The organism is Amycolatopsis sp. NPDC089917 (assembly GCF_040684635.1).
Lineage (GTDB): Bacteria > Actinomycetota > Actinomycetes > Mycobacteriales > Pseudonocardiaceae > Amycolatopsis.
In genome coordinates this window covers 1-91983 of record NZ_JBFBGL010000036.1, presented here as the reverse complement: position 1 = coordinate 91983, position 91983 = coordinate 1, and the positions used below count along the sequence as shown (strand labels likewise).

The 91983-nt window shown below is 68.4% G+C and carries 84 protein-coding genes, 1 tRNA gene and 2 pseudogenes; 44 read left to right on the top strand and 43 right to left on the bottom strand.

Annotated features, from left to right (window positions below; translation table 11 throughout):
* Window positions 1-466: 466 nt before the first annotated feature.
* Together AB0N89_RS25425 and AB0N89_RS25420 are read right to left on the bottom strand one after the other, a co-directional pair.
* Complete coding sequence (locus AB0N89_RS25425) at window positions 467-1129, bottom strand: haloacid dehalogenase-like hydrolase (RefSeq protein WP_364208656.1); 663 nt, start codon at window positions 1127-1129, stop codon at window positions 467-469.
* 226 nt (window positions 1130-1355) lie between these two features.
* The gene (locus AB0N89_RS25420) at window positions 1356-1955 is read right to left on the bottom strand and encodes a TetR/AcrR family transcriptional regulator (protein ID WP_364208653.1); all 600 of its coding nucleotides are present in this window, start codon (window positions 1953-1955) and stop codon (window positions 1356-1358) included.
* 35 nt (window positions 1956-1990) lie between these two features.
* On the opposite strand from AB0N89_RS25420, the gene AB0N89_RS25415 reads away from it, so the two are divergent.
* On the top strand, window positions 1991-3109 hold the full coding sequence (locus tag AB0N89_RS25415) for a lipase family protein (RefSeq protein WP_364208650.1): 1119 nt from the start codon (window positions 1991-1993) through the stop codon (window positions 3107-3109).
* Between the two features lie 181 nt (window positions 3110-3290).
* Here AB0N89_RS25415 and AB0N89_RS25410 read toward each other — a convergent pair whose 3' ends face one another.
* The 5 genes from AB0N89_RS25410 to AB0N89_RS25390 form a co-directional block, all read right to left on the bottom strand.
* Complete coding sequence (locus AB0N89_RS25410; RefSeq protein ID WP_364208648.1) at window positions 3291-4112, bottom strand: GAF and ANTAR domain-containing protein; 822 nt, start codon at window positions 4110-4112, stop codon at window positions 3291-3293.
* A gap of 441 nt (window positions 4113-4553) precedes the next feature.
* Window positions 4554-4952 (bottom strand): DUF664 domain-containing protein, encoded by a 399-nt coding sequence (locus tag AB0N89_RS25405; protein ID WP_364208645.1) that lies wholly within the window; start codon window positions 4950-4952, stop codon window positions 4554-4556.
* A gap of 6 nt (window positions 4953-4958) precedes the next feature.
* The gene (locus tag AB0N89_RS25400) at window positions 4959-5354 is read right to left on the bottom strand and encodes a hypothetical protein (protein WP_364208642.1); all 396 of its coding nucleotides are present in this window, start codon (window positions 5352-5354) and stop codon (window positions 4959-4961) included.
* A gap of 501 nt (window positions 5355-5855) precedes the next feature.
* Window positions 5856-6155, bottom strand: coding sequence for a hypothetical protein (locus AB0N89_RS25395; protein WP_364208635.1), 300 nt, complete (start codon window positions 6153-6155; stop codon window positions 5856-5858).
* Entirely contained in the window at window positions 6152-6391 is a 240-nt protein-coding gene (locus AB0N89_RS25390; protein ID WP_364208632.1) for a hypothetical protein, read from the bottom strand. The genes AB0N89_RS25395 and AB0N89_RS25390 overlap by 4 nt, the downstream gene beginning before the upstream one ends.
* Before the next feature lie 144 nt (window positions 6392-6535).
* Here AB0N89_RS25390 and AB0N89_RS25385 point away from each other — a divergent pair, with 144 nt between their 5' ends.
* Complete coding sequence (locus AB0N89_RS25385; RefSeq protein ID WP_364208629.1) at window positions 6536-7015, top strand: pyridoxamine 5'-phosphate oxidase family protein; 480 nt, start codon at window positions 6536-6538, stop codon at window positions 7013-7015.
* A gap of 119 nt (window positions 7016-7134) precedes the next feature.
* Here the strand turns inward: AB0N89_RS25385 and AB0N89_RS25380 are convergent, their stop codons facing one another.
* The 3 genes from AB0N89_RS25380 to AB0N89_RS25370 form a co-directional block, all read right to left on the bottom strand.
* Entirely contained in the window at window positions 7135-7356 is a 222-nt protein-coding gene (locus tag AB0N89_RS25380) for a DUF2188 domain-containing protein (RefSeq protein ID WP_093934469.1), read from the bottom strand.
* Window positions 7357-7468: 112 nt separating this feature from the next.
* On the bottom strand, window positions 7469-9286 hold the full coding sequence (locus AB0N89_RS25375) for a glycoside hydrolase family 15 protein (protein ID WP_364208626.1): 1818 nt from the start codon (window positions 9284-9286) through the stop codon (window positions 7469-7471).
* On the bottom strand, window positions 9283-10677 hold the full coding sequence (locus AB0N89_RS25370; RefSeq protein ID WP_364208623.1) for a glucose-6-phosphate dehydrogenase: 1395 nt from the start codon (window positions 10675-10677) through the stop codon (window positions 9283-9285). The genes AB0N89_RS25375 and AB0N89_RS25370 overlap by 4 nt, the downstream gene beginning before the upstream one ends.
* Before the next feature lie 157 nt (window positions 10678-10834).
* Here AB0N89_RS25370 and AB0N89_RS25365 point away from each other — a divergent pair, with 157 nt between their 5' ends.
* The 5 genes from AB0N89_RS25365 (at window position 10835) to AB0N89_RS25345 (ending at window position 16005) form a co-directional block, all read left to right on the top strand.
* Entirely contained in the window at window positions 10835-11875 is a 1041-nt protein-coding gene (locus tag AB0N89_RS25365; RefSeq protein ID WP_364208621.1) for a putative zinc-binding metallopeptidase, read from the top strand.
* A 183-nt stretch (window positions 11876-12058) separates the two neighbouring features.
* The gene (locus AB0N89_RS25360; protein ID WP_364208618.1) at window positions 12059-12349 is read left to right on the top strand and encodes a hypothetical protein; all 291 of its coding nucleotides are present in this window, start codon (window positions 12059-12061) and stop codon (window positions 12347-12349) included.
* Window positions 12350-12456: 107 nt separating this feature from the next.
* On the top strand, window positions 12457-13629 hold the full coding sequence (locus tag AB0N89_RS25355; protein ID WP_364208616.1) for a histidine kinase: 1173 nt from the start codon (window positions 12457-12459) through the stop codon (window positions 13627-13629).
* Window positions 13617-14306, top strand: a complete 690-nt coding sequence (locus AB0N89_RS25350) for a response regulator transcription factor (protein ID WP_364208662.1) — start codon at window positions 13617-13619, stop codon at window positions 14304-14306. The genes AB0N89_RS25355 and AB0N89_RS25350 overlap by 13 nt, the downstream gene beginning before the upstream one ends.
* 160 nt (window positions 14307-14466) lie before the next feature.
* Window positions 14467-16005 (top strand): alpha/beta hydrolase, encoded by a 1539-nt coding sequence (locus AB0N89_RS25345; protein WP_364208613.1) that lies wholly within the window; start codon window positions 14467-14469, stop codon window positions 16003-16005.
* Between the two features lie 2084 nt (window positions 16006-18089).
* Here AB0N89_RS25345 and AB0N89_RS25340 read toward each other — a convergent pair.
* From AB0N89_RS25340 to AB0N89_RS25330, 3 genes are all read right to left on the bottom strand, one after another.
* Complete coding sequence (locus AB0N89_RS25340) at window positions 18090-19643, bottom strand: hypothetical protein (protein WP_364208610.1); 1554 nt, start codon at window positions 19641-19643, stop codon at window positions 18090-18092.
* 61 nt (window positions 19644-19704) lie between these two features.
* Window positions 19705-21681: a hypothetical protein gene (locus AB0N89_RS25335; RefSeq protein ID WP_364208607.1), complete on the bottom strand. Its 1977-nt coding sequence runs from the start codon at window positions 21679-21681 to the stop codon at window positions 19705-19707.
* A 721-nt stretch (window positions 21682-22402) separates the two neighbouring features.
* A complete protein-coding gene (locus AB0N89_RS25330; RefSeq protein WP_364208605.1) occupies window positions 22403-22870 on the bottom strand; it encodes a MarR family transcriptional regulator in 468 nt (155 codons plus the stop codon).
* Between the two features lie 30 nt (window positions 22871-22900).
* Between AB0N89_RS25330 and AB0N89_RS25325 the strand changes: the two genes are divergently transcribed.
* From AB0N89_RS25325 to AB0N89_RS25310, 4 genes and pseudogenes are all read left to right on the top strand, one after another.
* Window positions 22901-23986, top strand: a complete 1086-nt coding sequence (locus tag AB0N89_RS25325; RefSeq protein WP_364208602.1) for a bifunctional NAD(P)H-dependent oxidoreductase/GNAT family N-acetyltransferase — start codon at window positions 22901-22903, stop codon at window positions 23984-23986.
* Window positions 23987-24030: 44 nt separating this feature from the next.
* Window positions 24031-24762 (top strand): SUMF1/EgtB/PvdO family nonheme iron enzyme, encoded by a 732-nt coding sequence (locus AB0N89_RS25320; protein WP_364208599.1) that lies wholly within the window; start codon window positions 24031-24033, stop codon window positions 24760-24762.
* A gap of 656 nt (window positions 24763-25418) precedes the next feature.
* A complete protein-coding gene (locus AB0N89_RS25315) occupies window positions 25419-25706 on the top strand; it encodes a hypothetical protein (protein ID WP_364208596.1) in 288 nt (95 codons plus the stop codon).
* 140 nt (window positions 25707-25846) lie between these two features.
* Window positions 25847-27040 (top strand): annotated as a pseudogene (locus AB0N89_RS25310) (IS256 family transposase); the annotation flags it as partial.
* Between the two features lie 86 nt (window positions 27041-27126).
* Here the strand turns inward: AB0N89_RS25310 and AB0N89_RS25305 are convergent.
* Window positions 27127-27788, bottom strand: a pseudogene (locus tag AB0N89_RS25305) (transposase); the annotation flags it as partial.
* A gap of 24 nt (window positions 27789-27812) precedes the next feature.
* On the opposite strand from AB0N89_RS25305, the gene AB0N89_RS25300 reads away from it, so the two are divergent.
* From AB0N89_RS25300 to AB0N89_RS25285, 4 genes are all read left to right on the top strand, one after another.
* On the top strand, window positions 27813-28121 hold the full coding sequence (locus AB0N89_RS25300) for a winged helix-turn-helix domain-containing protein (RefSeq protein ID WP_364208593.1): 309 nt from the start codon (window positions 27813-27815) through the stop codon (window positions 28119-28121).
* Window positions 28122-28710: 589 nt separating this feature from the next.
* Complete coding sequence (locus AB0N89_RS25295; RefSeq protein WP_364208590.1) at window positions 28711-29223, top strand: hypothetical protein; 513 nt, start codon at window positions 28711-28713, stop codon at window positions 29221-29223.
* Window positions 29224-29457: 234 nt separating this feature from the next.
* Complete coding sequence (locus tag AB0N89_RS25290) at window positions 29458-29784, top strand: hypothetical protein (RefSeq protein ID WP_364208587.1); 327 nt, start codon at window positions 29458-29460, stop codon at window positions 29782-29784.
* 768 nt (window positions 29785-30552) lie between these two features.
* Window positions 30553-30702 (top strand): hypothetical protein, encoded by a 150-nt coding sequence (locus AB0N89_RS25285; protein ID WP_364208584.1) that lies wholly within the window; start codon window positions 30553-30555, stop codon window positions 30700-30702.
* A gap of 129 nt (window positions 30703-30831) precedes the next feature.
* Here AB0N89_RS25285 and AB0N89_RS25280 read toward each other — a convergent pair whose 3' ends face one another.
* From AB0N89_RS25280 to AB0N89_RS25265, 4 genes are all read right to left on the bottom strand, one after another.
* Window positions 30832-31125: a hypothetical protein gene (locus AB0N89_RS25280; RefSeq protein WP_364208581.1), complete on the bottom strand. Its 294-nt coding sequence runs from the start codon at window positions 31123-31125 to the stop codon at window positions 30832-30834.
* Between the two features lie 557 nt (window positions 31126-31682).
* Window positions 31683-32441 (bottom strand): SDR family oxidoreductase, encoded by a 759-nt coding sequence (locus AB0N89_RS25275; RefSeq protein WP_364208578.1) that lies wholly within the window; start codon window positions 32439-32441, stop codon window positions 31683-31685.
* Window positions 32438-32710, bottom strand: coding sequence for an Atu4866 domain-containing protein (locus AB0N89_RS25270; protein WP_364208575.1), 273 nt, complete (start codon window positions 32708-32710; stop codon window positions 32438-32440). Before AB0N89_RS25270 ends, AB0N89_RS25275 begins: the two co-directional genes overlap by 4 nt.
* 674 nt (window positions 32711-33384) lie before the next feature.
* Window positions 33385-33458: transfer RNA gene (locus tag AB0N89_RS25265), tRNA-Ile, on the bottom strand.
* Between the two features lie 257 nt (window positions 33459-33715).
* On the opposite strand from AB0N89_RS25265, the gene AB0N89_RS25260 reads away from it, so the two are divergent.
* Window positions 33716-33871, top strand: a complete 156-nt coding sequence (locus AB0N89_RS25260) for a hypothetical protein (RefSeq protein WP_364208573.1) — start codon at window positions 33716-33718, stop codon at window positions 33869-33871.
* A gap of 25 nt (window positions 33872-33896) precedes the next feature.
* On the opposite strand, the gene AB0N89_RS25255 is transcribed toward AB0N89_RS25260, so the two are convergent.
* From AB0N89_RS25255 to AB0N89_RS25225, 7 genes are all read right to left on the bottom strand, one after another.
* A complete protein-coding gene (locus AB0N89_RS25255; protein ID WP_364208570.1) occupies window positions 33897-34418 on the bottom strand; it encodes a hypothetical protein in 522 nt (173 codons plus the stop codon).
* A gap of 66 nt (window positions 34419-34484) precedes the next feature.
* Window positions 34485-35216, bottom strand: coding sequence for a polyphosphate polymerase domain-containing protein (locus AB0N89_RS25250; RefSeq protein ID WP_364208567.1), 732 nt, complete (start codon window positions 35214-35216; stop codon window positions 34485-34487).
* 29 nt (window positions 35217-35245) lie between these two features.
* A complete protein-coding gene (locus AB0N89_RS25245; RefSeq protein ID WP_364208564.1) occupies window positions 35246-35830 on the bottom strand; it encodes a DUF4956 domain-containing protein in 585 nt (194 codons plus the stop codon).
* Between the two features lie 60 nt (window positions 35831-35890).
* Window positions 35891-36553: a response regulator transcription factor gene (locus AB0N89_RS25240; protein WP_364208561.1), complete on the bottom strand. Its 663-nt coding sequence runs from the start codon at window positions 36551-36553 to the stop codon at window positions 35891-35893.
* Complete coding sequence (locus tag AB0N89_RS25235; protein ID WP_364208558.1) at window positions 36550-37941, bottom strand: HAMP domain-containing sensor histidine kinase; 1392 nt, start codon at window positions 37939-37941, stop codon at window positions 36550-36552. Before AB0N89_RS25235 ends, AB0N89_RS25240 begins: the two co-directional genes overlap by 4 nt.
* A gap of 9 nt (window positions 37942-37950) precedes the next feature.
* Window positions 37951-38217 carry a hypothetical protein gene (locus AB0N89_RS25230; protein ID WP_364208555.1) on the bottom strand — a complete coding sequence of 89 codons (267 nt, stop codon included), beginning with the start codon at window positions 38215-38217 and terminating at the stop codon, window positions 37951-37953.
* 73 nt (window positions 38218-38290) lie between these two features.
* On the bottom strand, window positions 38291-39109 hold the full coding sequence (locus AB0N89_RS25225) for an NAD(P)H-binding protein (RefSeq protein WP_364208552.1): 819 nt from the start codon (window positions 39107-39109) through the stop codon (window positions 38291-38293).
* Between the two features lie 148 nt (window positions 39110-39257).
* Here AB0N89_RS25225 and AB0N89_RS25220 point away from each other — a divergent pair, with 148 nt between their 5' ends.
* The 6 genes from AB0N89_RS25220 to AB0N89_RS25195 all read left to right on the top strand — a co-directional run bounded on the left by AB0N89_RS25220 (window position 39258) and on the right by AB0N89_RS25195 (window position 43618).
* The gene (locus AB0N89_RS25220; protein ID WP_364208550.1) at window positions 39258-40403 is read left to right on the top strand and encodes a CoA transferase; all 1146 of its coding nucleotides are present in this window, start codon (window positions 39258-39260) and stop codon (window positions 40401-40403) included.
* Between the two features lie 58 nt (window positions 40404-40461).
* Window positions 40462-41631, top strand: coding sequence for an FAD-dependent monooxygenase (locus AB0N89_RS25215; RefSeq protein ID WP_364208548.1), 1170 nt, complete (start codon window positions 40462-40464; stop codon window positions 41629-41631).
* Window positions 41632-41786: 155 nt separating this feature from the next.
* A complete protein-coding gene (locus tag AB0N89_RS25210) occupies window positions 41787-42368 on the top strand; it encodes a sigma-70 family RNA polymerase sigma factor (protein WP_364208545.1) in 582 nt (193 codons plus the stop codon).
* Entirely contained in the window at window positions 42359-42925 is a 567-nt protein-coding gene (locus tag AB0N89_RS25205; RefSeq protein WP_364208542.1) for an Asp23/Gls24 family envelope stress response protein, read from the top strand. The genes AB0N89_RS25210 and AB0N89_RS25205 overlap by 10 nt, the downstream gene beginning before the upstream one ends.
* Window positions 42915-43316 carry an Asp23/Gls24 family envelope stress response protein gene (locus AB0N89_RS25200; protein WP_364208539.1) on the top strand — a complete coding sequence of 134 codons (402 nt, stop codon included), beginning with the start codon at window positions 42915-42917 and terminating at the stop codon, window positions 43314-43316. Before AB0N89_RS25205 ends, AB0N89_RS25200 begins: the two co-directional genes overlap by 11 nt.
* Window positions 43313-43618: a hypothetical protein gene (locus tag AB0N89_RS25195; protein ID WP_364208536.1), complete on the top strand. Its 306-nt coding sequence runs from the start codon at window positions 43313-43315 to the stop codon at window positions 43616-43618. Before AB0N89_RS25200 ends, AB0N89_RS25195 begins: the two co-directional genes overlap by 4 nt.
* Before the next feature lie 60 nt (window positions 43619-43678).
* Here AB0N89_RS25195 and AB0N89_RS25190 read toward each other — a convergent pair whose 3' ends face one another.
* Together AB0N89_RS25190 and AB0N89_RS25185 are read right to left on the bottom strand one after the other, a co-directional pair.
* Window positions 43679-44356: a fasciclin domain-containing protein gene (locus AB0N89_RS25190; RefSeq protein WP_364208534.1), complete on the bottom strand. Its 678-nt coding sequence runs from the start codon at window positions 44354-44356 to the stop codon at window positions 43679-43681.
* A gap of 88 nt (window positions 44357-44444) precedes the next feature.
* Entirely contained in the window at window positions 44445-46016 is a 1572-nt protein-coding gene (locus tag AB0N89_RS25185; RefSeq protein WP_364208531.1) for a molybdopterin-dependent oxidoreductase, read from the bottom strand.
* Between the two features lie 509 nt (window positions 46017-46525).
* Here AB0N89_RS25185 and argG point away from each other — a divergent pair.
* On the top strand, window positions 46526-47974 hold the full coding sequence (gene argG, locus AB0N89_RS25180; RefSeq protein ID WP_364208528.1) for an argininosuccinate synthase: 1449 nt from the start codon (window positions 46526-46528) through the stop codon (window positions 47972-47974).
* A 96-nt stretch (window positions 47975-48070) separates the two neighbouring features.
* Here the strand turns inward: argG and AB0N89_RS25175 are convergent, their stop codons facing one another.
* The 3 genes from AB0N89_RS25175 to AB0N89_RS25165 form a co-directional block, all read right to left on the bottom strand.
* The gene (locus AB0N89_RS25175; protein ID WP_364208525.1) at window positions 48071-49360 is read right to left on the bottom strand and encodes an SON protein; all 1290 of its coding nucleotides are present in this window, start codon (window positions 49358-49360) and stop codon (window positions 48071-48073) included.
* A gap of 74 nt (window positions 49361-49434) precedes the next feature.
* Window positions 49435-50094 (bottom strand): response regulator transcription factor, encoded by a 660-nt coding sequence (locus AB0N89_RS25170; protein WP_364208522.1) that lies wholly within the window; start codon window positions 50092-50094, stop codon window positions 49435-49437.
* 15 nt (window positions 50095-50109) lie between these two features.
* The gene (locus AB0N89_RS25165; RefSeq protein ID WP_364208519.1) at window positions 50110-50649 is read right to left on the bottom strand and encodes a DUF1453 domain-containing protein; all 540 of its coding nucleotides are present in this window, start codon (window positions 50647-50649) and stop codon (window positions 50110-50112) included.
* Between the two features lie 119 nt (window positions 50650-50768).
* Here AB0N89_RS25165 and AB0N89_RS25160 point away from each other — a divergent pair, with 119 nt between their 5' ends.
* The gene (locus tag AB0N89_RS25160) at window positions 50769-51920 is read left to right on the top strand and encodes a histidine kinase (RefSeq protein WP_364208517.1); all 1152 of its coding nucleotides are present in this window, start codon (window positions 50769-50771) and stop codon (window positions 51918-51920) included.
* A 40-nt stretch (window positions 51921-51960) separates the two neighbouring features.
* On the opposite strand, the gene AB0N89_RS25155 is transcribed toward AB0N89_RS25160, so the two are convergent.
* The gene (locus AB0N89_RS25155; protein WP_364208514.1) at window positions 51961-53145 is read right to left on the bottom strand and encodes a PQQ-dependent sugar dehydrogenase; all 1185 of its coding nucleotides are present in this window, start codon (window positions 53143-53145) and stop codon (window positions 51961-51963) included.
* A gap of 340 nt (window positions 53146-53485) precedes the next feature.
* Between AB0N89_RS25155 and AB0N89_RS25150 the strand changes: the two genes are divergently transcribed.
* A complete protein-coding gene (locus AB0N89_RS25150) occupies window positions 53486-54643 on the top strand; it encodes a thioester domain-containing protein (RefSeq protein WP_364208511.1) in 1158 nt (385 codons plus the stop codon).
* Window positions 54644-54821: 178 nt separating this feature from the next.
* Here the strand turns inward: AB0N89_RS25150 and AB0N89_RS25145 are convergent, their stop codons facing one another.
* Window positions 54822-55565 carry a helix-turn-helix transcriptional regulator gene (locus AB0N89_RS25145; protein ID WP_364208508.1) on the bottom strand — a complete coding sequence of 248 codons (744 nt, stop codon included), beginning with the start codon at window positions 55563-55565 and terminating at the stop codon, window positions 54822-54824.
* A gap of 54 nt (window positions 55566-55619) precedes the next feature.
* Between AB0N89_RS25145 and AB0N89_RS25140 the strand changes: the two genes are divergently transcribed.
* The 3 genes from AB0N89_RS25140 (at window position 55620) to AB0N89_RS25130 (ending at window position 58717) form a co-directional block, all read left to right on the top strand.
* Window positions 55620-56801 carry an MFS transporter gene (locus AB0N89_RS25140; protein WP_364208505.1) on the top strand — a complete coding sequence of 394 codons (1182 nt, stop codon included), beginning with the start codon at window positions 55620-55622 and terminating at the stop codon, window positions 56799-56801.
* A gap of 88 nt (window positions 56802-56889) precedes the next feature.
* Window positions 56890-58200 carry a lipase family protein gene (locus tag AB0N89_RS25135; protein WP_364208502.1) on the top strand — a complete coding sequence of 437 codons (1311 nt, stop codon included), beginning with the start codon at window positions 56890-56892 and terminating at the stop codon, window positions 58198-58200.
* Between the two features lie 184 nt (window positions 58201-58384).
* Window positions 58385-58717 (top strand): ClpX C4-type zinc finger protein, encoded by a 333-nt coding sequence (locus AB0N89_RS25130; RefSeq protein WP_364208499.1) that lies wholly within the window; start codon window positions 58385-58387, stop codon window positions 58715-58717.
* Between the two features lies 1 nt (window position 58718).
* Here the strand turns inward: AB0N89_RS25130 and AB0N89_RS25125 are convergent, their stop codons facing one another.
* Genes AB0N89_RS25125 through AB0N89_RS25115 form a run of 3 tightly spaced genes read right to left on the bottom strand, consistent with a single transcriptional unit; the run spans window position 58719 to window position 61953 of the window.
* Window positions 58719-59567 (bottom strand): SDR family oxidoreductase, encoded by an 849-nt coding sequence (locus tag AB0N89_RS25125; RefSeq protein ID WP_364208496.1) that lies wholly within the window; start codon window positions 59565-59567, stop codon window positions 58719-58721.
* Entirely contained in the window at window positions 59564-60463 is a 900-nt protein-coding gene (locus AB0N89_RS25120) for an alpha/beta fold hydrolase (RefSeq protein ID WP_364208493.1), read from the bottom strand. Before AB0N89_RS25120 ends, AB0N89_RS25125 begins: the two co-directional genes overlap by 4 nt.
* Window positions 60460-61953: an NAD(P)/FAD-dependent oxidoreductase gene (locus AB0N89_RS25115; RefSeq protein ID WP_364208490.1), complete on the bottom strand. Its 1494-nt coding sequence runs from the start codon at window positions 61951-61953 to the stop codon at window positions 60460-60462. The genes AB0N89_RS25120 and AB0N89_RS25115 overlap by 4 nt, the downstream gene beginning before the upstream one ends.
* Before the next feature lie 89 nt (window positions 61954-62042).
* On the opposite strand from AB0N89_RS25115, the gene AB0N89_RS25110 reads away from it, so the two are divergent.
* Window positions 62043-63287, top strand: coding sequence for a PucR family transcriptional regulator (locus AB0N89_RS25110; protein WP_364208487.1), 1245 nt, complete (start codon window positions 62043-62045; stop codon window positions 63285-63287).
* 4 nt (window positions 63288-63291) lie between these two features.
* Here AB0N89_RS25110 and AB0N89_RS25105 read toward each other — a convergent pair whose 3' ends face one another.
* Complete coding sequence (locus tag AB0N89_RS25105) at window positions 63292-65904, bottom strand: caspase family protein (protein WP_364208484.1); 2613 nt, start codon at window positions 65902-65904, stop codon at window positions 63292-63294.
* A complete protein-coding gene (locus AB0N89_RS25100) occupies window positions 65901-66233 on the bottom strand; it encodes a hypothetical protein (protein WP_364208481.1) in 333 nt (110 codons plus the stop codon). Before AB0N89_RS25100 ends, AB0N89_RS25105 begins: the two co-directional genes overlap by 4 nt.
* 171 nt (window positions 66234-66404) lie before the next feature.
* Between AB0N89_RS25100 and AB0N89_RS25095 the strand changes: the two genes are divergently transcribed.
* The 6 genes from AB0N89_RS25095 (at window position 66405) to AB0N89_RS25070 (ending at window position 74129) form a co-directional block, all read left to right on the top strand.
* Window positions 66405-68222 carry a glycoside hydrolase family 76 protein gene (locus AB0N89_RS25095; protein WP_364208478.1) on the top strand — a complete coding sequence of 606 codons (1818 nt, stop codon included), beginning with the start codon at window positions 66405-66407 and terminating at the stop codon, window positions 68220-68222.
* A 45-nt stretch (window positions 68223-68267) separates the two neighbouring features.
* A complete protein-coding gene (locus AB0N89_RS25090; protein ID WP_364208475.1) occupies window positions 68268-69047 on the top strand; it encodes an isocitrate lyase/phosphoenolpyruvate mutase family protein in 780 nt (259 codons plus the stop codon).
* 5 nt (window positions 69048-69052) lie between these two features.
* Window positions 69053-69775, top strand: a complete 723-nt coding sequence (locus AB0N89_RS25085; RefSeq protein ID WP_364208472.1) for a DUF2238 domain-containing protein — start codon at window positions 69053-69055, stop codon at window positions 69773-69775.
* On the top strand, window positions 69772-70977 hold the full coding sequence (locus AB0N89_RS25080) for a class I SAM-dependent methyltransferase (protein ID WP_364208469.1): 1206 nt from the start codon (window positions 69772-69774) through the stop codon (window positions 70975-70977). The genes AB0N89_RS25085 and AB0N89_RS25080 overlap by 4 nt, the downstream gene beginning before the upstream one ends.
* 698 nt (window positions 70978-71675) lie before the next feature.
* A complete protein-coding gene (locus tag AB0N89_RS25075) occupies window positions 71676-73073 on the top strand; it encodes an amino acid permease (protein WP_364208466.1) in 1398 nt (465 codons plus the stop codon).
* Between the two features lie 126 nt (window positions 73074-73199).
* Window positions 73200-74129 (top strand): hypothetical protein, encoded by a 930-nt coding sequence (locus AB0N89_RS25070; RefSeq protein ID WP_364208463.1) that lies wholly within the window; start codon window positions 73200-73202, stop codon window positions 74127-74129.
* Window positions 74130-74177: 48 nt separating this feature from the next.
* Here the strand turns inward: AB0N89_RS25070 and AB0N89_RS25065 are convergent, their stop codons facing one another.
* Window positions 74178-74516, bottom strand: a complete 339-nt coding sequence (locus tag AB0N89_RS25065) for a nuclear transport factor 2 family protein (RefSeq protein ID WP_364208659.1) — start codon at window positions 74514-74516, stop codon at window positions 74178-74180.
* A gap of 76 nt (window positions 74517-74592) precedes the next feature.
* Between AB0N89_RS25065 and AB0N89_RS25060 the strand changes: the two genes are divergently transcribed.
* Both AB0N89_RS25060 and AB0N89_RS25055 read left to right on the top strand, forming a co-directional pair.
* A complete protein-coding gene (locus AB0N89_RS25060; RefSeq protein WP_364208460.1) occupies window positions 74593-75570 on the top strand; it encodes a WYL domain-containing protein in 978 nt (325 codons plus the stop codon).
* 274 nt (window positions 75571-75844) lie between these two features.
* Complete coding sequence (locus tag AB0N89_RS25055) at window positions 75845-78277, top strand: NB-ARC domain-containing protein (RefSeq protein ID WP_364208457.1); 2433 nt, start codon at window positions 75845-75847, stop codon at window positions 78275-78277.
* 2 nt (window positions 78278-78279) lie between these two features.
* Here the strand turns inward: AB0N89_RS25055 and AB0N89_RS25050 are convergent, their stop codons facing one another.
* Window positions 78280-79416, bottom strand: a complete 1137-nt coding sequence (locus tag AB0N89_RS25050; RefSeq protein ID WP_364208454.1) for a hypothetical protein — start codon at window positions 79414-79416, stop codon at window positions 78280-78282.
* Between the two features lie 76 nt (window positions 79417-79492).
* Between AB0N89_RS25050 and AB0N89_RS25045 the strand changes: the two genes are divergently transcribed.
* Window positions 79493-82180: an AAA family ATPase gene (locus AB0N89_RS25045; RefSeq protein ID WP_364208451.1), complete on the top strand. Its 2688-nt coding sequence runs from the start codon at window positions 79493-79495 to the stop codon at window positions 82178-82180.
* 187 nt (window positions 82181-82367) lie between these two features.
* Window positions 82368-82715 (top strand): tetratricopeptide repeat protein, encoded by a 348-nt coding sequence (locus AB0N89_RS25040; protein ID WP_364208448.1) that lies wholly within the window; start codon window positions 82368-82370, stop codon window positions 82713-82715.
* A 141-nt stretch (window positions 82716-82856) separates the two neighbouring features.
* Here the strand turns inward: AB0N89_RS25040 and AB0N89_RS25035 are convergent, their stop codons facing one another.
* On the bottom strand, window positions 82857-83315 hold the full coding sequence (locus AB0N89_RS25035; protein ID WP_364208445.1) for a cupin domain-containing protein: 459 nt from the start codon (window positions 83313-83315) through the stop codon (window positions 82857-82859).
* Between the two features lie 79 nt (window positions 83316-83394).
* Between AB0N89_RS25035 and AB0N89_RS25030 the strand changes: the two genes are divergently transcribed.
* Window positions 83395-83844, top strand: a complete 450-nt coding sequence (locus AB0N89_RS25030) for a MarR family transcriptional regulator (RefSeq protein ID WP_364208442.1) — start codon at window positions 83395-83397, stop codon at window positions 83842-83844.
* Between the two features lie 358 nt (window positions 83845-84202).
* On the opposite strand, the gene AB0N89_RS25025 is transcribed toward AB0N89_RS25030, so the two are convergent.
* Window positions 84203-85804 (bottom strand): helix-turn-helix domain-containing protein, encoded by a 1602-nt coding sequence (locus tag AB0N89_RS25025; RefSeq protein ID WP_364208439.1) that lies wholly within the window; start codon window positions 85802-85804, stop codon window positions 84203-84205.
* A gap of 263 nt (window positions 85805-86067) precedes the next feature.
* Between AB0N89_RS25025 and AB0N89_RS25020 the strand changes: the two genes are divergently transcribed.
* Window positions 86068-87285 carry a phospholipase D-like domain-containing protein gene (locus AB0N89_RS25020; protein WP_364208436.1) on the top strand — a complete coding sequence of 406 codons (1218 nt, stop codon included), beginning with the start codon at window positions 86068-86070 and terminating at the stop codon, window positions 87283-87285.
* Between the two features lie 75 nt (window positions 87286-87360).
* Here AB0N89_RS25020 and AB0N89_RS25015 read toward each other — a convergent pair whose 3' ends face one another.
* Window positions 87361-88575, bottom strand: coding sequence for a cytochrome P450 (locus AB0N89_RS25015; protein WP_364208433.1), 1215 nt, complete (start codon window positions 88573-88575; stop codon window positions 87361-87363).
* 83 nt (window positions 88576-88658) lie between these two features.
* On the opposite strand from AB0N89_RS25015, the gene AB0N89_RS25010 reads away from it, so the two are divergent.
* Complete coding sequence (locus AB0N89_RS25010) at window positions 88659-89051, top strand: VOC family protein (RefSeq protein WP_364208430.1); 393 nt, start codon at window positions 88659-88661, stop codon at window positions 89049-89051.
* Between the two features lie 43 nt (window positions 89052-89094).
* Here the strand turns inward: AB0N89_RS25010 and AB0N89_RS25005 are convergent, their stop codons facing one another.
* Entirely contained in the window at window positions 89095-89664 is a 570-nt protein-coding gene (locus AB0N89_RS25005) for a dihydrofolate reductase family protein (protein ID WP_364208427.1), read from the bottom strand.
* Window positions 89665-89900: 236 nt separating this feature from the next.
* Between AB0N89_RS25005 and AB0N89_RS25000 the strand changes: the two genes are divergently transcribed.
* On the top strand, window positions 89901-91112 hold the full coding sequence (locus tag AB0N89_RS25000) for a hypothetical protein (protein WP_364208424.1): 1212 nt from the start codon (window positions 89901-89903) through the stop codon (window positions 91110-91112).
* Window positions 91109-91525, top strand: coding sequence for a hypothetical protein (locus tag AB0N89_RS24995; protein WP_364208421.1), 417 nt, complete (start codon window positions 91109-91111; stop codon window positions 91523-91525). The genes AB0N89_RS25000 and AB0N89_RS24995 overlap by 4 nt, the downstream gene beginning before the upstream one ends.
* Window positions 91526-91983 lie beyond the last annotated feature (458 nt).

The window sequence follows — 91983 nt, the reverse complement described above, 5'->3', positions numbered from 1 at the left end:
CCAGCACCACCTCGTCCACCTCCACCGGCCTCTCGGCGCGACTCCGCGCCACCAGCACCTTCCGCGCCCATGACCGCAACGCCGCGAGATCCCCCGGCCTCACACACGACCCGGGATAACTACACACAGCCACCGGCAACTCCAGCACCATCCCAGACCACACTCCATACCCAGACATCAACGACCACCGCCGAATACCCCGAAAGACGCAGGTCAACCCTCTCCGGGCAAAGGAGCCAGCAACACGAACCGGGAGTGGCGTTCGACCAGGGTGATGACCGCGCCCGGGCAGCAGCCTCGGCGGAGCGTCGGCTGATCGGGGTCATCCCGGCGATCCGGCCCTCGCGGCGGCTGGAGGTGCTGGTGCGTGACCGGCACTCGTCACGGCCTGACCGCGGCCGCCAGATCCGCGCACCGGCGCCTCGGCGCGGTCATGCGCTCCTGGCCATGGAGACTGTGGACGCGGCTAGCGTCGAGCCGACCTGATCAGCCGGCTCAAGCTCGGTATCACCGCGCGTAGGTCGTCACTGTCGACCGCGGTGTTGGCGGCCGCGCGTGCTGCTGTCGAGGCGTTGAACGCCACGCTGAGTCCGACAGCACCGAACAGTGGCAGGTCGGATCGGCTGTCTCCGATAGCCGCACACGAGCTCGGTTCCAGATTCAGCCCTCGGGCCTGACTGACGGCGAAGTTCCGCTTGTCGTGCTCGTCGAAGTGGTGGCTCACGCGTCCGGTGAACAAGCCTCGCTCTGTTTCAAGTCGCGGACCGCAGAAAGCGTGAAAACCGAAGCGGCTGGCCAGGTAACCACCGACAGGCGCCCAGGCAAGGGTAGCCAGCACAGGCACGAGTCCGTTCCGCCGACACCAGGCCACAGTCTCCGCTATACCCGTGACCAGCGGAAGCCCGTGGAGCCAGTCGCGGATTTGCGTCTCGGAAGTTCCCGCCCACCCCGACGCGTCCAGCACCGAAACCTGGTGGTTGTCCATGGTGCCCGCAGCATAGGCATCTTCAGCCGTGACCAACTCGTCGTAATGGCCGAGAAATCCCGCCAGGAAAGCCGACGAGCTCGTCTCAGGGACGAGTGTGCCGTCGACATCGAAGAAGACGGCCGCGAGCGCGGACGAGACCACCGACCCAGCATGCCCGACGCGACACCGGCGCGCTCTGCCAGAGCTGTTCCGCCGACGCAGCAGGCACGCCACCCGCTCGACGGCATCATCTGCTTCAGTGCCGAACGATCTCTCCTTCATCAGGTCGAGGTGAAGGACTCCACCCATTGGGTCACCTGAAGACCGCTGGCCGCCCCGTATGGCCGGAAACAGCGTCGGCACGGAGAAGCAGCGCCCATCGCGATCCTCAACCGTGCTTCGACGACTCGATCGCGTGGTCCACGGCCGAGTCGACCAGCCGGGCCAGACGTCGCTTCGGTAACCTTCGCGGTTCGGTGATCGCGCCTAGGGCCAGCCCGTCCAGTGTCGCGAGCAGGACCGCCGAGTTCGCTCGATCAACCGGATCGCCGGAGGTTCGCCCGGCCGCCCGGGCCAGGAGGTCGGCGAGATACGCTTCCAGCAATCCACCGGTCTTGCGGTGTTCGGCGGCGAGATCCTCGTCGACCGCGGCACGAGCCGTGAACGCCAGCCAGACACGAACCTCCTCATCGCTCGCCTTGGTGAGCGGAACGATCTTGCGGGCCGTCTTGCGCACCGCCGCCGCCGGCGGCAGATCTCGACGGTAGGCGGTGACGGTGGAAGTGACCCGCGCGGCGACCTCGGCCATGGCGGCCAGGAGCATCGCCTGCTTCGTCGGGAAGTAGTACTGGACAGTGCCACCGCTGACATCGGCCCGCATGGCCACCTGGCGGACGCTGACCGCTTCGAACCCCAGTTCGGCGACCAGACCGATCACCGCCCTCACCAACTGTTCGCGAGCCTCGACGGCATCGGATGCTTCACCCATGACTTCATCATACGTCTGTATGAGACAGTGGCGTGGTGAACCCACGACGCGCTTGGAAGCCTTTCGCCCTGCTGTGCCTGGTGGCCACCGGAGCCTGCGCCGCTCCGGATGCCGCGAAACCCGACGAGCCCGCGGCGCGGAGCAGCCTTTTGCACGTCGAGGAAATGGCCACGCCGGTCGGCCTGCCACCGGGGAGCCGGGTTCGCCGGATGGTCTATCGGTCGACGAACGCCGGTGGAGCCGCGATCGAGGTGACCGGGCTCGTCCTGCGGCCCGCCCGGCCGGATCCGAACAAGCCACTGCTCGCCTGGGCGCACGGGACCACCGGCCTCGACGACAAGTGCGCCCCGTCCACCGACCCCGAACTCGCCGGCTACACGCCGCTCCTCCGCGATTTTCTCGATGCCGGCTACTCGATCGCCGCCACGGACTATGAAGGACTCGGCACCGCCGGCGACCACCCCTACCTCGTTCCCGGCTCCGAGGGCCGGTCGTTGATCGACTCGGTACGGGCCGCCCGGTCCCTGGACCCCGCCATCGGTCCGGCCTGGGTCGCCGCCGGCCACTCTCAGGGTGGCCAAGCCGTCCTGGCGGCCGCCGAGCTCGATCCCCAGGAAACGCGGGAGACGAAATTGCTGGGTGTTGTCGCCTATGCTCCGGCTCCGAACATGACGGGCGAGGTGTCGAAACTGGGCCAGGCAGTCACCCCGGGCGAGCAAGCGTTGTACACCATGATGCTGAGCGGACTACGGACTCAGCACCCCGAACTGGACTTCTCCGACTTCCTCTCCCCCCGCGCCCTCGAGTCGATGCGCGCCGCCCGCACCGAATGCATCGACGACATGATCGGACGGTACGCCTCGGCGAAACTCGCGGGTTCGGACTTCGAACCGCGCGACCCCGGGTCCGCGGCCCGCCTACGGCAGTGGTTCGCCGCCAACGAGATAGGCCACACACCGATCCGGGTACCCGTACTCGTCGCCCAAGGCGACGCCGATCCCGTCGTCCGCCCCGAACTCACCCGCGACATGGTGACGCTCATGCAATCTCAGGGCGCCACAGTCGAGGCCGGTAGCTACCCCGGTGCCGACCATGGAACGGTCCTCATCTCGTCGCGCCAGGACGTCTTGCGGTTCATGAGCGGGCTTCGCTGACGTACGCGGACGTCAGGTCACCACGCGATTTCTCGCCCGTGCCGACCGCCGGGCGGGCATGGATGCGAGTTATCCGTGCCGGTGTCCCGGGCCGAGCAGAATGCCCGCCCGAGCATGCGATCAACGCCATCACGCGGCAACCGCCAGGTCCTGACTCGCCCATCGATACGCGGGCCCGATTTCAGTCGTCGAGTTCTTGATGCCGTTCGGCGAGCGTGTGGGCCAGTCGGGTGAGCTTCACGTTGAGTTCCTGTGACGTGCGCCGGAGGATTTCGAAAGCGTCGTCGGCCGAGATTCCGCGTCGGTTCATCAAGATACCTTTGGCCTGGCCGATGACGTCGCGGCTGTCGATGGCCTGACGTAACTGGCTTTCGCGTAGGCCGGCGGCGGTGTGAGCGGCGGTACTCGCCAGAGCGATCGAGGCGTGGGCGGACAGGATCAGGGCGTGGTCGACAGCGTCGTCGGTGAAAGCTCCGGTGCGACGGCTGTAGAGGTTGATCGCTCCCGGGAGACGATCGGATCTGCGGTCGGGCAGCAAGGTCACCGCGAGCAAGGATCCGAATCCGAACTCCGCCGCCTGCGGACCGAAGCGGGCGAACGCGGTCGACTGGGCGAGAGAGTTGGTCAGCGCGTGACCAGGACTGTCGTGGCGTGCGGCTTCGACACAGGGACCTTCACCCGTGCGGTACTGGATCTGATCCAGCTCCTCGGCGAACTCGGCTGTGGCCACCGGCGTATGGAACCGTCCGTCGGCCGAACGAAGAGTGATACTGACCAGGTCCGCCGACGGGACGATGCGCCGAGCCGCTTCCACCACTTGGGTCATCGCGTCGTGCACGGAATTCGTTTCGAGCAGTGTCTTAGCGAGTGCCCCGAAGTGGGAGGCCAGGGGCCCGCTGGTGTTGACCTCGCAGCGGTCCCAGTTCTCTCCACCGGTATCCGCGGTGAAGGCGGCTCGATCCTCTGCCCAGCCTTCGTCGGTCTGCCTGTCGACCTCGGTCACGTCAGGATCCCCTCCTCGCACCCGCCGGCCGAGCGCACGGCTCACGGTAACCGCGACGGACGACGAGCACGACAGGGTCCCAGCCAGACTCACGCCGGGTAACCGGACGGACCGGGCGCGTCGCATGCTCTAGTCCGTTCCGCCCAACACGCTTGCTACCGCGTTGGAGAGCGGAAGCGAGGCTCTAACCTTGAGCGGTGGCGCCGGCTGCTGGCTCAACCGGCGCCACCCCCAACCGCCAACGCGCGGCACCGTCCGTATACCCCTGCATACACTGATCCACACCTTGCCGAGTCAAAACCACAGAACCTGTCTGCGCCTCGGGTGATCGCCACCATCTGGGTCAGCGAGCCTCGCCGATTCGACGTCGCAGTTGTCGTCGAACCTCACGACACCGGGGTTGTCCGCGACCTTCCGGCAGTCACCTTTGCCTTGCCTCGGCTATTCCGACTGGTCGCCTGCCAGCTCAGCGACGATGTCCAGGTGGCCGAGGTGGCGGGCATACTCCTGGAGCAAATGGAACAGCACACGTTCCAACGAGGCGGGTTCAGCCCCGCTCCACCGCGGGCCGGGCACACCGCGTCCGGCAAGATCCGACGAAAGGGCTACCTGACGGGTTCGGTCCCCTTGAGCGCGAAGCTCGTCGACCAGCTGCTCACGAGAGACATTCCCTGGGACGTGCCACCGGCCGTTCTGGTGATCGCCCCACGGATCGGCGATCGCTTCACCCCGGAATCCCCATTCGATCCAGCGGAGTTCGACGAATCTGAGATGCCGGACCAGTTCCAGCGGCGTCCAGCCGGAAGGCAACCGGCTTCTCCGCAGCTCGTCCTCGTCCAAGCGCGCTCAGGCGGGTGCCGCAACCGTTGTCCGCGCGATCGTCGCCCACATCCGCACCCCCGCCGCCCCAGTACGACGGCCCCAGCGCGACGCCAGCACCGGGATCAGCGACCATCGCCGCGTCGCCGACACAGCCACCGACCGCCGGTTGGCAGTCACCTCCGCGCGAACCCCATCAGCCGTGAACGACAGGCTGGCCGCCCGGCACACCCCACCGTTCACGAGGGCATCGGTGGCCAGCTCGTCCAGCACCAGCACCACCTCATCCACCGCGGGTTCCTTCGCGGACGACCGCGCGGTCAACACGGTCCGCGCCCACGACCGCAGCGCCGCGAGATCACCCGGGTTCGCACACGAACCCGGATAGCTGCACACCGCGACCCGCATTCCCAGTCTTCTCATCAAGCTCACACTCCACGCTAAAGTCCCTATCGACACGGGCGGGATACCACCGAGACGGTCGACCAATCCTCGTGCCGCCACCGGTTTTTCACCCGATCGTGTTGTTTCCGCTCGACCTCGTCGATCGCGGGCCTGCCGTTTCGTTTCACCGGTCCGAGTGCGCCCCTCCCAGACTGTCGGTCATGGCGCGCAGGAATTCGCCGATCGCCCCGGCCACTTCGCCGGGAGCTTTCTCGGCCAGATGATGTCCGGAGCGGACGTCCACCCACGCAGTCCCCCGGTGCCCCAGGGACGGCAGATGGCGAGTGGGGCGCCGGGGATGGCGTCCTCGATCGCGGCGAGCGGCGGTGTCGGACACCGTACGTGGCGGCCGGCCGCGTGGACGACCGCCGGAGTCACGCAAACGACGACATGGTCGTGTGCCGATCGCGACGCGGTGCCAGGTGGTGTGCGTCCCGGGATAGACATCGACGGTCTCCTGCGGGAAACCTTCGAACACACTTACTCCCCAAGATTCAGGCTGCCGCGTCGCTTCGTTTCGTCCTGCCGAGCGAGTTCGGCTGTCAGGTCCTCGATCTTTCGTTCGAGACACGCGTCGTTTTCGAGCAGCGCGAACAACTCGCCGTCTTCCAGTTCCAGCAGTGCTTTCATGACATGCACGGCCAGAATGGGCTGGTGTCTCTGGACGAGAGGCAGCAGGGCTTCTCCGAGCCGCGCCTTTCGCTGGTGGGGGTTCAGCCCGGCAAGAGATTCCGCGGACAAGAGGTTTTCGCGGTCGTCAGAAGACATGTGGAAGTTCACCAGTCCAGTCTCGGGTTCTCGGCGACCGAGTTCGGCGCGGTCACCGTCGGGTTGCCTTTCCCCAGCAAGCGGGCGTCGCTGCCCCTGCCCGTGACAGCGGTGAGGATGAACGCGCCGTCCTCGACGTTCCGGATGTGACTGCGCACCGCGCCGAATTCGGCCTTGGCCGGCGGGGTGGCCGGTTTCGAGACCTCGGGCGAGGTGTCGGCAGTGAACGTCCTTGACACGGTGGACACAGGCTTTTCTCCTCGCAGAAGCGCTTCGAGGGCACTCTCCGCACTCGGCGAGCGAACTCATCGAAGATTGCGGCGACGATCTGCGGGGTACACCCGGGCAATCGTGACCGCGTCACGCGATCCGCCGAGTGAACAGGAGCAAGGATGAACGAAGACGACCTGCGGATCGTCACCGACATCGCCCGCGACGTCCGCATCGCGATGATCACCAGCGGAAACCCCGACGGCAAGCTCACCAGCCATCCCATGACGACCCAGCAAGTGGACTTCGACGGCACAGCCTGGTTCTTCGTCTCGAAAGACGCCGACCTGGTACGAAATATCGCGCACGACGACCAGGTCAACGTCGCCTACAGCGGATCCGGCTCCTGGCTCTCACTCAGCGGCACCGGCCTCGTGGTCGACGACGAAGAGCGAAAGAAAGAACTGTGGAACGAGCTCGTCGAGGCATGGTTCCCCGACGGATCCGACGACCCGAACGTGGTCCTGCTGAAAGTGAACGCCGACTCCGCGGAGTATTGGAGTTCTCCCGGTGGCAAGCCACGCGCACTGTTCGAGATGGCGAAAGCCCGCCTGACCGGAAAAGAACCGAATCCCGGACACAACGACACAGTGACCCTCTAGGCCATTGTCAACGGCAGGCACCTGACGGTACGGCTGTCGATGGCCCCGATCGATGTCTCCTCGGACCGGGGCCACCCCACTTACCTGTCACCGGACCGGCGCGAGGCCCGGTGTTTCTCTCAGCCGGGAATGTCGCGCGGATCGTGGCCGTAGCTGTGCTTTTCGGCGATCGTCCCGTCCTGATTACGGATGACGTGCTCGACCTTGCGTTCCTTGGCCATCTCCCGGCCGGCTTCGACCGCCTCCTCCTTGGTGCCGTGAGTGGAGGTCGCGCGTTCCCCTCCCTCTACCTTGTTCTTCCATTGCCCGTTCTCGCAATAGGTTTCGACATCACCCTGCATTCCCGCTCCTTCCGGCGGAGACACTTCCGAGATCGGCGGGTACCCCGCGGGGGCGGCATCCAACCCCAATCCCTGACCTTCGGTCGAGACCGGCCGGTGGCTCCCCGCGTCGTCAGTCGCCTATCGCGCGATCGAGATTGATCGCGGCGCTGATCAGGGACAGGTGGGTGAACGCTTGAGGGAAGTTCCCGAGCTGATCTCCGGTCAGCCCGATCTGCTCGGCGTAAAGGCCGACGTGGTTGGCGTAGGTGAACATCTTTTCGAGCGCCAACCGGGCCTCGGCGACCCGCCCGCACCGAGCCAGGGCTTCGACGTACCAAAACGAGCAGATGGAGAAGGTGCCCTCGTCGCCGTCGAGTCCGTCAGGCGACTGGTCCGGGTCGTACCTGAAGACCAGGCTGTCGACGACCAGCGTCCGTTCCACCACCCGGAGTGTGGACAGGAAGCGCGGATCCGTGGGCGCGCAGAACTTGACCAGCGGCATCAGCAACAGCGAGGCGTCCGGCACGAACGTGCCGTAGCGCTGGGTGAAGCTGTCCTTTTCCTCGTGCCAGCCACGGGACATGATCTGTTCGTAGATCTCGTCACGTGCGGTGGTCCAGCGGCCGAGATCGGCGGGAAGCCCGCGCTGCCGGGCCATCCGGACCATCCGTTCGATCGCGACCCAGCACATGAGCCGGGAGAAAGTGTGCTCCTGCCGGCCCGCGCGGGTCTCCCAAATGCCCTCGTCCGGCTTGTCCCAATTCTCGAGCAGCCATTCCAGCACCTGCCGGAGATTGCTCCAGTCCTGGTGGGAGATACCGTTTCCGTACTTGTTGAACAGATAGATCGAGTCGATCAGTTCACCGTAGATGTCCAGTTGAAGCTGCTCCGCCGCGGCGTTCCCGATCCGGACGGGCGCGGACCCCCGATAGCCTTCCCAATGCTCCAGGACTTCTTCGTCCTGTGCCGGTTCGCCGTCGATGGTGTACATGACGCGAAGCGGTCCGAACTCGCCGTCCCCGGGATCGCTGAAACGGCAGGTGAGCCAGCTGAAGAAGTCCTCGGCCTCACTCATGAACCCCAGCCGCAGCAGAGCGTAGAGCGAGAAGGCGGCATCGCGGATCCACACGTGCCGGTAGTCCCAATTACGCTCGCCACCGAGCTTCTCGGGAAGCGCGCAGGTCGGTGCCGCGATGATGGCGCCGGACGGCTCATGGGTGAGGAGTTTCAGCAGCAGCGCCGACCGGTGCACCATTTCCCGCCAGCGCCCGGTGTAGGTCGACTGGCCGAGCCAGTCCCGCCAAAACCCCACGGTCGCCCGGAACAATCTCTCGACCTCATCAGGAAGGTCGCTGTCGTGTTCGCCGGTGGACTCGTCGTGGGCGAGCACCTCCAGCACGAACAGGGCCGTCTCGCCTTCGTCCAGGTCGAACTCGCCACCGAAGCCGTCGTCGGTTTCCGCCAGTCTTTCGGACGTCCGCAGGTCCAACCGAAGCGTCGGTCCGGTGAACACCGCCCCGGTGGAGGTGACGTCGAGGCGGTGGTCCGCGCGGCCGTAGTCGAACCGCGGAGCGATCCCGGTCCGCAGCCGGACCCTCCCCCGGATGTTGACCACCCGCCGAACCAGACGTTGCCGGTGTCCGGAGTCCCGGGGGCGCAGGATCGGCATGAAGTCCTGGACCTCGACGATGCCGTCCACGGTCAGGAAGCGGGTCACCAGGATGTTGGAGTCCGGGAAGTAGAACTGATGCCGGTTGGTCACCTCACAGACCGGCTCCAGACTCCACGTTCCGCCGTCGTCGGCGTCGAGCAGCGCGCCGAACACGCTGGGTGAATCGAATCTCGGCGCGCAGAACCAGCTCACCCGGCCATCGGTGCCGATCACGGCGGCGGTGCGCAGATCGCCGATCAGGCCGTGTTCCGCGATCGGCAGATAACGCTCGCTCACTCGCCGGACACCCGCCAGCCGTCCGGTCCCGGCAACCGGTTCGCCTCCTCGGGCCCCCACGAGCCCCGTGGATAGCGTTGTGTCGGAGGCGGGTGCTCCAGCACTGGGGCGCAGACCGCCCACAGCCGCTCGACCTCGTCCGCGCCGGTGAACCACGTCCGGTCGCCCCGCAAGGCGTCATGGAGCAACCTCGCATACGGCTTGAGTGGCTTCCCCTCCACCGGGCCGGTGCTCCGAAGTTCCGCGTTTACGACCTCGGTTACCGGCCCCGGCCCCGGCCGCTTGGCCGGCGTATCCAGGCTGACGGCGAGGTCGTCGCTCAGCTCCACCCGGAGCCGAGCCGGATCACCGACCTCACGGAAGGGACCCTCGGCCGGGGCCCGGAAGACCACGGTGATCGCCATCCGTGACTCGGCCATTGCCTTACCCGTGCGCAGCCGGAACGGCACGTCCCGCCAGCGGTCATTGTCGATGAACGCCTCCAAGGCGACGAACGTCTCGGATTCGGAACCGTCGTCGACGCCGTCCTCGTCCCGATAACCGTCGTACTGTCCGAAGACCGTTCTCTCCGGGGCGAACGGCCGCAGCGCCTCGAACACGGCGAGCTTGGCCGCCCGAAGCGACTCGACGTCGAACCCATCGGGAGGTTCCATCGTGAGCAGCCCGAGAACCTGGCACAGGTGGGTCGGCATCATGTCGCGGAAGGTGCCTGTCGCCTCCATGAACGCCCCGCGCCCTTCGATGCCGATCTCCTCCGGGACATCGATCTGCACGGAAGCGACGTCCCGCCGGTGCCAGCAAGCACCCATCGGTCCACCGCCGAAGCGCAGCGCTACCAGATTCCGCACCGCTTCCATGCCGAGAAAATGGTCGATCCGGAACACGTTCTCTTCGGGGAAAGCCCGGCGCACCGCGGCGTCGAGTTCACGTGCCGAAGCCACATCGTGTCCGAGCGGTTTCTCCAAGATCAGCCGTGCGCCCTCGGCCAGTCCCGTATCGCCGAGCATGCCGACCATCGGCCCCATCGCCTCCGGGGGCACGGACAGGTAGAGCAAGACCTCGGCGGTGTCACCGAGGTCCTCCCGCGCGGCGCGAACAGCGGACGCGAGGTCGCCCCCGTCGTCGCTGTCCGCGACCTGAAAGGAGATCGATCGGGCGAACGCGCTCCACCGCTCCTCCCCGACCCCGCTGAATTCCCTGACCTCCTCGCCCAGCCGCTCCCTGAACTCGTCGTCGCCGCCCGGCGAGTGCCGTCCCGAACCGATCACCCGGAAGTGTTCCGGGAACAGACCTTCCTCCCAGAGCTGGACGACGCCGGGAAAAAGCATGCGCTTGGCCAGGTCGCCGGTGGCACCGAAAACCACCAGAACATGCGGCGGAACACCGGACATCCAACACCTCGTTCACCGGACGGACTCACGGTCAGCCTAAGAGCCGGTACCGATCAGCGCATGATCACCGCTCTTCGGTCACACGCGGGGCACGGTTATGGGCCGCCTCGCCGGGGAACCCGGTCGCGACCGGTCCATGACGTCGAGGAGTCCGCCTGTGCGCACGTTCACCTGCCCGGAGTGCGCGAATCTGCTGTTCTTCGAGAACTCACGCTGCGTCGTATGCGGGACCGGCGTCGGGTACGACCGCGACGCGGGTTCCATGGTCCGGGTCGAACCATCGGGGCGCTGCTCGAACGCCCTCCTCGCCGGATGCAACTGGACCTCCTCCGACGGCGCGCTGTGCGGTTGCTGCGCGCTGACGCGGACCCGTCCCGACGATGACGACACCGAAGCTCTCACTGGCTTCGCGGCGGCCGAGAATGCCAAACGACGGCTTCTCTTCCAACTCGACGACCTCGGCCTTCCCGTCACCACCCGCGCACAGGACCCTGAGAAAGGACTGGCGTTCGACCTGCTCTCCAGCCGTGACCGTCCGGTGACCATCGGTCACGCCGACGGTGTCATCACCATCGACGTCGCCGAGGGTCACGACAGCTACCGTGAGGACCTGCGCGCCAGGCTGGACGAGCCCTACCGCACCCTTCTCGGCCACTTCCGCCACGAGATCGGCCACTGGTACTGGAACCGGCTCATCGACCAAGAGCCCGCGCACGACCGGTTCCGGCAGCTGTTCGGAGACGAGCGCCAGGACTACCAACAGGCGCTGAAGAAGCACTACGCGACACCGACGGATACCGGCTGGGCGAACGACCATGTCAGCCACTACGCCGCCGCGCATCCGTGGGAGGACTGGGCCGAGACCTTCGCTCACCTGCTGCATATCCGTGACACCACCCAAACCGCGGCGGACCTGGGACTGATGATCGCGGGAACCTCGATCGCACCGCACCCTGCCACGTCCGTGGACGCGATCCCCGACGAGCACAACGATGATTTCGTTTCTCTCGTCAGTACATGGATCCCGCTCTCCCGCGCGCTCAATCAGCTCAATCGCAGTATGGGCAAGGACGACCTCTATCCTTTCGCCCTCTCCCCCGCAGCCCACGAGAAACTCCGCTTCACCAACGAAGTCATCACCGGAAAGCGGCACCATGCGCGCCGAAAGCACCACTCGACACATCACCCGATTCAGTGATGCTGGGTGGCCTGTCACCACTCAAACGAGAACAAAGGGTCCCAATCGAGCTGCAAGCCGCACTATCGAGTAAGGAAAGTCGATGCACGTAACCCTTTCGAGGCTCGCCGACGACTGAGGGAGACCAACGTCGTCACGTTTCGTTTCGGTCCTTCCGGAGCGCACCACGCCAAGGAGCGCCTCATGACAGAAAGCCACGCACATCGCTTCGGCATACAGGATAAATTCCCTCGAACCCACCGCGCGCACCGAATTCACTTTCTTTTCGCGAGCACTCTCCTGCTGACCCTCGCACTCGTGCTGCGAGCGGATCCAGCCATTATCTCACTGACCAGCGCGCTTCTGGCCGTAGCCATCCTCAACCGATCGATCCGCCGACTCAAGACAGCCGAACGCCGGCTGCTGAAAGCCCTGGCCGACGAGCTCGGGCCAGAACCCACTTCACCAGTCACAAAAGACTTTCCCGACGGCTGATACGACCCAACCGCCTCAAGCACCGCCGCCTGGCGGCGGACGGCGGGACAAACCTGTTCGTCCCGCTGCCTCTCCCCGGCTCGGCCCGCGGCCCCTACGCTTCCAGCATGGACGGGACGGACGTGGCGCGGCGGACACTTCGCGAGCGGGTGCCGGATCGCGTGGTCGACGGCTCTCTGTTCGTGGTGACGGCCGCGATCGTGCTCGCGGCGGCTTCCCGCCGAGGAGCCGTCCCCGCGGCATTGCCCGATTGGGTCCTGTACACGGATTGGATTCTCGGTGCGCTCGGTTGTGTGGCTTTGTGGTGGCGACGCCGGTTCCCGGTGGTGCTTGCGACGGCCCTGATCCTGCTGAGCGTGCTCTCCGAGGCGGTCTCGACACCTGCGATCGTCGCTTTGTTCACCGTGGCCGTGCGACGCTCGGCACGGACGACGATGGTCCTGTGCCTGGCGAGCCTGGCGGCGCTGACCGGCCATCAGCTGATACGTCCCGAATCGGTCGCGTCGCAGGCCATGTTGTTCGTCGTCATCGTTCTCGGTCATGTCGCGGTGGTGACGTGGGGGCTGAGTGTCCGCCACCGCCGGGAACTCGTCGCCACCCTCCGGGAGCGCGCGGAAGCGGCTCGCGTGGAAACACGACTACGGGCCGAACGTTCCCACCACGAGGCTCGTGCGTCTCTCGCACGAGACATGCACGACGTGCTGGGCCACCGGCTGTCGCTGTTGAGTGTCCACGCCGGCGCGCTGGCCTTCTCCCAGGGCGCCACCGCCGAGGACACAGCGCGCGCGTCCGAGGTGATCAGGGAGAACGCGCACCGTGCCCTGCAGGACCTTCGCGAGGTGATCGGGGTGCTTCAGGCTCCGGTGGGTGAACTGCCGTCGCCGGTCGCCGAGGACGTTCTGGAACTGATCGAGGAAGCCGTTGAAGCGGGCACCGAGGTCAAGCTGCGGGATGAGGCCGGAGTGACGTCCGGCGCGCGATCCGCGCCACCGTCACAGAGCCGCGTGCTCTTCCGGCTCGTGCAGGAAGCCCTGACCAACGTGCGCAAACACGCTCCTGGCGCATCCGTCGAGATCCGGCTCACCGGACGTCCGGGCGAACATCTGACCGCCGAGATCGTCAACACCTCGCCGTCGGCAGCGCCCTCTCCGTCCAGCGGCTCGGGGAGCGGACTTCGCGGTCTCGCCGAGCGCGCGCGGCTCGGCGAGGGAGGCCTCGACTACGGCCCGGCCGATTCAGGGGGCTGGCGGGTCCGGATGTGGCTACCGTGGCCCCGGTGACCGATCCTGTGACTCAGATCGACGTGCTGATCGCCGACGATGACCCGGTCGTCCGCTTCGGGCTGAAGATGATGCTGGGCGGGGCCCCCGATCTCCGGGTGGTCGCCGAGGCGGGCGATGGATCGGAAGCGGTGGAGCTGGCTCGGCGTCACGACCCGGCCGTCGTGCTGATGGACATCCGGATGCCCGGTACGGACGGGCTCACCGCGACCGATCTGCTGCGAAGCCGGACACCCGCGCCCCAGGTCGTGGTACTAACCACGTTCGATACCGACGCGCACGTCCTGCGTGCCCTGAGAGCCGGTGCCGCGGGGTTCCTGCTCAAGGACACCCCTCCCGGCGAACTGGTCATGGCCGTCCGGCACGCCGCCCAAGGCCGCCCGGTGCTCTCTCCCGAGGTGATCCGGCGGCTCATCGCCCGGGTCGCGGAGTCGGAACAGGATGTCCGCCGCGACGCCGCCCGCGGCCGTCTCGATGAGCTCGCCGACCGGGAACGCGAGGTCGCGATCGAGATCGGCGCGGGACGCTCCAACGCCGAGATCGCCGCGCGTCACCACCTCGGCCTGGCCACGGTGAAAACACACGTCTCCGCGATACTCGGCAAACTCGGCCTCAACAACCGTGTTCAGGTAGCGCTCCTCGTACACGACGCAGACCTCCGTGACGCGCGGGGCTGACACGTCCTCTACGACTTTGGTCAGTGGATTCGAGACCGTCGGCCGATCCGGCCCGCCAGGTGGCCTGCCTACTCTGCGGGCCATGCCCGGATCACCCTCACGGCCCCGCCTTCTCACCCTCCGCCCGCCCCTGCCCGGACCAGCCCGGCGCCTGAGTGCCATGGTCTTCGCCGCTACCGCGCTGACGCTGAGCGCGTGCACGGGCGTCCCCGCGGAGTCCGTTTCAACACCCGCGCCGATCGCCTGGCAGGACTGCGGACCCGGTCTGGAATGCGCCACCGTCGAGGTACCGCAGGAGTACGCCGAACCCGGCGGCGCACGGATTCCGCTCGCGGTGAAACGCCACCGCGCCACCGATGCCGGGCAACGGATCGGCAGCTTGTTCATCAACTCCGGCGGCCCGGGAGTGCCCACGACCGACACGGTCGAAGCCATCGCCTCCGGCGGTGACGCGAGCCCGTTCTCGCCCGCGCTCGTGGCTCGTTTCGACATCATCGGCATCGATCCGCGCGGCGTCGGGGATTCCTCCCCCGTGCGCTGCCGCACCGACGCGCAGCGCGCCGAAGCCACAGCGGCCGACCTCGACCCCACCCTTCCCGGCGGCAAACCTCTGCCGAGACTGCTCGATGACGCCGACACCTACACCGCCGGCTGCCTGAGCCACCAGAGCCCCGAATTCCTGGCGAGCCTGTCCACCGACAACGTCGCCCGCGACATGGACCTGATCCGTGCGGCGCTGGGCGAGGACAAGATCAGCTTCTACGGCATGTCCTACGGCACTGTGGTCGGCCCCATGTACGCGACCTTGTTCCCGAACCGCGTCCGCCAGATGGTGATCGACGCGCCGGTCCACACCGGCCTCTGGCAGACCGATCCCCTCGGGCTCCTCGACGACGTCTCCCGGTCCAATGAGCAAACCCTCGACGCCTGGTTCGCCGCCTGCCGCGGCGAGGGGCCGCAGGTGTGCCCTTTCGGGAACGGAAACCCGGAAGAGGCCTTCGACACCCTCATCACGCGTCTAGAAGGACAGCCGCTCCAGGTGCCGCCTGTCGAAGGCCTCATCCCCGGTGGCAAGGTCGATGGCGCCGTAGCGCTCGAAGCCGTCCGGACAGCCGCGGGCACTCAGCAGGCATGGCCGGCGCTCACCGCCGGCCTGCTGGCCGCGCAGCAGGGAGACGGCAAGGGGCTTCTCTTCCTCGTGTCAAAGGTGACCGTCGCACCTTTCGGCGGCCCGTACGCCGTCTTCCAGGAGTCCCACATCGCCGTCCGCTGCGCGGACTGGGTGGTACCGGCCGACGTCGCCGTGCACACCAGGGCCGCCGCCACGATCGCCGGGCGCGACAAACGCCTGGCCTACCGCGCCGGGTACACCGCGCTCGACTGCGCCCGCTGGCCCGCCCCGAACAAGGATCGCTTCACCGCACCTCTCACCGGCTCCGGCGCCCCGCCGGTCCTCATCGTCGGTGGCCGCTTGGACAACGTCTCGCCGTATCACTGGGCCGAGGCGATGACCGGCACAATGCCGAACAGCGTCCTGCTGACCCGTGAAGGCGTCGGCCACACCTCCTACCGACGCAGCGGGCCATGCGTCGACAACGCGGTGGACGCCACCCTGACCACCGGAGCACTGCCTGCGGCCGGAACCGTCTGCGACGCACCCCCGGCCACCACCAAACCTCCGGCGAAGGCCGGAAAATGACCGCGGCACGGGCGAACGGTCGCGTTTTACCGATTTCACTGTTCAGACAGCGATCGACTCGCGTCTCATGAACGAATGTCCGCCGTAAAGCTGTATCGAAATACCGGGAAAGGACCACCGGATGCGCCGGGCCCGGCAAACCCGGGAAGTCGGCTCGGCGGTCTCCTGATTACCTCTTAGACTTCCAGTGACCCAGTGCACGGCATGCGACTGCTGGGGGTTTCTCCCGGTCGGGAAGACGGTCAGGTCGCGGACACGTCGTCGATCACGAGCGGCGCGGTGTGTAGCCGAGTGCCTTGTTCAAGGTGCAAACGTGGCGAGCGTGGTCCCGTTCGCGGTCAGGGGCAGTTTGTCGTTCTGGACGGTGGCGGTCTCCGCGCTGTCGATGTGCGGGTAACAGTTCAGCGTGAGCCTGCATCCGCTGCTCGACGTCTCGGGCCCGCCCTCGATGGGCTAGCCGCGCTACCGCCGCCCCGGCAGTGCGATGCCACTCCGTGTCGGTCTGGTCATCGGCCTCGGCTCACCGCCTGACATGCCTTTGCCGTCGCATTGGCGACTCTGCGCTTGGCACCGCCAACCGGCTATGAGTGCCTGTTGGATCTCTTCGCAGTGCACCCTGGCCAACCCGCTGCCCTCACTTCCGCGGCCATCTCCACCCGGTGGAGGAGCCTGTCCAGGGCCGTACCTGGACGTTGGGGCTGATCGTGCTGTTCATGGCGTTTTCGGTCACGCTGGTTCGACCGGGTCCAACAGCGCCGACCAGATCACGGACACCGGGCCGGCGAGGCAATCCAGTCGACGCTACGTGACGAACACCTGGAGAGTGTGCAGGCTCGGCGGCAAGGGCTGACCCGTCAGTGGAGCGAGGACGTAAAGGTGAACCGAGAGGCGGACCGCAGGAAGTCGATGGGTCCGCGAGTTTCCCGGTAGTCCTCGCGACGGCGCTGTCAGTGTCGCTCGGCATGGAGATTGAGTCTTCCAAGGAGAACGCAATGTCTGATGCTCACCAGCGAGGCCAGAACCCCGAGCGCGAAGCGACCTCGGCACCCAGACCGTCCCCGGTTGTCCTCACCTGCGCTTTGCTGCTTCTCCTGGCCGCTCTCGTCATCCGCGTGGTCGACAGCAGCCGGTACGGCTTGCCCATTGGTCTCGGAGTTCTCGGTGTCGTGGTTCTAGCCGGATATCTTCAGACGCGGCACAGATACCGGCGTGACCGAAAAGGTGCCAAGGACCCAGGCGAACCGGCATAGCACATCGACACGCACTGCAGGGCAGGCTGATCGACCGTGACGTGCTTGACCAGAGGGTGAATTCGATACGCCCGATATCATTCTTGATATCCAACATGAACAAGCCGCGCCGCTTCATCCGGACCTGGGTGCGTATCCCGCGCAACGACAACAAGGAACTGGCGACCGTGAAGTTCGACGGGTAGCCACCCCGATGCCGCCGTGGACGTAGCGAGGCGGGCGGCAGTACAGGATCGATACCCGTGTCCTGAACCGCTTCCGCCAGGACCTGCCGGCTACAGGTGGTCGATCCCTCCAGAGAAGCCCTTGGGCCGGCGGCTCTGAGACCGGACCCGAACCACCATCCCGGCGAGGACGGTCCCGGGGTCGACGGAGACATCACAGCGAGGGAAGCTCGACCGCGACTACCACGCCATTGACCTCACGTCCGCCTCTGTCGTCCCGGTTTCCGATATCAGCCGACTCGCGCTCTATTCTTCGTCCCCTGGCCCTCGTCGTCCGGGGCACCACCCGGCCAGGCCACCCACGCACCGCAGAACGCTCCGCTGACGTGTCACTGGCCAGCCGGGAGCGCATCCATGCCAGAAGGCCCGACGATTTCGCGTTTGTCCGGCTCGACGCGCCGTACAACGACGTCTTCGGCAGCACGTACCGAGATCATCAACCGCCAGGTGGGTATGCCGTCGCCACTGGCCTCCGACAGATGACGCGGCTTCTGCACCTTACTAGCTGCACTTCTCGCCCGGTCGTGTCGTAAAACCGGTGGCGATGATCATCCGCGGGAGTAGCTCGTCCGTCGATGCCGTAGGTTTCAGGGCTCCTGAGGTCCGGGCGTCAGTTGGTGACCCGGTAGAGCGGCCCGACCTGGCGCGACGGCGCGTTCGCTTCTTTCGGGTACCGCAGCACCGGGACCGGTTTGCCGAACGGGTTGCCCGCCGCCGTCGGATGCATGCTGAAACTCAAGGTGCCGCTGGCGCCCTGGACCGTCTGGAGCGTGTTGATGTTCAGCAGCTGGGCGCGGACGTCACCGGCGTCCGGGTTCGACGCCGCGCCGTTGGGTGAGGCCAGCCGGATAGCCTGGGCGGCGGTGAGCAGCGCGTCGTGCATCATGATCGCGCCGGCGTCGTCCAAGTGCGCGGACGGGAAGTCCTTTTCGAACTCCGGGCGGAACTGCCGGAAGTGCTCGGGGGTGCCTTCCGCGGTTTCGTTCCGCCGCCACCCTTCCGCGTCGACGGTGCTCGCGGCGATGAGGCTGAGGTTCGCGTCCTGCAGCTGTTGTTCCTTACCCGCGAGGATTTCCCCGAGATCCAGCCCCGCGGTGAGGATGGTCAGCGGGGTGCGGTTGCAGGTCCGGTGTTCGAGGGATTCCAGGAAACCGCTGAGGTCGATTTCCCGGCCCGCGTAGAGGACCGCCTGGAGGCCGCTCGCCGCGGACGCGCAGATGTTGGCGCGCACGTTCGCGAACAGGTCGGGGGCGCCGGCGCCGGGGATGGAGGTGCCGGTGAACTGCTGGGTGGGGAACTGCATGAGCGGGGTCATCTGGCGCTCGAACTCGTTCTCCAGGGTCTGCGTGTACAGGTCCTTACCGGCGTCGGAGTTGGAGTCACGCACCATGATGGCCGACTTGATCCCGGTGTCGCTGTCCAGATAACGGTGCAGGGCCTCGACGTAGTGCCGGTTGCTGGGCGAGGTCTTGACGAAGCCGGGGATGTTCTTGTAGTCCAGCCTGTCGGCGGTGAGGTACGCGCCGACCATCGGGATGTTTCGCGAGGCGAGGTCTTCCGCCTGCTCGCGGGTCTGTTTGGTACTGACCCCGAGGCCGATCACCGCGACCAGCGGGTTAGCCTCCTCCTGGCTCAGCTCGGCCAGCTGATCTTTCACCCGCTGCCACTGGTCCCCGGGTTTCCCGCCGTTGGCGAGCACCAGCTGGATCTGAGGGCTCGAGTCACCGGCCACCGGGGTGGTGTTGACCCGGCGTAGCGCGGTGTACGCGCCCTCGAGCCGGTTGCGCACCTGAGCGGCGGGCAGCGCGCTGTCCGTACCGGCGACCAGCGGGTCGAGCAGCGCGACGGTCACGTACCCCGGCGTTTCGCGGACGCGGGCGTTCTCCTCCTCGATCTTTTTCTGCACGTCCTCCAGATCGGCCTGGAAAACGTAAGAGCCGTCGGTGATCCCGACGCATTCATCGTCCACTTCGGACACCCCGGAGCCGGGCGAGCCACATACCCCGGCCACCGTGACCGCGCCCCAGCTCAGCCCTGCGGCCACCACGACCGCCACCACGGCGAGCGCGATCCGCCTGCGCAGCCGCCGTTTGCGCCAGCCGCCGGTGATCGGCGGGACGAAATCGGCGTCGCCGGTTCCCCTGGTGTGCGTCGGATCGGTCACGTGGTCCTCCCTCTCGGACTTCGGACAGGCTCCCCCTGCCGTGCGTTCCCTGGCCTAGCCGTCAGTCCCACCACTCGGCCTGCCTCCGGTGCCGCCGCGCCGCTTCCAGGAAGACGGAGTGCGGGCCGCCGCTGCGCAGCCGGGAAACCCCGGAGTAGTCTTCGGCGATCTGCAGGTGCAGGTCGCGGCGGCGGCTGTCGGTGAACGGGTCCGCGACGATCCGCAGCGCGGCGACGAGCCTGCCGACCGGCGCGAGTTCTTCGGGCAGATCCGCGGTGCCCACCAGCGCGCGGACCTCGTCGATCGGGGCCTGCATCGGCCGGTGCCGATACGGTGCCTCGGTCACGGCCGCCAGCAGCGCGAACCATTCGGTGCTGTCGAGCTCCAGCAGGCGCTCGTACAGCCGCTGTGCGACGAAACCCAGCTCGTCATCGGCGAGGGCGTGGTAGAGATCGCCCGCTTCGTCATCCTCGGCACGGCAGGCGCTGCGGAGCCTGGCGTGCACGCCGGACCAACTCGGTGACTGCTCGGGGTCCCTGCCTGCGAGGCGGCGGCTCAGCAGCCGGTGGAGCAGGGTGAGACCGGCCGAATCGTCGGCGGGCCACAGGATCGGGTCGAGCACCTCTTCGTAGCTCGCCCGGCCGGTCACGAGCAGATCCTCCTGTCCGGCAAGCATGAGCGCGTGCTCCCGTTTCCTCGCCGCCGCGCAGACGGCCAGATCCTGCAGCGCCATCTCGGAGACGCCGGTGAGCAGGCGATCGAGCATCTGGGCTTCCACCGTCGGGGACCGCTGTGACCGCTCGGCCGGTTCGGGCCGGCCGAGGATCGCCTCCGGCTCGAACCACTTCTTCGGTGTGGACATCGCGATGGCGTCCAGCATCAGCCGGGTCGACGCCTGGTGGCCGCCGGTGAGCTGGAAGACGACCCGGGTGAGGCGCTGGTTGTCACCCCAGAGCAGGGTCCGGTCCGACACCGCGCGGCCCACCTCGTCCTCGGTGAGATCGGGCAGCCGGTGCCGCAGCCAGGAGTGCCTGGCCCAGTCCCGGTCGCGCGGGAACTGCCCGGACCGGAGGTCGTCCTGGGTGGCCAGCACCTGGTCCGCGGCGGCGACGTCGTCGAGCAGCGAGCCGCGACTGGTGGCCACCACGGTCAGCGGATCGGCGTCGGTCTGGTCCCCGGCCGCGAGCTGGCGGCGGGCCCGTACCAGCTGGTGCAGGAACCGGCGGCCGAGCTCGGTGTCGGCGTTGTCGAGCAGGACCACGCAGTTCAGTGAGCGCTCGTCGGCGCGCCTGCCGCGGCCGAACGCCGCGCGCAGGTCGGCGAGGAACGCCGCCCACAGCAGGTCGTCGATCCGCTGCCGGTTCTCCTCGTCCTCGTAGTCGGCGGCCCAGCGGTTGAGGTCGACCAGCCGGTCGATGGGATCGTTGCGCAGCCCCAGATCCCGGTGGCCGTACCAGTTCTGGAAGGCGCCGAGCATCAGGCGGCGGCCGGGCAGCCGGTCCGCCAGCCAGCCGAGGGTGACCTCGAGCAGCCGACCCGGCGGCTCAATCGGCACCCCGGCGTTGCGGCCCATGCTGAGCAGCACGCTGCCCGCGGTCTCCACGAGCACGTCCCGCACGGTGTCGAACCCGCGATGGTGTTTCAGCGTTTCGATAACTTTCTGATATGCGCGGGAATGGTCGGTCAGATCCAGTTCCTGCCGCATCACGAGCTGGCCGATGATGAACCGGGGAAACTCCAGTGAATCGTACTGCGGGTACTTCCGGCTGAGATCGAACGCGATCGCGGAAAGCAATTGCGGCACCGAGGCGTGCCGGTTCGTTTCGAGGTCGAGCCGGACGTGCGGGACCCGCTGGTCGAGCAGCTCGGTGAGCGCGGACAGCAGCGCGCTCTTGCCCGCGCCGCGGAAGCCTTCGATCACCAGAACCGGGAAATGCTGACTGTGCAGGGAACCCGCCCGTTCCTCCCTGGTCATGAACGCGCGGACCAGTTCGATCACGTGCTTGAGCCCGTAAACCCGGTCACCGCCGACCGCCACGAGGTCACACCTCCAGCGTAAGCGTGACGACGTACCCCCAGCCCCCTCGGCCCGACGCCGTGAGAACGCATTGATACGCGGCAGTTCGCCGCCCACCCGGTTTTCGCCGGGTCGTCACTTTCCCGATTGAGAAGTAAAGTTTAGCCTAGTGCGATGAGCGCCGTGGCCATTCTGGCGGTATTCGGAAATCGCGTGCGGACGGTCGTTCCCCCGGTCACGCTTAGCTTTCACCCTGTTGGCGGTAGAGTTCGGTGACGGGATGCGGATTCGGATAATGCCGGTTCTTCCCCCGTTCGTGGGGAGGTCTACCCGCGCCAACCCGTATCCAGGTGATGATCATGGCCGGTGCGAACGTTCTGTTCGGTCATGACACGGCCCCAGACCCCGACTTTGCAGCTGCGTGCATTCGCGGTCGATCAGTGCCAGATTGGCCTGGTTGCGCACCCGGCCGACGACGCCGTCGCGGTTGCTCCCCGGACAAACACGGTTCTAGGACACGGCCTCGCGGGCCGCGAGTCAGTCGATCGGGATGCCGGTGCACGCCGCCTTGCGTTCGCGGAGCCCAGCGTCGACGCAGAAGTCGGCTGTCGGATCACCCAGCGCTCACACCGATCGACATCCCCGAAGACCGATCGTGTCACCGACGGCACCGGGTGGCAGCGACGTCGACTGAAAGCCTTGATACCGCTGGCAGGCTGGACGTCTGCGCCGGTTTCCGCCTTCATGCCTGCCCGGCGTCGTTGTCCGCCTCGCCGAGCCGGCGCGCGATGTCCTCCAGTGCGATGAGATCCGCGGCTGTGAGGTGGTCCATGAAGTGGTGGCGCACGGACGCGAGGTGAGCGGGCGCCGCTTCTTCCAGCACCGCGAGACCGTGCTCGGTCAAGGTCAGCAAGCAGCCCCGTCCGTCCTCGGGATCCGGGGAGCGGCGAAGCATCCCTCGCGTCTCCATTCTCATCGCGTGCCGGGAAAGGCGACTGCGGGACCAGCCCATCTTCTCTGCCTGCTCTCCCAGGGTGCTGGTATTCCCCGGTCGCTCCGACAGCGTGCTGAGCACCTCGTAGTCAGGCTCGGACAGTCCCAGCCCGGCCAGATCGCGGGCGGTTCCGGTGCGGACCGCGACCGTGATCCGGAGAAACGCCCGCCACGCCCGGTCCTCGTCGGCGGTGAGCCAGCGCACTGTCGTTGACATGTAAACATTCTACCAGCTAGGTTCGTTTACATGTTGATGAAATCGGCGCGGGTCCTCGTACTGACCTGCAGTTCCCGACCAGGAGCACTGGGCCCGGCAGTGACGCGATGGTGGCTCGACACGGTCGCCGAGCGGGCTGCGGAGTCGGGCGTCGAACTGGTACCGGTGGCGCTCGGCGACCTTGACCTGCCCTTCCTGGACGAGGAGGAGCATCCGTCCTCCGGGATCTACCAGCACGAACACACCCGGAGATGGAGCGCTCTCGTCGATTCGGTGGACGCGATCGTCGCGGTCGTACCGGAGTACAACTACGGCATGCCGGCGACGCTGAAGAACGCCCTGGACTATCTGAGCGCCGAATGGGCGTGGAAACCGATCGGATTCGTCAGCTACGGCAACACCTCGGCGGGCACGCGGGCCGTGCAGCACGCCAAGCAGGTCGTGTCCACGCTCCGGCTGGTCCCTCTCGGGGCCACCGTCGCGATCCGCATCGGCGAGGCGGTGACAGAGGGCAGGCTGCGGGCGGACGCATCCCGGGACGAGGCGGGCCTCGCCCTGCTGGAAGAACTCGTCCGCGTCGCCAACGCGCTGCGGCCGCTGCGCGAGCGGCTGCGTGACACGGCCTCCGCGGGCCCGCTGGCGGGATCCTACGCCCGACGACTGACCCCGGACGACGCCGAGGAAGTCACCGTGCTGCAACGGTGCTGCTGGCCGGAGGAAGCGATACTCAACGGCACCCTCGACATCCCGGCCCTGCACGAGTCGCTCGACGAGGTGCGGGACTGGCTCGCCGACTGGCACGCCACCGGCGTCTGGCTCGACGGGCGGTTGCTGGGCATGGTGCGTGCACGCCCCGTCGGCGGTGACTGGCAGATCGGCAGGCTCGCCGTGGTGCCCGATCTGCGTGGCCGGGGACTGGGCCGTTGGCTGTTACACGGCGCCGAGTCCACCGCCGACGCCGGCACACGGCGGATCCTGATGTTCACCGGCGCCAAAAGCACTCGCAACATCGAACTTTACGAACGCGAGGGCTACCGCCAGGTGCCGTCCGACGGACCGCCCGGAACCGTGTGCCTCACCAAGACGACGCCGAACGCCGCCGCCGACAGGGCTTGACTCTCGTCGAGTCGCGACAGGCCGCCGGGCAGAACGGAAAACAGATGCGAGAGCAGTTGTTCGACTGGATAGACGTCCCGGAGGGCGCCGTACATCGCGGCACGCCGCTGGACCGGATCGACGAGGTCACCCACCGCTACGCCGACACCGGCGTTCCCCGGGCGTGGTTCGAGAAAGAGGCTCCACGCGCGCGGGTTCCGGTCGCCGCCTTCCGTATCGCCCGTGTGCCCGTGACGATCGGGCAGTGGGCCCGGTTCGCTCACGCGACCGGACGCGACCGCCCCACGGATCCGTCCGCTCACCCAGTCTCCGGAGTTTCGTGGGGGGAGGCCGTCGCCTATTGCGATTGGATCAGCGATGAGCTGGGTTCCGACGTGCGCCTGCCCACGGAAGACGAGTGGGAACGAGCGGCGCGGGGCGACGACGACCGGGAATTCCCCTGGGGCGACGAATACCGGACCGGATTGGCCAACCTCGTGGATCTCGGGGTCGGCGCGACAACGCCGGTCGGGGCCTTCCCCGACGGCGCGAGCCCATACGGAGTTCTCGACATGGCAGGCAATGTCGACGAATGGACCGCCACTCCCTACGCGCCGTACCCGGGTGCGCCATCGGAGGTTCCGCTCCGGGAGAGCTGGGCCTTCGACCCGCACATCACGCGCGGCGGCTGCTTCCGTCACGACCGCGACCTCGCCCGCTGCGCCAGACGGCACGGAGCCTACGAGGCGGACCTGCGCGCGATCGGAACGGGATTCCGCGTAGCGACGTCGACGTGACAGGCGGAGTTTCGCCAAGGGAACTGTCGACAGGACTGGACATGACGAGGCCGCCGTAGTCATAGCGGCGACCTCGACCGGTGTCGTGAGGGAGCGCCGACAGCCGATGCGGAGGTCGTCCGCAAGGCTCGGCACTGCCTTCAACGCCTGAACTGCTTGCGCGCAGCGCAGGAACGGCACCATCGAGGGAAAGGGCGCCACGCGCGGCGACCCGATCCTGAACATCCCCGAGTGCCCCAAGGTGTTCCCGCCTGAGGTGACCCACGCCCCACACCGACAACAGGAGATGATCATGATCGAACCTTCACACACCACCCGGTCGACCGCTCGACCACCTCGGTCGCGAAAGCCGACGGCGCGGGCGGTGGCGACCTGGCTCGGATTTGCCCTCGTGGCCTACCTGGGCACAGTCGGGGTGTACTTCCTGCTCGGACGAACCGGAACTGACGCCTGGGTTCACGGCATCATCGGATTGGGCCCGTACACGGGAGTGATGTTGGCCGGGTACTGGCGTCGGCGCCGTAGCGATACTTCCCCTTGAGCTACTCGCCGCGCGCCGCCACCTCTGGCGGCGCGCTGAGCAGACCCCCGCCGTGATGCCCTGGTCAGAGCCCGACCACCCGACATCGCGCAAGCAACCTCGCAAAGGAGCAACGATGACCAAGACGAACTCCCCCGACAACCAGCCCCCACGACACCCGTCACGCCGACAGCGACGACTACGCGCCCTCGTGCTCACGGGCCTGATCATCGGCCTGATCGGCATACTTCTCATCATCATCGACAAGACCTTCATCTCCTCGGCACCGACCACGACGCCTCCTCCGACGATCCCCACGGCTCTCGCCTCACCCTGGACTTCAGCAGACGGCTACCCGACGAACACGGAAAAACGGCCGAGGGAGACCGTGAAGCCAGATCCGGACCGACGACCGCAGGCGTAGGGTCTGTCAAGCAACCGGCGGGACTGTTCCAAGATCGGTGTTTCCGGCCCGACACGCCAGGCTGAGGTCTGGCGGGATGGGCACTGTGAGTGATGACATCGGATCTTGTGAGTCCAGATAAGCGTGAGTCCAAGCCGGCGCGGGGGCTGGCATTGACCGGCCCGGATGGCTTGCTGAAGCTGTTCACCAAGAACGTGCTGGAAACCGCACTGAATGAGGAGATGACCGAGCATCTCGGGCACGAGAAGAACCAGGCCGAGCCGGACCGTGACTCGACGAATGTCCGGAACGGTACTCGGCCGAAAACGGTGGTCTCGGGCGCGGCGGGCGAGGTCGGGATCAACGTTCCTCGGGATCGGGAAAGCACGTTCGAACCACAGATCGTGAAGAAGCGGCAGCGTCGGCTCACCGAGGTGGACGAGATCGTGTTGTCGTTGTATGCGAAGGGAATGACGACCGGGGAGATCTCGGTGCATTTCGCCGAGATCTACGGGTCCTCGGTCAGCAAGGAAACGATCTCGCGGATCACCGACAAGGTCGTCGCCGAAATGAACGACGGGGCCAACCGTCCACTGGATTCGGTGTACGTGGCTGTGTTCATCGACGCGATCCACGTCAAGATCCGCGACGGCCAGGTCGCCAACCGGCCCGTCTACGCCGCCATCGGCGTCACCGTGGACGGTCACAAGGACGTCCTGGGCCTGTGGATGGGCGTCGGCGGCGGCGAGGGCGCGAAGTTCTGGATGAGCGTGCTCATCGACCTGAAGAACCGCGGCATCCGGGACGTGTTCTTCCTCGTCTGCGACGGCCTCAAAGGCCTGCCCGACGTCGTGACGAACGTGTGGCCGCAAACCGTCGTGCAGACCTGCATCGTCCACTTGATCCGCAACACCTTCCGGCTTGTGTCCCGCCGTGACTGGGACGCGGTGAAACGCGATATCAAACCCATCTACACCGCACCGAGCCCGGACGCCGCAGTGGCCGCTCTCGATGAATTCGAAGAGAAATGGGGTGCGAAGCACGCAGCGGTAATTCGTTTATGGCGCAACGCTTGGGATGAGTTCACGCCGTTCCTCGGATACGACGTCGAGATCCGAACGATGATCTGCTCCACGAACGCGATCGAGTCGCTGAACGCCCGCTACCGGCGAGCGATCCGCGCACGCGGGCATTTCCCGACCGAGCAGGCCGCGATGAAGTGCCTGTACCTTGTGACCCGCAGCCTGGACCCGACCGGGACAGGCCGCGCTCGATGGACGATGCGCTGGAAGCCAGTGATCAACGCGTTCGCCCTCACGTTCGGTGACCGCTGGCCAGGAGCTGAAACCTACTGAACAACAACGCCGGAAACACCGATCACGGGATAGACCCCAACCGGCTCTGGCCCGTAGCCGGTGGTGACGTGGAGTGGCTGTAAGGGCAGAAGGATGCGGTGGCGGAGAAGGTTGAAGCCCGCCCGGCCGTGCATCTGTCTCAGAATTCTCTTGGTGCGGGTGGTGACGCCTTCGGTGCGGCCGTTGTGGTATGGCAGGGTGACGGCACCGTCCACAGCGGACCGGTCGGTCTCGAGACCGTTGGTGAGACTGCGTAGATGCGGCAGATCAGCGGCGCGAGCCTCCGCGATCCACTCGGTGAGCTTGACTTCGTTGCCCACAGCCGGTGTCGGTAGTGCGGCGAAGCCGCGTACCAGACTGGCGAGTGCGGTCATCTCGGGGCAGGCCGCGGTGATCTTCTCCAGCAGGATTGTGTCGTTAGGGCGCAGGTTCGCGGGTTTGGTGAGCAGGAGGCGGCTGGCGTGACGGGCGGTCGTGGCGGGGCGGTCACCTTCGGCGCGGCCCTGGTTGAGGTAGCGGACCAGAAGGTTGGCACTGCCGGTGTAGCCGAGTTCGCGAATCTCCGCGAGCAGCTGGGTGACCGGGACCGCGGGATCGGCCGCGCGGCGGGCACGCGGATGATCACGGTATGGGTCGGGCGGTAGGTCGGAATTATGCGCTGAGCCTGGGGTTCGGGCATGCGGGCGTAGCGTTTGACCGTGTTCAGGGCCACGCCAAGACGGCGGGAGCAGTCGAGCAGACCGACCCCTACTTCTGCCATCCGGGGCCGATCATGCTGTTGCGGGAACCCGAGCGCCCGTTCTTGGTGTATTCCGCCGGGGACGGGCCGGACTCGCTGGCAGCGGAGGCTCGTAACCGCAGGCTGACCTCGCTGTTGGGGCGGACACGGGCCGAGGTTCTGCGCCTGCTCGGAGCCGAGCGTCCACTCACCACGACCGAGCTGGCGAGGGCTGCGGGCATCTCCCTGGCCGGCGCCAGCCAGCACGCGTCCATCCTCCGTGAAGCGGGCCTCGTGCTGACGGAACGGCACGGTGGTTCCGTGCCGCATCGGGCCTCGGGGAGAGGGGCCGCTCTACTCTGATCCCTTTCAGGGACGGCTGAAACTGTTGCCGGGCAGCGACTTCACGGGGAAGGTGGGTGCAGGTCATCCTTGAGCGAAGGAGAAGAGATGAAGCGCGTGCGCGCGGTCGGTGCGATCGCCACCGCTATGGTCGCACCAGCTCCGTCCGCTGCCCGGTCGCTTCGTCCGCCACACAGGTGGCCGAATTGTGCGTGCACACCGGCTACAACTACGCCGGGAGCCAAGGCTTGCGGTAGCCAGACACGACCGATCAGCCCTGTGCCTGAGGCCCAATCACGAAAGCGGTATGTCTCGCCGGGTTACAAGCCCGTCGGCAACGGTTCCTCAGTCTTCTCCGGCGCGCGTCGGCTGATCGTCCCCTGAGGACCTCCCACCCCCCGGGAGGTCGTGATCGCGGGCAGGCTCACCCGGGTCTGCCCGCGATCTTTTATCGGGATCAGCCGGGGTTTCAAGCATGCTTGAATGCCTTCCACTCGACTTGATTCCCCACTTACCATCGATTTACTCGAAGCAGGGTAATAACCAACTGCTTCAGGTTTGCCCGAACGTGAGAAATGGGGTTCTTATGCGGTCGAGATTTCGTCGAACGATGGCGGTGTCGGCGGCTGCCGTGGCGCTGATGATCGTCGGAGTGTCACATGCCCAGGCGTCGGACGCCCGGTCATCGGCAAGCAGAAGCGACAGCGCGGCGATCGTCAAGCTGGTGCCCGAGAGTGTGACGACCCGACCGGATCCCTTGAGAGCCAAGGAGGTCAGGGCTCAAGGTTGCTGGGTCACCGAGGCATCGTTCCGGGCGGTGACCGTGCTGGGCTTCACCTTCTACCGGTTCCATCACCGGGCGGATTGGTGTCAGGACGGCAGCCGGGTGAACGGTGTTCATTTCCGCACTCACTGGTTCAGCGAGGTCAGCAGTCAGGCCTTCCCGCGAAGCATCGAATCCGACTTCGTGACTCCGGCGCCTTCCTGGGAGGTGACGTCGTTCAAGAAGCACTTGGTCGAGAATTGCGTGTTCGACGCCGGCTGCATTTCCTCGACGCACCCGTGGGTCAAGCTGATCCTTCGAGGTGACGCGACCTGGAGTTACGAGGCCGGACAGAACTGAAGGGTCCTTCCACCAGCCCCATCCCACCCGGGATGAGCATGGTCGAGCCATCAGCGATGATCGGCCTGACATCGGCTGCCCTGAAACCTGTGAGCAGTCCACAGTGGTCTCCGGCCTCCTGCGTGAGCCGACGATGATGCAAGCGTCGTCGATCCCAGCTGTTATTCCTTGCCAGCGAAGTAGCAGCGGCAGTCCATGGTTTGCTGGTTCCGAACCGAAATCTGGAGGAAATCGATGAGAAAGTCCCTGCTCGCCCTGGCCACCCTGCCCATCGCCGGGCTAGCACTGACCACCTTGGGTGCGGGCACCGCTACCGCCGCCGACGACAGGAGTGCCGGGACGACGGTCCACGCGATGGCGAACTGCTCCCCGATCGGTCGTCTCAGTGATCGGGCCGAAGGAACCTGCTGGGACGTCGCGTTCCGCGTGGGTGTCCGGTGCGAGTCACGAGGGAACTGGCAGATCTTCTTCAGCGAGTGGACGCAGCCCGGTTACCACGCGACCGCGTACTGCCCGGCCACCTGGGTGGCGGTCAGCGCGGACTACGACCTGCCCGACTGAGCCGTAGGTGGCCTTCCGTCGACGAACGGCGGAAGGCCACGCTCGCGCGCCGGCGAGCAGTTCCTGGATCGCTTCCCTCGGAGCCTCCCGCCATCGACCCGGGTCGTTGAAGCGCCGCCATCCGCAGCTACTCATCGGCGCACCTCGAAAACCGCCAGACGATCATGAGCAAGTCGTGTGTCTACCGGGTCACCAAGTACAACCCAGCCGATCGCGACGACCGAGGCATATACCGAGAGAAGCCGTCGCCCGCTCGGGGCGAGAGTCATCGCCGTGGCGCCGGGAATGGCCGCGGAGATCGAGTTCTGCGCTCCGCACGCCGTCGTGCCCAGCCCCAGGATCGCGACGGTGGTCACCACACCCGCTGCGCGTCAGTTCATCGGTCCAGCGTGCAACCCACGCCCAGGCTGCCGCATCCGTGGAACTACTCAGCCGAGGACGGGCGGTGCCCCTCGCGCCAGGTGGAGCACGCGAGGCGCCGTCGCGGACTACCGCTGGCGCCCGCTCCAGGTTCACCGTGCTCGCCAGGTGCGTCGATCCTTAAGCTCAAGGTCTGCAGGTCGCCCAGAGCGCTGGCCCGGCGGTCACGTAGTGGTGAGTGGTACAGACCGTTGTCGGAGCGGATTTCGCTGAGGCGTCCGGAGATAAGCAGGGCGTTGATCGTGCACGGGAGCAGATACATCCGTCCGCCGCGGGGCTGGCTGAACCAAGGGATAGCGCGGCCGGTGAGGACGTCGATCGGCGGCGGTCCTCGCGACACTGGCAGTCGTGATCATGCTGATCGGCTCGTCGAACAACGGCGCGACCCTGACCACGGCCGCCCTCCTGGTCCTCGGTCCGCTGAGCCTTCTCCTCAGGCACAAACTCCGGGAAAGCGTGGCGCACGCTCACCTCGAGTGGCACCCGCCCCGTTCCTGATGGCGCGGTCCTCGTCGATGATCTGACACGGTTACGAATCCGGAGGCGATGCCTTCGTTGACCTCGGAAACCGGATTTCCTTATCAGCAAGTATCACGCTCACCCATGAGGAATTGACGTCGCCGCGGATCACTGACGATGACTTTTCGGCGACCTCGCCCCCTGTCCTTGCCTGCGTGCCTTGTATCGGGCATACACCGGGACCGCGAGGACGCACAGGACGATCAAGACCAGGATCACGATCCCCAGCACGTTCCCCGGCACCAGAGGCTTGATCACGAACATCACGATCAGTAACCAGCCCGCAATGGTGACAGCCTCGCCGATGAACGATCGCCACTTTCGATCGCTCGATGACTGCAGCAGCACACCACCGACGACCACCACAGCGCCCACCACGCCCAACCACCAGCGATCCCCCATGATCCCATCCCCCGGTTGTGCCGATGTACGGACATTCTCACCCAGGAGTACCCAGGCCACCGAGCAGCCACGCCTGGATTGTTCGTGCGCGGACAGCCTGCCGACAGTTCCAGGGAACCGACCCGCCCTCCAGCACGCCCCTGACCATCGATCGGCGCAGGGGCCCAAGAGACGGCGACCAGGTGCCGCTCCGCGTTGTTGGCAGGATGACCACGATGAAGCGGATGATGTCGTGGACCGGATCGGACTCCTGGCGGGCGGAGAGGTCGCGGCGTTCTTCGCGCAGCACGGTCCGGCGATCGACCGGTCCAGATGTCGACGCTACGAGCGCATGAGTGCGTGCTGCGTTCGTCCCTGCAGCCGACCACCACCGTCCCGGCCCCGGCACCTCGGCTTGCACGAGCGACGGCGGCTTCCTTTAAGGGGCCGGGACCAACTCCACCGCGGCCGCGGTCATCCCCATCCGGCTCGCCCGTCGGCTCCCCGTGATCAACGCGATTCTGGCGGCGAGGCGTCCACGCATGACGTGTTCTTTCGCTCGTTGTGCTTGCTGGGAGTCAGGCGGCGGTGTAGCCGCCGTCGGCGGCGACGACCGCGCCGGTGATGAAGCTGGAGCGGGGCGAGGCCAGGAAGCCGATCACCTCGGCGATCTCTTCGGGCTGTGCGACACGGCCCAGGGGGTGGGCGTCGCCGAACGAGCGCAGATACTCCCTGCTGTCGGACCGGAAGTTGTCGAGCATGTCGGTCTCGATCACCCCGGGCGCGACGACGTTCGCACGGATGCCGTGCGGACCGCCCTCCAGCGCGAGTACCTTGGTCAACTGCGCCAGCGCTCCCTTGGACGCGCTGTAGGCCGCGGCCTCGACCATCCCGACGGTGCAAGCGAACGACCCGACGGTGACGATCACGCCCCCGCCGTTTTCGCGCATAACCCGGAATACTTCCCGGGCGTGCAGGAAAGCCCCGCGGGCGTTGATCGACATCAGCTCGTCCCAGTCTGCCGCGGTGGTCTCGGTGATCGGCTTGTTCACGGATCGGCCGGCGTTGCCGACCAGGATGTCCACACTGCCGAACCGGTCGATCGCCGCCGCAACCGACCGCACCGCGGTGTCCTCTTGTGACACATCGCCGACCAGGGTGGACACGCCGGTGAACCGGGTGGCGAGATCGTTCACCTCCGGGCGGAGGTCCGTGGCCAGCACTCGCGCACCGTGCGCGTGCAACCAGGCGACTGTCGCCGCCCCGACCCCGCGGGCGGCGCCGGTGACCAGCGCGACCCTGCCCTCCAAGTTGCCAGAGGTGAGTGGCAGAGTCATCGCCGTACCCGCCCTCGGTGATCAGCGGCGGACCCGCGATACAGGACGAGATGCTCGTGGTAGAGCACGTCGTCGCAGATACCGCCCGTAGCAGTGAAGTCGGTGCCATCCACGTAGTCGAGGTGATTCCCGATCTCTGTGTAGCGACCCGTGTAGACGCCGCGCCGTACGCCTCGCGCCTCGTCGTAGCGCCCGCCGGCGCGCAGCTCCTGCCGTATACATCCGTCCACGGTGAACCACATGCTCACCACGTCGCTATCGCTCGTCATATCGACCAGCGTCGGCGACGGCGAAAAGCGATGGCAGGACGTGTGGTGGCTGGGTGTGCCACACCCACTCAGCCAGCGGCCAGCGACCTACCCCCGATGCCATGGCCAGTGGTGGGCTGTGCGCGTTCCGGTGAGCGCGCCGCCAAAGCCTGTCTCCGTTCCCGGACGGCCAGCGCGACCGACGCTGCGGCCAGCCCGCTCATGACCACGCGTTTGACGGCAGAGACCACACCGACGACGCCCGGTTGGACGAGTTCGTTCCGTGGCGGCAGATCTACGACAACCGATACCGCGGCGATCACTCGATGCGCAGGTGTTGTGTCCGCAGGCGGCAGCGCGTCGATGATCGGGATTTCTGGTCGGACTGGGGGCGACCGAAAATGCCCAGTGCGAGAGTGAAACCGTGGACGTCACTGGCCCTCTGCTCGAGAACACGAATCACGCCCAGCCGACCTCCGACCACACTCACCTTGTCCAGCCGTGGAAGCAAAGAACTCCGGACGTACTGAAGTCGCACCGCAGCGATTATGACGAAGAAGCAGAAAGGCTGCTACGCCAACAACCGGCCCCGCAGAGCACACCGGAGCAAACGGAGACCAGCCACTATCGACGCCAAGGCGAAATTGCCGCCGAAGGAGCAATATCCCTACAGGTCGGAAGTGATATTGATGCTGTGGGCCGGGTCGGGCTCGAACCGACGGCCAAGGGATTATGAGTCCCCTGCTCTAACCAACTGAGCTACCGGCCCCAAGGGTGTCCTGACACCTCCGAGGGAGCCGTCCTCAGCCCGAACAGCGGGTTTGCGAACGCACAGAAGTCCCAGTTCGCTCCAAGTTATCACAGCGCTCACCTGCCACGACCGCCTAGGCCGAACAGTTGGTTTCCGGCACGGAACAAAGGCCGCTCGTCTAGGTTGCAGAGACCAACACCGAGCGGCTCGCCGCCCGGGACACGCTGACCAACGGGACGGGCCTGGATCTCACGCCCGTCGGCAGGGAGGCGCTCGTGGCGAGTTCGATCGCCATCGGGCTCGGTCTCGTGGCCGCCCTCGGCGCCGCGTTGTCACTGAGGGCGAGCATCCGGGCACTGCGGCGGGCCGGCCTCCGGGTCGACACGATCCTCGCCGAAGAACTGGACGAACGGCCGCCACAGCTCCCGTAGACGCTTTCTAGTCCTCTTTGGACAGTCAGCCGCCCAGCCCCGAGCCGCCGCCCGGCGGGGTACTCGACATCCCCGTAGTAGCCGGCGAAGTCGGCGCCGGCGTCGTGGTAGTCGGCCGTGGCGGCGCGCTCGTCGGCATAGGCGAACTCGTCGCAGGCGGAGTCTGTGTCGTCGGCGGCGAAACCTGGCCGCCATAGGCCACGTAGCTGAACCAGATCGCCCCGCCCACCTTCGGCGTGGTCTGGTTGAACATCGCCCGCACCTGGAACGTGTTCGCGGTGTACGAACCCTGAACCGTGTTCAGCATGTACGCGTTGAACTGTCCGGGCGTGTTCGCCGACACGACCACTACCGCCGGGACGAGGCCGAGTGCGTGCTGCACGGTGCACATCCCGGCGCCGTCGGTCACACACGACGCCTCCGCGGCCTGCACGGTCGGCGCCGGCGACGGGCCGACGGCGCCGGACGTCCCGGCGAACACCGTGCCCCCGGCGGCCGCGACAGCCAGCCCTGCCACGACGAGCGCGGCCTTCTCCCTCGTTCTCATGTTCGGTCCTCCCTCTGTTCAGGCCCGATGGCCCGACAGCAGGGGTCGGCCGCTCCCGCGCGATCGTTACACCACTCCGAGCCGCCGCAGCGCCGGCCGCCACCGATTCCCGCCGGTCGCCAGCCCCAGCGCCACCAGGCCCGCGCAGTACTTGCTCACCGGCTGTTCCCGCAGCCGCAGTTTCGCCAGCGCCTCGGTGACGCTGTTGCGTTCGGACGCCGACTTCACCTCCATCAGCACCAGGTCGCTCCCGGCGGGGCGGCTCCGCGAACCCGAACGCCAGACCAGCGACGTGTCGCAGGTGATCCGGGCGTCGGCGGTGACGAGAGTGGTCCGCCGGTAGTCGGTGACCAGCGCGGGAGCCAGCGGCCGGGGCGCGGGGCGGCCGTAGGCGGCGGTCAGGGCGTCGTCGAGGAACGTCAGCGCGGGCTCGGTCAGGCCGTGCGCCGCTTCGGCCGGATGCGGGCGGCGGACCTTGACCGTCTCGTCGCGCCGCCCGCTGACCTTGAGCTCGCAGTACGTGTCGGCCGAGTCGGTGTAGGTCCGCGTGCGGATCTTGAACCGGCGCCGCCGATCCTGCCGGTGCGCCCGGAAGATCGCCAGGTCCGGCGTGTCGAAGTAGGTCGACGAGTAGCCGAACACCCGCTGTCCGTCGATTTCCAGGCAGCGCGGCGAGAGCGCCTCGGCGACGGCGAGGAAGTCGCCTGGCGACAGCACGTACTTGCGATCCGTCCGGCTCATCAGCCCGTTCGTGGCGACGACTTCGGCCAGTGAAAGCGCCGGGAGCCCTTTCGCCACCGCCGCGACGGTGGCCGTTCCGCGCCCGCTCACCGGTGTCCCGCCGGAGCGCCGTGGACGACCGGGGCGGCGTCCGGCCGGAACCGGACGTCGACGACGGTGACCTCGCGGACATAGTCCACTTCGGACACACTGTGCCGCACGACCGTTCCGCCGAGCCGCGCCCGCAGCTCCATCAGCATCGTCTCCTCGTCGGGGTACACGGTGTCGAGCACGACCGTCCGCCGCTGCGGGCCGCGCGTGCGCGAAGGGTGGTCGGCGACGTACATGACTCCGAGGAGCAGCACGTCGAAAGCGGTGACGATCCGCCAGTCCGCGGACGGCAGCCCGTTCACCAGCCCCAGGACCAGCGCGACGAAGTAGTACGCGACCTCCTGCTGGCTGATCGAATCGGACCGCAGGCGGATGATCGACAGCACGCCGAACAGGCCGAGCCCGAGGGCGCTCGCGGTCGACACGGACAGCAGCACGGCGACCGAAACGCAGACGCCGACGTTCAGCGCGAGGTACGCGCAGGCGAGGTCACCGCGGTGGTGGCGACGGGCGTAGATGCCGTAGGCGAGGACGACGGCGACGACGAGGTCGACGGCCAGATGAAGCAGTGTCGTGGTCATGGAAACCACTGTGCCGTAAGAAAAAGAGACCGTCGTGAGAGCCCGATGAGAGCCGTCTCATCAGGACTCGCCGAGCCGGTATCCCATCCCCCGCACGGTTTCGATCCGCTCCGCGCCGATCTTCCCTCGCAGGTAACGGATGTAGACGTCCACCACGTTCGAGCCGGGATCGAAGTCGAAGCCCCAGACCCCGCCGAGCAACTGCTCGCGGGACAGCACCTGACCGCGGTTGCGCAACAGGGTCTCCAGCAGCGCGAACTCGCGGGCGGTGAGGTCCTTCTCCTCCCCCGCCACCGAGACCTTCCGCGTGCGCAGGTCGAGCGAGAGCTCCCCGGCGCGGAGCACCGCGGGCTCGGAGTCGGGATTTCCCCGCAGCCGCAACCGGATCCGGGCCAGCAGCTCCTCGAACGCGAAGGGTTTGGCCAGGTAGTCGTCGGCGCCGCCGGACAGCCCCGCGACCCGGTCGACGACGCTGTCCCGCGCGGTCAGGATGATCACCGGCACCGTCCGGCCCGCCGCGCGCAGGGCACGCAGCAGATCCGACCCGTCGAGATCCGGGAGCCCGAGGTCGAGGACGACGAGGTCGTGCGCGCCGGTCAGCGCCTCGGTCAACCCTTCGGAGCCGGTCCGCACCCAGCGGGTCGCGAAACCCTGTGCCCGCAGGCCTTTCTCGACGAACGCGCCGATCCGGGCGGAATCCTCCACCACCAGCACACTGGTCACCGGCCCGCACCTCCCGCGACAGGGATCTCCATGGTGAACCGCGCGCCTTCGCCGGGCACGGTGTCGAGCAGGACACGGCCGCCGTGCGCCTCGGCGATCGCGGCGACGATCGCCAGGCCGAGCCCGGCGCCGTCGTCGCCGCTCGAGTTACTGCCGCGTTTGAACCGTTCGAAGATCCGGCTCCGCGAATCGGGCGGCACGCCTTCCCCGGTGTCCCGGACCCAGAGCCGCGCCGTCGCCGCGGTGACCTCCGAGCCGAGCGCGATCTCCTGCCCCGGCGAGGTGTGCCGGACGGCGTTGGAAACCAGTTGCAGCAAGGCTTGCGTGAGCCGCTGGCCGTCGGCACGGACGGTCGCCTCGGCGACGGCGTCCAGCCGCCAGACACGGTCGGCCAGCGGGCGGGACTTGGCGAGGGTCTCGACGGTGAGGTCGGCGAGATCGGTGTCGCCGGGAGCGAGGAAATCGGGGCTCCCGGACTTCGCGAGGACCAGCAGATCGTCCACGATCCGTTGCATCCGCCCGAGTTCGTCGAGGACCAGATGCCGGGTGGCCGCGTTCTCCTCGGGGTCCTCCCCCATCAGCTCGAGATGGCCGCGGACGATCGTGATCGGCGTGCGCAGCTCGTGTCCGGCGTCGTCGATGAAGTCACGTTGCCCGGAGAAGGCGCTTTCGAGCCTGTCGAGCATCGTGTTGAAGGTGCGGCCGAGCGCGGCGACGTCGTCCGAGCCGCGGACCTCGATGCGGCGGGAAAGGTCGGTCTCGCCGATCTGCTCGGCGGCGAGCCGCACCTCCCGCACCGGCGCGAGGATCCGGCCGGCGACCAGCCAGCCGATCAGCCCGGCCAGCACCAGCGCGGCGCCCGACATCGCGGCCATCACGCCGACGACGTCGTCGCTCTCGCCCGCGGCGTGGTCGACGAACTCGACGATCACCAGCGCGCCGCGGCCCGGCGAACCCTCGATGGTCACCGGGACGACGCCGTACCGCGCGGAGCCGACCGCGGTGGTGACCGTGCCGTACGCCGGGCTGGTGGCCCGGGAGAGCTCCGCGACGAACTTCGGATCGGTGTCGAGGCGGACCGGCGGTTCGATGGCGCTCCGCCTCGACGCGGCGCCGTCGATGATCGAGAAGAACGTCTCGTACTTCTCGGGCAGGTTCCGTTCCAGGTGACGGCCGAGGACGGCCTCGACGGTGACGGGCTGTCCGGCGGGCCGGGCGTCCGGCGACGCCAGGAAGGCCCGGAGTTTGCCGGTCTCGTGCGCGATCTCGTTGTCGAGCCGCTGGTCGAGCTGGTTGTGCAGGACGGTGCGGGTGGCCAGCAGCGATCCGGCGAGCGCGAGCAGGACGACCAGCAGGACCCAGGCGAGGATCCGGGCGCGGGCGCTCATCGGCCCGGCTCAGTCGTCGAGGTCGAAGTCGAAAAGGTCGTCGCCGTCATCGGGGTCATCATCGGGGTCGTCGTCGTGCCCGGCCAGCCGGGGCGGGACGACGGCGGGCGGGGCGCCCGCCTCCCCCGGCCCGGTGACGGCCTGTCCCGCCGGGGCGACGACGGCCGGACCGAGGTCGGGCGGCGAGTCGGCGGTGGCCGCGACGACGGCGAACATGCCGGTGGCCGCCACCACGACGGCGGCGACCCCGGCCAGGACGATAATTCGGACTCGCATGTCACCAGGCTGCCCGGCGCGGGTGAGCCGCCGATGAGGACTCGATGAGAACTTTCTCATCCGGCCTCCGAAGTCACTTGAAAGCGGCCGCGTTCCGGGCCGCCCACTCGGCGAAGGTCCGGCCCGGCCGTCCGAGCACCCGCTCGACGTCGGGACTGACCCGCTGTTCGTCCGCCGTCGGCCGGCCGAGGATGGCGAGCGTGGCCTCCACGACCGCCGGTGGCATGAACGCCGACATCGCCGCTCGCGCCTCGTCTTCGCCCAGGTCGGCGAACCGCACCGGCTCGCCCAGCACGTCACCGAAAGCCGCCGCCTGCCGGCGCGGTGAGATGGGCTCGGGCCCGGTCAGCACGTAGGTCCGGCCGTGGTGGCCGGGTTCCCGCAACACGGCCGCCGCGACGTCGGCGATGTCGGCCGGGTCGATGACGGGCAGCGCGACGTCGCCGAACGGCGCGGCGACGACGCGGTCTGCCTGGATCGCGGGCGCCCACTGGAAGGCGTTCGACGCGAAGCCTCCCGGGCGCAGCACTGTCCACTTCGGACTTGAAGCCTTGACCGCCTCCTCGAACGCCGGCGCGTGCCGTCCGGTCCCGACGCCCTGGGAGGACAACAACACGATCGCGGCTTCACCGGCCGCCGCGACGACTTCCGCGACGTCGCCGCCCGCCGCCATGAACTCTCCCGACGTCAGAAGGAAAACGCGGTCCGCACCGGCGAAGACCTCCTTCAGCCCCTCTGTCCGGGCGAGGTCGGCTTGGACGGTCCGCACGCCGCCGGATACGTCCGCCGGTGAGATCCGGCGCGACACCGCCGTCACCTCTTCCCCTTCGGCGGCAAGGGTTTCCACCAGCCGACGCCCTACGTTCCCGGTCGCTCCGGTCACCACGATCATGGTCGCTCCTCGATGCGTTCTTCGTTGACGCGACCGAAGCTACCTTCATGGAGATAGTAGGTACCTAGAGGAAAGTATTGGGAAAACCGGCCTTTCGTGATCGTGATCACAACTTCGGAGCCGTCTACGGCCGCTTAGGGTCGGGCCCATGCCCGAAACCGCACTCGGCCCGCTCCGTGTCCTCGATTTCTCGCGGGTGCTCGCCGGCCCGTTCGCCACCATGCTGCTGGCCGACCTCGGCGCGACGGTGATCAAGGTCGAGCGGCCGGGCACCGGCGACGACACCCGCAGCTGGGGTCCGCCCTACGACGCGGCGGGCCAGGCGACGTACTTCCAGTCGGTGAACCGGAACAAGACGAGCGTGGCGCTGGACCTCGCCGATCCCGACGACCTCGCCCGGGCCCGGGCGCTCGCGCTGGAGGCCGACGTCGTGGTCGAGAACTTCCGGCCCGGCGTGATGGACCGGCTCGGACTCGGCCCGGAGGCCCTGCGGGCGGCGAATCCCGGTCTCGTCTACTGCTCCGTCACGGGTTTCGGCTCCGGCGGCGGCGCCGCGCTGCCCGGCTACGACCTGCTCATCCAGGCCGTCGGCGGGCTGATGAGCATCACCGGCGACCCGGCGGGCGAGCCGCAGAAGGTCGGCGTCGCGCTCGTCGACGTGCTGGCCGGGCTGTTCGCGAGCGTCGGCATCCTCGCCGCCCTGCGCCACCGCGACCGGACCGGAGAAGGGCAGCGCGTCGAGATCGATCTGCTGTCCAGCCTGCTCGCCGCGCTGGTCAACCAGGGCAGCGCGTACACCTCGGGCGGGACGGTCCCGGCGCGGATGGGCAACCGCCACCCCAGCATCGCCCCGTACGAACTCGTCCCCTGCGCCGACCACGAACTCGCGCTCGCCGTCGGCAACGACCGGCAGTTCGCGGCGTTGTGCGAGGTCATCGGCCTGCCGGAGCTCGCGGGCGACACCCGGTTCGCGACCAATCCGGCGCGGGTCGAGCACCGTGCCGAACTCCGGGCGCTGCTCGAAGACCACTTCGGACGTCGCCGGGCGGCCGAGTGGGCGGCGGACCTGAGCGCGGCCGGGGTGCCCGCCGGGGAGGTCAACGACGTCGCGGGCGCGTTCGCCCTGGCCGACCGGCTCGGCCTGAACCCGACGGTCGACCTCCCCCGGCCCGACGGCACCTCCGTGCGGCTGACCCGCAACCCGATCGGCCTGTCCGCGACGCCGCCGCGCTACGAGACCGCGCCGCCGGACGACCCCGGGCAACTCACCCTCCCGTTGCCCGGCTGGAGCTGACGGGCGACCGTCAGCGGACTGTCAGCGCTTCGTCAACGCCGGCCGTGAAGCTCCTCCCATGACGAACAGGACAGTCCTCATCTCCGGCGCCAGCATCGCCGGCCCCGCCCTCGCCTTCTGGCTTTCCCGCCAGGGCTACGAGGTCACCGTCGTGGAACGGTCGCCGGAGCTCCGCACCGGTGGCCAGGCGGTCGACTTCAAGGGCGCCACCCACCGCACCGTGCTGGAGCGGATGGGCATCCTCGACGAGATCCACCGGCACCAGACCGGCGGGCTGGACCAGACCTTCATCGACGCCGAGGGCAGGCCGCTGGCCGTCATGCCCGGCGAGTTCACCGGCGGCGACGTCGAGATCCGGCGCGGCGACCTGGCCCGGATCATGTACGACCGGACCGCTCACGACTGCGAGTACGTCTTCGGCGACTCCATCACTTCGCTGACCGAAACCGCCGACGGCGTCGACGTCACCTTCGAGCGCGGAGCCCCGAGGCGGTTCGACCTCGTCTTCGGCGCCGACGGCATCCACTCCGCGGTGCGGCGGCTGGCGTTCGGCCCGGAAGCCGACTACGTGAAGCACCTCGGTCACTACTACGCCCTGGTCGAGACCGACGAGATCGGCGATTTCGGCGACACCCCGGTGCTGTACAACGAGCCCGGCCTGCTGACCGCCGCCGGTGGCTCGAAGGCGCCCGCGTTCTTCGTGTTCGCCTCCCCCGAGCTCGGTTACAACCGGTACGACACCGAGCAGCAGAAGGAGATCCTGGCCGCCGCGTACGCCGGCGGCGGCTGGCGGGTGCCCGAGTTGATGGAAGCGGTGAAGCGCTCGGACGACGTCTATCTGGACTCGATCAGCCGGGTCGCGATGGACGGTTACTCGACCGGTCGGGTCGCGCTTCTCGGTGACGCGGCGTACGGCAACACCCTGGGCGGGTTCGGCACCGGGCTGGCCGTCGTGGCCGCGTACGTCATCGCGGGCGAGCTCGCCGCCGCGAACGGCGATCACGAACTGGCCTTCCGGCGCTACGACGAGAAGTTCCGCGGCTACGCCAAGATCGCCCGCAGCGCCAACGCGGGCCCGTTCCTCGCGCCGCCGACGAAGCTGCGGATCAAGCTGCGGAACCAGATGTTCCGGCGGCCGCTCATGCTGCGCGGGATGCTGTGGGTGACCGACAAGTTCGCCACCGACATCACCCTGGACGACTACCCCTCACTCGCCCGTCAGGGCTGACCATCCGGCCTCGAGGTGCGTGATCCGCGTCGCCGTGGTCGGCTGGATCCGGTTTGCCGCGTGACGATTCCGGGGAAGCCGTGTCTTACGTGTTGTCACCGGCAGTAGGTGGCAGGAGGGAGCTTCGGCATGGCGGCACTGCACAGGTGCGCTCGATGACGACGTCGGCGAGAGAGAACGCACCGGCCGCCGGCGAAACGGTGCTGGACGACGCCACGCTGGTGGCGAGGGCACGCGACGGCGAGATCCGCGCGTACGAGCAGCTCGTCCTGCGGTTCCAGGGGCAGATGTACCGGCTGGCGCTGCGGATGCTGGGGAACAAGGGGGACGCCGAGGACGTCGTCCAGGAGGTGTTCCTCGGTGCTTGGCGGCGGCTCGACCAGTTGCAGGAGGACGCGGCCTTCGTCGGCTGGCTCTACCGGACGACGACCAACCGGTGCCTGAACGTGATCCGCGCCAGGAAACCGGTGGCCGACGTCGAGCTGGACCAGCGCGAGTCCGCGGGTTCGGCCGGGCGGCCGGATCGCGAGGCCGAGACGAACGCGCAGATGACGGCGCTCACCGGGGCGCTGGACCAGCTGACCGCTGAGCAACGGGCCTGCTGGCTGTTGCGCGAGGTCCACGGGCGCTCCTACGACGAGATCGCGCAGGCGATCGGGGCGACCCCCACCGCGGTGCGCGGACGCATCGCGCGAGCACGAGCACAGTTGGCGGAGGTGATGGCGCCATGGCGATGAACCACGCGACCCAGGACTACCTGCTGCCGTGCGGCCGTGATGTGGAACAGGTCTGGGAACGGCTCGACGAGGTCGGCGCCGGCCGGGCGGACGCGCACGAACTCGACTGCCCGCACTGCCGGGCGACCAGGGAGAGCCTCCTGGTGCTGCGCGGGCTGACCCAGGAACTGGCCGAAGACGACAGCGAGCCGTCGGCGGATCTCACGAGCCGGATCATGTCCGCCGTCCGCGCCGAAGTGCGGCGCCGGGATCTGGTGCCGCTGGCCAGCCCCGAACCGGGCGAGGTGTGGGTGAGCGATCAGGCGGTCGCGGCGGTGCTGCGGTTCGCCGCGGACTCGGTGACCGGCGTCCGCGCGAGGCGGTGCCGGGTCATCCGTTCGCCGGACATGAGCGACGGGCGGGCCGTCGACGTGGAACTGAGCGTCGCGATCGCGCATGATTTCGACAGTGACTCGCTGGACGTGGTCCGCGAGCGGGTCACGGCGGCGGCGGGCGCCAGGGTGGGACTCAGGCTGGCCCGGCTCGACCTGACGGTGGAGGACATCTATGACGCGTGAGCAGGCCCCGGCCAGACACCTGGTCGAGACGGTGATCTCACCGCCGGTGATCGCGGCGGTCGCCGCGCACGCCGCGGCGCGGGTCCCCGGCGTGGTACGCCTGGAACCCGGGCTGCGCGGGCTGGCCGGCTCGCTGACCCGGATCGCGCGGCAGCGGATCAAAGGCCTCGAACCCGCGCCGACCGAAGGGGTCCGCGCCTTCATCGAGCAGGATCCGCCCGACGTCCGGGTGGAGATCGACCTTTCGGTCTCCGGGCTGGACCAGGCCGCCGCGACGGCACAGGCGGTACAGCGCGCTGTGGGCAAGGCCGTGACCGAGGCGACCGGGCTCACCCCGTCGGCCGTCTCGGTGTCCATTTTGGACATCGAAATCCGTGGAGGACTGTTGTGACCGCACGTTCCGAACTGACCGCGTCGCTGCTGAGCACGCTCCGCGACGTACCGGGGCTGCGCGCGGCGACACCGTCCACCACGGCCGCCGCCTCGGCGGTGCCCTGGGACCTCGACGTGATGGCCGTCGACATCTCCGAGAACGTCGTGGAGATCCGCGTCGTCGCCTTGGAGGTGCCGATCCCGCCGCTGACGGAGGTCGCCGGGGCGGCCTTGCGCGCGGTGCTGACCGGAACCCCGTGGGAGGAGGCGAGTCTGCGGATCATGGTGACCGATGTGGACGCCGCCGCCTTGACCCCCTGAACCACGAAGATCGCGGTGGCCACGCCCGAAGGCATGGCCACCGCGATCACGTGCGGGGACCTAGTTCTTGTTGGTGCCCGGGGTCAGCACCTTGTCGATGACGAAGACGGTGGCGTTCTTGGTGGGGATGTTGCCGCACAGGATCTTCGCGCCGTTGACGGTCATGTTCTCGCCGGAACCCTCGATCTTGAGCGGGCCACCGGCGGTGTTCAGGCTCTCCAGGGACTTGGCGGACTCCAGGCCCTTGGCGTCGTAACGCTTGCCGACGACGTGGTACTGCAGGATCGGGGCCAGCTGGTCCGGCTTGCCCGCGAGCTCGTTGAACTTGGCGTCGCCCAGCGCCTGGAAGGCCGGGTCCGCCGGGGCGAACACGGTGATGGCCTGCTGGCTGTTGAGCGTGTCCACCAGGTTCGTGGCCTTGACCGCGGCGACCAGCTTGGTCAGCAGCGGGTTGGTCGAGGCGGCGCTGGCGACCGGCTGCGGGCCCATCGAGTCCAGCGAACCGGGCGCACTGCCCTGCGGCAGCTGCGAACAGGCCGGGCCGAACACGTCGGCGTTGGTGGTGACGCCGTCACCGGAGGCGGCGCTGGACATCGGGGCCGACATCGACGAGGACGGGGCGGGCGCGGAGGCGCTGTTGGAGCTGCCGGACGAAGCGCTGTCGTTGCTGCTGCAGGCGGTCAGGGCCAGCGCGGCGACCGCGGTGAAACCGATTCCTGCGACGCGAAGCTTGCTCACGGAAAATCACTCCATTTGTTTTTCGGACTCTTACCGGGCATTCGGAACTACCGCGAAATCGGATTGCCACTCTTTCGAGTGACGCCGATCACCGCGCGGTGAAGCTGATGACATGCCAGCCCGTCGCACCGTCCGGAACGGTTCCGGCACGGGCGTCGGTCTGGGTGTAACCGGATTTGTCCACGGCCCGGACGGTGACCTGATGGCTGCCCGCCGGAACGTCGAATTCGGTCCACCACATCCGCCAGGTGTTGATCCCCACCTCACGGGAAAGCGTTGCGGGCTGCCAATTCCCGCTTGCGCCGAGCCGGACTTCGACCCGCTCGACACCGGTGTGCTGCGCCCACGCGACGCCCGAGATCCGGACCTTGCCCGCGGGGACCGTTTCGAATCCTTTCGGACTGTCGATCCTGGACTGCGTTTTGATCGGGGCCTGTTCGCCCCAGCCGCGGTCGAGCCAGTAGGCGCGACGCGCTTTCCAGGTGGTGATCTCCAGATCTTTGACCCATTTCGTCGCCGAAACATAGCCGTAGAGCCCGGGGATCACCATTCGAGCGGGAAAACCGTGTTCGACCGGCAGCGGTTCCCCGTTCATCCCGATCGCCAGCATCGCTCCACGCTCCGGGTCGAGCGCGGCGACGACCGGGCTGCCGGCGGTCCAGCCGTCGACGCTGGTGGAGAAGATCTGCTCGGCGCCGGGGAGGACTTCGGCCTCCCGCAACAGATCCCCGAGGTCCACGCCGATGAAGTTCGCCGTGGACACGTAGGTCCCGCCGACCTCGTTGGACACGCACGTCATGGTGATCGTGCGCTCGATCAGCGGACGGTTGCGGATGTCGTCGTAACTGAACCTTTTTTCGTTGCGCACCATGCCGTGCAGCCGCAGGCTCCAGTCCTCGGCCCGGACCTGCGGCACCGACAACGCGGTGTCGACGCGGTAGAAGTCGCGGTTCGCGGTGAGGAACGTCGGCGTGCCCAGCTTGGCGAAATCCGCGTCGGCCGGGATCGGCGGCGCCGCTGTGGCGGGGACCAGCCGTCCGATGGCCTCCCTGGAAGACTCCGCGTCCCGCGTCCCGGCGAGCAGCTGACCGCCCGCGCCCGCCGCCCCGGCGGCCACGACGGCGCCCGCGCCCGCCAGCAGCACCGATCGGCGGGACGGCGCCGCGCCCTCTGCGCCCTCGACGCCCTCGACGGCCTGCGACCTGGCCGCGGCCAGTCGATGCAGCCAGAAGAAGACGCCGACCCCGGCGATCAGGCTGGCCAGCGGCGCCAGCAGCGCGACCGCGGCGAGGTCGGGACGCTGCGAGACGGCGAACCCGCCGACCAGCCCGAACGCGGCGATCAGCACGATCCCCGGAACGGGTGAACGGCGGGAGGCGATCCCGGCCGCCGCGGCGGCCAGCACCATCACCACGGCCATTCCGCCGAGCAGGACGAGTTTGTCGTAGACACCGAAAGTCCGGACCGCGAAATCCTTCAGTTCCACCGGGGTCAGGTCGATCGCGCCGTTGCCGACCGCCAGGTACGGCGAGGCGTTGACGCTGATGAGCCCGGCCACCAGGTGACCGGCCGCCAGAGCGGCGGCGAGGGCGACGACACCGATCAGCGCCGCCCCGAACAGCGGGAGACGTGGCCCCTGACCGGATCGCGAAGTCTTCATGCCAGGTATTCGCGGCCACCCGGCGATCAGACTGGTTTACTTTCGCCGCAAGGGAAATCGCCGTTTTCGGCAGACGCCTTCGCCAGGTATTCGCGACGGGAGGCCTCGCGGACAGGTAACGAAACGGACACGGCGCCGTTCGGTCCGGGTGGTCGTGATCGAGCCGGTCCGGCAGCCGGGGGATTCAGAGGACTCACTGTGCCGTGTCGCGAAAGCCACTTTCAGGACGTCCAGTGTCCTGAAAGTGGCTTTCGCGACGCTCGACGCCGCCGGACTCGCCGGGCCGGGCGCTCGTGATGCGAAAGCCACTCTCGCAACCTGCGCCGCGCCGATCAAAGCCACCCCGACCCCGTTCAGCGGTAGACGACGTGACGGATCCAGCAGGTAACAAACACCGGTCCGCCGGAACCCGAATCGCCACTCACGACCACCCGGACCGACCACCCACCCGAGTTGCCCCGCTCACCCCGGCTTGCATGGTCATACACTCTTATGCATATACTTCCATCATGTCCAAGGTACTCACCTCTCTGCCTGTCGGCGAACGCGTCGGGATCGCCTTCTCCGGCGGCCTCGACACCTCGGTAGCGGTCGCGTGGATGCGCGAGAAGGGTGCAGTGCCGTGCACCTACACCGCTGACATCGGCCAGTACGACGAACCCGACATCGAGTCGGTCCCGGGCCGGGCGAAGGCTTACGGCGCCGAGATCGCGCGGGCCGTCGACTGCAAGGCCGCGCTGGTCGAGGAAGGGCTCGCGGCGCTGGCCTGCGGCGCCTTCCACATCCGCAACGGCGGTCGCACCTACTTCAACACCACCCCGCTCGGCCGCGCGGTCACCGGCACGCTGCTGGTGCGCGCGATGCTGGAGGACGACGTCCAGATCTGGGGCGACGGCTCCACCTTCAAGGGCAACGACATCGAGCGGTTCTACCGCTACGGCCTGCTCGCGAACCCGTCCCTGCGGATCTACAAGCCGTGGCTGGACGCCGAGTTCGTCAGCGAGCTCGGCGGACGCAAGGAGATGTCCGAGTGGCTGCAGGCGCACGACCTGCCCTACCGGGACAGCACCGAGAAGGCCTACTCCACCGACGCGAACATCTGGGGCGCGACGCACGAGGCCAAGTCGCTCGAACACCTCGACACCGGCATCGAGATCGTCAACCCGATCATGGGCGTCCGGTTCTGGGACCCCGAGGTCGAGATCGCGCCGGAAGACGTCACGATCGGCTTCGAGCAGGGCCGCCCGGTGACGATCAACGGCAAGGAGTTCGCCACCGCGGTCGACCTGGTCCTGGAGGCCAACGCCATCGGCGGGCGGCACGGGCTCGGCATGTCCGACCAGATCGAGAACCGGATCATCGAGGCCAAGAGCCGCGGCATCTACGAGGCGCCGGGCATGGCACTGCTGCACGCGGCGTACGAGCGGCTCGTCAACGCGATCCACAACGAGGACACCCTCGCCAGCTACCACAACGAGGGCCGCCGCCTCGGCAGGCTCATGTACGAGGGCCGCTGGCTGGACCCGCAGGCGATGATGCTGCGCGAGTCGCTGCAGCGGTGGGTCGGCGCGGCCGTCACCGGCGAGGTCACGCTGCGGCTGCGGCGCGGCGAGGACTACTCGATCATCGACACCAGCGGCCCGTTCTTCAGCTACCACCCGGACAAGCTGTCGATGGAGCGCACCGAGGACTCCGCGTTCGGCCCGGTGGACCGGATCGGCCAGCTCACCATGCGCAACCTCGACATCGCCGACTCGCGCGCCAAGCTCGAGCAGTACGCCGGGCTCGGCATGGTCGGCGGCGGGCACCCGACGCTGATCGGCGCCGCGCAGGCCGCGTCGACCGGGCTGATCGGGGCGATGGACGCGGGCGGCGCGCAGGTGATCGCCTCCCGCGGCAAGGCCTCGGGCGACGACGAACTGCTCGACCACGCCGCGATCGAATACGGCACGGACTGAATCACCACGGACTGACCCGAACCAGCGGGACGCGAAAGCGCCGGGCGCGCGGCATCGAAGCCGTTCGCCCGGCGCTGTTTCTTTTCCCCTGCCAGGTCACTTGCCGCCGAGCTTCGACCGCCGCTCCGAGAGCTCGTCGACCAACCGGGTGATTTCGACCTGCCCGATCGCTTCGGCCATGACGGAAACCGACGCGATGCTCTCGATCCGATACTGGACCGGTACTCCGCCCGAGGCTCGCGACCGCGCTTCCGCGTCGGCCTTCTTCTCCGCCTCGACCGACGAGAAGACGCCACCGGCGCCGCTGTTGACACAACTGATCGAGCCCGCGCTGTTCAGCGACAGGGTCGCCGTGTTCCGGCAACTGCCCGCCGGGCGGCCGCCGATGGTCACGTTCGCGGTCATCGTGGCGTTGACCTGGCCGGTGACCTTCCCGCCGCTGTTCGCCGACGCGGTGTTCGACACGTTCGCGGTCACCGTGCAGCCCGCGGAGCCGCACGAGACCGTGGCCGCGCCGTCCAGGTCGAACCGCACGCCGGTGTCGACGGCGCCGGACAGCTTCTTGGTGTTCGACATCAGGTCTTCGTAGACGGCGACGGTCTCTTCCGGCGACAGAGCGTCCACATCGGACTCGCCGAGGCCCTCGCCCGATGGCAGCGGCGGCCGCGAGCCCGCGTCGGGGATCGTCGGCACCCTCGGGACGGACGGCATCCCGCCGGGCATCCTCACGGAGAAGCGGAGGAGCCGATGCGGCGCTTCCTTCGAGACGTACAGGTCACCGGCGGGGGTGCTCGCCTTGAGCGCCGGGACGTCCCGGACGGTCTCGTCCTGGTCCTCGGGGATGTCCTCCGCCCGCTCCAGTGCCTCACGCAGGCGGGCGGCGAGTCTCTCCGGGGACTCGAACTGCCGCAAGGCCGGTCCGAACAGCGCTTCCTCGCCGGTGATCCAGCGGTCCTTGAGATCCGAGGCCGCGGACGAATCCGGTCGCGCCCCGGGCAGCAGGCCGTCGGGTGCCTTGAAGTAGACCTTGCCGCCGACGGACAGGATCTCGATCTTCATGCCCCGGAAGGTCATCGTGCCGGACGTCTCGCCGTACGCGGTGGTCTTGACCTCCGTCGTGATCATCCCGCCGGCCGCGGAAGTGCTGTTCCGCACGGCGGGCGCCGAGGAAAGCCCGGCGAGCGCCTGCTCGAAGGGTCCGCGGCCCGCTTTCGACGGCCACAGCAACCAGGTCGTCAATCCGGCGACGAGCACCAGCACGAGTCCGGCGATACCGCCGAAGAGCAGCCACCGGGGTTTCCTGGCCGGCGGCGCCGGTACCGGTTGCGGGACCCAGCCCTGCGGCGGCGGCCACTGCGCGCCTCCGGGTGGGAATGCTTGCTCCACGTCGCCCTCCATCGCTGAATCCACCAGAGAGGCATGACGCTAGGGAGGGATGATGAAAGTTTGATGAAACGCGATCAGGTGAAGCGGTAGGGCGCGGGAGCCGGGGTGCTCAGCGCGTACCGGACGGCTTCGGCGCGGGAATGGAAGCCCGCCTTCGCGAACAGGTTGTTGATGTGGGTCTTGACGGTGGCTTCGCTGATCACGAGCCGCTCGGCGATCTCCGGGTTCCGCAGGCCTTCGCCGATCAGCCCGAGGATCTCCTTCTCCCGTGAGGTGAACCCGAACCGGTCCCCCTCCTCCACCGCCCGCGACCGGCGCGACGCGAGGGTGAGGAGCCTCCGCTGGACCTCCGGGGCGAGGACGACCTGGCCGTCGGCGGCGGTGCGCACCGCCTGCTCGATCTTCGCCCGGTCGGCTTCCTTCGTCAGGTAGCCGCTCGCGCCGGCTTCGAGCGCGGCGAGGATCGACTCGTCGTCGTCGAGGCTGGTCAGGACCACCACCTGGACCCCGGGCGCCGCGGCCTTGATCCGGCCGGTCGCTTCGACGCCGTTCAGCACCGGCATGTGGAGGTCCATCAGCACGACGTCCGGCGTGTGCCGGGTGACCGCGGCGACGGCCTCCTCGCCGTTGGTGGCCGTCGCGACGACCGTGATGCCGTCGGCGATATCGAGCATCACCGCGAGGGCCTCCCGCACGGAGGCCTGATCGTCGACGACCACGAGCGACACGGTCACCTGGGTACCTCCGGTTCAGCGGCGGGTCATCCTGGCCTGCAGATCGTCGAGGAACGGCGAGGTGGTGTGCGCCTTGCCGTCCTCCCCCTTCTTCCAGACGATACGGCTGTCGGTGCGCACCGCCCTGACGAGCACCACGATTCCCTCGACGAGCATCCCGGCGCCGATGGTCAGCATGACGCTGTTACCGCCGGAGGCGACCCCGGTGATGAGGCCCAGCAGCAGGTTCGCGCCGACCTTGGCGGCGACGTTCAGGGCCCACAGCGCGATCGTGAGCCAGGTGTAGCGCATGTGCGCGACGCCGTCCTGCTGGTAGATCCGAATGCTCGCGCCCCGCAGGACTCCGAAAAGGACACTCACGGCGAGCGTGCCGACCAGGAACACCACCGCGGTCGCGGAGTGCGTGCTTTCGTCCACAGTGGACAAGCCGATCACGGCAAGGATCGCGGGCAGCAGCAGCATCCGCTTGGCTTCGGCCACGTCCCCGGCCATCCGGCGGATCAGGATGTATCCGACCACGGCGACGATCAGGACGATTTCGACAGGAGTGCTCATCGTTTCCCCCTCGGGCAGGTTTTCGAAGACACTCCGACGCTAAGCCGGTGAGCGCGCGCCGTCGTGCGGCCGCGGCCGTATCTTCGGGTGGAGAACCCTCTCCACCCTCAGGAGCCCCGATGACCGGAAACGCGGCGGTGCTCCGCCGCGCACGGCTCGCCGAAAGGCTGATCCGGCCCGCCCTGATCACGGCGGCGATCGTCGCGACCGGGGTCGGGATCTCCACCCAGCAGGTCCATGCCCGGCCGATGACCACGACGCTCTTCGTCCTGGTCACGCTCTTCGCCTTGGCGTCGTTCCTGCCGTGGGACCGGATCCCGCGGCGGACGCAGCTCCTGCTCGCGAGCGGGTACGCGGTGTGCGCGGCCGTGTTCCTCCCGCTGGCCCCGCAGACCTTCGCGCCGATGTTCGCCTACCTCGCCGCGGCGGTCGCCGGGATCAAACTCGCCTCGCGCAAGCTGGCGATCGCGGTGGCCGTCCTCGACGCCGTCTGCTGCGCGGTGGCGGTCGCCGTGGTCGGCGCGGTGACGCCGAACGCGGACGTGTGGCCGTGGTGGCTCGCGCTTTCGACGGGCCTGCCGGTGCTGCTCGGCATCGCGCGCCGCGACCGGCAGGACGCGCTCTTCAACGCCGAACGCGCCGCGGCCGAAGCCCGGCGCGCGGCCGCGTCCGAGTCGCGGGAGGCCGCGTTGCTGGAGCGGACGCGGATCGCGCGGGAACTGCACGACGTCCTCGGGCATTCGCTGACCGGGATCGCCCTGCAACTCGACATGGCCGACGCGCTCGGCACGAAGGGCCGGGACGCGGAGGCGGGCGACGCGGTACGCCGCGCGCGGTCGCTGGCGGTGGACGGTATCGGGCGGATGCGGCAGGCGGTGCACGAACTGCGCGAGGACGCCTCCCCGCTGGAGGAAACGCTGGCCGCGTTGTGTGCGAACGAGACGGTGCCCTTCGCGGTGGAAGGCACTCCGGGCCCGCTCGGCGGCGGCGTCGCCCACACCCTCGTCCGCGCGGCGCAGGAGGCGCTGACGAACGCGGCCAAATACGCCCCCGGCGCCGTCCGAGCGGTGAAACTCGGCTTCTCCCCGGAAACGGTCACGCTCGTCGTCACGAACGGTCCCGCCGGCGAGCGACCGAAGCCGGACAGCGGCGGCGGGATGGGGCTGGTCGGGATGCGGGAACGCGCCGACGCGCTGGGCGGGTCGGCGAAGGCGGGACCGGCTCCGGACGGTGGCTGGACGGTCGAGGTCCGGCTGCCCCGGACGGGCTGAGACCCCGGCCGCGCCGGGCGGACGCGGCCGGGGAGTCTCGTCAGCCCTTGCGCGCGAACGAGATCCGGTGCAGGCCACCGGGTCGTTCGTCGGCCAGGTAGAGCTCACCTTTCTGGTCGGTGCCGAGCGTGGTGGCGTCGAGCGGGAACTCGCCGATCCGGGCGCTTTCGTAGGTGCCGTCGGCCTTCTTGCGGACGGCCCAGGCCGTTCCCTGGCAGAAGTCGGTGGCGAGGTAGGTACCGCCCGCCAGCGAGGCGTACTTCTTGCCGCGGTAGACGTGCCCGCCGATCACCGCGCAGCCCTCCGCGCCGGAGATGTAGTGGAAGACAGGCTCGGTGTAGGTCACGCCGTCCTCGCAGCGCGTCTGGTCGAACACGACCGGCCCCTCCTTGCAGGACCAGCCGAAGTTCGCGCCGCCCTTGCCCTTGGCGAGATGGTCGACCTCCTCGAACCGGCCCTGGCCGACGTCGCCGATCCACAGCGAGCCGTCGGCCGGGTCGAACGAGAACCGCCACGGGTTGCGCAGCCCGTACGCCCAGATCTCCGGACGCGCGCCCGCGACGCCGGCGAACGGGTTGCCCGCCGGGACGCAGTACCGCAACGAGCCGCACGCGCGGTTGACGTCGACGCGCAGGATCTTGCCGAGCAGCGTGTCGAGGCGCTGCCCGCTGGCCAGCGGGTCGCCCCCGCCGCCACCGTCGCCGATCCCCCAGTACAGGTAGCCGTCCGGGCCGAACGCCAGCTGGCCGCCGTTGTGGTTGGGATACTCGGAATGCGGCTGGGTGATCAGCTCGGTGAGCTCACCGGTGTCCAGCCGGACCCGCGACAGCGTCACCGCGCTGTCGGACTTGCGGGTGTAGGCGACGTAGACCCGCCTGTCCTTGGCGATCGCGAGCCCGAGCAGCCCGCGTTCGACGTCCGCGCCGTTCACCTTGGCGCTGATGTCCAGCACCGGTTTGGCGGCGAGCCCGGTCTTGGGGTGGTAGGCCCGGACGACGCCGCGTTTCTCGACGACGAGGATCCGGCCGCTGCCGTCGTTGAGCGCCGTGATCGCGGTGGGATTGACCAGCCCGGACGCGACCTGGGTCGCCGTGGCGGTCAGCTCGCCGAGCGGAACACCCCGTCCTTCCTGGGGTTCCGCGCTGCTCGCTGTCGGAAGCAGCGCTCCCGCCAGGGCGAGCCCGGCCACCAGGGACAACCCCCGGCGGAGGTGCCGTCGCGTCATGGGGACTCCAATCACCGTTGAATGGTCTGGTCCAATTCAGCCAGCCCAATTCAACAGCGGGCGGAGCAGTGGCGGTACCTCCATCCGCGAGCTTTTCGTCGGTTTCTTACCGTCGAGATCCCGTCGCCTACCCATCCGAGAGCCTTCGCTCGACGTTCACTCTTATTTCGGCGCATTTCGGACATGAGGCATACCCCGGAGTAGCCACATGTAGGACCTCTGTATGCTCCGCTCTCGCTCGATGGGATTACTCATCCCTCATGTGGGCGAGCCGTTGCGGTCGGGGCCTGTGGTCGCACGCGGCACTGGCATTCGTGGTCCGTATTCGGATGGGAGACACATGCACGGCAGGTCAGTTCTGGTTCGCGGCGGGATCGCGGTTGCCACCGCGGCCGTCGCACTGACGATGGCCGCTCCGGCCGCCCTCGCCGAAGACGGCGCGGCGCGGGGCCGGGTCGTCGAGAAGGCCGGCGAGCGGGGCTACAGCGTCAACTTCGGGGACCCCAAGCACTACGTCCCGGAGCTGTTCGAGCTGAAGCTGTCCGACGGCAGCAAGCTCAAGATGTACTGCGTCCAGATCGAGGTCGACATGCGCACCGATCAGGACATGATCGAGCGCCCGTGGAACAAGTACCCGGACGCCTCGTCGCCGTTCAACAAGAACAGCGCGAAGATCAACTGGGTGCTGCACCACGGCTACCCGTCTGTCGGCCTGAAGGCCATCGAAGGCACGCTCGGCAAGAGCGGAGCCAAGCTCAACGGCGGACTGTCCGCCGGTGAAGCCGTCACCGCGACACAGGCCGCCGTCTGGCACTTCAGCGACGGCAAGGACTTCGACCGCGAGAAGCCGCTGATGGACGGGGACGCGGGGGCGTCGGCCGACGTGCTGGCCCTCTACGACTACCTCGTCGGCAAGGAGAACGTCGGCATCGGCCAGCAGCCGAAGCCGACCCTGGACATCGCGCCGGCCAAGGCCTCGGGTGCGACCGGCGGCAAGATCGGCCCGTTCAGCGTGGCCACCAGCGGTGACGTCACCGAGCTGACCAGCAAGCTGCCCGAGGGCGTCAAGGTCGTCGACGCCGACGGCAAGGAGATCAAGGCCTCCGCCATCAAGGACGGCACGAAGGTCTTCGTCGACGTTCCCAAGGACACCAAGGACGGCGAGGGCTCGTTCTCGCTGAAGGTGAGCGGCCACCTCGACACCGGCCGCCTGTTCGTGGGCGAGAACTACGCCAAGGTCCCCGCCCAGTCGCTGATCGTCGCGGACTCCGAGAAGACCTCGGTCTCCGCGAACGCGACCGCGACCTGGAAGCAGGGTGGCGCGCCCGTCACCGAGACCCCGGCCCCCACCACTCCCGGCGGCGCCGAGTCGGGTGGCGGCAACGAGCTGGCCAACACCGGCGCCTCCGCCACCATGCCGCTGGTCATCGGCGGCGCGCTCCTCGGCGCGGGTGTGCTGATGGTGCTGCTGGTGCGTCGTCGCCGTAGCGAGGCGTAAGAAAGAACCGCACACGAAGCGGGGCCGGTCCATTGTGGACCGGCCCCGTTTTCGTGCGCCGGGGACCGAGAAGGTAAAGGCGAGTGACGTGACGGGGTCTGCTCCAGGGCGGTGAGCGCCTCGGATCTTCCGCCAGAACGACACTGACCACTCACGACCCGCTGGAGCCGGCCGGCGTTCACCGGTCGAAATGCGTGCCCGGCGTGTGCCCGAAGGCGCGCCGGAAGACGTCGATGAACGCGCTGGTGGACGCCCAGCCGCAGGCGTGCGCGACAGCGGTCACCGGGGTGTTCTCGGCCAGGAGCGCCAAAGCGCGGTAGAGGCGCAACTGCGTACGCCATTGCGGGAACGTCATGCCGAGGTCGGCCTTGAAGAGCCGCGTCAGAGTGCGATCGCTCGCCCCGACCCGCGCGCCGAGCGCGGCCAGCGTCCGGTTGTCGGCCGGATCGGCGCTCAGGATCTCGCACAGGGCACGAAGCCGCGGGTCTGCCGGCGTCGGCAGGTGCAAGGCCTGCTGCGGCGAGGCACGAAGCTGATCGAGCAGGACCGCGCGCAGCCGCCGGCGTTCCGGACTGTCGGCGTGCGGCGGATCGGTGTAGGCGCGGATCAGCTCGCGCAGGAGCGGGCCGACGGCCAGCACGCTCGGTTCGTTCAGCCGCAACGGGTTCACGGCGGCGGGCAGGCCGACCAGACGGAGTTCGAGGTCGCCGTGCGCCTGATGGGCGTGCACGGTCCCGGCGGGCACCCAGATGGCCCTGGTGGCGGGCGCGACCCAGGAGCCCTTGTCGGTGGTGATCGCCAGGACTCCACTGGCCGCGTAGACGACCTGGTGGTCATCGTGGCGGTGCGCGTCGATCGTCGTGCCGGACGCCAGGGAACGGACCTGGGTCGGCGCCTCGGGCATGTGGCGGATTTCCGTCATCGTCTGTCATTTTATCGGAAGCGCGACACGGCGGCCCGCGACAACCATGACGGGGTGTCGAGAAAAGCGATCTTCCTGTTGTCGGCGGGGCACGCGTGCGTGGACGTGTACCAGGGCTCGGTGGCCGCGCTGGTGCCGTTCTTCGCCGCCGAGCGCGCCTACGGATACGCGGCGGTGTCGGGCGTCGTGCTCGCCGCGTCACTGCTGTCGTCGGTGGCGCAGCCGTTGTTCGGCGCCCTGACCGATCGGTGGGCGATGCCTTGGCTGCTGCCGTCGGCCACCCTCCTCGGCGGTCTGGGCATCGGCCTGGGCGGATTCGTCGGCTCCTACGCGCTCACGCTCGCTTTCGTCGCCGTGTCGGGAATCGGGGTGGCCGCTTACCACCCCGAGGCCGCCAGGGTCGCGAGAATCGCCGGCGGCGGCAGGCATACGGCCATGGGCTGGTTCTCCCTCGGCGGGAACATCGGCTTCGCGGCCGCCCCCGTGCTCGTCGCCGCGGTCATGGCCCTCGGCGGGCTCCGGATGTCGCCGCTGCTCGTCGCGCCCGCGCTGGCCGGCTCCGTGCTCTGCCTGCCCGTGCTGCGCGCACTCGCCAAGACGGCCCGCACCGGCGGCTCCTCCGCGGACGTCGTGGGCGTCGACGATTGGAGGTCGTTCGCGAGGCTGTCGGTGTCCGTCGTCTTCCGCTCGATCGTGTTCGTCGGACTGAGCACGTTCGTCTCGCTCTACGCCCAGCAGCGGGTCGGCGGCGGCCCGGCGACGGGCAGTGCCGCGTTGTTCCTGCTCTACCTCGGCGGCGCCGCGGGCACGCTGCTGGGCAGCAGGCTGGCCGGACGACGGGACCGGGTCGTCGTGGTGCGGCGGTCGTATCCGGTCACCATCGGCGCGGTCGCGGGCGTCGTGTTAGTGCCGGGCCCGGCGTTCTTCCCGTTCGTCTTCCTGGCCGCCGTGAGCCTGTACATCCCGTTCTCCCTCCAGATCACGCTCTCCCAGGACTACCTACCCACCCGCGTCGGCACCGCGAGCGGCGTCACCCTCGGCCTGACGGTCAGCGTCGGCGGCCTCGCGAGCCCCGTCATCGGCGCCATCGCGGACCACACGTCCCTGCGGACGGCCCTGATCCCGTTGATCGTCCTGCCGTTTTTGTGCTGGATCACAAGCCGGACCCTGTCCGAGCCGTGCTCCGTCCAAACCGGAACGCCCCGTGAAGAAATATTGACGGATTCGCGGCGATAAATGATGTACGAGCCTGTACACCATCGGTTACCGGCTGGTAGGTTCCGAACATCCAAACGTGATCCACTTCATGATTCAAAGGGGAGTCATGACCCGAAAGCCCGCTCGCCTGCTGGCCGTCGCGATCGCTCTCGTCGTCGGTTTCGCCGCCGCGCCCGCCGCTTCCGCCGCCCCCGCGACCGATTCGTTCTACAGCTACAGCGGCAGCGAACCACTGTCGTCGTACAACCCCGGAACCGTCTTGAAAACCCGGACGCTGAATTACCACGTCGTCGGTATTTCCACGCCGCTCAAGGTGACCCAGCTGCTCTACCGGAGCACCGACGCGCAGGGGAAACCGTCCGCCAACGTCACTTCGGTGGTGCGCAGCCTCACCGGCGACAGCACCAAAGCCGTTTCATACCAATCATTCTACGACTCGCTCAATCCCGAGCACGGTCCGTCGAGGGCCATCGTCGGCGACGTCTCGCTCGGTGGCCTGATCGCCAACGCGGAGGCGCTGTTCATCGCCCCCGCGTTGCTGCTGGGCTACAACGTCGTCATTCCCGACACCGAAGGCCAGAAGGCGAACTTCGCGGCCGGGCCGGAATACGGCACGAACACGCTGGATTCGATCCGGGCCGCGACGAAGGCATCTGAAACGGGAATGAACGACAAGACCCGCTTCGGTCTCATCGGGTATTCGGGCGGCGCCATCGCGACCGGCTGGGCCGCCGCGCTCGCGCCGGATTACGCTCCCGACGTCAACAAGAATCTCGTCGGTTTCGCCGAAGGCGGGCTGCTCGTCAAGCCGTCGCACAATCTCAAGTACGTCAACGGCAGTGTCGCGTGGACCGGTGTCATTCCGATGGCGCTGATCGGGGTCTCGCGTTCGTTCGGCATCGATCTCAAGCCGTACGCGAATTCCTACGGCCTTCAGGTGCTCAAGGACATGGAAAAGGCGTCGATCGTCGACGCGCTCGGCCGGTATCCCGGGCTGACGTGGGAGAAGTTCGTCAAGCCCGAGTACACGAACCCGAACAAGGTGCTGCCGTACGTCGAGGCCGTGAACAAGATCAACCTCGGCTCCGCCGCGACGCCCACCGTTCCCGGGTACATCGCACAGGGCAACAACGGTGTCCTGGAAGGCACTTTCGGCAACCCGCCGGGGATCGGGACCGGCGACGGCGTGATGGTCGCCGGTGACGTGCGCTCGCTCGCCCGGCAGTACTGCGACACCGGCAACAAGTCGATCAAGTACGACCAGTACAACTCGCTGAGCCACGTCGGGGCGGCCGTCGCCTGGGCGCCGCAGGCCATCGGCTGGCTCAACGACCGGTTCGCGGACAAGACCGCGCCGTCCACCTGCGGGAAGATCGCGCCCGGCAACTCCCTTGCCCCGGAGGTGCCGGTCAGCTGACCGCGCTGGTCCGTGAAGGCCTCCTTCCCTGCCTTGAGAGCAGGGAAGGAGGCCTTCACGGATTTCCGGGCCGGTACCGGACCCGGCTGATCTTGCGCGCCGTCGACGTCCGCTCCCCGGCTTCCTTGTCAGGCCAACCCTGACGCGCTAGCTTGTCAGGAGATGCCTGACGAAAGGATCCGCCGTGAACCGTTGTTCCTTCTGCAAGCGTTCGGCCGACGACGTCGAGACCCTGGTCGCCGGCGCCGGTGTCTACATCTGCGACGACTGCGTGGTGTTGTGCGCCGACGCGGTCAAGAACAAGCCCGCCGGGCTGAAGCGCGCGACGCCCGTTTGGGAAGGCGTCGACGACGCCGCCCTTCTCGCGCATCTGCCGCGTATCGAAGCGATCCGGCATCTGGTCGACGACGACCTGCGGTCCTGGGTCGGCGAGGCCCGCCGCCGCGGCATCTCGTGGGATCGCGTCGGCGAAGCGCTGGGCATGCGCCGCCAGTCCGCCTGGGAGCGGTTCGCCTGAGCTAGCGGGCGAGTCGCCGCCGTTCGAAGTCCACGATCAGCTTCGGGTAGAGGCGCGGCAGCAGCCGGACCAGCCTGTCGACCAGTTTCGCGTCGTTTCCGACGAGCACGCGCGGTTTCCCGGCTTCGACGCCGTCGACGATGATGCGAGCGGCCTGATCGGCGGGCATCTTCAGCAGCTTTTCGTTGTACACCCGGACGCGTTCCCGCTGTTCGGCGGTCGGCTCGATGCCGCGGGCCTCGGCTTCCTTCAACGCCGCCGAGGCGATGCCGGTCTTGACCCCGCCCGGGTGGACGACCGTCACCCGCACCGGATGCCTGCCCGCGATCATCTCGGTGCGCAGCGCCTCGGTGAACCCGCGGACGCCGAACTTGCTGGCGCAGTAAGCGCTGAGCGTCGGCTGGGCCATGAAACCGTTGAGGCTGGACACGTTGACGACCTGGCCGTCGCCGGAATCGATCAGATGCGGCAGGAAAGCCTTGGTGCCGTTGATGACGCCGAAGAGGTTGACCGCGAGCGTGCGGTCGTAGAGCTCCCAGTCTGCGTCGAGGACGGTCTGCCCGCCACCGGCGACCCCGGCGTTGTTGTAGATCTGGTGCACCACACCGAACTGCGCGGCGACCGTGGACGCGTACTCCAGGACGGCCGCCCGGTCGCCGACGTCCAGCGCGGCGCCCTGTACTTCCGCGCCGAGGGCCTTGACCTGGGCCACGGTCTCGGCGAGACCGGTTTCGTCCACATCGGACACCGCGAGACGCGCTCCGCGTCGCGCGAGTTCGAGGGCCAGCTGTCGTCCGATGCCGGACCCGGCGCCGGTGACGACGGCGACCTTGCCACGAACGCTGCTCATCGGGACTCTCCTGCGGGATCGAGGGCCAGTCCGGCGGTGAGCTCGACAAGCCTGTCGACGAGATCCGGGGCGATGTGGTGCCCCATACCGGGGATTTCGACGTAGCAGGCGCCGTTCACGGCCTTCGCGGTCGCTCGTCCGCCGGTGTGGTGGACCATCCGGTCGCTGTCCCCGTGGACGACGATCGTCGGGCAGGTGACGCGGCCGAGTTCGGCGGTGCGGTCACCGCTGGCCTGGATCGCGCCGATCTGGCGGGCGATGCCGCTGCGGGCCCGCCGTCCGCCCGCGCGGTCCCACAGGCCGGTGGCCCAGGCCGTCTCGACGTCCTTGTCCAGCGGAAACCTCGACGAGCCGAGGTGGCCCATCATCGCCAGATGCCCGGCGACCGATTCCTCGACGGTCTGGGCGGGTCGCCTCGCCATGCGCAGCAACGTCGACCGCGCCGGCTGCCCGACCTTGCGGTGCCCGGTGGTGGAGAAGATCGACGTCAGCGAGAGGACACGGCCGGGATTCCGGGCGGCGACGGTCTGGGCGATCATGCCGCCCATCGACATTCCGGCCAGGTGCGCCTGCTCGATGCCCAGGTGGTCGAGCAGGCCGACGGTGTCCGCCGCCATGTCGCCCAGGTCGTAGGCACCCGGAAGGGGCTTGGCCAGCAGCTGCCGGAGCTTGCCGGGATTCGGCGCCTTGACGCGGTCCGAGCGGCCCGCGTCCCGGTTGTCGAAGGTGATGACCCGGAAGCCGCGGCCGGTGAACCCCTCGATCATCGGCCGCGGCCACGACGTGAGATCCAGCCCGAGCCCGGCGATCAGCACCAGCGGCACACCGTCGGCGGGGCCGTCCTCGCGGTAGCAGATCCGGGGGCCCTCGGGCAGGTCGGCGAAGCTGTCGGTCATGAGCTCACCGTCTCCCGGACTTCCGCGCGGGAGAAGTGCAGCTCGGGATCGGTGATGTCGTCCGCGCGCAGCAGCTTGATGTCGGAGTGGTAGCTCATCGACGTCAGCCACGGCAAGCGGTCACCCTGGCGCGGGAGCTGGTCGAGCGCGCGCTGCACGTATCCGGCGGCGAAGTCCAGGAACGGCCGCGTCGGCATGTCCGGATCGGCGAGGACAGGACGGCAGACGTCGTAGCCGTGAGTGTCCATATGCGACAGCAGGCGGCAGAAGTGCTCGCACAGCAGGCCGATCTTGAGCGTCCACGACGAGTTCGTGTAGCCGATCGCGAAGGCGGCGTTCGGCACGTCCGAAAGCATCATTCCCTTGTACGCGACCGTTTCCGGCAGGATCACCGGCTTGCCGTCGACGCTGAGCTTCGCCCCGCCGAACACCTGGAGATTCAGGCCGGTGGCGGTGACGATGATGTCCGCTTCCAGCTCGCGCCCGGATTCGAGCAGGATCCCCTTCTCGGTGAAGGTCGCGATCTTGTCGGTGACGACGTCGGCCCGCCCCTTGCGGATGGCGGCGAACAGGTCGCCGCCGGGCACGGCGCACAGCCGCTGGTCCCACGGGTCGTACGGCGGGTTGAAGTGCTCGTCGACCGGATAGTCCTTGGGCAGCTGCTTCTTGTTGACGTAGCGGATGAGCCCGCGGGCGGTCTTCGGGAACTTCTGGCAGAACTGCCAGACCGCGAGTCCCTTGCGGATGTTCTTGCGGCGGGTGAGCGCGTACGCCCGCTCGTCGCCGAGGATCTTGCGCAGGCCGTTGGCGATCTTGTCCTCGCGCGGCACCGGCATGACGTAGGTCGGGGTGCGCTGCAGCATCGTCACGTGCGCCGCGGTCCCCGCCATCGCCGGGATCAGGGTGACCGCGGTGGCGCCGCTGCCGATCACGACGACGCGTTTGCCCGCGTAGTCGAGGTCCTCCGGCCAATGCTGCGGGTGCACGATCGTGCCGGTGAACCGGTCACGGCCCTCGAAACGCGGGGTGAAGCCCTCGTCGTAGCGGTAGTAGCCGCCCGCGTTGAACAGCCAGCCCGCGCTCAGCCGGGTGCGCTCGCCGGTGTCGGTCCGCTCGATCTCGAGCAGCCAGCGGGCCTCGCCGCTCGACCAGGCGGCGGAGAGCAGCTTGTGGTGGTAGCGGATGCTGGGTTCGAGGCCGTTCTCGGCGACCGTCTCGCGCAGGTACGACAGGATGCGCGGCGCGTCGGCGATGGACTGCTTGTCCCGCCACGGCTTGAACTCGTAGCCGAAGGTGTGGAGGTCGGAGTCGGACCGGATGCCAGGGTAGCGGAACAGGTCCCAGGTGCCGCCCGACGTGCCGCGGGCCTCCAGGATGGCGAACGTCTTGCCCGGGTTCTCGGTCTTCAGGTAGCGCGCGGCCCCGATCCCGGAAATCCCGGCACCGATGATGACCACGTCGAGGTGCTCGACGGGTGTGCTCGTCGTCATGCGGTACTCCAGCCTCGTCTCGGTTCTCCCCACCATGCGGGTGCGCGGGGGAATTGCGCTAGCGCTATCTGCACCACCATGATGGGCCCATGGTGCAAAGTGCCGCATCTCGATGGCCGACGCTGACCGCCGAGGCGCGTGAGCTCTTCCGGCGAGGGGCCGAGATCGTCCTGCATCCGCGCGCCGAATGGATCGAGGAGCTGCACGAGGCCTCGCTCGGCGGCGACAGCATGCGGGCGGTCGCCGAGGACCCCGTGCTCACCGAGGGGACCAAACGCGCCAACCTGGCGAACCTGCTGCACTGGGCCGCCGCCAACGTGCAGCATCCGGGCAAAAGGGTCAGCGCCAATCTGAACCAGGAAGTGCTCGAAGGCGCCCGTGACATGGTGCGCCGGGGCTTCGACTCGGGCGGCCTCGACGCCTACCGGCGGGCGCAGGGAGTGGCCTGGCGGCGCTGGATCGAGATCTGCTTCGACCTCACGTCGGACCCGGTCCTGCTCCGCGAACTATTGGACGTCTCGTCGCTGTCGATCACCACGTTCATCGAGGACACCGTCGCCGCGGTGTCCGAACGGATGGCCGCCGAACGCACGGAGCTGACCCGCGGCGCGCACGCCGAACGGCGGGCCACGGTCACGCTGCTGCTGGAGGGCGCGCCGATCAGCCGTTCGCGGGCCGAAGCCCAGCTCGGCTACCCCCTCGCCGGCCCGCATACGGCCGCGATCGTCTGGAGCGGGTCGGCCACCCCGTCGTCCCAGCAGCTCGAAACCGCCGCGGAGACGCTCATGCGGGCCAGTGACGCTTCGCACCGGCTTACCGTCGTCGCCAGCGCTGCCGCCCTGTGGGTCTGGCTCCCCGGCCGGACCCCGCCGCGGGCGGACCGGCTCGCCGAAGACCTCGCGCCGCACCCCGACGTCCGGGTGGCGCTGGGGCGGCCCGGCAGCGGGATCGACGGCTTCCGCCGCAGCCATCTGGACGCCGCCGCCACCCAGCGGATGCTCGCCCGGCTCACCTCACCGCAGCAGATCGCCCGCTACCAGGACATCCAGCTGCTCGCCCTGCTCACCGGCGACCCGGCGCAGGCGGGCGAGTTCATCGCCGACACCCTCGGCGAATTCCGGCACGCCGACGCCGAAACCCGCGAGACCGTCCGGACCTATGTGCACGAACTGGGCAACACGACGCGGACCGCGGAACGGCTCTACACCCATCGGAACACCGTCGTCCGGCGGCTGGCGCGGGCGGACGAACTGCTCCCGCGGCCGTTGGCGGAGAACGCGGTCGATGTCGCGGTGGCGCTGGAAACGTTGCGGTGGCTGGGAAGCGGCGCGTGACGCGTCAGGCTTTGGCGCGCTTGCCGAAGAGTGAGCGTCGGCTCGCGTACTCGGGAAGACCGATCCGGCGAAGGATGCCATCCGTCGCCCCGACCTCCTCATAGTGCTCCTTCACCCACTCCGCTGTCGCCGCCAGTACCACCGGACGCCCTTCGATCCGGACCGCTTGGACGAAGTTCTTGAGGTCGTCGGAAGACCGTTCGGTCAACGTCCTGCCCAGCAAGAGCTTTCCGACCACCGTCTCGTCTTCGTCGAAGAGGTACGACAACTCCTGAGTGATGGCGGGAAGCCCCCGTTCGGGCGCGGCGAGTTCGTCGAGCAGGGCATTCGTGTAACGCTCGCCGTGGGGGACGGTGAGCAGCGTGTTGACCAGTACGGGCAGTCTTTCGACTGACTGGCCGCGAAGGAAGCCGTGCGGATCACGTCCCGGCAGGCTGTTCACCACCGACAGGAACTTCGCCTGTCCGGCTCGGACGATGAGGAACATCAGGTACTTCGCATCGGGGAGGGGCAACGCCTTCAACAAGGTGACGAGCTCAGGGCCTCCGTTGTTGTCGACGACCCTCGCGAGCACCTGTTCCTTGTAGCGAGAATCGAGGTCTTTGATGACGACCGGAAGCAATTCGGTCCTGTTCTCGGCCTTCGTCGTGATCCGATCGGCGAATTCCCGTGCGAGGAACGAGTGCTCGGACATGAGCTTCTTCAACAACTTCGCCACATAGTCTCGCTCGCGTTCGCCTGCCAGGCTCAGCACCCGGTGCCGGTCCGCCGCCGTGGAGACGGCGAGAAACTCGGCGACCGTGGCCACCGAAGCCCGAGCACTCACCTCGTCGAGCACTTGCTTCGCCAGGACCGGCCAGCCCTCGTCCCGGAGTTCGGCGAGGATATCCCGAATGGACTGGGCGGAGCGGTTCAGCATGGCTTGCACGCAAAACCGGTGCGCGGCGTCGTCTTGACCGTGGGCCCGTAACTCGGCCACGAAAATGATGACGGCGTCATCCGGCAGGACTTTCGCGGCTCGGGTCAGCACTCGTTCGACGTGCTTTTCCTGCCCGGTGTCCCAGAACGCGAGCGCGATCGCGAGCAAGCCGCCGACGTCGCCGGTGCCGCCGATCACTGCCTCGGCGACGGTCTCACTGTCCGCCGGACGGCCTGTCTCGGCCATCGCGTGGCAGAGCTGGGCCACGACGTCCGGCGGCCGCGAAACCATCGCTTCCGCCGACGCCGCGTAGAGGCCGAACGCCGCCTCTTCCCTGCCGACAGACCGCAGTTCGTCGGCCAAGGTGAGCACCGCCGGAGCAGGCAACCTGGTCACCGTGCGCCCGATCAGGCTGTCGACCTCTTCACGCAGGCCGGCCACCCACAGGGCGTTGACCAGGTCGATCAGCGAGGAACCGGCCTGCGCGGAGTCGAGCGCCGAATCGAGGAGCGCTACGAGATCACTGGCGCGACCTCTCTTTTGGAGGAGGTGAGCCAAGGCCGCCGAGTCACCGACCGGACCGCTTCCGGCCTCATAAAGAAGAAAGCCCGCTTCACTCGGCAGATCCGTGTCATACAAGGCGTCCAGGATCCCCACCACCTCTTCGGGCGCACGCCGGGAAGCGACCATGAGCACTGTCCCCGCATCCGCGTCGGCGCCCGATCTGCGGAGCAGGCCGACGATCGCCGCGACCTCCTGGTCCGGTCGCAGGGCGGCGCACGCGACGAGAAGCCTCTCGGCGATGTCCTGCTGGTCATGCGCTCGCAATGTCCGCACCTCGGCGTACACGTCGGCGGGGCGACGCCTGAGGAACTGTTCGAAACCGGCTGGAGGCCGGGGCAGCGAGCGGGGTGTGGCCACCGGCCGCTCCACTGCCGTTCGCCCTGCGTTCCACCGGTTGCGCACCAGGACGATCGCGCTGCCGTCGTTGCGGCTGCGTTGCTGCGGAACGGGAAAGTGCCGGGCTTGGAGATCGGCCTTCACGTGGTAGAAGAGCGTCTCCATGTCGAGGAGTTCAGGCCCCTCGGGCAGGCCACGCGTCAGCTTGTCGACCAGCGCGCCGGTGAACGCGGTGTAGCGCTCCCCCGGCGGCGCCAGCGCCTTGCGCGTCTCGGCCGTCGCGGTCATGACGTAGGTGCCGTCGACACGCGCCTGGTCGGCCAGGTCGTCGACCGAGCCGCCCATTCCTCCTTGGAGGGCGCGGCCGCTGTAACAACAGTCCAGCAGCACCACTTTGCCGTAGCAGGACAACGCGGTGCCGACGACCTCTCGCCGGATGTCGTCGTACCGGACGGAACGATAGAGCCGCTCGTTGTCCGAACCCGGCATCGCCAGGTACAGCTCGAACCGGTTGTCGAGCAGACCATGGCCCGCGTAATAGAACAGCAGCGCGTCGGTCGCTTCCGTCGCGGCTCGATGGACGGCGTCCATCACCTCGTCAGGAGATTCGGGGTTGAGCAGCGTGACACAGTGCTCCTCCGACAACCCCCACAACTCGGGATCGGTCATCGCCTGTCCCAAGGTCGCGATGTTGTTCGCGACGCCTGGCAGCTCCTCGAGTGTCGCGTAATCCGACACCCCGACCAACACGGCTCGCGACTTCCGCGGGTCGGGCAATCCTGCCCGGGGCGCGGTCACTCGACGTCCTCCGGGCGGCTCAGCGGGAGGTCCAGGTTCCGGAGCATGGCGTGCTGTTCGGCGGTCAGCTCGCCCTGGACCGTGATCGTGAACGGCGGCGTTTCCTTGCGGGAGCGTAGAAAGTTGCCCCAAGCGATCCCCAGGTTCGCCAGCCCGGTCAGGGAGCCGATGGACATGCAGATGGCCTCGAAGACCACCATCTCACCCGAGCCCCGGGAACCCGCCGCGCTGACCGTCGCGGACCGGGCGACGTCCACGTCGTCGCGGAGCCAGCTGTAGAACTCGTTCAGCGCCTGTTCGTCGCCGGCGGCGTTGATCGTCAGCTCCACGAGACCTCCCTCGAAAGTGATATCCCTACAGATCGCGGCCTGGGCTTGAGGCGTAACAGGATTCCTGTCCCGAGATCTGACCGGTGGTTCCCGTTGACCGGCCGGTGACGAAACCCGGATCATGTAAGGCATCCAGATCCGGTGCGTGGCCGACCCCGAGGGCGGACAACGATGTCATCGCTGATCCATCTCGTGCTTTGCCTGATTCTGACGGCGATTCCCTTACCGGCGGGGAAACCGGTGACCGCCGCGGCGGTGGTCTGCGTGCTGTCCTGCGACACTCTAGACCCTTCGAAGGCCCAGCAGGACACCTTTCCGGTTCCGGACAAGGTGTTCGGCGGACGGGTGCTCCGGCTGCATGTGTCCGACGCCGACGGGATGGCCTGGGGCAGCATCGATCGCGGCACGGCCGGGGATTCGGTCTGGCTCGACCGCTCCTGGGACGGCGGCGCGACCTGGGAAGGACTACTGGGCAAAGCGAGCATTCCCGGCACCTGGACCGGCACGAGAACCCTGATGTACAACGTGACCGATCCCGGAAAGCACCGGCGCGGCGTGATCCGCGCGTGCGGCGACGCCGCCGGGGTCAGCTGTACGGAGTGGATCCACCCGAAGGTCTGCGATGTCGTCTGCGACGGCGCGACCCAGCCGGACGGGGACACCCAGCCGGTTCCTCCGACGACGTTGTTCGGGCGGACGATCCGCCTGCACGTCGACGGGAACGCGATGGCCTGGGGCACCCTCGAATCCGGCGCGCGGGGCGACGAGATCTGGCTGGACCGTTCCTGGGACGCGGGAGCGAGCTGGGCGGGCGGTTCGTCGCTGGGCCGGACGCCGGTCGCCGCGGGCGCGAGTACCGGCCGGACCGCGTTGTTCGCGACGCGAGATCCCCGAGGTCGCCACTACGGCGGCGCCGTCCGCGCGTGCGGTCGTGAAGCCGGGCACCAGGAGGGATCCTGTACGGCATGGGCCCGTCCGGCACCGGCTCGCGCGCAAGCGGCGGCCGACGCGCTCCTGTACTCCTACGATCCGTACCCGGGCTGGTGGCCGAGCAGCTGGTGGAATTCGGCGGCGACGCTGACGGCGGTCATCGACCACGCCAGGACGACCGGGGATCACCGGTACGACTGGATCATCGCGCGCACCTTCGAGCGGAACCGCGGCGTATTCCCGGCCGGCGAGCGCGGTTCCGACGCCATCGAAGGGAATTTCGCCAGCCGGGCCATCGACGACAGCGCCTGGTGGGGTCTCGCGTGGATGGCCGCCTACGACCACACCGGCGATCCGCGGTACCTGTCCATGGCGACCACGATCGCCGCCTACGTGCACCAGTACTGGGATCCGGGGACCTGTGGCGGCGGGGTCTGGTGGGACCGGGAGCGGACCTACAAGAACGCCGTCACCAGTGGTCTGTACCTGCGGCTCGCGGCTTCCGTCCATCGCCGGACGCCGGGCGATCAGGTGTGGCTGCGACGATCCCGGACCGCCGCGGACTGGTATCTCGCCAGTGGGATGATCAACGCGTCCGGGCTGGTCAACGACGGCCTCACCCGGGACTGCCACAACAACGGCCAGCCGGTCTGGACCTACAACCAGGGCCTGGGCATCGGCGGCCTGGTCGAGCTCTGGCGGGCCACCGGCGAGACCCGCTGGCTCGACGCGGCCCGGCGCCTGGGCGACGCGGCGATCACCGGCCCGGTGCTGACCAGGAACGGTGTCCTCACCGAATCCTGCGACGTCGGACAGAACTCCTGTGACGACAACCAAAAGCAGTTCAAAGGCATCTTCATGCGCTTCCTCGCCGACCTGGCCTCCGCGACGAATTCGCCGGCTTACCGTGACTACGCGAAGCGGCAGGCCGACTCCCTGTGGACGTCGGATCGCGATCCGCTGAACCGGATCGGGCAGCGCTGGGCGGGCGGGACGCCGAACCAGGCCGACTGGCGGACCCAGGCGAGCGGGCTCGGCGCCCTCACCGCCGCGTCGTGACCGCGCCTGCCTTGCGGGGTCTGGCACAACCTCTAGATTGAAGGCATGGTTTCCACCGCCGAGAAGGCCACCCGGCTGCAAGAGCTGCACGCCGCCCCCGAACTGCTGCTCGTCGTCAACGTCTGGGACGCGATCACCGCGAAGGTCGTCGCCGAAACCCCCGGCACCCAGGCGCTCGCCACCCCGAGTCACGGCATCGCCGCCTCCCGCGGCTACCCCGACGGCGAAAAGATCCCCCGCGACGAGATGATCTCCGAGGTCGCGCTGATCGTCCGGACGGCGGGCGATCTGCCCGTCACCGCGGACCTGGAAGCGGGCTACGGCGACCCGGGCGGCACGGTCGCCCGCGCGATCGAGGTCGGCGCGGTCGGCTGCAACCTCGAAGACCAGATGAAGCCGCTGGACGAGTCCGTCAAGGCCGTCGAGGCCGCGGTCGCCGCCTCCCGGTCCGCGGGGATCGATTTCGTGCTCAACGCCCGCACGGACGCGTTCCTCAAGGCGGGCGACCGCGATCCCGAGGAGGTGCTGGCCGAGGCGATCACCCGCGGCCGCGCGTACCTGGACGCCGGCGCGTCGAACTTCTTCGTGCCCGGCAAGCTCGACGAGACCCAGGTCGGCAGGCTCGTCGAGGCGCTGGGCGAACGCAAGGTGAACCTGATCGGCGTCCCGGGCTCGATCCCGCTGGCGACCGCGCAGAAGCTCGGCGTCTCCCGGGTGTCCTACGGGCCGTTCAGCCAGAACGTCGCGCTCACCGCGCTGGCGAAGCTCGCCGAGGACGTCTACGCCGGCGGCGGCCTGCCCGCCGACATGCGCAAGCTGAACTGATCGTCGTGGTTCGCGGAGTCGGCCGGGTCGAAGGGATCCTGCTGGCCGTCGTGGTGGTCACGGCACTGGTGGTGACCGGGATCCAGGCGAAGTCGCCGGGCACATGGCTGCTTGAGGTCGTCTGGGTCCTGATCGGGTTGCCGCTGGTGGTGGCGCTGCGCGGACGCTTTCCCTTGACCCGGCTGCTCTGCTGGCTGCTGGTGTTTCACGCGATCGTGTTGTGTTACGGCGGGCAGTACACCTACGCCGAAACCCCCATCGGGGAATGGGTGCAGGCTTGGCTGGACACGCGACGGAACAACTACGACCGGTTCGCCCACCTCGTCCAGGGCTTCGTCCCCGCGATCGCCGTCCGGGAGGTGCTCCTGCGCCGGACGCCGCTGCGGCCCGGTGGCTGGACCTCGTTCCTGACCGTCTGCGTCTGCCTGGCGATCTCGGCCTGTTTCGAGTTCGTGGAATGGTTCAGCGCGCTCGTCGCGGGGTCGGGCGCGGACGATTTCCTCGCCACCCAGGGCGATGTCTGGGACACCCAATGGGACATGTTCCTCTGCCTGTGCGGCGCGGTGCTCTCCCTGCTGGTCTGGCGCCGGGTACACGATCGGCAACTGGCCGGGCGGTCGCCTGCCTGTTCGCACAGAGATCGTTGCCCCCTCGGGCCGCTTTCCCCGCTCCTCCAACGGTTTCCTCTTGACCGTCGTTCGAGGTCGGCACCAAGATCGCACAGGTGACGAAGGCAGCACCGACCCGCCGCACCGCGCTCCCCCGGACCGGCCTCGCCGCCCTGCTGGCTTCCGCCGACCTGCCGGGCACCCTCGAACTGCCCGACGGCTCCGTCGTGGAGGTCGGCATGGGCGAGCCGTGCTACCGGCTGAGGTTCCGTACGGACGACGCGCTGCGGACACCCCTCACCGAACTGGCGATCGGGCAGGCCTTCGTATCCGGTGACATCGATGTCGAAGGCGATCTCGGGGCGCTGTTCGGGGTCCGCGCCTCCCTGCGCGAAGACGTGCCGCTGCGACAGCGGCTGCGCTTCCTCTACGACTTCGCGCGTTCGCCGCTCAAAATGAACAAACAAGCCGTGTCCGCGCATTACGGGCGGGGCGACGACTTCTATCTGACTTTCATCGACAAACGATTCCGCTTCTATTCGCAAGGCCTGTTCCAGCATCCCGGCGAGACGATCGAGGAGGCGTCCGAACACAAGCTGGAGACGATGTTCTCGGCGCTGGATCTCCAGCCGGGCGACAGGCTGCTCGACATCGGCGGCGGCTGGGGCGGCGTCAGCCAGTACTGCGGCGCCCGCGGCGTGCACGTCACGACCCTGACCATCGCGGAGGACTCCGCCGACCACATCCGGGCGCTGATCGACGACAACGGGATCAAGGGCGAGGTCCTGCTGGAGGACTTCCTCGTCCATCGTCCCGCCGAGCCGTACGACCACGCGGTGATCTACGGCGTGATCGAGCACCTCCCGAACTACCGGCGCTTCGCCGCGAAGGCCTGGGATGTGCTGAAGCCCGGCGGGCGGCTCTACCTCGACGCGTCCGCTTCCATCCAGAAGTTCTCGGTGAGCTCGTTCACCCGCGATCACATCTGGGGTGGCACGCACACCTACATGACGCTTCAGGACGTCGTCGCCGAGATGCTCTACCACGGCTTCGAGGTGCTCGACGTCACCAGGGAGACCCGCGACTACGAGCTGACGATGCTGGAGTGGGCGAAGCGACTCGACGCGGCGAAGGACGACGTCATCGCGCAGTGGGGCGAGGAGACCTACCGGGCTTTCCGGCTCTTCCTGTGGGGCGGGACACACGCGTTCAACGTCAACTCGCTGCAGGCCTACCACCTGGTCGCGGAGCGGACGGCCGATCCAGGGCCGAGACCGTCACGGCTGCGGAGGATCGTGGAGTTCCTTTCCGGACTGCGGTAAGACGGGCGGCGGTACCGGATCGGCCGGGCGGGTCGTGAGTGGTAAGTCGCGTTAGAGCGGACCAGTATTTACTACCCACGCCTGACCTGCGCGAGAGTCCGCCGGGCTCGACTATGGAGGAATCGGGACGTTGAGTGTCCCGATTCCTCCATCGTCGCGCGGTCGCACGATCTCGGGCCTTGATCAACAGGGGATCCGGGACACTCAACGTCCGGAATCTTCCCCCGCTCCACTCGGCACCGAGACAAGCCGAGCATGAAAGATCAGGACGTTGAACATCCCCAATCCTCCCCACACGACCGCCAGTCGTACCAGTGGGCAAGCACATACGAGTCCGCTAGAACGACACTCACCACTCACCTGACCTGCGCGAGGTTTAGCAGTTCCGCGGCTGCCGGACTCGACGATGCAGGAATCGGGACGTCGAGTGTCCCGGATCCACCGTTGATCAAGATCGTGCCGGTCACGACCGAGGGCAGACGACGTGACGGGGGAAGATTCCGGACGTTCAACGGCCGGAATCTTCCCCGCTCGCCCGCACCGGCATCCAGCACAAGCCTCACCCCAATCCTCCACACACGACCGCCAGTCGTACCAGTGGGCAAGCACATACGAGTCCGCTAGAACGACACTCACCACTCACGACCCACTTGACCACCCTGCGAGGGGCGCGCGAGGCGGCAGATACGGTCGTCGGCATGAATCTGCGAGCCGCGGCGATGCGGCGGAAACCGGTCGCCGACCTGATCGCCGAGAGTGATCACGGCACGCTGAAGCGCTCCCTCGGCCTCAGCCAGCTGACCATGCTCAGCATCGGTGCGACGCTGGGCAGCGGGATCTTCGTCGTGCTCGGTGAAGCGGTCCCCGTGGCGGGCCCCGCGGTCGTGCTGTCCTTTGTGCTCGCCGGCGTCACCGCGCTGTTCTCGGCGCTTTCGTACGCCGAACTCGCCGGAATGATCCCGGTGTCCGGTTCGTCCTACTCCTACGCGTACGCCACCCTCGGCGAGCTGGTCGCCTGGGTCTGCGGCTGGTGCCTGGTGCTCGAATACGGCGTCTCGGTGGCGTCGGTCGCGGTCGGCTGGGGCCAGTATCTCAACGAGCTGCTGCGGCTGACGTTCGGTTTCGCCATCCCGGACGCGTTGAGCCAGCCGCCGGGTTCGGGCGGGATCGTCAACGTCCCGGCCATCCTCGTCGTGCTGCTCGCCATGGTCCTGCTGCTGTCCGGCGCGAAGGAGAGCGCGCGGGCCAACGCGATCATGGTCGTGATCAAGATCGGCACGCTGGTGCTGTTCTGCGTGATCGCGTTCACCGCCGTCCGGGCGGAGAACTTCGCCCCGTTCCTGCCGCTCGGCCTCGCCGGGCTGAGCGCCGGTGGCGCGAAACTGTTCTTCTCCTACATCGGTTTCGACGCGGCCTCCACCGCGGGCGAAGAGGCGAAGAACCCGCAGCGTGACCTGCCGCGCGCGATCCTGCTCTCGCTCGCCATCGTCACCGTGCTGTACTGCCTGGTCGCCGTGGCCGCCGTCGGCGCGCTGCCGTGGCAGGAGTTCGACGGCCAGGAAGCCGCGCTCTCGCACGTGCTCGGCGCCGTGTCCGACAACCCGCTCTGGGCCGCGCTGCTCGCCGTCGGCGCGATCGTGGCGATCTCCAGCGTCGTGCTGACCGTCCTCTACGGGCAGACGCGCATCCTGTTCTCGATGTCCCGTGACGGCATGGTCCCGGCGGCGTTGTCCAAAGTGGACCCCAAGACCGGCACCCCGCGGATCAACACCCTGGTGGTCTCCGGTTTCGTCGCGGCGCTGGCCGCGTTCATCCCGCTCGGGAAACTGGCCGACGCCACGAGCATCGGCACTCTCTTCGCCTTCGGGCTGGTGAACATCGCCGTCCTGCTGCTGCGACGCCGTCAGCCGGAGGCGCCGCGCTCGTTCCGCGTGCCGTTCGCCCCCGTCACGCCGATCCTCGGGGTGCTCTGCTGCGGCTACATGATGCTCAGCCTCGACGGCGCCACCTGGATCGTCTTCGGCGGCTGGATGGCGCTCGGCCTGCTGATCTACTTCGGTTACAGCGTGCGCCGATCCCGGCTGGCCGCGGAATAGCCCGTTCGCCGCCATAATTCCTAGCCTGTCCAGCCGCAGTACGGGCTGGATCATTGATGTGGGAGTGACGAGTAGGGGACACTGCGTTCCGACCCACGGAAAACCCTACCGTGAACCGAGGTCCCTATGCGCAATCGTATTACCGTACTGACCGCATGCCTCGCCCTCTCCCTCACTCAATTCCCTGTCGCCGAGGCCGCGCAGGACACGACGAAAGTACGTGCTCCTCTCTGCTATGAAGAGCCCGTACAACCGAATGCCGACGTGAGTGACCTCAAAGCCGCTTTCACTTCCTCGAAGTGGCTGCAAACGATCCAAGGCGTTTACCAACGACGATGGCCCAGCGGAGAGGGCCTCGCGATCGCCCAGGCCAAGGACCAGTACTTCAGCCAGTTCGTCACCAAGACCAGCTTCAACGCGCTGGCAGAGTCCCTCATGGTGGCGATCCACGAAGAGACCCACATGTGGGACCTGGATCCTTCAAGAACCTCTTGGGACGTCTACGTCTCCGCGTGGATCAACGCCTCCCGCAAGGCGATGAAGGTCCCGATCCACGGCGGATTCGCCCGCCGCGAGATCCTGCCGCTGATCACGGACAATCTCACCAAGTCGATGGACGACATCTATCTGCGCGACCAGCAGCAGGGGTCGTATCGCATTCAGGGCGTCATCGCCGAACTCAACGCCGGGCTGATGGGATTGCCCGCGGCGTCCGTCGTCGCCGAGTTCATCCAAGGAATCGGCGCGAGCAACGCCAGGGACATCGTCGCCACCAACATCCGCTATCTCCAGCTTTATCTGCGCGTCGCGAAAGCGAAGTATCCCGATTACTGGGCCAAGATCAAGGCCCAGCCGGAACTGCGCGATTTCGTGCTCGTCGAATTCCTCCGCGCCGCGTATTGGCTGGCCCGATCCGAGCCCTACGCCGCCAAACTCGGCAGCGCGGACGTGGCCAAGATCGTCGCCAAGAACTACGCCCCGGAGAATGTCGCCATCATCGAGGAGTTCACCGGCGCCAAGGTGAACACCGGCACCGCCAGGAACTGCACGCTCTGACGCCGTCGCCGGTGACGGGCACGCGCCCGTCACCGGCGAACCGCCTCGTTACGGGACGAACACCGGCTGATCCAGGGCCCAGAGCCAGGACCCGTCCGGCTGACGGCGGGCGACCTCGACGGTCATCTCGCCGGTGGTCAGCGTGGACGCGGTGAGCGCCAGATCCCCGCTCACCAGTGCCGGATGCTGCCTGCCCGGCAGGAGTTCCGGCGCGGCCGCGACGAACTCCTCGTACACCTTGCGGATCTCCGCGTGGCCGGTCGCGAGGGTGCCCGGCGGGAACGCCAGCACGGCGTCCGGTTCGTACAACGCCACCAGACCCTCGACATCGCCCGCGTTGCCGCGTTCGATGAAGAACCTGCCCAGATCGTTCGGCTCGGTGGCCACAGTCCTGCTTGTCATGGGAGAAGCCTCGCAAGGAATACACGACATCCTGTGTCGTGTATTCCGTTAGGGTTTTCGCATGCGTGCCGACCGGCTGGTCTCCCTGGTGTTGCTGCTGCGGCACCGCGGCAGGCTGTCCGCGACGACGCTCGCGCGCGAACTGGAGGTCTCCACCCGCACCGTGCTGCGCGACATCGAGGCGCTGTCCGCGGCGGGCGTCCCGGTCTACGCGGAACGCGGCAGGCACGGCGGTTTCGCCCTGCTGCCCGGTTTCCAGACCGAGCTGACCGGGCTGAACCACGACGAGGCGCTCGCCCTGCTGATCGCCGGGTCGCGGCGTGGCGCGCAGGCGTTCGGCCTCGGCTCGGCGCTCGCCTCCGCCATGCTCAAGGTGGTCGACGCCCTGCCCGAAACCCAGCGCGACACCGCGGCGGGCGCGGCCCGGCGGCTGCTCGTCGATCCGGAGACCGACCTCCTCGCGCGCCGGGTGACCGCCGAGGAGGTGCCCGACGCGATCGTGTCCGAAGTCCGGCGCGCGGTGTTCGCCGGGCACAAGCTGCGCATCCACTACGCGGCCGCGGGACAGAAGCCGCGGTGGCGCACGGTGGACCCGATCGGCTTGGTGACCGTCCGCGATCAGGGCTACCTCCTGGCCACGCGAGCGGGTGAAGACCGCACGTACCGGCTGTCCCGGCTGCGGGCGGCCGAGGAACTCCCCGAACCCGCGCGACGGGCGGACCGGGTCGATCTGGACCGGGCCTGGCAGGAGCGCAGCACGCGGTTCCGGACCGGCGGCGACCAGGTCTCCGTGCTGGCGCGGGTGCGCCCGGCGCGGCGGGAAGAACTGGTGGGCACCGCGCTGGCCGTCCTCGCCGAGGAACCCGACGCGGACGGCTGGCTGCGGATGGAGGTGACCTTCCAGGACACCCGGCACGCCGAATGGGCGTTGTGGCAACTCGCCATGGACGCGGAAGCACTGTCACCCGATTGGCTGCGGGCCTCCCTGCGCGACCGCGCCACCTCGATCACCACCCGTTACCGCGTCCGGCCGGGCTGACCATTGTGGACAGTGAGTGCCCTCGTGACGATCGTTACACCGGACTACGCTCGGTGACGACGGACCGCTCCCGTCACCGTGCCGCGCGACCGTTGGCAACATCGAGTTCTCCCGGCCGTCATCTTCCTTCCGCGTTCGGCCTGATCACGCTCCCGGGCCCCCTCGGAACGGTCACGCCCGGCAGTCGACGGCACCGCGACGGAGGGTGGTGAAACCCCTTTTCCCGGCTCCGAGGTCGAGTTGAGCGGGCAGGGTCGTTGTGGATAATTCGCCCATGACGAACGCCGCCTTGGGAAAGGCAGCCACCACTTTCAAGGCGCTGCTGAAGGGTTACCGCGTTCGTGCGAACCTCACGCAGGAGGAACTCGCCGAAGGATCCGGGGTCAGTGTCCGGGCCATCAGCGACATGGAACGCGGGATCGCCAAGAGCCCCCAGCGGCGGACGATCGAAGCGCTGGCCACGTCGCTGTCGCTGACCGACGAAGAGCTGACCTCCCTGCAGAAGGTCGCGAGGCAGGGACGCGCGCAGCCGGTCGCCGCGCCCGCTCCGTCCGGGATCTACGACTCGCCGCTGATCGGCGTCCTGCCGACGGACGTCGACGACCTCACCGGCCGCGAAGGCGACCTCGACGCGTTGCGCGCCCTCTCCGCGGGCCTGTGCGACGGCCGCCGCCGCGCGGGACGGGTCGCGATCCTGAGCGGGCCTCCCGGCACCGGCAAGACCACCCTCGCGGTCCGCGCGGCGCACAACCTCGCGGCCGGCTTCCCCGACGGCAGGCTGTTCCTGAAGCTGCGCGGGATGTCCGCCGAACCCTCGAACCCGGCGGACGTCCTGCACCTGATCCTGCGCTCGCTGGGCATCGACGCCGTCCGCATCCCCGCCGATCCGGACGACCGGGCGAGCCTGTGCCGCTCCCTCCTGCAGGACCGGGCCACCCTGATCGTGCTCGACGACGCGGCCGACGAAGCCCAGGTCCGCCCGCTGCTGGTCGGCGGGCCACGCTGTCTCACCCTGATCAGCAGCCGTCAGATGCTGGTGGGACTCGAAGGAGCCAGCAGGCTCCCCCTCGACGTCTTCGGCGAGGAAGACGCGCTCGCCTTGCTGTCGTCCATCGTCGGAGCGAGCCGGGTCTCGCGGGAGCGGCAGACGGCGCTCGAACTGGTCACGCTGTGCGGACGGCTGCCGCTGGCGCTGCGGATCGCGGGCAACCGGCTGGCGAGCCGCCCCACCTGGCCGCTGGCGCGCCTGGTGGATCAGCTGCGCGACCGCAGCAGGCGGCTGACCACGCTGACCGCCGGCGATCTCGACGTGCGCAGCGTGTTCGAGCTTTCGTACCGCCAGCTCAGCCCGAACGCGGCCGCGGTGTTCCGGCGGCTTTCACTCGTGCCGGCCGCGGACTTCTCCGTCGGGGCCGCGATGACGCTCGTCGAAGCCGCCGACGAGGACGACGCCGCCGTCTTCCTGGAGGAACTAGCCGACGCGAGCCTGCTCCAGACGTCGCCGGAGAACGGCCGGTACCAGTTCCACGACCTGCTGCGGGTCTTCGCGACCGAACGGCTCGCCCGGGAGGAAGCCCCCGAAGTCGTCGAGGCCGCGGAGAACCGGCTGGCCGACTGGCTGGTGCGCACCGCCACCGCGGCGGGCCGCTACTTCCATCCGACCGACGGCGTGAGCCCGCCGCCGGTCGCGACGTCGTCGTTCGACGACCACTCCAGAGCGGGGAGATGGCTGGAGGTCGAGCTGAAGAACTGGCTCGCCGCGGTCAAGAACCTCGCCGCCCGGGGCGGCCATCGGCCGGTCCTCGACCTGGCCGAGTCCATGCACTGGTACTCGGAGATCGGCGGGACGGCGAACACCTGGCGCGACGTGTTCGCGCTCGCCGTGGACTCGGCCGTCGCGATCGGCAGCAAACGGGACGAGGCCGTCCATCTGAACTACCTGGCCTGGGTGCAGTCTTCGCTGTGCGATCAGGCGGAGGAGTCCGTCGAGATGGCCCGTCGGGCCCGGGACGCCGCCGAGGAGGCGGGCGACCGCCGCGAACAGGGCTGGGCCCGGGTGTACCTGACCAGCGCCCACGCCCGCGATTCCAGCCTCACCACGTCGCCCAAGCTGTTCGACGAGGCCGCGCGCCTGTTCGAGGAGGCGGGCTATCCGCTCGGCGTCCACGTGGCGCGGACGATGCGGGCCTCGTACTGGTACCGGAACGGCCGGTTCGACGACGCCGCCGAAGAGTTCGACACGTGCGTCCGTTACTTCGCGCAGGAGCACGGCGGCTCGCGCACTCCGGTGGACGACACCAACTACGCCTACGTCCTGCTGCGCTCGGCCCAGAACCTGGCCGCGCTCGACGCGATCGACCGGGCCCTCTCCCACTGCGAGACGGCGCTCGACCTGTTCCGCCGCCACGGCGCGGGGATGGGCCAGGCCCGCGCGCTCCAGGAATCCGGGAAGTTCCTGCGCCGCCAAGGCGACCACGAGAACGCGCGCCGCCGCCTGACCGAGGCCGAGGAGGTCTACGAGCGCATCGGGCTGACACAGGCCCAGATCGACACGCTCTGCGATCGGGCCTCCTTGTCCGAGGAGATGGGTGATCCGGCGTCGGCGCGCGAGGACCGGGAACGCGCGCTGGGTCTCTGCGACCGGCTCGGCCGGTCCGAGGGCGGCAAGCTCCGGGAAAAGCTGGCCGACCGCCTCAACGCGTCGTAGCGTCAGGCCGAGGCGCGGGTCAGTTCGTCCCAGGTGATGTGCCCGAGCAGGACGTCCTGGATGGTGTAGCGGGGCGCGGGTTCGAACTCGGCGATGGCCGTGGCCGCGCCCGCCCTCGGCACCCCGGCGGCCGCGGCGATCCGGCCGCCGAGTTCACCGGCGTCCAGGTCGCGGATGTCGTCGCGGGAGACGTAGACGGCCACCATGTTCTTTTCGGCCCCGGCGGCGCGACCGTGGAGACCCTGGATTCGTAGCGACACGTCAACTCCTTGGTGTCGAGCGGGTTCTGCGACTCTGGAATCAGTAAACGGCACGCGTTCCCCGGTCACCATGAACAACCACCAGCAGAAGCACCGGAAGGGCGTCCGATGTGGACGTTCTCCCGGGTGCCGAGGTAGGTCTCCGCTCCGTCGGCCTCGGCACGCAGGATGTGCACCGGCCGTCCCGTCTCCGGGCCGTGATCGGTCCACGTCCCGTCCCGGTCGAGCACGTGGACCCGCACCCCGGCGGCGGTCGCGATCGCGGCGAGGTCGGTGCTGCCCGGGTGGGCCGCGGCGAGTGTCGTCGAGCCGCGTGCGGACCCGGGCGCGTTCGCGCAGGGCCCGGTCGTGGGCCGAGAACAGGACATTGCGGCCGAGCACCTTGCCCGGGTACGGATGACCGACCTCGATCGAGTCGACGCTGAAGGTGTTCGCCTGCTGATCGATCTCGTCCGCCGATGCGACGCCGGTCTCCTCTCCGGCGGCTTCGGGCAGCGGTGTCAGGAGGGAGGTGTCCATCGTGGTGGCGGCGGGCATCAGGACCGCGGCCCCAATCCCCTGCCCGATCCGCCCGGCGATCAGCATCCCGCCGCCGGTGGCCAGCGCGCAGAACGCCGACGCGGCGAGATAGACGGCCATTCCGGTCAGGAACACCCTCCTGGCCCCGAGCACGTCGGCGAGCAACAGCAGACCGGCGAACGTCACCAGGTAGCTGTCCACGACCACCGTGAGTTCGGCGGCGATGAGCCCCAGCCCCCGCCGGATCGCCGAGCCGGCGAGGTTCACCATCGCGGCGTCGAGGATGACCAGGAACATGGCGGTCGCCAGGCCGATCATCGCCACCCCGCGTGAAGTCCGTTCCGTCGCTCGTGTCGTCATGCCGCAACGATCGCGCGGGCCCGCCCGCGTTCGCGTCGGCGGCGATCGCCTCCATCGCCTCGCTAGGGTTCGGGGCATGCCCTCGACGTCCTCCCGTCCGCTCGTCGGCAGGCGAGACGAGAGCGATCGCCTTCTCGCTCTCGTCCGCGCCGCGAGCCGGGGCGAGGGCGGAGTGCTCGTCCTCCGCGGCGAGCCGGGCATCGGCAAGAGCGCGCTGCTGGACCACGTCGAAAGCGCGGCACCGGAGGGTGTCCAGCTCATCCGCGCGTCCGGATCCGAGTTCGAGGGCGAGCTGCCGTTCGCGGCGCTGCACCAGCTCTGCGTCCCGGCGCTGGCGCATCTCGACACGCTGTCGGCGCCCTACCGCGACTCCCTTCTCGTCGCGTTCGGGCTGGCCGACGGCGCGCCGGACCCCTTCCGCGTCGGTCTCGCCGCCCTGGAACTGCTGGCCGCCGCGGCGGCGGAACATCCGCTGCTGTGCGTGGTCGACGACGCGCATTGGCTCGACACCGCCTCGGCGCGGGCGCTGACGTTCCTGGCGAGGCGTATCGCGGCCGAGCCGATCGCGATGGTGTTCGCCGCCCGTGACGAGGAGCCGGTCCGCGGGCTGGACGAGCTGCCCGGGCTGACGATCGCCGGGCTGAGCGACGCGCACGCGCATGCCCTGCTGGCCGAGGAGAAGACCGTGACACTGGACGAGCGGGTGCGGGACCGTCTGCTCGCCGAGGCGCGCGGAAACCCGCTGGCCCTGATCGAACTGCCGAAAGCGGGCGGCTTCGCGCTGCCGGAGCCGTCTCCGATCGCGAGCCGGATCGAGCGGATTTTCCTGGCCAGGATGGCGGAACTGCCGCCGGACTCCCGGCGGCTGCTGATCCTCGCGAGCGCCGATCCCACCGGCGACCCGGGTCTGCTGTGGGCGGCCGCGCGGCTCCTGGCCCTCGACGTGCCCGCCGCGAGCGCCGCCGCCGAGACCTCCGGGCTGATCGTGTTCGGCACGCGTGCGCGCTTCTGTCATCCGCTGGCGCGCTCGGCCGCGTACCGCGCGGCGGAACCGGAGCTGCGGCGGGCCGCGCATCGGGCGCTGGCCGAGGCCACCGATCCGGACACCGCCCGGGACCGGCGGGCCTGGCACCGGGCTCAGGCCACGATCGGTCCGGACGAACAGGTCGCGGCGGAACTGGAACTTTCGGCGTCCCGGGCGCAGGCCCGTGGTGGTGTCGCGGCCGCCGCGGCGTTCCTCGAACGCGCGGCGGCCCTGTCGCTCGATCCCGGCAAGCAGATCGAGCGCACGCTCGCGGCCGCGCGGACGACGCTCGAAGCGGGCGGGACGGACGCGGCGGCGGACCTGCTGGCCAGCATCGACATCGACAAGCTGGATGTCCCCCAGCACGCCTCCGTCGACCTGATGCGCGGACGGATCGCGTTCGTCCAGGGCGCGGACGGGGCGGTCCGGGGGCCGGAACTCATCCTGGGGGCCGCGCGACGGCTCGCGACCGTCGATCCGGAACGGGCACGCGGGTACTTCATCGCGGCGCTGGAGATGGGGCTCGTCGTCGGCCGGGCCGCGGGCGTCTTGGACCGGGTGCTCGACGCGGCCCGCTCGGCACCGGCGGCGTCGCGAACGCCGGATCTCCTGGACGCGCTGGTGCGGTTGACCACCGAGGGGCACCACGCCGGTTTGCCGTCGCTTCGCCGGGTCCTCACCGGCGACGACGCCGGCTGGACCCGGACACCGGCCCTGGCCACCCTGCTCGCGGGCGAACTGTGGGACATCGGCCTGCACGGGACGATCGTCGACTGGCTGGTGCGGACCGGACGAGACACGGGAGCGCCGATGACCATCCGGCTCGGGCTGTCCCAGGTGGCGATGCACGCGGTGCTGACCGGCGACTTCGGGCGGGCGATGGCCGCGATCGCCGAGGAGGAAGCGATCGCCGACGCCGTCGGCGATCCGCCGCAGCTCTACCCGAGGGTGCATCTCGCGGCGCTGCGCGGCCGCCGTCAGGAGGTGCTCGCCCTGTCCGCCGAGGCGACGAACCGGGGTAACGGCCAGCTGGCCGCGAACACCCACTGGGCGACGGCCGTGCTGTACAACGGCCTCGCCGACTATCCGGCCGCGCTGGAGGCGGCGACGCGGGCCGTGTCGAGCGGGGATCTCTTCCTCACCGGCATCGCGCTGCCCGAACTGGTGGAAGCCGCCGTCCGGTGTGGTGAGCACGCCGTCGCCCGGTCCGCGCTGGAATCCTTGGCACAGCGCACAGAACCCGCGGGAACCGGCTTCGCCCTCGGCGTGGCGGCGGGCGCGCGGGCGCTGGTCAGCGACGCGGAAGACGACTACCTGGAGGCGCTCGGACACCTGACGGGCAGCTCGCTCCCCACGCACCTCGCGCGGGCGCACCTCCTGTACGGGGAATGGCTACGCCGCGCGGGCCGCCGACGCGACGCACGGGAACACCTGCGCACCGCGCACGAACAGCTGTCGAGGATCGGGCTGGAGGCGTTCACCCGGCGGGCCGCCGACGAGCTGCGCGCGACCGGAGAAGTCGCGCGCAGCCGCTCCGAACACTCCTATGATCACCTGACCATGCAGGAGATGCACATCGCGCGCCAAGTCGCCTCGGGCGCGACGTCGAAAGAGGTGGCGACGCGCCTGTTCGTCAGCCCCCGCACGGTGGACGCCCATCTCCGCAACATCTTCCGCAAACTCGGCATCACCTCGCGCCGGCAGCTCAGGGGCATGCCCGATCTCGTTTCCCCGGATTGAGCGGCCTCGATGATCGTCCACGCGGGGAACGCTTTCGTCATGATCGCGCCTCCCGGGAAGGCGCGACGAGATCATAAGTGGCGAAGATGTCGGTACTCTCGAATCGAGTGAGCGTTTCGACATCAGGGGAGGCAGTATGTCGGAGAACGATGTGATCCCAGCACGCCGGGCCGCGGTCGCTCTCGTCATGGACCGGTTCGGCGCGGATCATCGGGAAACGTTGAAGGCCAGGAATCTTCTCGGTTTCGCCCTGCATCGGGTAGGCCGAATGGAGGAGGCCGAAAGCGAGTTGCGCGCCGCGAAAGACGATTGCTCCCGCGTTCTCGGCGAGACCGATTCGGAAACCCTGTTCAGCCAAAGCCTGCTGGCCTACCTTTTGCTCGATTCCGGCAATGTCCGCGAGGCGGCGGAACAGCAGCAAGCGCTCGTCGAGGCTTCGGCGGCCGCTTTGGGCGAGCACGATCCGATCACCCTCGGCCGTCGCGTGAACCACGGCGTGATGCTCTACCACTCGGGACAACGAGAAACCTCGTGAGCTCGCGCGGTCCGCTCGGAAGGGCGTCACGATGAAACTGCTGGACCGTGATCGCACTCCGGCCCGGGCCACCGTGGTCCAGGATTCCCATCAAACGCGTCATCCTCGACCCGGAGGTCCACGAGAGCGAGTGAGCGCCGGTCAGTCCCATTCCGGCGCGTCGACGAAGTGGACGTCGTATCGCTCGTGGAGGCGCTCGACCTCCTCCGGAGCGACGTTTCCGCGCAGGATCTCGGGCAGCGCACGGAAATACCCGAACCGTTCGACACCGGGCGCCAGCGTGATGAGCACGTCGGCGGCGGTGTCCGGCGGCGCGGCGAAGGCGTGCCGGACGCCCGGCGGGATCACCACGTAGCCGCCTCGCTCGACCGTGACGATCTCGGTGCCCACCAACATCCGCAGTGCCCCGTCGAGCACGTAAAAGGCCTCCGCGGATTTCTCGTGGTAATGCGGTTTCGTGCCGGCTTCCCCTGCCCGCAAGGAAAGCCGGTTCGCGCCGAGGTGCCCGCCCGTGTGCTCACCGTCGGCCAGCAACCACAACGCGGGCCTCTCGACGACCTCCGCGTCCTTCTCCTGCATCACCCAGGCTTCGTTCGTCATCACGATCCCCATCTAGTTGAAGACTTCAACCAAAGCTAGACCGAAGTGGTTGAAGTCGTCAACTGTTACCGTGGGCGCCGTGACCGACTGGCTCGACACCGACCAGCAGCGCGACTGGCGTGCGTTCATCGAAGGATCCGTCCGCTTCGTCGACCTGCTCGACCGGCGGCTGCGCGAGCAGCACGGGCTTTCCCTGGCGGAGTACGAACTCCTGGTGCGGTTGTCCGAAACCGGCGACGGCTCGATGCGCATGGCTGACCTGGCGAAATCGGCGTACTACTCGCGCAGCAGGCTCTCGCACCGCGTCAACGGACTGGAGGTGCGCGGCCTGGTCCGGCGGGAGTCGACCACCGACGACGGTCGCGGCGTGCGCGCCCGGCTCACCGACGAGGGGCACGAGACCCTGCGCCGCGCCGCGCCGGACAACCTCCGCACCGTCCGCGAGCATTTCGTCGACGTGATCGAACCGGACGACCTGCGGGCGGTCGGACGCGCGATGCGCGCCGTCTCCGAAACGCTCGACTCGTGAGCGATGATCCGCCGATGCCTCGTGAAGACAACGCCTTGACGTGCCGGAGGTGTGGTCGGCGGGCGCGGTCGGGCCGGGACCGCTTCGAGACCTTCGAGCGGATGCACTACGTGTGCTTCCACTACGAGTTCGAGCACGGCTCGAACACCGATCCCGACGAGGACTGCGGCGTCCCCGGTTGCCCGTCCGCGCCGGCGATTACGCCGATCGAGGTGTCCAGGCCCCATGGAACGTCTGGGAGATCGTTCAGCACGCGATGCGGGCGGCGGTGGTCGGCGAGTAGCTTCTCCCCTCATCGCGCCGAGCCGGGCGATGGGGCTTCGCCCTGCCGTCCCGCTTCGCCGCCTGCTACACGCCCTCAACCAAGTCTGAGCAGGATCGGGCTTCCGGTGACGGTGACCTCGGCGCCGGCCGTGACCGCTTCGCCGGTGCCGTCGAGATGTTCGACGGCGGTGGCGCCCGAGGCCACCGGGATCCGCTCGGACCGGTCGATCGTCCACCAGATCAGGAACGTCCGGCCGCCCTGGTCGAACCGGCATTGCCAGAGGTGTTCGGGCAGCCCGGCCGCACGACCCTGCCCGCACGCGTGGATCCGGCTTCCCGCCAGCCAGTGGTGCAGGCGATCCACGTGCCGCGCGGCCTTCGTGGGCGGGCCGCCCGCCGGTTGCAGCACGATGGGGATCTTGGCGCTGCCCCAGTTGTAGAAGTACATGCGGCGGTATTGCGCGTAGAGCCCGGACAGGAAGAACCGGACCGCGTGCCGCGCACCCCGATCGGCGTCCACGGATCGCTGCCTGTTCACGTCGTACGCCGAGCCGGTGCTCCACAGCCTGATACCGGCCCCGGCTTCCTGCAGCGCCTTTTCGATCTCCTCCGCCAACGGAAGCATCGTCTCCGGCGGATCGGAATCGTTGCGGGGAGCCAGTTTCACCGCGGCGGCGTCGCAGTGATCGTAGCCGCCGAGCCTGGCGAACCGCCGCAGTCCGTCGAAGGCCGCGGGATCCCAGAGCTCGCCCATCGACGGGCACACCACGGTCGCGGCCGGGTCGACGGCCTTGATCACCTGACTCGCCCGGCGCGTCATCTCGGCGAGATCGGCCATCGAACCGGTGAAGAAGTCCCGGTGATTGGCCAGATCCCACAGCTCGTAAGCGGTGATCCGGCCGCGGTACTGCTCGGCGACAGCGCGCACGAAGCGGTCCCAGTCCGCGAGGTCGTCGGGCGGGCCGGCGCGGGAGTCGTCGGTGAAGACCGACTTCGGGCTGTTCGGGCTCGCCCAGGACGGGGTGCCGCCGAAGGTCAGGGTCACCGGGAGACCGGCGCCGCGCGCGCCGGTCACGAGCCGGTCGAGCGTCTTCCAGTCGTACCGGCCCCGCGAGGGTTCCAGGTTCTGCCACCGGGTGCGCGTGTTCCACAACCGGACGGATCCGACGCGGAAGGCTGGCATCTGCCCGGTGTTGGAGTTCGTCGTCACCCCGACGAACTCCGGCTCGAGCGGGCGCGGCGCGTTCGTCCACATCGACGCCTGGATCGCGGGAGCGGCGGCGGGCTCCCGCCGGTCGGGCGGATTGGCCATGGCACCACCGGCGAGCAGGACGACCCCGAGGACCGCCGCGAGAGCGACGTGGGTCAGCGGCTGCCGCCGGCCCGGCCACCTCCGCGGGGCCGCCGCCAGATCGGGCGGGCGGGTGACGGGTGGGTCCGGGACGACGGCCTCGCCCCGGTCCGCTCGCTCCCACAGCCGGTACAGCTTCGCCAGTTCGTCCCGGCTCGCGCGGCACGCGGTCGCGATCGTCTCGATCGGCGCGAACGTCGCGGGCAGGCTCCGCCCGGTGCAGTAGCGGTGCACGGTCGACCGGCTCAGGTGCACCTTGCGGGCGAGTTGTTCGTAACTCAGCCCGCTCCGCTGTTTCAGGTCGGTGAGAAGTGCCGTCAGCGCGACAGCCGCCTCGCTCGCCATACCGCTGAGCCCCCTCCGCGCCGCGTGCCGGTCCCCGGCTCAACCGCCCGCCGGGGCTCCTGAGCGGACAACCAGTGTCCCATCGCGAGCCGCTCGTCGGGCGACTTCACCGGATCGCGTCTCACGGCGCGACGTCATCGCAGGTCAGAAGGGGGGTTTCGTCTCACTGTCCCGCTCTGCACGGTTTCGCTTGCCAGGGTGTCCCGCGCTCGGCAGCGTTTGAGCGGTCGGAGGGGAAGCACCACCACAGGGGGAACAACGAGATGGAACGTCACAGGACGACCCGGTCGCGTCTGCGGATCGGGGCACTGGCGACCGCGCTGCTGGCGGCGGGCATGACCAGCGCCCCGGCCGTCGCCGCGGCAGCGCCGCAACTGACCACCCGGGCGGACTTCAACACGCCGGGCGGCGGTCAGATCGTCGAGTACCTGGAGAAGCTGATCCGCGGCGCCGCCGGGAACTCGACCATCAAGACCGCGCAATACCTGCTCCGGGACGCGCCGATCACGGACGCGCTCGCGGACGCCGCGGAGCGCGGGGTCCACGTCCAGGTGGTGGTCAACGAAACGGCGGCGGACCACCCGAACTACCAGGACCTGAAGAACCGGCTCGCGAAGACCGGCGACAAGAATTCGTGGGCGAAGAGCTGCGCGGACGGCCGGGGGTGCAACGGCACGAACGCGATGCACAACAAGTTCTTCCTGTTCGACAGGACGCTCGACGCCAAGGAAGTGGTCGCGACCGGTTCGGCCAACTTCAGCGAGAACACGACAGGCGGAAAGGGCGGCTGGAACAGCTACTACACCGACGTCGGGAACGCGGGTCTGTTCGCCAGGTACAACGGCTACTTCGCCGATCTGCGGAAAGTGGCGGACGGGGCCAAGCCGGACCCCGACTACTACGCGGCGCATCCACCCGTCGTCACCGGGAACACCAAGAGCTACTTCTATCCGAGGCGCGAGGCCGAAGGCAACGACACCGTCGAGAACTCCTTGAAGGAGGTCGGCTGCCAGTCGGGGAAGACGAAGATCCGCATCGGGGTGTGGTCCCTGACCCGGACGAAGGTCGTCGAAAAGCTGCGTTCGCTGGCCTCCCAGGGCTGCTCGGTGGACATCGTCGCCTTGAGGATGACCGAGGATTCGTGCAAGAAACTGGTGCAGGGGAAGCCGGATCGAATTCGGCTTCGGGGCTTCAAAGCCGGTAACAAGCACGGCATCCACCAGAAGAACATGATGATCGAGGGCGATTATCTGAAGCCGGGCACCAAGGTCGTCTTCACCGGCAGCCAGAACTTCAACAATCCGTCCTTGCACGACAACGACGAGAACGTCATCCGGATCCTGGACGACGACGGGATCCACGACAGCTTCGTGAAGAACTTCGGCCAGGTGGCCGCCGCCACCGATCAGGAGATCAAGTCCTCCGGGGACTGCAAGCTCATGGTGCCGAAGGAGAACACCGGCGCCGCTGACGAGGATTAGCGGTCCGCCGGTCGAGAACGTCGGGGAGGGCGGCGAAGGGAGGGCAGCACGCGACGGCGTGCTGCCCTCCCCCGTTCACCAGGTGACGGGCAACTCCCGCACCGTGTAGAAGATCGCGTTCTCGTCGAATTCCAATTCACTCGGCGGTTTCGCCAGCGCCAGGGTCGGCACACGGCGGAACAGCGTGCGGTAGACGACCTGAAGCTCCACTCTCGCCAGCGGGGCACCCGGGCACAGGTGCCGTCCGTAGCCGAAAGCGAGATGGTGACGGGTCTTGCGGTGGACGTCGAGAGCGCCGGGGTCCGGGAAGACGGAGGGGTCCCGGTTGGCGGTGCTCTTCACCGCGACGATGCCCTCGCCGGCGCGGATGAGCCGGCCACCGATCTCCAGATCTTCCCGCGCGACACGGCGGGCCTCGGTGTGGGTGACGGACAGGTGGCGCAGAAGCTCTTCCACGGCGTTGGCCACCACCGCGGGGTCTTCGGCGTCACGGACGACGTGAAGCTGATCCGGATGGGTCAGGAGCGCGACGGTCCCCAAGGTGATCATGCTCGCGGTCGTGTCGTGTCCGGCGACCAGGAGCAGCTGGCCCAGCGTCGCGATCTCGCGGGGAGTCATCGCACCGGTCCGGTACTGCTCGACGGTCAACGTGCTGAGCAGGTCGTCACCGGGCTCGGCGTCCCGCTCCAGCACCAGGTTCTCCAGATAGGCGTTCAGCTGTTCGCCGGCGGCCAACGCTTTCTTGGGATCGCGTTCGTCCATGACGAGGGTGCGGGCGACTCCTTGGAAGTAGTCGCGGTCGGCGTAGGGCACGCCCAGCAGTTCGCAGATCACCCGCGACGGGGCAGGCAACGCGAAGGCCTCGACCAGATCCACCGGTCGGGGACCGGCGAGCAGTTCTCCGACGAGGTCGTCGACGATCCGCTGGATCCGGGGCCGCAGGGCCTCCATCTTCTTGATCGTGAACTCCGGCGTCAGCAGTCGTCGCTGGGCAGTGTGTTCCGGCGCGTCCATCTGCATCAGTGTTTTCATCCGGGTGTCGCGGGCCTTGCTCACCGCGTTGGTGTGCGGGAAGGCGGGCCGCGTGGCGTCGACGCTGACGCGCGGGTCGGCCAGCACCGCGCGCACGTCCTCGTGCCGGGTGACGAGCCATGGCGTGCCGCCGTCCCACAACCGCACCCGCGACACCGGCTCACGCTCGGCCAGCCGGGTCAGTTCCGGCGCCGGAGCGAGCGGGCAGCCCGCCGCGCGAGCCATCGGAAACCGGGGCACTGTTTCGTCTTCGGTCATGGAATCCTCCCTGAGTCGGCCATTCGTGCGTTCGCAGCATGTCGGCGCGGGAGACCCCGGCAATCGGACAAATAGGATGTGATATGCCTCATATTCCCAAGCCGCGACCCCGGATCGCCGTCGTGGTGGTGGATTGCCCCGACCCGCAAGCGCTCGCACCCTTCTACGAGGCGCTTCTGGGCGCGAGCCGGACCAAGGACTGCGCGGACCACGTGCACCTCGCGCTGGGCGATGGCCAGCCGGACCTCGCTCTCCATCGCACCGACCATTTCGTCCGCCCGGACTGGCTGCGGGGCGAGCCCGCGCAGCAGGTGCACCTCGATCTGCTCGTGGCCGATCTGGACGAGACCGAACGGGAGGTCCTCGCCCTCGGCGGGCGTCTGCTCGACGGTTCCGACAAGCCCATCGGCTACCGCGTGTACGAAGATCCGGTCGGACACCCGTTCTGCCTGGTCACCCCCGAAGGTCTCGGCTGACCGCCCGGAGCCTCCACGAGCGTCGCTCGGTTCGACCCGGCGGTCACCCCGCGATGTCGCGCCCGACGCGGAAACGCAGATGGGTCGCGATCCCCGTGACGGGTTCGCCCCGCGGGACCAGCTCGCCCAGGCGGCCGGAGAACAGGCCGGTCCCCTGCCCCAGCACCACCGGGGCGATGTGCAGATGGACTTCGTCGAGCAGGCCCGCTTCGAGCAGCTGCCCGGCGACGTCCGCGCCCATCACCAGCACGTCCTTGTCCCCGGCGGCGTCCTTGGCGCGCCGGACCGCGGCCTCCAGACCGTCGAAAGCGAACGTGCCGCCGTTGTCGCCGAGGAGGTCTTCCCTGGTCCGGTGCGTGACCACGAAGGCGGGGGCGCCGGGCCACGGCGTGCCGCCCCACGGGCGCAGACCGAGGTCGAAGGTGCGCCGCCCGATGACGGTGGCCCCGACGATCGCGTTGATCTCCTCGAAAGCGCGGGCGTCGGGCCCCTCCCCCGCCATCCACTCGTGCAGCCGCTCGCCGCCGTCGCCCATGGGCTCCTCGGCCCGGACGTTCGGTCCGGCGGTGAACCCGTCCAGCGACATCGACACATCCAGCACCACCTTGCTCATCACAAGGCCTCCTTCGCCTCCGAAGCGCCGCCGTCCGGCGCCTTCACGGAGGGGGTCGGAGCCGATCCGGCCGCCTCGACATCACCCCCTGCCCGAGAAGGCCGCAGATCTCGTTCACCGACGCACCGGCCGCCCTCCGCGCTCCGATGGAACCGCTCCGGCAAATGTGACATCCTACCCTCAAGTGCCACATCGACCCGGCGGGTCGAGCGGCCGGGGAGCAAGGGGGCGGATCGATGGTGCAAGCCGGAGCGGGGTTCTTCGTGCGGCCGGAGGCGCTGGACGGACTCGCCGGCCTCGTCCGAAGACAGGGAGATGGGGCAGGCGACTTCCGTCAGGCGTTCCGCACCGTCATCGTGGACGGCGGCCGCACCGGCGACGACGGCGAGGGGCTGCTCGCGCGGATCTGGCCGAAGCTGGACGGCTGGCAGAGCGACACGCGAAACCACCTCGGTATCGCGTTCGGCACAGGTGTCTCCGCCGGCGACACACTCCACTGCGCGTCCGTCTGGTACCGCGACACCGCACGCGCCAAGGTGGAAGAACTGGACCGGATGCTCCAGGAGATCGAGGTCGAACGCGTCGGCCGGGACGAGGTCCGCGATCCGGCGTCCGCGGGTTCCTTCCGGGAAGTGGCGCCCGTGAACTATCCGGGCCCGAGCCAGGAGAAGATCGACAACCCGGACTGGTGGCCGGTCAAGGCCGGGGAAGCGGCCGAGGAGATCCTCGATCTCGGCGGCACGCTGGGCGACGTGGCCGGGTTCATCGAGGACCTCACCGGTGTGGACATCTTCCACCTGGCCGCCCAGGCCGTGATCGGCGACTGGAAAGCGTTGCAGGAGCAGGCGGTCCTCTTCCGCGACACCGAATCCGGGTTCGCCGGCCTCGCCGCCAACATCAACCAGGGCCGGTACGGCATCCAGGATCAATGGATCGGCCGCGCGGCCGACGCCGCCAAGGACTGGCTCGACAAGTACCACGAGGCGTGCCTGGACCTGTCCGGATACTGCGGCGCGGCGGGCGACGCCATCGAGGGCCTGGCCCGAGCGGCGTACCACCTGATGCAGGACCTCAAGCACGGCCTGGGCGCCCTGGTCGACATCCTGCTGCTGATCTACACCAAAGGGGCGACGGCGGCCGCGAAGTCCGGCAAGGACGTCCTCGGGTTCATTCTCGATGTCATCGACGCACTCACCACGGGCAAAAAGCTGCTCGGGCTCTTCAACGGCGACGTCAAACAGCTCGCCGCGCTCATCATGGCCGCCATCGACCAAACCGGCGTCATCCGCACCACCATCAGCGCCATCCTGGCCCTGTCACACCAGTTCCAACTCGGCTGGGGCATCGTCGACGCGACCCGCGCCACCGCGCGCACCACCGAGCTCCCCAGCTGGCCCTTCACCTACGACCATCCGCACGCGAACTGCGGACAGGGGGCGCGGCTATGACATCCATCGATCCCGCGGACAGCCCCCACTGGCCTGCCGCCCGGCACAACATGCTGCGACTGCTGGCCGCGTCCGGAACGGGGGCCGGAGCCGATTTCGCCAAGGACGTCCTGGCGGGCAAGCGGCAATCGCGCGAACTCCTGTCGCACCGGCCCGTCGCCGACGAACTCTCCGCCCAAGGCGCGGCCCTACGCCGGCTGCTCGACAAGATCCCGCCTGCCGAGCTCCGGGAATTGCGCGCGCACGCCCAGGAGGCGGTGCGCCGCGAGGTCGACGAGCTGGCAAATCTGGACGTCGAGGCCGCCGAGGCGGAACTGCGTGCCGTGGCCGAGCCGCCGCGGGAATCCCGGCCGGCCCGACGGCGCGACGAGGAGGACGACTGGTTCGACCGGCCGTACATGGAGGACCTCTGACGCGGACGGGGATCCCCCGAACACGAAAGGCCCGGGCGTTCATCGATAGGTGTCCACGAATGTCCACGTGATCTTTGTGGACGGATCTGCCACACTGCTGACCTGCACGAGTTCGGGAATCGAGTGTCCGGTGTCCACGAGTGGACTCTCCTCGGAGAGGGGCGCGGCATTCTTGTTCTCGCAAGCCACGGAAAGTCCCCGGCCTGGATTGGAGGCATCATGACCACCTCTGTCGTCACACGGTCGCCGCGTCGTATGCCGCTGTCCGTGTCGCCGGGTCTCCGTGCGTTGTCTTCTCCGCCCGTGAGTGGGGCGGTGAGGGTCCTGAAGCCCTTCTGCGTGGTTGCGGTGGAGCAGGGACTTGCGGTCTAGCTGGAACTAGCCCGCGCACTCAGGCGAGGCCTCGAGCGTAATTCCGCTCGGGGCCTTCGTCGTGTCCACGGGGCCTTCACCGGGCA

What these genes read in the sequence shown, in the direction of transcription:
- AB0N89_RS25160 (WP_364208517.1), top strand. Translation starts at nt 50,769, where the DNA reads ATGACCGGAAACGCGGCGGTGCTCCGCCGCGCACGGCTCGCCGAAAGG.
- AB0N89_RS25230 (WP_364208555.1), bottom strand. Translation starts at nt 38,217, where the DNA reads ATGCGAGTCCGAATTATCGTCCTGGCCGGGGTCGCCGCCGTCGTGGTG.
- AB0N89_RS25165 (WP_364208519.1), bottom strand. Translation starts at nt 50,649, where the DNA reads ATGAGCACTCCTGTCGAAATCGTCCTGATCGTCGCCGTGGTCGGATAC.
- AB0N89_RS25045 (WP_364208451.1), top strand. Translation starts at nt 79,493, where the DNA reads ATGCCCTCGACGTCCTCCCGTCCGCTCGTCGGCAGGCGAGACGAGAGC.
- AB0N89_RS25355 (WP_364208616.1), top strand. Translation starts at nt 12,457, where the DNA reads ATGGACGGGACGGACGTGGCGCGGCGGACACTTCGCGAGCGGGTGCCG.
- AB0N89_RS25150 (WP_364208511.1), top strand. Translation starts at nt 53,486, where the DNA reads ATGCACGGCAGGTCAGTTCTGGTTCGCGGCGGGATCGCGGTTGCCACC.
- AB0N89_RS25225 (WP_364208552.1), bottom strand. Translation starts at nt 39,109, where the DNA reads ATGATCGTGGTGACCGGAGCGACCGGGAACGTAGGGCGTCGGCTGGTG.
- AB0N89_RS25275 (WP_364208578.1), bottom strand. Translation starts at nt 32,441, where the DNA reads ATGACTCTGCCACTCACCTCTGGCAACTTGGAGGGCAGGGTCGCGCTG.
- AB0N89_RS25015 (WP_364208433.1), bottom strand. Translation starts at nt 88,575, where the DNA reads ATGACCGAAGACGAAACAGTGCCCCGGTTTCCGATGGCTCGCGCGGCG.
- AB0N89_RS25060 (WP_364208460.1), top strand. Translation starts at nt 74,593, where the DNA reads ATGCGTGCCGACCGGCTGGTCTCCCTGGTGTTGCTGCTGCGGCACCGC.
- AB0N89_RS25325 (WP_364208602.1), top strand. Translation starts at nt 22,901, where the DNA reads ATGTTGATGAAATCGGCGCGGGTCCTCGTACTGACCTGCAGTTCCCGA.
- AB0N89_RS24995 (WP_364208421.1), top strand. Translation starts at nt 91,109, where the DNA reads ATGACATCCATCGATCCCGCGGACAGCCCCCACTGGCCTGCCGCCCGG.
- AB0N89_RS25385 (WP_364208629.1), top strand. Translation starts at nt 6,536, where the DNA reads ATGAACGAAGACGACCTGCGGATCGTCACCGACATCGCCCGCGACGTC.
- AB0N89_RS25315 (WP_364208596.1), top strand. Translation starts at nt 25,419, where the DNA reads ATGACCAAGACGAACTCCCCCGACAACCAGCCCCCACGACACCCGTCA.
- AB0N89_RS25185 (WP_364208531.1), bottom strand. Translation starts at nt 46,016, where the DNA reads ATGAAGACTTCGCGATCCGGTCAGGGGCCACGTCTCCCGCTGTTCGGG.
- AB0N89_RS25295 (WP_364208590.1), top strand. Translation starts at nt 28,711, where the DNA reads ATGGCGGTGTCGGCGGCTGCCGTGGCGCTGATGATCGTCGGAGTGTCA.
- AB0N89_RS25035 (WP_364208445.1), bottom strand. Translation starts at nt 83,315, where the DNA reads ATGACGAACGAAGCCTGGGTGATGCAGGAGAAGGACGCGGAGGTCGTC.
- AB0N89_RS25200 (WP_364208539.1), top strand. Translation starts at nt 42,915, where the DNA reads ATGACGCGTGAGCAGGCCCCGGCCAGACACCTGGTCGAGACGGTGATC.
- AB0N89_RS25205 (WP_364208542.1), top strand. Translation starts at nt 42,359, where the DNA reads ATGGCGATGAACCACGCGACCCAGGACTACCTGCTGCCGTGCGGCCGT.
- AB0N89_RS25380 (WP_093934469.1), bottom strand. Translation starts at nt 7,356, where the DNA reads ATGCAGGGTGATGTCGAAACCTATTGCGAGAACGGGCAATGGAAGAAC.
- AB0N89_RS25400 (WP_364208642.1), bottom strand. Translation starts at nt 5,354, where the DNA reads ATGAGAAGACTGGGAATGCGGGTCGCGGTGTGCAGCTATCCGGGTTCG.
- AB0N89_RS25070 (WP_364208463.1), top strand. Translation starts at nt 73,200, where the DNA reads ATGCGCAATCGTATTACCGTACTGACCGCATGCCTCGCCCTCTCCCTC.
- AB0N89_RS25025 (WP_364208439.1), bottom strand. Translation starts at nt 85,804, where the DNA reads ATGGCGAGCGAGGCGGCTGTCGCGCTGACGGCACTTCTCACCGACCTG.
- AB0N89_RS25220 (WP_364208550.1), top strand. Translation starts at nt 39,258, where the DNA reads ATGCCCGAAACCGCACTCGGCCCGCTCCGTGTCCTCGATTTCTCGCGG.
- AB0N89_RS25370 (WP_364208623.1), bottom strand. Translation starts at nt 10,677, where the DNA reads ATGTCCGGTGTTCCGCCGCATGTTCTGGTGGTTTTCGGTGCCACCGGC.
- AB0N89_RS25280 (WP_364208581.1), bottom strand. Translation starts at nt 31,125, where the DNA reads ATGGGGGATCGCTGGTGGTTGGGCGTGGTGGGCGCTGTGGTGGTCGTC.
- AB0N89_RS25255 (WP_364208570.1), bottom strand. Translation starts at nt 34,418, where the DNA reads ATGAGAACGAGGGAGAAGGCCGCGCTCGTCGTGGCAGGGCTGGCTGTC.
- AB0N89_RS25075 (WP_364208466.1), top strand. Translation starts at nt 71,676, where the DNA reads ATGAATCTGCGAGCCGCGGCGATGCGGCGGAAACCGGTCGCCGACCTG.
- AB0N89_RS25215 (WP_364208548.1), top strand. Translation starts at nt 40,462, where the DNA reads ATGACGAACAGGACAGTCCTCATCTCCGGCGCCAGCATCGCCGGCCCC.
- AB0N89_RS25120 (WP_364208493.1), bottom strand. Translation starts at nt 60,463, where the DNA reads ATGACCGACAGCTTCGCCGACCTGCCCGAGGGCCCCCGGATCTGCTAC.
- argG (WP_364208528.1), top strand. Translation starts at nt 46,526, where the DNA reads ATGTCCAAGGTACTCACCTCTCTGCCTGTCGGCGAACGCGTCGGGATC.
- AB0N89_RS25040 (WP_364208448.1), top strand. Translation starts at nt 82,368, where the DNA reads ATGGACCGGTTCGGCGCGGATCATCGGGAAACGTTGAAGGCCAGGAAT.
- AB0N89_RS25420 (WP_364208653.1), bottom strand. Translation starts at nt 1,955, where the DNA reads ATGGGTGAAGCATCCGATGCCGTCGAGGCTCGCGAACAGTTGGTGAGG.
- AB0N89_RS25000 (WP_364208424.1), top strand. Translation starts at nt 89,901, where the DNA reads ATGGTGCAAGCCGGAGCGGGGTTCTTCGTGCGGCCGGAGGCGCTGGAC.
- AB0N89_RS25290 (WP_364208587.1), top strand. Translation starts at nt 29,458, where the DNA reads ATGAGAAAGTCCCTGCTCGCCCTGGCCACCCTGCCCATCGCCGGGCTA.
- AB0N89_RS25110 (WP_364208487.1), top strand. Translation starts at nt 62,043, where the DNA reads ATGGTGCAAAGTGCCGCATCTCGATGGCCGACGCTGACCGCCGAGGCG.
- AB0N89_RS25245 (WP_364208564.1), bottom strand. Translation starts at nt 35,830, where the DNA reads ATGACCACGACACTGCTTCATCTGGCCGTCGACCTCGTCGTCGCCGTC.
- AB0N89_RS25345 (WP_364208613.1), top strand. Translation starts at nt 14,467, where the DNA reads ATGGTCTTCGCCGCTACCGCGCTGACGCTGAGCGCGTGCACGGGCGTC.
- AB0N89_RS25330 (WP_364208605.1), bottom strand. Translation starts at nt 22,870, where the DNA reads ATGTCAACGACAGTGCGCTGGCTCACCGCCGACGAGGACCGGGCGTGG.
- AB0N89_RS25125 (WP_364208496.1), bottom strand. Translation starts at nt 59,567, where the DNA reads ATGAGCAGCGTTCGTGGCAAGGTCGCCGTCGTCACCGGCGCCGGGTCC.
- AB0N89_RS25360 (WP_364208618.1), top strand. Translation starts at nt 12,059, where the DNA reads ATGACAGAAAGCCACGCACATCGCTTCGGCATACAGGATAAATTCCCT.
- AB0N89_RS25155 (WP_364208514.1), bottom strand. Translation starts at nt 53,145, where the DNA reads ATGACGCGACGGCACCTCCGCCGGGGGTTGTCCCTGGTGGCCGGGCTC.
- AB0N89_RS25270 (WP_364208575.1), bottom strand. Translation starts at nt 32,710, where the DNA reads ATGACGAGCGATAGCGACGTGGTGAGCATGTGGTTCACCGTGGACGGA.
- AB0N89_RS25145 (WP_364208508.1), bottom strand. Translation starts at nt 55,565, where the DNA reads ATGACGGAAATCCGCCACATGCCCGAGGCGCCGACCCAGGTCCGTTCC.
- AB0N89_RS25320 (WP_364208599.1), top strand. Translation starts at nt 24,031, where the DNA reads ATGCGAGAGCAGTTGTTCGACTGGATAGACGTCCCGGAGGGCGCCGTA.
- AB0N89_RS25055 (WP_364208457.1), top strand. Translation starts at nt 75,845, where the DNA reads ATGACGAACGCCGCCTTGGGAAAGGCAGCCACCACTTTCAAGGCGCTG.
- AB0N89_RS25135 (WP_364208502.1), top strand. Translation starts at nt 56,890, where the DNA reads ATGACCCGAAAGCCCGCTCGCCTGCTGGCCGTCGCGATCGCTCTCGTC.
- AB0N89_RS25010 (WP_364208430.1), top strand. Translation starts at nt 88,659, where the DNA reads ATGCCTCATATTCCCAAGCCGCGACCCCGGATCGCCGTCGTGGTGGTG.
- AB0N89_RS25300 (WP_364208593.1), top strand. Translation starts at nt 27,813, where the DNA reads ATGCTGTTGCGGGAACCCGAGCGCCCGTTCTTGGTGTATTCCGCCGGG.
- AB0N89_RS25020 (WP_364208436.1), top strand. Translation starts at nt 86,068, where the DNA reads ATGGAACGTCACAGGACGACCCGGTCGCGTCTGCGGATCGGGGCACTG.
- AB0N89_RS25090 (WP_364208475.1), top strand. Translation starts at nt 68,268, where the DNA reads ATGGTTTCCACCGCCGAGAAGGCCACCCGGCTGCAAGAGCTGCACGCC.
- AB0N89_RS25115 (WP_364208490.1), bottom strand. Translation starts at nt 61,953, where the DNA reads ATGACGACGAGCACACCCGTCGAGCACCTCGACGTGGTCATCATCGGT.
- AB0N89_RS25095 (WP_364208478.1), top strand. Translation starts at nt 66,405, where the DNA reads ATGTCATCGCTGATCCATCTCGTGCTTTGCCTGATTCTGACGGCGATT.
- AB0N89_RS25210 (WP_364208545.1), top strand. Translation starts at nt 41,787, where the DNA reads ATGACGACGTCGGCGAGAGAGAACGCACCGGCCGCCGGCGAAACGGTG.
- AB0N89_RS25005 (WP_364208427.1), bottom strand. Translation starts at nt 89,664, where the DNA reads ATGAGCAAGGTGGTGCTGGATGTGTCGATGTCGCTGGACGGGTTCACC.
- AB0N89_RS25235 (WP_364208558.1), bottom strand. Translation starts at nt 37,941, where the DNA reads ATGAGCGCCCGCGCCCGGATCCTCGCCTGGGTCCTGCTGGTCGTCCTG.
- AB0N89_RS25050 (WP_364208454.1), bottom strand. Translation starts at nt 79,416, where the DNA reads ATGACGACACGAGCGACGGAACGGACTTCACGCGGGGTGGCGATGATC.